This is a genomic window from Funiculus sociatus GB2-C1 (assembly GCF_039962115.1).
Lineage (GTDB): Bacteria > Cyanobacteriota > Cyanobacteriia > Cyanobacteriales > FACHB-T130 > Funiculus > Funiculus sociatus.
Genome location: NZ_JAMPKJ010000006.1, coordinates 1 through 115,343, shown reverse-complemented (window position 1 = coordinate 115,343; position 115,343 = coordinate 1). Strand labels below are relative to the sequence as shown.

Below are 115,343 nucleotides of genomic sequence, written 5' to 3'. Positions count from 1 at the left end.
TCGTTTCGATCAGGTGCTGGAGATGGTGTCGGGTGTTAGTCACCAGATACGATCGCCGATTATTCTTTTTAACTACTACAACCCAATTCTCAACCGGGGAATTGAAACTTACTTAAAGCAGGTAAGTCGTGCTGGGGTAAAGGGTTTGGTGGTTCCCGATTTGCCTTTGGAGGAATCGGAGGTGCTGCTTGAAACTGCTGCTAGTCTGGGAATTGAAGTAATTTTGTTGGTAGCTCCCACCAGTTCTGAGGAAAGAATAAAAGCGATCGCGCATCAGTCTCAGGGATTTATTTACTTAGTCAGCGTAACTGGAGTGACAGGAATACGCTCAGAAATGGACTTCCGGGCGCAAGATTTACTCAAGCATCTGCGGGCTGCAACTGATAAACCCATTGGTGTCGGATTTGGCATCTCCGAACCAAAACACGCCCGTCAGGTGAAAGATTGGGGAGCAGATGCAGTAATTGTGGGTAGTGCCTTTGTGAAACGGTTAGCAGAAGGAACTCCAGCAGAAGGACTGGATGCGATCGCTCAGTTTTGCCAAAGTTTGAAAACTGCGATTTTGTAAGCGTAGCACCTTTAAAGCTATCAGCCATAAGGATTTGCTCGTTCTCAGATATATGTCTGAGAACGAGATTTTGTATTGAAAGTTTGCAGAATTGGCAAATTTATCAGACAAAACAGAAATTTTCCTGATAGACGTACTCAAATCAGTATGAGTAGCTAGCACATCACAGCTACATTCATGCGCGTCTCGACTGTTGCTATTTGTACCTTAGCGGCTTTGACTGCTAGGGAACTCACCCAGGAAGCTAATGCCAATCCTAGTTCCAACCTGCCGATCAAGGAACCAGAAACCGACAATTTTGTTGTTCCAGTTAAGACTGTTGAAATAAATCCGTCTGACTCGATTGCAGCGCCAGAATTAGTAGCACAACAGCTAGAGTCAGGAGTCAAAAGTCAAGACTTTCTAAAAACTGTTATGGTTTCAGAAGAGCTTGACGACTCTAACATCTCTGGTACAAAGTCTTTAGCTGAATCTCCTTTAATTGAAAGCGAAGCGGAGGCTTTACGCTCTAAAAAAATTATTTCTCTCGACACTGCGGAGGACGCACCTCCCAGTCCTCGTTCCCAGCCTGAACTGAGAAAGCAAAATACAGGGGGGGTCGGTACTGGTAACAGATATGAGGAAGCGGATAAATGGGCTCCCAGCGCCTCATTACGACGAGCTGCGGCGTTGCAGATAACTCCGCAAGTAGCGCCAGAATGGTCAGTTAGTAAAGGCGAAGAAATTTCACCCGATTCAACAAATCAGCTGGCACAATTGCCCGATAACCCAACCATAAATGTACCCTCTCTAGAGGAAATTCGCAGATTGCAGTCGCAGCTTGGAGAGGTAGAAAAAACTGCTGAGTTTGGCGATGTTTATCGAGGTTCGCCGTCGCTTACCATCGTTACTCCTACAGGTTTTGGTGCAGATAATAACACTGGTTTTATCAGCGCCACCTATCAATCCCGGACACGATTCGCCGATGTAAGTGATGGAGGGCTAGGTTTTGGAGTCGGCTTAGGCGACGCTCGGAAGTCGGTGGGTGTAGAGTTATCGTATGCGATCGCTAGTTTTGGCAGCAATCGAGATTTTGGTAGTGGCGGATTTAACACCAAAGTGCATCGTCGGTTAGCAGAAGATTTATCTATTGCTGCTGGCTGGAATGGATTTTTAAATATTGGCGATGACAACGACTTTGAGAACTCAGTCTATGGCGTTGTCACTAAAATTTTCCGAACCCGTGACGATATCAACCAGCCTTTTAGCCGAGTCGCTGTAACAGCTGGTGTGGGAAACGGACAATTCCGCACTGAAAGCGCTGTTGACGATGATAGAGGTGGAATCAATGTTTTTGGAAGTGTCGCAGTGCGGGTAGCTCGTCCTGTTAGTTTGATTGCGGAATGGACGGGACAAGATTTGGGAGTGGGAGTTTCAATTGTTCCATTCAAAAATATTCCTCTAGTAATTACCCCTGCACTGCGTGACATTACTGGCGCAGGAGATGGAACGCGGTTTGTATTGGGTACTGGGTTTTCTTTCAAGTTTTAGGTGGTGATATTATGAACTTTTGGATAACTAAAGGGCAACATTCAAAAATCAAATATTCAAATATCCTTCTCTATCTTTTGTCTTTTACTTTTTGGCTTCTTCAGTCTTTTCCTGTTAACGCCAATCCTCCCAACCAATCAGATAATACGGGAACTAACATCTGGAATAATACAGCGCCCCGCTTTGGTTCAGGTAGCAAGCTTGATCCTGAAATTATTAATACTGCCAGAAGACTTTCCAAAGATTTAGATGATGCGTATGCTGCTTGTGTTGCTTCTGCGGAGGCAGTTGCTAAGTTGCCGCGAAGATTTGCCAGAGGAGCAGCGATTTCTCCAGTAGATTGTAACACTCCGGAGTGTCAGCAACTAAATAGCTTGTTAGAAGAAACGAAGAGATTTATCAGCAGTTTGGACAGTTTGGAAGCCGAAAGATTGAGAGCTAGTGGAGCTTTGGAAATTTGGTAATTAATTGGAGAGGAACATGAAAATTAATCAGCTAATTTCACCGGTTTTAATCAGCGCGATCGCGCTAGGATTATTTAGCATCATTACCACCCCACTCCAAGCCCTAGAAACTTTTGGTAATGAGGGCATTCAATTTGACCTAGACACTATTATTGAATTTGAATTTGTTGAATCAAACGGAGCATTTCAGTCAACGTTTGGCGTTATTAATTTAGATACAGGTGAGAAAACCCCCCTAATCAGTGAAGCCAAACCCTCGAATAAACCACAGGATATCTCCCGTCCATCCGATTTTCAGGACGACACAGGCGTAAGCAACCAAAATGATTTTTTAGGAACTCCTGGTGATGCAGTTCCGCAACCGTTAGCTGAGTTTAAGTTTCAGGCAAATACAAGATATGCTTTTTACTTAGAATCTTTTTATAATGGCAAACCTGTAGGCATCATCTACTCAACAAATACTGAAAATCCTAACACCAGGCAACAAACTGAGTTTAATGGTGGGATAGACAGTCTTGCTAAGGGTGGTAATCTCATCCGTTGGGACGATACTGGCATAGTAAAGGCTCAACAAGAAAGAGACTTTGATGATTTTATTGTCAGAGTTGGCGGTCATCAAACCTGTCCATCTTCTAGTAATGTTTTGGCTAGTGCCAAATGTCTCACACAAAATTAGAATAGTTATAGGTTAAGTTTTGCTTTCGTTAAATTTAACCTGTAATTCAAGCTTATTGTGAAATAGTCTGATAATTTGTAAGCACAAATAGATACAAAAATATTAAATAACCTTTAGATGCCTTTGCCTTTTTTACCACCAGTTCTAATCAATCGGCTCCATATTCTGAGTAAGTTTGTCTCGATTCAACTGGTGATTCAAGCAATAGGTATGGCTAGTGGAATTCTTCTGGTTCGCACACTGGATAAACAGGAATATGCCTATTTCACTATTGCTAATACTATGCAAGGGACAATGAATTTATTAGCTGACATGGGTATTAGCAGTGGTCTGTTGGCAATTGGAGGAAAGGTTTGGCAGGATCGGTATCGTTTTGGTCAATTGATCAACACTGCAATGCGGTTGAGACGCAAGCTGGCAACAATTGCGATCGCTTTAGTTACGCCTCTTCTGCTGTGGCTATTATTCAATAACGGAACATCGCTTTTATATGCAATTTTAATTACTATTACTGTCCTGGCAGGGCTAAATTTCCAGTTGAGTACTGTTATATTAGGTGTAGTTCCGCGATTACATTCACAGCTTAATTATGTTCAGAAGTTAGATTTTATTTCTGCTATTTTTCGACTAGCAATTTTAGTTGTTGCTTACTTTACTTTTTTGAATGCTGCTATAGCTATTTTGACAGCATCAATTGCCTTGGGGTTGCAGCAATTGTTTTTGAGCCGTTGGGTTATTCATAGCATTGATATAAAAGCACCCGTTTATGAAATAGACAAATTAGAAATTTTACAAATCGTCAAAAGTCAAGCACCCAATGCCTTATTCTTCTGCATTCACGGACAGCTTACTATCTGGTTGATCAGCATTTTTGGGGATACGGAAAGTATTGCTGAAGTAGGAGCTTTAGGACGGTTAGGGGTTATATTCTCCTTGATTTATGCGGTTATGCAAAGTATTATTTTGCCAAGCTTCTCTCGTTGTCAGTCAGTTATTAAGTTTCGCGATCGCTACTGGCAGGTTCTAGTATCTTTTTGTATTTTTGGGTCGTGTTTAATAGCAATTGCTAACTTTTTTCCTAAAGAACTATTGTTTATATTAGGGCAAAAATATGCTCACTTAAAACAAGAATTGCTGTTGATAGTTGTTATAAATGTTCTAAATGGTCTTTCAGCAATTATGTTATCAATTAATACTTCAAAAGGATGGTTACAATATTACTGGCTTAATATTCCGTGTATTATCTTGATTGAGGCTGTTATGGCTTACTTTCTAGATTTATCTACCACTTATGGAGTTTTATTGCTGGCAATGGTATCAGTGATTCCAGGGTTAATATGTAGTGGTGCGATTACTTATATTAACTTATTGCATTGGTCGGTTGTAGCAAAAGAGTAATTAAAATGTTAGGAAATGTAGAAGAAGTTTTATCACGCATAAAACCTAATGACCTTGTTCTTGATGTAGGTGGTTGGGCTTGCCCATTTAACCGGGCAAACTGGGTAATTGATGCTGAACCTTATGAAACTAGAGGTTTCTACGCAAGAAATGGAATGGGCAAAGCCCAGGGAGGAGAAAAAGAATATTTTAATCGAGATACTTGGGTTCAAAGAGATATTTGTGATAAAGAGCCTTGGCCCTTTAAAGACAATTTTTTCGACTTTTCTATCTGTTCCCACACTCTGGAAGATATCAGAGATCCACTATATGTCTGCTCTGAGCTAATTAGAGTATCGAAGCGTGGCTATATAGAAGTTCCGTCAAGATTAGTGGAATCTTGTCGAGGAATAGAAAGTAGCAGGATAGTTGGACTTTCACATCACAGATGGTTAGTTGATATTACTGATAATTGCGTGCAATTTACTATGAAGTACCACATGATAAACGGAGATTTTCAGCTATCATTTCCCCATTCATTTGCTAAAAAACTATCTCCCCCAGAAACTATCTCTTACCTTTTTTGGGAAGATAGTTTTGATGTTGCTGAGACACAAATTCATGGAGTAGATAATATTCACGCTCATCTGCGTCAGTTTGTAGCACAGAGGTATAATTACCCTCACTATCGGTTTGTTATGAAACGGGTAAATAACTTGGTAGATCGAGGTTTGAAGAAGATTGCACGTAGTTTCTCTGTATAAGGTTTTTCAGGATGAAGCAATGAATATATTATCAGTTGGGTGTGGTCGTAAATCCTCAGAACCTGATGTAATAAGACTGGATAAATCTTCTGAAGTAGAACCAGATATAGTTTGGGATTTAGATGAATTACCCTATCCATTTGATGACTCCATATTCTCGGAGATTGAGTGCTTTGATGTGATAGAACATTTACAAGATATTCCTAAAACATTGGAGGAATTTTATCGAATATTAGAACCGAATGGAATTTTAAAAATAACAACACCTCATTTTTCTTGTGCTAATTCATTTGTAGATCCAACCCATAAGTGGCATTTAAGTTATTTTTCGTTTGATTACTTTTGTCAGGAACACAAGTTGTCCTACTACTCAGATGCGAAATATACTATTAAGCGCCGCCATATTCAATTTCAAGGAGGTAGATTTAATAGAGCCATTATCAGTCGGTTAGCTAATAAATTTCCCCATACCTATGAGCAAAGATGGGCTTGGATTTTTCCAGCTTGGTATCTTTATTTGGAATTAGAAGCTAGCAAAGGATTTAATTTTAATTTATGAAAGTTGTTCACATTACCCCTACTTACTTCGATGACTCATCAATCATTGGTGGTGGTGAACGCTATACAACAGAATTAGCTTCTTTTATGGCAGAGGTTGTAGATACTACGCTGGTAAGTTTTTCTTCAAAACGCCAATCTTATTGTCAAGACAATCTCAAAATTGAGATTTACCCGGTTAACTATTTTATTCATGATAACAAGGTCAATCCCCTAACTTTTCGATATCTTGCTTCAATTTGGGATGCTGACGTAGTTCACATCCACCATATAAATACACTTATTTCCGATTTAGGATGTTTGACAGCATCTTGGCTAGGAAAGCGGGTTTTTGTGACTGATTACGGTGGGGGTGGGGATTTTGTAATTAATCATAAAATGCCTGTGTTTCGAGGCTATTGTAATGCGATCGCTTACTCTCGCTTTGGCTTTAATTTTCTTCCTGCTGAACTACAAAAAAAAGGAGTTCTAATTAAAGGTGGCATGAACACAGAGCGATTTTATCCGGATATATCTTTAGAAAAACAGAAAAAGATTTTGTATGTGGGTCGGATTTTACCCCACAAAGGCATTAATTATTTACTTGAAGCTTTCCGCCTCTTAAATCTTCCAGATTACAAGTTAACAATTCTTGGAAGAGTCTATAACGAAGAATTTTACGAAGACTTGAAAAAATTGGCAGTTGGTTTACCTGTAGAATTCGTTCACGATGCAGATGATAGGAGGTTACTGCATGAATATCGTATAGCGATCGCTACCGTTTTACCTTCTGTTCATACTAACTGTTATGGTGGCTATACCCCTGTTCCAGAATTAATGGGTTTCACGTTGCTAGAATCTCAAGCTTGCGGCACTCCTGCGATTTGTACCGATGCGGGCGCAATGTCTGAATTTGTTGATGATGGTAGTACGGGATTTGTAGTGAAACAGAATTCTGGGGAAGCGATCGCTACTGCTCTTCGTCAAATTATTAGCTTATCCCCATCCGAATATTTAGAGTATCAAAATCGCTGCTACGAGTGGATAAAAGCCTTAACTTGGTCAACAGTAGTCAAGAAGCATTTAGAGCTGTACAACAAGTCTTTATAAGCTTACTTCAAGCTCCACAGATTTTCATTGATAAACCAAGAGTTTTTTGTATAGTCTAAATCCATTTGTTAGAAAATAATACTATGCGGATAGGACATTATATGTACGGCATTTGGGAACCAGGCGGAGTTGCGTCCTATATCCGCCGTCTAAGTGCCGCCCAAATTGCAGCAGGTGACGCTGTTTATTTTCTGGATAATCAGCCAATTACCAGTGTGCCAAATAGTGGAACCGAACTACCGATATTTGTGCGCGATGACAGGGATTTATTTACTCAGGCAAAGGCACTGAGGCTGGATATTTTGCATTTGCACACTGACATTAGTACACTTCCAGACGAGCGTATTGCAACCATCCGCACCATTCACGGACATAAACCTTACTGTCCCAGTGGTGGCAAGTATCTAAAACGCTCTAATCAGCCGTGCGATCGCATCTACAGCCTCACAGGGTGTCTCTGGGGACATCTGGTGGATCGCTGTGGAAGTGCTAGACCGCATAAGTTGTACGCTGATTTTCAGAGTACCTGGGACGAGATGCGCGTTTTGTCTGATATTCATGCGATCGCAAACAGCCAGTTTCTCAAAGATCAAATGGTTCGTTTAGGTTACGCCGAGAACCTGATTCATGTCCTTTATTACCCTGCTCCCAAACTTCCGGAATACTTCCCCCCACCTCAAGAAGAGGTGCCACACTTCCTTTTTATGGGACGTATTGTGCCACAAAAAGGACTCGACTGGCTGTTACGAGCAATACAAAAAGTCAACGTCCCAGTTCACTTAGATATTGCTGGCGATGGCTATCAAAAAACAGAAATACAAGCTTTATCAGAGCGTCTAGGACTTACTAAAAAAGTCACATTTCATGGATGGGCAAATGAACCGGAAATCTTTAAATTACTCCAGGCAGCAAGGGCGCTCATTTTTCCGTCAGTGTGGCACGAACCAGCAGGAATAGTCAGTATAGAAGCTGCCGCAGCTGGTAGACCTATCATCGCCAGTCGAGTAGGAGGAATACCTGAGTATATCGCCCAACAACAACATACCTTACTTGTAAAACCAAATGATATTTCTGGATTGGCACAAAATATTGAATGTTTAGCTCTCGACTGGTCTTTAGCAAAACATTTGGGAGAGGAAGGAAGGGAAATGGTGCCTACCCAATTTTCAATGCAGAAACATCTGGATGTACTCAATCAACTGTATGAACTGGCTATGCAAGTTAAGGTTGGTTTATGAAAATATTCACCCTTTCTATTAGGGCGCTAAAGAGAGTTTTATTTGAGGGCCTTCTGTATTTTACTAATCGATTTGTAGCTCATATCCCCTTCCATTTTATCCGGTTGTTTTTTTACCGGTTTTGTCTGGGATTTGAAATTGGTTCAGATAGTCTCATCTTTATGGATGCTTGGTTTGATACAAGAAGCAACTTTAAAATGGGTAAAAGTAGCGTAATCAATCAAAAATGTCGATTGGATAACCGTGGCGGTATCACTATTGGTGACAATGTTTCGATTTCGGCCGAGGTATGTATTCTGACAGCAGATCATGATTTACAAAGTAGTAATTTTAAAGGCCGCCATAGTCCAGTAAATATTGAAGATTATGTCTTCATTGGGACGCGAGCGATTGTTTTACCTGGAGTTACTTTAAGTAAAGGCTCAGCTGTAGCATCTGGTGCAGTAGTAACTAAAGATGTTGCCCCTTTCACAATTGTTGCAGGTGTTCCTGCCAAGCCCATCGGTAGCCGGCCTGATGATCTAAAGTATAGCGCTAATTACCAGCGGTTATTTTTTTAGCTATTTTTTAAAGTTAATTTACTTGATATTCAACAGGCTTATGAAAAAAGTTCAACCGCAAGATAGTTGGCGTGAGAGTTGGAAATATAGCTATCCATATGATTTGCTGGAAATCTATGGCGAGATGAGTTATCGCGGATATGTTTATGCTTACGCAAATCGCCGCCAACATACTTTGGAATTAGTTCAAAAAATTGCCCGACCGGGGGCGAAAGTATTGGATGTAGCAGCCGGACAGGGAAATTTTACATTGTCTTTAGCAGAACTCGGCTATGAAGTTACTTGGAATGACTTACGTGAAGAGTTAGTTGATTATGTCAAGCTTAAGTGGGAACGCGGCGTAATTCATTATGCACCTGGAGACATTTTTTCTCTTGGTTTTAAAGGGTGTTTCGATGTAATTCTAATTACAGAAATTATCGAACACGTTGCCCATCCTGATGATTTTTTATATAGAATTGCTCAATTGGTTAAAGTGGGCGGATACATTGTTATGAGTACGCCTAATGGTGAATATTTTCAGAACCGTTTACCTAAGTTTTCGGATTGTCCCGATCCAAGTGAGTTTGAAGAAATACAATTTCAGCCTAATGCAGATGGACATATTTTTTTATTGCATCTCGATGAAGTTGAATTACTGGCTAAAAAAGCGGGGTTAACTGTTGTAGAAACCCGACTTTTTACCAATACTCTCACCAATGGGTATTTAAAATTAGGGACTGTACTCAAGCTTGTGCCGCGTACCTGGGTTGATGCTTGCGAAAGCTTTACTCGCTCGCTACCTCTTAACTGGCGAAAAAAACTACACACTGGCATGATTTGTTTACTATCACGCTCCTCTGATATTACTAGCTAATAGTACCGATTCTTTTTTTAAATTTTAGGTAATGCACACCTCATCACCAATTATCTGTATCGTTCCCCGCCTGCCTCCAGCAATTGATGGAGTGGGTGATTATGCTTTAAATTTAGCTTTGCAACTGGGTAAAGATTACGGGATAAAAACCCATTTTATTGTAAGCGATCGCTCTATCATCGTTTCCCCACAAATTGAGGGATTTCCTGTTAGCCAAATAAAGGTGCATTCGGCTAGCGAGCTGTTATCTTTAATGTCCAACGATACAGCCACAGTTTTGCTACATTATGTGGGTTATGGCTATGCAAAACGAGGCTGTCCATCTTGGTTAGTTGAAGGCTTGGAACGTTGGAAGAGTACGGGAAATAACACGTATTTAGTAACAATGTTCCATGAAGTTTATGCTTCTGGTGCATTTTGGAACAGTTCCTTTTGGTTATCGCCGCTACAGAAAAATTTGGCGGCGCGTCTGGCAAGAGTTAGCGATCGCTGTCTCACCAGCAAACAACACTATGCCGAAATACTATATCAATTGAGTCAAGGCAAACAAACCCAAATCTCCACCCTCCCCGTATTTTCCAACATAGGGGAGCCAGCACAGGTGCCACCTTTACTAGAACGTAACCGACGCCTAGTGGTGTTTGGAGGACGCGCTAAAAGGCTACAGGTTTATCGAGAATCTCTGGCAGAACTAGAGCTAGCCTGTCAGCTGCTAGAAATTACAGAAATCTTTGATATTGGGCCATCAACAGGCCTAACTTTATCTTCCGTTAATGGCGTGCCGATAGTTGAGATGGGACAGATGTCTGCTACAGAAATCAGCAGCATCCTGTTAAATTCTCTGGCAGGTTTCTTTAACTACCACCCTAACTTCCTGGCGAAATCTACCATTTTTGCTACTTACTGCGCTCATGGAGTGCTTCCCGCCAGTTCTCGATGTAGTCTGCCAACTGATGGCATAGAAGCAGGAAAACATTACTGGGTTCCGGATAAGGAGACTACAGACTGTAAAAATTGGGTGGAGGTGCAAGCGATCGCAGACAATGCCCGTACTTGGTATCAAGCCCATAACTTGTTGGTACACGCAAAAACTTTTGCCGCACACTTAGAGAAAACAATTGTTGAGCATTAATCAAAGTCTCAAAGCCCAGCGTCAATTTGCTTCAGATATCAGCGGTGGTAGAAGTAGTCAACCAATCTACACAGCATTTGAGCAGGTGTTGGCGCAGCTCGATCTCAAAGGTGATCTTCTGGATTTTGGTGGTGGTACAGGCAATCTAACTAAGCATCTTCAAACATTAAATCGATTTAGTTCCATCACTGGCATTGACATCATGCAGCGTCCAGTTGACATAGATAATTCTATTAGATGGATCACTTGGGATCTGAACGATAAAATTCATCTTCCCAATCAATCATTTGATGTGATTGTATCAGCTGAAGTCATCGAGCATCTGGAAAACCCTAGATCCGTAGCAAGGGAATGGTTTCGATTACTCCGTCCTGGTGGAACACTTATTTTTAGTACGCCTAATAACGAAAGCTGGCGTTCTTTGATAGCGCTTCTATTGCGAGGGCATTTTGTCGCCTTCAGCGATACTTGTTACCCGGCACATATCACCGCACTTCTACGCAAGGACATTCAGCGCATTCTAAATGAAGCTAACTTTTCTCCACCAAAGTTTGTTTTTACTAATGTTGGTGGTATTCCCAACTTTCCCAAGCTGCAATGGCAAACAGTTTCTGGAGGACTGCTTAAGGGTATTCGTTACAGCGATAACTTACTAGCAATCGCTCATAAACCAATCTCGTAGCTCAACCTACGCATTAACTATATTAAGCACCCAATATTTCGGCAAAGTGATAAGCATTATGGTAAAAATTCTCATGTCATCTCGCCTATTTTATCCGAGCATTGGGGGCAGTGAAACAGATATAGAAGTCTTGGCACATGAATTTACCCGGTTTGGACACGCAATTAAAGTTGTTACTCAAACTCCAGGTAGCCATATTGATGCTGATGGTTTAGAGTTTCCATTTGATGTGATTAGGCAACCAAGCCCTGCCAAGCTTTTCCAACTCGTAAAATGGTGCGATGTATATTTCCACAATGGTATTATTTTGAAAGATGCTTGGCCGCTTCTGATATGCCGAAAACCCTGGATAATTAGGCACCAGACCTGGATTAAATTACCACATAATATTGGTGGTAACTTTTCTGGTTGGAAGGCAAATTTAAAAGAATTATTGGTAAAATTTTCTACATCAATTTCAATTAGCAAATCTATAGCTGAACATTTGCCACATCCTTCCACAATTATCCCCAATCCATACCGCGATAATTTATTCCGCGTAATTCCTGAAATTGCCAAAACCAAAGAATTTGTATTTCTGGGACGGCTAGTTTCAGACAAAGGTGTAGAGATGCTGCTTGAAGCATTGGCAGAATTGAAACATCAGGGAATGATGCCTCAGCTATCCATCATTGGTTCTGGGGTGGAGGAGTCAAAGCTGCGACAAAAAACTAACGATTTAGCACTGGCAGAACAAGTCGTTTTTCTAGGTTCAAAAATTGGAGAAGAATTAGTACAGATACTAAATGAACATCAAATTATGGTAATTCCTTCACTGTGGGATGAGCCTTTCGGCGTAGTTGCACTAGAAGGTATTGCCTGTGGTTGTGCAATCGTTGGTTCAGAGGGAGGCGGACTAAAAGATGCCATTGGTTCTTGTGGAGTGACTTTTCCTAATGGAGATGTTAAAGCACTGACGAAAGCGCTATTCGACTTGTTGACTAATCCTGATAAATTATCGACTTGCAGGAGAAACGCCGAATCACATTTATTACGCCATAAAAAAGCAGAAGTTGCCAAGGCATATTTACAGGTTATTGAGGCAGCAAAAAAGTGAAACTGCTAATTGGTGCGGTAGCTATTTTAGTCATAATTTATATTTCATCCCTCAGCTGGCGGCGCACTCTTAAAGCTCTATTTGCGCTCTTAATTATTGAGGGTGCAGTGCGAAAATGGGTTTTACCCCAAGCTAGCGATATGATTTATTTTTTGAAAGACTTTGTTCTTTTAGGCGCTTATCTTTCCTACTATGGTTCCTCAGTTTCTGCGAGAAGATTGCCGATTAAAAATGACCCGATCACTATCATAATATTTTTAGTTGCCGCCTGGTGCTTGTTTCAGGCTTTTAATCCTAGTTTAGGGTCGCCTTTGGTAGGATTTTTTGGAATGAGAGGCTATTTATTTTATCTTCCTTTAATGTGGATAATTCCTACCTTATTTCAGTCAGAAGAAGAGCTATATAAGTTTTTGCGATCGCATCTTTTATTTTTAGTCCCAGTTTGCCTCTTAGGTATTGCCCAATTCTTCGCTCCTGCTTCCAGTCCTCTTAATGTTTATGCTCCTGGTGAAGTGACATCAGCAGCCACATTCGGGGTGACATCTTCTGTCAGGGTTACAGGAACTTTCTCCTACATAAGTGGCTACTCAGTCTACCTGCTAGTATGCTTCAGTTTACTAATACCCTTACTGGCATCATCCCAGTACAAATGGTGGAAGTTAGCATCTGTTATAGAAATATTTTTGCTAACCGTTAACTCATTTATGACTGGCGCTCGCGGTCTTATAATTGGTGAAGTTTTATTTTTGTTTGGTTATTTATTCTTCCTGGCATTTACCCGTCCTATAAGTACGGTGCGCTTCCTTAGACAGTTGTTACCATTGGCTATTGTTGTTGCTATTGTTGCTCCTATCTGGTTTCGTCCAGCAATCAATGCTTTTTGGCTGCGTACAACTTCTAACCAAGATGTATCCGGCCGCATTGTGGGCAGTTTTACACAGCCTTTTGAGTTTATTAAATACAAAGAACTTGACGGATATGGCACTGGTGCAACACACCAAGCAGCCCCAGCCCTCAAGAAAGCATTAGGTTTGCCATCCGGTGAAGTTATTCCCACTTATTATGAATCGGAAATGGGCAGAGTAATATTGGAATTAGGGCCTGTTGGTTTTTTTCTTTGGTATGGATTAAGAGTTAGTATTATTATCGCTCTTTGGCTGGTCTTTTGGAAATTGAAACGAGCATTTTTGCGCCACTTAGCACTTGCAGCTTTTATCATTCAAGTAATTCAGATTAATGGTCAACTGGTTTTTAATCATACTTTCTCAATTTACTACTGGTTTCTCAGTAGTTTTATTTTTCTCTTACCTCGATTAGAGCAAGTAGAAAATTGGCATCGAGAACAACAACTATTGCAAGAAAATGTCTCATCCACGTATTTCCCTGATTCACCCTACCAGTAGTCCATTTTCTCGCAATGCTGCGATCGCTTTATGGGAAGCCGACTTACTCCACGAAGTAATCACTACCATTGCCTATAACCCAAAAGGTTCTATATCACGCTACTTAAGTCTATTACCCAAACAAATTAGAAATCGTGTTGCTCATGAATTAGGGCGACGGACATGGATTACCCCCGCTGGTATACCAATGCGAACCCATCCCTGGCAAGAAGCGATGCGGTTGGCGCTAGTAAAAACGAGTTTAAGCCATCGATTAGGTTTAGGAAATCAGGGGCCTATTAATTGGGTCTATTGTTCATTAGATTGCCACGTTGCTAAGCATCATCTTAGCAATATTCATGCAGTTTATGCCTATGAAGATGGAGCCGCTGTCACCTTTGAAGCAGCCAAACAGCAAGGCGTTCTCTGTTTATACGATTTACCAATTATTTTTTATCGCATGAGTCGCGATATTCAAGTAGAAGAATCTGAACGATTTCCCGATTTAGCACCAGCGTTACAGGCAGTTAAAGAACCGGCTTGGAAAATCGAACGCAAACAGCAGGAAGTCGAGTTATCAGACCATATTTTTGTAGCATCTTCTATCACCAAAAAATCTTTGTTAGATATTGGCGTGAAATCGGAAAAAATAAGCGTTATTCCCTACGGTTCGCCTATTGACTATTTTCATCCACAACCCAAAAGCGATAAACTTTTTCGAGCTTTATTTGTGGGTCGGGTAGGGCCGCGTAAAGGTGTGCATTACTTATTACAAGCTTGGCAAAAAATGCGACTTAGAGAAGCGGAATTATTATTAGTAGGAATTAATGAGTTTCCGGCTGGCTGGTTAGCTCAATATACTGATATTTTTCGGTATGTCTCCTCTGTACCTCATACCTTATTGAATCAATACTATAGTTCGGCAAATGTTCTGGTTTTTCCTTCTTTAGTTGAAGGATTTGGTTTAGTGCTTTTAGAGGCAATGGCTTGTGGAATTCCCGTTATTACAACACCTAATACGGCTGGTTATGATATTGTCACAGATGGCGTGGAAGGGTTTATTGTGCCAATTCGTGATGTAGAAGCTATTAAGGAAAAACTAGAGTGGTGCTACTGCCATCCGCAAGAATTAGCAGAGATGGGACGAGCAGCTCGTCGAAAAGCTGAGCAATTAACTTGGGATTTATATCGGCAAAAATTGGCAAGTCGGGTGCAAGAGCTTTTGAACAATTAAACTGTGATATAGCGCTGTAATACCTAATACGGTTAACTTAAGAATAGTTGTATGTTGAAGTTAGATTTTTTGCTGTTGCAGGCATAAAGTCAAATAGTATAAGTTAGGGCAATTCCTGAATTGTCCCAACACATACATGTTCCTGTACACCCACTACGTCCAAATTTGATAATTAAATTCGGATTGTTATATTCGCTTCATAATTTATAAACACCTCCGAAACCATTCGTCCTGATGGCATAACAAAAGTCTGTATCAGTAGGTAGCAATTCTGATAGAGGCAATTGTGAAAGTTTTACACGTTATTCCCTCCGTAAGTCCATCTTTGGGAGGGCCAAGTCACGTTGTTTTAAATTTGGTAAAAGCTTTACGAGACTGCGGTATTGACGCGGAAATTGCTACCACGAATGATAATGGTTCAACACTGTTAGATGTACCTTTAAATCAACGGATTGAATACGAGCAAGTTCCTGTTTGGTTCTTGCCTCGGTTTTCGCCACCGATGAAAGAATTTATTTTTTCTGCGGCTCTCACTCGCTGGCTCATGTTACACATCCGCGACTATGACATCATAGAAACTCACTATCTTTTTTCCTATGCTTCTACTTGTGCTGGCGCGATCGCTAGATGGCAAGGCGTTCCCTACATAGTCCGTACTATAGGCCAGATGGCTCCTTGGGCATTGGCACAAAGTCAGCTGAAAAAACAAATTTACACCTTTTTAATTGAGCGACACAATTTGAATTCTGCCGCTGCAATCCATTGTACTTGTGCTGGCGAAGCAGAGGATGTCCGTAAATTTGGAATTAAAACTCCTACAATTACCCTACCTTTAGGAGTCGATAGACCTACTATTTCCCCTGAAGCTAAACAAAAACTACGCCAAATTTACGGCATACCATCAACTACGCCAGTGGTGCTATTTCTGTCTCGCCTTCATTATAAAAAGCGCCCAGATTTGCTGGTGTACGCGCTAAGCAGACTTGCCGCCCAAAAAGATGATTTTCACCTAATATTAGCGGGTTCAGGAGAGTCAAATTATATTACACACTTAACAAATTTAGTGTCATCGCTTGGCTTAGCTTCTCGCACATCGATGACAGGTTTTGTCACTGGTGAAGATAAAGATTTGCTACTGCAAGGTTCAGATATGTTTGTCTTGCCATCGTTTTCGGAAAATTTTGGAGTTGCTGTAGCAGAAGCAATGGCGGCGGGATTACCAGTAATTGTGACTCCAGATGTGCAAATTTCGCCAGAAATTGCCGCAGAAAAAGCTGGACTGGTTATTAAAGGAGAAGTCGAGCCTTTAGCAGGTGCGATCGCTTCACTCCTCAACTCTCCAAAACAGCGATCGCAATTGGGTGAAAATGGTAGGCGCTTGGTAAGCCGTCGATACTCTTGGCCTTGCGTCGCACAAAATCTTGCTTCTGCCTATAGCGCCATTCTCAAAGAACAACCAATCCCTACTAATGAGCGATTAGCTATTAGCGATTAGAAAGTTGGAAATGACTAAGGACTAATAACTCTTGTGAGCATCGACGCTATTTCAGCGATGGGTAAAATATGCTGGACTGCACCAAGCGCGATCGCTTCTTTTGGCATTCCGAAGACTACACAACTCGCCTCATCCTGAGCAATAGTCACACCACCAGCAGACGCGATCGCCTGCATTCCCTCCGCACCATCTCTACCCATCCCCGTCAATAATACCCCTACAGCAGCCTGACCATAGACACTCGCCACCGATTTAAAAGTAACCGTTACAGAAGGGCGATGCCCTCCCAGGGGTGGTGAGGAAGAATACAAAAATCTGCCTTGTGCATCAAACTCCAAATGCGATCGCTCCCTGGGAAAATAAATAGTTCCCGGTTTTGGAACCTCCCCAGCACGAGCAATTTTTATAGGCATTTGACACTCAGCCGCCAACCAATCTACCATTCCTTGCAAAAAACCTTCGCTGATGTGCTGAATACAAATCACTGGCACCGGGAAATTCATCGGCAACTGAGTGAGAATTGCGTACAAAGCTTGCGGGCCACCTGTAGACGCACCAATTGTGATAATTTTATCTTTTCGATTTCGGATTTTGGATTGGCCATTTAAAATCGAATATTTCTTGTTACCAGGATCAGCTTTGTAACGAATGTTGGGAGGCTCAGCTTCCCGATTATTAAGAATAGTATCAACTGAAGGTTTCTTTCGATAATGAGTAAAAACTGTAACCCCAGAAAGGATTTTTATCTTACTGATTAACTCCTGTTTTACCAACTCATAATCCGAACCATTTCCACCACGTGGCTTAGGGAAGATATCCACCGCCCCTGCTTCTAGCAACCGAAAAACATTGTGCTTATCCTCATTTTGTACTGAAGTGCTAATCACAAGAATTGGTTTTGGATACGTTGCCATAACTTCAGATATAAATTCCAGACCATCCATCTGTGGCATATGGAGGTCTGTGCAAATCACATCTGGCAAACAACTGGGAATCAGCGCCAATGCCTCTTTACCACTTCCGGCTGTTCCCACCACTTGAATTTCAGGGGAGAATGCCAGAATTCGTTTCAGCATTGTCATAGCAATAGGAGAATCGTCTACTAATAAAACTTTTATTGCCATTTTGTCAAATGCTAGTTGAAGAATTGCACTTACTATTAGCCATAAGCTAAATAAACCTTCTCAAGGTTTCTAAAAGCACTTCCTGATTAAAAGTACCCTTGGTGATATAAGCATTGGCACCAGCTTCGGCACCCCTACGTTTATCTTCATCTGATGCCAAAGATGTCACCAGAATTATTGGCAATTCGTTATATTCCTGATGCTGACGAATCTTGGCAGTAAACCCCAAACCATCCAAATTTGGCATTTGCACATCGGATATCACCGCATCAAAGGAACGAGTTCTTAGTTTGTTGTAGGCATCCAATCCATCAACAGCTGTCACCACTTCATAACCTGCATTCTCCAAAATGCGCTTTTCTTGAGTGCGAATGGCGATAGAATCTTCCGCTAATAAAATTGATCTTCTTTTTTCCTCCTGGGCAAATGCTCTTGCCAGGGTCATCGCTGCGGTTCGTTTTTGGACAGATTTAATCAAATCTAGGGGATTTAAAACCATGCAAACTTCCCCAGTTCCGAGAATAGTTGCGCCAGCAACATTGCGAACCCGCTTGAGTAACTTACTCTGAGGTTTGAGTACGACATCCTGTTGATCTATACAGGCATCTACCAATAATCCCAGCCTCTCCTCTCCCACCTGCAAAATAATGCACAGCAGTTGCCCCTTGTCAGTCGTTTTGCCATTGACTACTGACAATTCCAGCAAATCTATCAGCTGCGCTACTGATACAGGGTGATTGTCCTGAATAATAGTTTCTCTGCCTTGAATAGAAAAAATTTCATCAGAAGACACCAACCGCGTTTGTTGCACAAACTCCACTGGCAGGGCATAAACTCTGCCGCCCACTTCCACAATCAACACTGACACAGTTGCTAGGTTTATACCGAGCTGTACTCGGAGCGTGCATCCCCTTCCGGGGGTAGATTCTACTTGTATAGTTCCTTTCAGGCGTTCGACGTTGGTGCGAACTACATCCAGCCCTACGCCTCTGCCAGAAACTTCGGTGACAAAGGTGCGGGTGGAGAAGCCGGGGGCAAAAATCAAGGAGTGAATTTGAGTTGTTGTCATGGCGGCGAGTTCTTCTTCCCGACAGATTCCGCGCTTAAGTGCTGTCTGCTTAATCTTTGCAGTATCTAAGCCTCGCCCATCGTCCGCGACTTCTATCACAGTATTCGTGGCGGTTTGGTAGCCTCTGACGCGAATTGTGGCGGTAGGTGGCTTGCCTACAGCTTCTCGCTCTGCTGGTGTTTCGATACCATGATCTACGCAATTGCGAATCATGTGGATCAATGGATCTTTCATTTCTTCTAGGATGCGCTTGTCGGCTTTGGTTTGGTCGCCTGCGATCGCTAGTTCAATTTCTTTATTTTGCTGTTTAGCTAGATCCCGTACCATCCGGGGAAGCATCTGAAAAATAGTCGATAGGGGCAAGAGGCGTAGGGTACGTATTCCCTCTTCTAAGTCACTAGCAATCGTATCCAGTCTGGTGGTGTCTTCGTAGATGGCATTTCTTAACTGGTTGACTAGAACTCCCATGCGCTCCCCAAAGGCTTTAGTTTCTAAGGACGCACTGCTGTGCGCCTCTATATCTGAGTGCTGAGTGGTAGAGGGATTTAATTGCCTCTCAGGTTTTAGCTTTTCCTTCTGGACATTCAGCGCTGAAGTTCTCAGGAGTGTTGGGCGGTTCCACTCTTCGCACAGGGCAACAATTTCCTCAATTTCCGCCAGTCGATGAGCAATGCGGATTTTGGTGACGGTTAGTTCGCCTGCTTGGGTGAGCAAGGCATCGAGATTGCGGGTTTCGACGCGAATTGTTTCGATGCGGTAGGGTTCGTTTGCTGCTGGGGGTGGTACGGTGGCGGTTCTACCGTTGGAGAAGGTCTTTTCGGCTTTAATGTCGGCAGGAGTGGGGCGGGGAGGCTCCACTTCTAATGGTGCCGCCTCTACTGGTGCGGGTGGTGAGGAAGGTGCTAGTAGTGTCTCTAATGGTGATGGTGCAGGCGATATCTCTAAATCTATTTGTAGTGGGGGCGCTTCGGAAGTTGTGGCTATTGTGACGGTATTTGCTTCAACTTCTTCCTGAACTCGATCGTTGTGATTGTTTTGCTTGGCTGGATTGATAGAATCAGCTCCCATCATGTGGGCAAGGACGCCAAAGGTATTGATGCCTGCTGGTTCGCCTGTGACGGCTTCATGTACCAGTTTGCACATAGCATCTAAGCCTTGATACAAGCGATCGCACGTTTGGGCTGTCAGCTGTGTCTCACCGCGTTTAACACATCCCAAAATATGTTCTAGTTGATGGGTAAGGGTTTCTACATCGCGCACGCCCAGCATTCGAGAATCCCCTTTGAGGCTGTGAGCTTCTCTTAGTAATTCTTCTAATCTGGCTTGGTCTTCCGGGTGCTTTTCTAAATGCAGTAAACCGTCATTTAGTTTCTGTAAATGTTCTTCACTTGCCGTTTTAAAAAGGCTGCGTAGTTCTTCGTCTTCTACGATCATGACTAGCTTTTAGTTTTATTTTATTGGGGATTACGTGTTGGTGTTTTTTTTTTATAGCTAAAAGCTAATAGATTTTAGCTATACCACTGCTTTAAGATTCCCAGCGGCTTTGTTCAGTTATTGAGTACGGTAAAGAGCTGACAATTGTATTAGCTACCTGATTAATTGGTTGGACGATTTTGCGGACTATAAAAATTGCCTTCTGCCAATCAATTTTAATTTTTGTATTCTTTACACAACTACTTTCAGATTTAAGGCAGCTTCGTTTAGTCTTTGGATGCCTACCTTGGTTTGACTGATGCCGCTAGCAGTTTCTGTTGCTGCCACATTGAGAGCATTCATCGCTTGGACGACTTGTTGAATAGCGATCGCTTGTTGTTTGGCACTCAAGGAGATTTGTTGACTGTTCACAGCGATATTGTGGATAGAATCCGCAACTCCGGCGAAAGCGTCTGCTGTGCCTTGTGCAGTTTTAGCCCCTTCCTGCACAGTTTTCGTTCCTTCATCTGTAACCATCACGGTTAAATTAATGGAATTTTGGATATCGGCAACCAGAGTGCTAATCTTTTGAGCTGATGTCTTACTTTGATCTGCTAGTTTGCGAATTTCTGCCGCAACAACAGCAAATCCTTTGCCATGATCGCCCGCCCGCACAGCTTCTACTGCTGCATTTAGTGCCAGCATATTAGTTTGGTTGGCTACATCACTCACCAGACTAGAGATATTGCCAATCTGATTTGTTTGATCCGAAAGACGCAAAATCTGAGAAGCGATCGCTCCCACTCTCTCTTTGAGCATTGCCATCTCTTCGAGGGTTCTGTTTACCGCTTGGCTCCCCGACTCTGTGAGAGCCATAGCCTGTCGTGCTCCCGTTGCTGCTGACTCAGCTTGCTCTGCTGTAGCCCTTGAGGAAGCACCGAGTTCATCCATTGTGGTAGTTGTTTGGCTAACTGCCGCCGCCTGTTGAGCAGCCGTGCGTTCCTGCTGCTCTGCCGTGGCAGCTATTTCTGATGAAGAAGAGACAATAGTGCTGACGATTCCGCTTATTTTGGAACTAAGCGGCTTGGCGATCGTGATGCTGAAGAAAATGCCAAAGATAATGGCACTGAGGGGGCCGAGAATCATACCCAGGATGATCCAAAATGTGGTTTGAGCTACATCTGTGTCAGCTGCTTTTTTGGCTGCTGCCCCAAATTGTTCGCTGTAATTCATAACTGATATAATCGATTCTGTGGCTTTGTCAAAAGATGTCCTCTCTTCATTTGCTGATAGTTTGCTCAGCTCATTTAAAAGATTTACAGCAACTTTTGCTGCTGTAATTTGAGGGAGATTTCCGTTATTTTGGTTGAGAAGTTCAACCTGCACTTCTCTAGGATTAGGGATACCTATATCCTCAAATTTTTGATAAAGTCGCAGAAATTTTTCTTGGTCTTGCTTCCACCTGTCCCAGTCTATAAGGAATTGTTTATATAGATTTTTTTCCTCCTCAGTCAGTGGAGCTGACTCGTATTGTTTAAAACCCTCCTCAATCTGCTCCCAAGCCTGCTTGATTCTGGTTAATTCAACTTGCCGATTTTGTTGGCTCAGAAGTGTATTGAGTAAAGCTCTCTCTGATGACTGGACTTGAGTTTGCCCTTCGTTAATTTTCCACAATCCAACAACACTTGGCAGGGTATTACTATTAAGAGTATTAATATGGTTGCTTAAGCTGGAGTTTCCGATCCAACCCGCTATCCCAATTACTAATACAATCAAACCCATTAATAGGAATGAGCCGACCAATCTAGACTGTAAACTTAAGTTTTTAAACATTGTATTTACCCTGGTTAATGCTGAACTAAACGGTGAATTTTAAATTTAGGGGGTTAACTTATATTCTGGATGTCTACTTTAGTTTTAGTAATGCCATTGGAGCATTTCTCTCTAAGCAAGCAGCTAGTAAATATTAGCTGTAAACAATAAATAATTACGCTTGTTCATCAACCATCAGTCCGCCTTGTAATAAGATTTTAGGTAAATCTAAAATACACATCATTGTTTCCCCGTAAAGAGCTGTTCCCTGGAGATATTCATCATTCATAGAATGGGCGGCAACAGGTACTGGCATCATCTGGGACGGGTTTAGGTATATTACGTCAAATACAGCATCAATCATGACACCAACCACTAAATCGTCGAGGTAAACAACCATCGCTTTAGATGCAGTAACTACATTAGCAATTGGTAAATTCAAGACCATACGAATATCAATTAATGTTAATATTTCACCACGCAAGTTCATATTACCTAGAATATGAGCTGGGCAGCAGGGAATCGGCTGTAAGTGACGAATATCAGTAAACTCCCGCACCGCAGCTAAGTCTAGTCCAAAATACTCGTTATTTAAACCAATAACTGCAATCGGGCGACTTCCGATAACATTTGGAATTTCAGGTTGTCGCATCAAACTTGCTACCCGTTCCTGAAATATTGCTCTTTCTTCAGGGGTGGCATTAGGGCAAAAGACCCGATTTTCTTTAAAAGAATTACGAGAAGTATATAGTTCTTTACTTTTACCTTCTACCGTTTCCTCTAAAGTAAAAGCTTCAACTCTATCGAAGAATTGAATTAGATTTTCAGGATTTAGCAATCTTACAATATTTGTCCCTACTGTGGCGAAACCAGCAACAAAATGAGAGGAATTGGTGCCTTCTTGCCCATAAGATAGTTCTGCTGTAATTTTATTTATGGAGATAGTCTGCACTTCCAGAACTTGATTGACGATGATGCCAAACCGAAACCTCTGGCATTGCAGTACGATGATGCTATCGGTGAGGCGGTATTCTTCCAACTCATAACCAAACCGAAGCTGGAGATCCATTATTGGCAAAATTTCGCCTCGAAGATTCAGCGCGCCGACTATAGCAGGCGGTGCTTCCACTATTGGCGTTAACTCAGGAAGAAAAAATATTTCTTGTACTGAAAGTGCTTCTACTCCATAAAGGGCAGCATTTAACCTGAAGATAATATATTGTTTGGATTCCATATAATTTATAGCTGCCTTGGTAACATTTTATTAATTTTTGCTATAAGTTCCTCAACGGTCAGGTTATCTAGTTTTTCTAAGGTAGCTTTGAAAGGTAATTTTTGTAATATTTCTAAAGCAACTGTTCGCATTTTTGTAGCTTTAATTCCCTCTCCTTCTTTATCATAAATATAGCCTAATTCTAAATAAGCGTAGATACAGTAAGGAACCAAGTAAATAATTTTCTTTAAGAAAGATTTCGCTGCATTAATATCTCCTCTTTCATCTGCAATATGAGCTAGCAGGTATAGTGGCTCGTCTGCTAGAGGATTTACTTTAAGAGCCATCTGGCAATAGTGAATTGCTTTATCATATTTACCTAAATTCGCGTAGATTTCTGCTTGGAGATGGTAGGGATAAAATTGCTTAGATTCCAGAGCGATCGCTTGTTCTGCTTTCTCAATAGCTAAAGCATAAAATTTATTTTTAAAAAGAGCTTCTGCTTCTAACAGAAGTGTAGTAACCGCTGCATCATTATTTTTTTGTTCGTTTAGTTTGGCAACAGATAAACTGCTCAAATCTTTGGCTGTATTATTAAATTTTTCCGCTGCTTCTTGCCATAATATTTCTGGTTTCATCAACTGAGAAGTGTTACCTAGGGATTGTTCAAAGTTCATTCCCAAATTATTTGTGGGAGCGGAGGAACAAAGTATTTGTTCTCTAGTTTCGGGATATATGCTTGGTTTGGTTTCCCAAAGTCCTGCCCCTAATTCCAAATTTTCACGCCGTTGATAGATAATTGATTCTGGAAACAATTTTGCCTCCAATAAACCTATATCTTGTCCCTGAAGTTCACTATGAGCCGTCAGAAGATATCCACCAAGCTTAAGCGTGTTGTTAAATTTATTTAAAACTAAGGAAATTGCTGGCTTTTCAAAATAAACAAAAACATTACGGCAAATAATTAAATCGATTGTTTTAATACCATAAGCTGAATTATCAAATTGCTCTTTTACCAAATTTATATTTCTAAATATTACTCGTTCGCGTATATTTTTATTAAGGTGCCATTTGTCCCCTTTCAGAAAAAAATAGCGTTCTTGTAGTTGAGACTCTAGTAAACGAAATGACCAAGAACTATAAACTCCTTGCTGGGCTTGCTCAATCGCATTTTGATTAATATCTGTTCCTAAAATAAAGATGTTCCATCTGTCACAATCTGGAATTAACTCATTGAGAAGAATAGCCAGAGAATATGGTTCTTCGCCAGTTGAGCAACCTGCACTCCAAATCCGCAGAGTTTTTGTGTACTTTTGATTGGCTATTAATTCCGGTAATATTTTATGTCGCAGCAGAGAAAACTGTCCTTTATCTCGAAAAAAGTAACTTTCGCAAATGGTCAACGAAATTGCCAATTTTTGCCATTCATCATCACTCTGGGGGGAGGAATCTTTTAATAGTAAATAATATATTTCTGGTACGGATATATTGAATGCTTTCATCCGTAAGCGAATTTTTTGGGTTAAAGCTTCTCTTTCTTCTGGGCGAATGTGTAAGCCTGTATGAGTGGCAATAAGTTGAATAAAACGCTCTAGTAAAGCCTGATTAAATTCTCCAGGAAATGACACCTCGGTCTCCTTTTATTTAAAGTCGTAAATGAGAACGCGGATTAGCATCAATGTTTGTCAGCTCATGGCCACGCGATCGCTTGAGGATGGACGATCTATCACGGGATACTTTATAAATCCCCCTACTTATTAAAATCTCTGTCCTAGAGGAATCTCAATCAAAAATTCTGCACCCTTTCCAGGTTCTGAGAAACACTTCAGCGCCCCGCCATGTTTCTCTACTACAATTTGATAGCTAATTGATAGACCTAAACCAGTGCCTTTGCCTACAGGTTTGGTGGTGAAGAAAGGGTCAAATAAGCGCTTTCTCACATCCTCCGTCATTCCTGCTCCGTTGTCTGCAATCTTAATCACCACTCTATTGTTTCGCACTTCGGTAGAAATAGAAATTGTAGGGATTGGGGACTCTTGAGTGGTGACTGGGGAAGGGGAAATGGAGGATGGGGAATTAGGGGCACAAGAGGCATTTTCCCTGAGTCCCCAGTCAACAGTTCCTATTTCCAAAGCCTCAATAGAATTACTTAAAATGTTCATAAACACTTGATTAAGCTGTCCGGCGTAGCATTCCACCAAAGGAAGTTCGCCGTACTCCTTAATAACTTGAATCCCGCTGTGGTTAGGGTGCGGTTTCAAGCGGTGATGCAGAATCAGTAAAGTATTCTCTATTCCCTCATGGATATTTACTGGCTTCATTTCTGCTTCATCGAGTCGGGAGAAGTTCCGCAAAGACAGGACAATCTGACGGATACGTTCTGCACCAATCTCCATTGAAGACAGCATTTTTGGCAGGTCATTAATGATGAAGTCTATGTCAATTTCTTCCTGTCGGAGAAGAATTTCCGGGTGAGTATTGGGGTAATGCTGTTGATAAAGGCAGATTAAATCGAGTAGTTCTTGGATGTAGTCGCTGGTGTGACTAAGATTTCCGGTGATGAAATTGACTGGGTTATTGATTTCGTGAGCGATACCTGCAACCATTTGCCCCAGGCTGGACATTTTTTCGGTTTGAATTAGTTGAGATTGGGCTTGTTTGAGGTTGTTCAAAGCAGTCGCCAGCTGTTGAGCTTGGGTTTGCGCGGCTAGGGCGGCGGCGCGAGTTTGGGCGTAGAGTTCTGCTTGGTCAATTGCGATCGCTAGCTGATCCACCACAGCTTGCAACAACTCCACTTCGCTGTTACTCCAAGGTTTAGCACCACTGCAATGACTGCAAACAATTGCTCCTAGATGTCCGGCGTGGGTTTTTAGCGGCAAAAGCAACAGGGAAGTAATTCCCATAGGCGTTAACAGCTCTTTCGTTTGGGCATCCAGGCTGTTGTCATTCTTGACATCATCAACTCGCAGGATCTGGAGTTGGCGAATTTTTTCACTCAGCTGGGAAAGTTCTTGAGGCGGACAGTCTCCGAGCAAACTCGGTTGATTGGGCTTAGCCAGGGCTTCGTGAGTTACTGTCAAGCTAGGCTGATTGGGAAGCGACCAGCACCACAAATACTGGCAGCGGTCAACTTGCAACAAACTCCGAATCTCCTTGACAGCGGTTCCCAGAATGGTATCTAGATCCAGAGAGTCGCGAATCTGACTTGCTAAGCCAAAAAGCAAAGCTTCCCGACGCGCCAAGAGTGCTTCTTTTGCCCAATTTCGATCGATGGCGAGCGCAAGGGCGTTGGCTACCCACCCCAACATATGATTAACTGCTTCAGTAAAGCGCGAATGACTGCCCACAGCGATCGCGCCCACTAGCCGATCTTCCACAATCAAGGGATATCCTGCAAAATAACTGTTGGCGATTAGCAAACAGCTTTCCGCTAACTCACCGTTATAAAGACGCGCTTCCATCCCAGCCGACCGCAGGCTGCTATCTTGACTTAGGTAGGGTTGACGGGTTTGGGCAACGAAGCCAATTACGGAACCCTCCAGAGAGACGCGACGCTCAGCCAATAAATCTTGCCAATACACTTGGCTAAGAGAATTTGCAAAGGCAATTGCTTGCTGTTCCAGAAAAGCCTCTGAAGTAGAAGCTTCTGCAACACTCTGTTCGTTAAATGTCCAGATACTGACAAAATTCGCTTCCAGATGCTGCAACATCCCTTCTGTACAGCGGTTGAGCCTTTCTGATAATGTGCCGCCAGCGCCCAAGGCGGTGCCAATTTCTGCTTCTAAAGTATACAGACGCGATCGCTCTAGCAGTGCTGCCTCTGACTGTTTACGAGTTGTAACATCGCGGAGAAAAACCGACAAACCATCTTGATAAGGATAGGATCGCACCTCCAGCCACGTTTCCAGAGGTTGATAAAATTCCTCAAAGTGAACCGTTACCTGACAGGAAACTGCTCGGTAAGATTCGCTTTTGAAAGTAGAACCGACTGTTTCTGGGAACTCATCCCATATACACTTACCAATCAATTCCTCTTTTGTTTTAAACAAAAGCTGCTCTGCCCGCGGGTTCAGGTAAGTAAATCGCCACTCGTTGTCCACGCTAAAGAAAGCATCGGCGATACTTTCCAAAATATTTCTGGTTATATTTTCACTTCTAACCGCCGCCTCTCGCGCCGCCTGTTCTCGTGCTAAAAGTTGGATGCGCTCTTTCTCGGCTTGCTTGTGTTCATCGATGTCAGTGTTCGTCCCAAACCAACTGACAATCTGCCCCTTGTCATCGCGCACAGGTAGCGCGCGTCCCAAGTGCCAGCGATAGCTGCCATCAGGCGCATACCGCAGGCGAAATTCAACTTCGTAAGCATCTCCTGTTGTCAGAGAATGCGACCAACGTTCAATGCAGTTTTGCACATCGTCTGGATGCAGTACATTTTGCCATCCCCAACCCACCATTTCCTCATATGTGCGCTGGAAATACTCTAGAATGCGCTGGTTGACATAATCGAGTGCGCCATTTGGCTCGGCAGTCCATACCTGCTGGGGAATGATTTCGGTTAGGGCGCGAAAACGGTGTTCGTTCTGCCGTAGCGATTCTTCGGCTTGTTTGCGCTCGGTGATATCTTGGCGAATCGCCACATACTGATGTGGTTTTCCTTCACAATTCAATACTGGAACAATGGTGGTGTATACCCAGTAATAAGTTCCGTTTTTAGCTCGGTTTTTGATTTCCCCTTTCCAGACGTTGCCACTGCTAATGGTTGCCCACATCTGTTTAAAAAATTCCTTTGAATGGTATCCGGAATTGATTATGCGGTGGTTCTGTCCGATAAGTTCTTCTTTAGAGTATTCAGAAATTTCGCAAAATTTATCGTTTACATAGGTGATAGTTCCGGTACGATCGGTAATCGCCACAATTGAAGATTGATCTAATGCAAACTTGATATCTGTTACTTCTTTAACTAAGTCAGAAACTTCTAAGTCTGTCCGATGGCACTCTTGTACTGCCTGGGTATCTTTGCTATTTTCAATTATAGTTTTTAGTTGAAATTCGCTTTCTCTCATCCCTAAGTTTGTCGGCTGGTGAGTCATAATAATTTGTTCTGCTGTTATTAAGTTTTCGTATGGGGACAAAAGCGCGATCGCTACTTGCCTTAATGCCCTAATTGCTTCCTGAGCTTTCTCGCTTAAATCTCGCGGCACATAATCAATGGTAGATAGCACTCCAATCATCAATCCGGAGGGCGTGACTAAGGGGACACCTGCAAAAAATCGAATCTTTGGGGCAGATTTCACGCTAGGATGGTTCGCCAAAGAGCGATCGCCAAGGGCATCCCGAACGATTATCAAATCGCATTCTTGCGGGTGCGAGATGGCGCTAGCGCAGAAAGCTAGATACTTGTCTGCTTCTGTGGTGGTAATACCCAGTTTTGACACTAGCCATTGTTGTTCGTCATCCATCAAGCTCAAGTAAGCTACTGGTGTCTGGCAAATGTCAGTCATCAAACGAGTCAGATTGTCAAAACCTGCTTTCAAAGAAGAGTCTAACAGCGGGCATTGGCGCAGCTCGTCAAATTTGATAGCTTTGTTTCTAGGTAAAAATGGGTTCATCTTTAAGCGCCCTCTTCTCTAAAATCCGCCTTTGAGCAATTCAAGTATAAATAAACACTTTTTTATATATATTCTAAATACGCTCTTTAATCATACCCTTCAAAAATCTGCGGAAAGAGGCATCTTTGAAGGCTTTAAGCCACAGGCGATCGCTTGACACTTTGGACTTAGACCGAGTAAGTGAGATAAATAAAAATGTAACATTTGTATCTAGATAAAAGATTTTTTTACACAGATACGTAAGAAACAAACAGGAATCCTCGCCTCAACTCACTCTTGTCGCAAGAGAAGAGCTAACGCGATCGCTATGAGCCACTTAGCCCAACCTTGCTTAATCTAGGGTTCCCATAGAGGATATATTTCTATCACCCATCGATATATTTTGGATTTTTTGTTTTTAGTATAGTGGTAGAAATTAACGTAAAGTCGCCAAGCCGTTTTCTACACCCAACTTAATCTTCCACCAGCTCAAATGAAGAGCAGCTCTCAGATTTTTGTTACAATAATTTATATATAGTTCAGTAATTTTGCTGTTAGCCGCTCACTCGCAATCGAGATAAAGTGCGTATGTATGATCTACGCCTCGAAATATATCAACTGTTGCAAATTAATTTACAGAGTGATTATGTTAAAAATAATTGTTAACAAAGGGAATTAAAATGTAATGTTACAGTATACAGTGTGATTAAATAATTTTATACAAAAATGCAGTTCTCTTTTACTTACTAAAGTTAATGCCAGAAAAAACTTATTTTTGTTTAGCTAGTAATAGCCTGGGAATATTATTTGCAGTTTTAAACTTTTACTAACCTAAATCCTGGGGGAAAAAAATGCCTTCAACCTTGAATGATGTACCCGCTATCCTAGTAGTCGATGATAGTCCCGTAATGCAAACTCTGCTCAAAAAGGCGCTAGAGAAAAAATACAAAGTTTTATTAGCTGATAACGCAGTAGATGCCTTATCAGCGATATACCACCAGCCGATTGAAATTTTGTTACTAGATGTTTCAATGCCAGGAGTTGATGGATTAGAACTTTGCCGCACCATTCGCAGCTTACCACAATTTCATCATCTACCCATCATCATGTTAACAGCAAGAGATGGAGTATTTGACAAGGTGCAAGGACGGATTGCTGGTGCTACAGAATATTTGACAAAACCCTTCGATGTGGAGCAATTGCGTCAGGTTGTTGGCAGTTTTGTTAAGTCTAATTGTGCCACTGAAATTTGAAAAATTTCTCGTTGCTAATAATGCAATACGGTTCACTTAAGAACCGTTGTGCTACTTAGGGTTTGGTTTTTTAGCTTTAAGTAAACTGTATTGGATTTGATCCCCTTTTAAAAAGGCAGGCAAAGCCTTGATTTTCTACGCCCCCCAATTTAGCGTTAGGGTTGGGCGATCTTGGCGGTTTGATTGCACTAACAAAATCGTAGTGCCATTGGGGGAGGCGGGAGCCTCCAAAACTTGTGTTCCCAAGAGGGAGCCTGGAAACGAGAAACCTATGAATTATTAATTACTTCTCCGTCATCGTCCAAACGCCATCCCAGTCACTGGGGACGGGGTTGGTGAGCCAATACTTACAACGATCTAGGTGTAGGCCAGCTGCCTTATCCTGGGGATCAAGTGCCATAACTTTTGCAAACTCGCCGATAGCGAAGGCAAATTCACGATTGAGGTAAAGTTCGCGAGCTTTGTGGTAAAGCTCGATCGTATGCTGCTTCTGATCGGGAATTGACTCAGAACGTAACCCCACCAATTCATAAATACTAACTGGTTGGTTCTTGCCTTTAACTCGAATACGGTCAAGTTCTCTGGCCCATACTCTGTCATTGCAGGGTCGATAGGTGCTTTCGCTGATAATGATATCGCAACCGTACTGCTTACTGGCACTTTCTAAGCGAGATCCCAGGTTAACACCATCACCAATCGCTGTAAATTCCATACGCCGACTAGAGCCGATATTGCCACTAATTACCGTGTCGGAGTTAATGCCAATACCAATTTTGATTTCTTGCTTTTTGGATGCGAGACGACGTTCATTGAAGTCTTCCAAACGATGGCGCATTTCCACTGCTGTTTGCACCGACATCCAGGCGTGATCGTCTAGAGGTAAGGGTGAACCAAATACCGCCATGATCGCATCACCAATGTATTTATCGAGAGTGCCTTTGTGCTTAAATACAGCATCTACCATTGACTCAAAATATTCGTTAAGCAGCTGCACCACTTCTTCCGCCTCCATTCTTTCGGTCAAGCTGGTGTAGCTGCGAATATCTGAGAATAAGACAGAAACTTCCTTGCGATCGCCTCCTAATTTAGCCTCACCGCTATTGATTAGCTGTTCTGCCAGTTCCTGCGTCATGTAGCGATACATCGTACTCTTGAGGCGTTTCTCTTGAGAGATATCATCCATCACCACCAGCGCACCGTAGACATTGCTAGCGTCGCTAGCATCAGCAATCGAGTTAATCGATAGGTGAACGCTATGCTGTTCCTCCCCAGTAGACAATAAAGTTTGATCCGGGTAATATTGCCGGCGGCATTTTTCATCAGCTGCTTTTATTGCCGCGCCAAACCATTTGGAAAAGTCGCCTTCTTTGATACGAATAAGGTCATCAATTTTTCTACCTTCTAGATGGTCTTGTTCGCTAAATCCTAAAAGCTTCTTAGCACTTTCATTAGCAGCAATAATATAACCAGATTTATCAGTAGACACAACTCCATTAGAAAGACTGCGGAGAATATCTCGCTGCATTTGTTCTTGCTGCTTGACTGTCGCAAACAACTTGGCATTTTGCAACGCTACTCCCGCTTGAATATTAAATGCTTCCATAAAGGCTTCATCACTTTGGTTAAAGCTTGCCTTCCAGCATTCAGGTGGTTCCGGCCAATTTTGAGGATTATATGGGGGAAGTTCTCCTTGCTTTTTCTTGTTTACAAGTTGGGTGACACCAATCAATTCTTTATCTGCATTAAAGATTGGCATACATAATAAACTACAGGTGCGATAACCATTAGCTTGATCGAGTTGTTTAGAAACTCCAGAGTCGGGATCGTCGTATAAGTCAAAGGAAATATTTAAAGGTTGACCAGATTCGGCAACTTTACCAACATAACCTTTGCCTTGTGGTACTCTGAGTTCTCTCATGGAACCATCAGCCAGAGATATTTTTGTCCATAAATCATGGCGATCGCTATCTAACAGCCACAAGGTACTGCGATCTGCGTTCATCAAATTCTTCGCTTCATCCATCACCCGTTCCAGGGTGTCTTCTAAGTCCAAATTACAATGGCTCAAGGAGCGCGTCGCCTTCATTAGGGCATCACTTGCCCTTTGCTTCTGCGTCGCCGCATAAAACGACCGGGAACTTTCCAGAATTAGGCGAATTGAGGGGGCAAATTCTTCAAAAACTGTTTCGTCTTCTTTAGAAAATCCTTGTAGATCGATTCTTTCTGCTAATTTTTTTTCTGGTTCATGCGGTAACTTTAACTTATTAATTAATTGAACTACCGCCACCAAATCTCCCTGCTCGTTGAGCAAAGGTAGAGTTAACATTGTGTAGGTACGGTATCCTGTTTTTTCGTCGGTTTTCTTGGCAAACGCTGACCGAGGATCGTCGTAGAAATCAAACTGTATATTAATGCTTTTCTTGCGTGTTGCTACATCTCCGGCGATGCCTTTATCAGCAGGAATCCGCAACTCTAAAGGTTTCCCTTCATCTCCTTCGGCAAGAATTGACCATAGTTGGTTCTTCTCTTCATCGAGTAAAAAAATCGTAGTGCGGTCTGCACCTAGCAATTCTCCCGTCTTCAAGGTAATAGCATTCAGCATTTCTTGCAGAATGGCTTCAAAACCCTGACTGTCTGTCAGCATTGACAGGGTGTGATTTACTACCCGAAGTTTATCTTCAACACCTGTAACGACTTCTTTAAAACTTTCCTTTTTTAGCGGCGCGAGCAGCGCTGTAAAACTTCCGGTTTTTGTAGCTAATGAGCCACCACGATCCGATTGATGTTGATGATTTTGCGGCATTTGATGCCCTGAGTAATTTTCATCTTGGTGGGGAACAACGTCAATTACCTGATCGGTGTTATTCCAACCATTGATTGTGGTAGATGAAGATGTCATATATTTTACAGGTGCCTGATGTTGAGAAAGGGAGGAGGCGGTGCAAGTATCCTATAAATTTTAGGGAAACATTTTTTGTGTCTGGTGAGCAAAGATTATACTACTCAACAGTTTAATCTCTCTTTGGGAATTAGACATCTGCTTTTATCCAGGGTAGGTGTGTTTGACCGTGGCGGCTTGAGTAAGAAGAGACTCGGCAAAGGCGATCGCATCTTTGGCGGAGTGTCCGCCAGCTAGGGTTGCTAGTTCTTGGCGGCGAGTTTGATGATTGTCTAGAACGCTTACCCTAACGACAGTGCGTTCGGAGGGAGGAAGGATAAAGGATGAAGGATGAAGTGATTTATCGTTGCCATTGGTTTCGATGACTTGTTTATCGACGCGAAAATGTCGATCTGCCATTGCTGCAACCAGGGGTTGGTGCGTAACGCACAAAACTTGCTGTCGTTGGGAAAGTTGGTGAAGTTTATCTGCGATCGCTTGCGCTACTCTTCCAGACACTCCCACATCTATTTCATCAAAGATTAGCGTACCCGGAGCGTTAAGGGTAGCATCACCGTGTGTTCCTGCCGAAAAGCAAGCTTTCAAAGCCAGCAAAAAGCGGCTCATTTCTCCTCCAGATGCAGTTGCAGCCAGCGGTTGCAGTGGTTCTCCGGGGTTTGGACTGAAGAAAAAGGCGATCGCGTCTGCACCAGTTGCAGTTGGGGAAATAGGCGAAATCTTAACTTGAAACTGCACCTTTTCCATTGCTAAAGGCTTGAGTTCTGCTACCAGTCGCGTTTCTAGTTCGCCAGCAGCAACGCGGCGCAGAGTTGTGAGTTTGCTAGAAACTTCGGTTAAGGTTTCCTGACACGCTTGATAATTTTTTTCCAGTTCTTCGAGAGACTGTCCTTCTCCCTGAAGTTCTACAAGTTCTGCCCCGATGCGAGTATGGTATGCGATCGCATCCGCTAAAGTCGGGCCATACTTGCGGCAAATCTGCTTAAGTTCCCTGATCCGCTCCTCAACCTCAGTTAGTCGCTGGGGATCTGCCTCCAAATTATCACCGTAGGCGTTAATTTGCTGTCCGGCTTCCACTACCTGCGCCAGTGCGGTACTTACCATTTCCAATACTGGTTGCAGGCTAGCATCATATGTGACCATATCACTAAGTGTTGCCTCGGCTTGTCCTAACAAGTCAGCACCCGCTGACTCACCGGAGTCATTTTGGTAGAGAGCTTGATAAACCTGATAACTCAGCTTTTGTAAATCCACCACATGACTGAGGCGCTGGAGTTCTTGTTCTAGCTGTTCTTGTTCGTCCGGTTCGTTTAAAGAAGCGGTGTTTAATTCTTTAGCTTGATATTCTAACAAGTCAAGCCTTTGTAAACGTTGCTGTTCAGACTGGCGGCGGTTGTCAAGCAAAGCTTGTGCTTGTTGACAGATAAGATAAGCAGTTTGAACGACATCTCGCTGTGTAAGTACGGCTTCGCCAGCGTAGACATCCAGCAACTCGCGCTGGATAGCTGGTGCCATAAGTTGTACAGTTTGACCTTGAGCGGTAATTTCCACCAAGCGATCGCGCAGACGATCCATCATCTGTCGGTTCACCAGAACCCCATTCACGCGAGATCGACTGCGGAGACTTCCCTGAGAGCAGGCAATTTCCCGACAACAAACTATAGCATTGTCGTCGAGCAGTTCAATCTCCTGCTCCAACAGCCAGTCACTCATCAATGGGTCTACCTTAAAAGTAGCTTCCACCATCGCGCGTTCAGCACCAGTTCTAATCGACCATTTAGATACTTTTCCGCCTAAAGCAGCATCAATCGCATCCAGAATAATCGACTTTCCGGCACCAGTTTCGCCAGTAAGAACATTCAAACCAACGCCGAATTCGAGTTCTAGCTGGTCTATCAAGGCAAAGTTTTCAATCCGTAGAGACAGGAGCATGGAGCAAAGTTCACCTTGAGGGGAGAGGTCAGGCACTGGCAACCCAGTGAACAATGGCAAGTGCCACATACCTAATAGATTAATGAAAAGAAAACGGGTACTGAGCTACCAAATTTAGTTTAGTGTCTACTTTCAAGTCTCGAAACTTTTCGCCAAACCGGGAGATTGACTTGCCCGCTATTGCTTCGAGCTTTGGCGCGTTAGCGCTTCATTATCCTAACAACAGTTATTGTTACAATACTTTACATCGCCCTGAAGTCGCTTCCTAAGCTTATGAATGTAAAAACAGTCTCCTCTGCCCCATACCAGACAGGCACAGTTGTCATCGAAAAGACAGATACTTTAGCGCCTGTTGAGGTTGATGTAGAGACGCGGTATATCCCGTCTTCAGTACCTACTACAAGCTATATCCAACCAGAAGGACTGCGCTACAATCCCGTCGCCATTAACGAGATTTATCGGCACCAACCATTCCAAGTATGGGGGCGACTGATTGGCATTTTAGTGCCATTGCTGCGCTTTGCCTTCAGTTTGTGGTGGGACAAGCAAACGGGAAAGGTTGCCCAAAATGAACGGAAACGGGCAATTGCGTTGCGCCAAATGATCGCCAGACTGGGGCCAGCTTACATCAAGGTAGGACAAGCACTCTCGACGCGACCTGACTTAGTTCCTCCGGTATATTTAGATGAACTCACACAGCTGCAAGACCAGCTGCCACCATTTCCGAACGAAGTGGCATATAGATTTATTGAGGAAGAATTAGGCGATCGCCCGGAAAACATTTACGCTGAAATTACTCCAGATCCAGTAGCAGCAGCTTCACTGGGACAAGTTTACAAGGGCAAGCTGAAAACAGGCGAAACCGTTGCGATAAAAGTACAACGCCCCGGTTTGAAAGAACGCATCGCCCTAGATATTTACATTCTGCGCGGTCTTGCTGGGTGGGCGCAAAACAATCTCAAACAGGTGCGGAGTGACTTGGTAGCCATCATGGATGAATTTGGCACCCGCATCTATGAAGAAATGGACTACACCCAAGAGGGACACAACGCCGAGCGCTTTGCTTCTTTATACGGTCACTTACAAGATATTTACATTCCCAAGATTTACTGGGAATATACTCAGCGTCGCGTCCTGACGATGGAGTGGATCAATGGCACCAAGTTAACTCAGCCAGAGACACTCCGCGCTCAAGGAATTGATGCGGTTCATTTAATTGAAGTCGGTGTCCAGTGTTCGCTGCGGCAATTGCTGGAACATGGCTTTTTCCACGCTGACCCCCATCCTGGCAACCTGTTAGCAACTACTGACGGTCAGCTAGCTTATCTAGACTTTGGCATGATGAGCGAGGTCAAGCCTTATCAGCGATATGGCTTGATAGAAGCAGTCGTTCACATGGTCAACCGCGACTTTGAAGGACTTGCCCGCGACTACGTGAAGCTAGAGTTTTTAACTCCGGATACTGACCTGACTCCCATCATGCCAGCGCTTGCCAAAGTCTTTAACAACGCACTGGGAGCTAGCGTCGCGGAGATGAACTTCAAGAGCATCACCGACGATATGTCGGCTTTGATGTATGAGTACCCTTTCCGCGTCCCAGCTTACTACGCGCTGATTATCCGCTCTCTGGTTACGCTAGAAGGGATTGCCATTAATGTTGACCCGAACTTCAAAGTTCTCAGTAAAGCCTACCCCTACGTTGCCAAACGCCTCTTGACAGACCCCTCGCCAGAGTTACGGACATCTCTGCGCGACCTGCTGTTTAAAGACGGCAGTTTCCGCTGGAATCGTCTGGAAAATCTGTTAAAAAATGCCCGTAACAGTGACGATTACGACCTGAATCAGGTGTTGAATCAAACGCTTGATTTTCTTTTCTCGGAACGGGGCGCGTTTATCCGGGAAAACCTGATTGATGAAATTGTTAAGGGTGTAGACACGCTCGGACGGCGGTCTTTCCAAAATTTCACATACTCGTTACGCGAACGGGTGGGAATGACGGTTAATGAGGCACCGCCAACGGTAGAGGCATCCCAAAGCCTGGATCATATCAAACGGATTTGGGACATTCTCCAAGAAACTAAGGGCTTTGACGCGATGCAACTGCTGCCTGTGATTCCCCAGTTGTTGATGAAGCCAGAAACTCAGCGCATGGGACAAAAAATTGCTGGCGGTTTGGTGCAGCGAGTAGCGGCGCGCCTGATCCGGGACGTTTTACTTCAGGATACGCCTCCAGAAGCCTCTCGGAACGGTCACAAGCCCCGCGAATATCCGCAGACACCTCCACGCTTAGCTTTGCCTCCTGCTGCCCTTAGATAAGGCTGCGCCCCTACAAAGGGTAATTGTAAAAAAGGCTGGGTTATTGAAGAGCGTATCTTCGCTCCTCAATGACCCAGTTAATTTTTTTTGATTAGTAATAGCATTTGTCTGCGAGGCTACATTTGGCAAGCAATCCTCAGTAGTTAACCCGTTGTTCTATTCACTTCAAGTTTGATTAATAGAAATTTACGATCTAGCTTAGTTTTAGGCGATCGCTTCCCTACGCTTGCTAACCTAAAGCAGCATAGGTTGCCAACTGGATAAATCTCTAAGGATTTTGGTTATGAACGCACAACCACAGATTATTAGACAAAGTGAGTTACTCAATCGGCTGGTGCTGAATCGCAGTACAGCAGAAGAAGTCGGTCGTGTAGATCAATTGTGGTTAAATCCTCAATCTCACCAAGTTATAGGTTTTACCTGCAAGTCAGGATTTTTGGGTAGTCTGAAACAGGTGTTTAGCTGGGAGCAAATTACTACTATTGGCACCGATAGTATTATTGTCAACAACACTCCTGAAGTTATTGAACCTGAAACGCCAATTCAGAAGATTTCTTTAATTGGTCATGAAGTGTGGACGGACGCAGGTAACAAGGTTGGCAAAATAGTAGATTATCTCTTCAATCCTCAAACTGGCGCTATCGTTAATTACTTATTTGTTTCTAGTGGTTGGCGTGGGATTTTGGATGGGATTTACCTGCTTCCGTTAGAAGCGATCGCTTCCACTGGAAGCAAACGAGTAATTGTCTCAGATGCAATTATTCAAGCTCCTCAACAGTATGCCGAGGGACTGAATCAAAAAATGACTCAGGCGGCAGAGTTACTAAAAGAAGACTATAAGAAAACTCAGGATGATTTAGAAGCTCTAAAGCGCAGCGCTCAAAATATTGCCGAACAAGTCAAAGACACAACTGAAACGGTGGCTGGTATTGCTAAAGAAAAACTTTCTGAGGCAAAAGCACAACGACAAGATACTTCTCAACCAACTGAGATAGTGCAAACGATTGATACTACAGCTCAGCTTTTACCCAACGAACCTCCACAGTTACCAGAAGATACAAAATAGCTAATTGTAAGGATAGGGAGAGAGGCGATCGCTCCTCCTCTTTATCCAAAGCCAATACACAAAACTATCATTCGGGATAAAGTGATCGCGTCTTGCTGGAGAGAATGCGATCGCGTTTTCAATAATGATATAGAGCTTAGAGAAAATCAATTCTGTCATCGCTGGCTAGGTAAACTATTCGGTGTTCCTCAGTCAGTCGCCGCGACCATGCGTTTGAGTCCATATATTTCAGCGGTTCTGGCTTACCAATTCCTGTAAAAGGATCTCGCATGATATCTTCAATCAGCTTAAAGGCCCGCAGCGCAGTTTTGCGGTTTGTCTTTACCCAATAGGCGAGGTCGTCCCGAAATTCTGGATGAAAAACCGCATCACGAGCCTTTGTTTCTTGGGGTTGCGGTTCATCCTTCTGAGTCAATCCCTAACTCCTGACGTAGGCTGTCAATACTCTGTGGTTCTAAAGTTCTAGCTTTGGCTCGTTCTAAAGCAGTTAGCAAACGTGCTGCATTTTTAGGTGAACGAAGTAAATAGACTGTTTCTAGCAAACTATCTAATTCGTCAGCAGCAATCAAGGCGACGCTTTCACCTTCGTGTCGAGTAATTATCACCACATCTCGATCTGCAACTACGTGATCGCACAGTTCGGCTAGGTTAGTACTAGCATTAGTGAACGTTGTCTGGTTGGACATGGTGGGTGATTCCCTCATGCTGTATACCTTTCCAGTACATAATAGCTGGCTGGATGGGTTGGAGGAGCGATCACGTCTTGCAGGAGATGAGATCAATTACAATATATTGCTTTGGAAGAGCAGGTATAGAATTAAGAATAAAATTTAATAATATCGACAGCAATAATAGGAAAGCAGCAAGTGAAAAATTTATTCAGTGTGTTTTTAACTGGGTGGGGAGACAGCAGTTTAGAGAGAGGAGATGCTAAGGGAGCGATTCAAACTCTCAATCAGGCAATTAGTCTCAATCCTGACAATCACCTTGCCTACTTTAAGAGAGGGTCTCTTCGTACTGAATTAGGAGACTATAGAGGAGCAGTAGAGGACTTTAACCAAGTGATACGGATTAATCCTAATGAAGTTACAGCTTATTTAAATAGAGGCTCTGCTTACCTTGAGCTTAAAAACTATAAAGCAGCAGTTGAGGACTTTAACCGAGTATTAGGTCTCAATCCAAATCATCTACTAGCTCGCTGTAACCGAGGACTTGCCTATTTAAAATCGGGTAACTACACAACAGCAATAGAAGACTTTACTGAAGCCGTTATTAATAACTCTAATCTAGGAGAAGCCTATATAAATAGAGGGCTTGCCTACGCGCTACTAGAAGATTACAAAAAAGCAATTGAAGATTTTACTCAGGTATTGCAACTCAATCCAAACAGTGCTGATGCTTACTACAATAGGGGGCTTGCCTATTGTCAAGTAGAAGACGTTAGAGGGGCGATTGAAGATTTTACACAGACATTAAGGCTATCTCCTAATTTTGCTCCAGCATATACATACCGTGGGTTGGTTCGTGCTGCTTTAGAAGACTCTAGAGGTGCGGTAGATGACTTGCATAAGGCTGCAAACCTTTTCCTTGAGCAAGGGAATATAGACAGTTACCAAAAAACATTAACCGCGATAAGAGAGATTGAGTAGTATCAACTACTGCACCAGTCTGTGTGATTGCACAAAAATTTATATGCAAGCTGAAGTCTATATTGCTTCTAAAGGAGGTCTTTGTGGCGGCAACCTATCCACGCGACTTGGGTTACTGAAATATTCTTGTAGCGCCTTGGCTTCACCTCCGGAAAACTCAAGACGTTCTTCAGTATGTGTTTTTAAGATGATAATGACACTTTCCCCCGACAAGTCAGCAGTAGCAATCATATCTGGATTAATGATACGATTGCCAACTCTAATAAATTTTTTTTGTAAATTTATTGAAGAAGTTGATAGTGATTTATCAGACATCAGTATTACCCTTAATAAATTATTATACTAACAGGAAGCTGTTCAGAAAAGTAAAGAACGAAGAGTAATCCTCATTCCTTATGATTATCAGCTAATCGCTAACTGCTAATTAAGTGACGACAGCTTCTTTGGTAGCTTACATCAATTCTAAGATGATTTCGGTAAAGCCGCAATCGCAGTTCAAACTCCAAAACGTTTATGCTTGATGCTGTGCTAGCCAAGTGGCTAGTTCTGTTTCATCCGAAAAGTCTAATAACGCTTCGCTTAATTCATCGAGAGCAGTTGCAGATAAGCTGTTTATTGTTGATCGTAAATCGGGAGCGATCGCGCCGATTCTTCGAGCCAGCAAACGATTAACAATTGTCAACTTTCCTTGTTGAATTCCTTCCTGTAAACTCTGTTCTACTCGCTCGACTCCCCAAGGTAGCATATTTCCATCATCCCACCACCGTAACCAATTAGCAGTTACTTCTGCCTTTGTTCCCTGCCAAACTCCCAGAAATAAACCTATTGATGCGATCAAGTAACGTCCATTCGCATCGGGTTGTCGCAGTTGATAGTGTCCCTCTACTAAGTCATGGACTTCTAATGTCCCATGATTAGGGTCAAAAATTACATAAATTGGTACTTGTAAAATGCGCTCGTAAAAGTACCATTTTCCATAGGGATAAGTAGATTTAGCGGAATATTCACCCTGTTCGGTATCTGATAGAAACTCCATAACAACTGCTGGGATATCACCCTCTGCATGAGGCGTATAACTGCGGCGAATGGCTCCAGGTGCGACGGCTGGCACATTCGGAATGTAAACCCAGTCTGGTGCTTTTACAACTATTTTCTCGTTCACATTGGCACAAATACCAAAGTTTGAAGCTATCAGCATGGATGCAGTGATAAAGCCAGCAATTTCTAGAATTTCTCGCAGCGCCGATGCTAATAAAGGGTGATAAATGTTTTCCACTGGCTCGTCAGGTAATTGAAAGTCATCGGGTAATTTTTCCCATTTGATAGTGTAGGATGTTTTAGAAATTGCTACTTGAGTTTGAGTCATATATCTTACCTTTTTATTAATAAAAAAGACATAAATTTAATATTAAATTTATTATAAAATAGCAGCCAGCTTTTAGGGCTGACTGCTAAATGTTAATGGCTGACTGCCGAATTACGCGCCGACTGCTTCTTTAGCTGCATACATCACTTCTAGGGTGATGACGTTGAAGCCGCGATCGCGTGCAAATTTCTCGGTGTTGCGCTTCACTTTGCCGCGCACGAAACCAGGAACTTTGTTGAGTTCTGCTTGTGCTTCTTTATTCCAGCCGAGGTCAGAACCAGCAGAAATCCCCTTGGTAATCACTTCCTTGGTGTCGTGTCCGCCGAAGATTTCCAAGAGGTGATCTTCCATTCCCAAAGTGAAGGAATTGTAGATCAAATCTGTAATTTGATTGGTGCCTTCGTAACCGCAGAATGGCTTGTAACCGATGGGGAAATTCTGCACGTGAATCGGTGCTGCAATGACGCCGCAGGGAATATTTAGACGCTTACCGACGTGACGTTCCATTTGGGTACCGAAGATGGCAGAAGGTTCCACACGAGCGATCGCATCCCCAATTTGACCATGATCTTCGGTGACAATTACTTCATCGCAGTATTCGCCCACCTGCTCTTTGAACCACTCAGCATCGTACTTACAATAAGTACCCGCCCAAACAACGTGAATTCCCATTTCTCTTGACAGAATTTTGGTGATAGCGGCGGCGTGGGTGCTGTCGCCAAACACCACAGCTTTCTTACCTGTCAAGTTTTGGCAGTCAATTGAACGGGAGAACCAAGCAGCTTGCGAAACGTGCAAAGTTTGCTCGTTGATGTAGTCTGTGTAGTCAACATCTGCGCCTTGAGCGTTAATTATTTCCTGAATTTTGCGGATGCAACGCGCTGTTTCTACCACACCCATCGGCGTAATATCTACATAAGGCATCCCAAATTCTTGCTCTAGGTAACGAGCCGCCATTGGCCCGATTTCGCGGTAAGGAACCAGGTTAAACCAGGCTTTCGGCAAATTCTTGAGGTTGTGAACCGATGCGCCTTCGGGAATTACCTCGTTTACCTGAATTCCCAAATCAACCATCAACCGCTTTAACTCGGTGCAGTCGTGGTGATTGTGGAATCCGAGGCTGGAAATTCCGAGAATGTTGACTGAGGGCTTTTCAGTTTTCCCTTCTGGTAAATCGCCTTTTTTCCGGGCTTTCTCGATGTAAAGCTGGACGATTTGCCGCAGGGTGATGTCGGCTGCTTGCAGTTCATTGACGCGGTAGTGGTTCACGTCCGCCAGCATCACGTCTGACTTGGTTTCTATGGAAGCTCGTTCTACAAAGTTTTCCAGGTCTTCTTGGAGAATGCTGCTGGTGCAGGTGGGAGTTAAAACAATCAGGTCTGGGTGTTCCTCAACGTCTTTGCGGGTGATGTTGTCCACCACCTTTTCCTGGGAGCCACGCGCCAAAACGTTCCGGTCAACGGAACTGATGGTAACTGGGGTGAAGTTGCGATCGCGCTCTAGCATCGAGCGCATGACGTTGAAGTAGTCATCCCCAATCGGCGCGTGCATGATCGCATGGACGTTCTTAAAGGAACTGGAGACCCGCAGAGTGCCAATGTGCGCGGGGCCTGCATACATCCAGTAAGCCAATTTCATAGAGTTCTCCCTTATGGTGATTCCTAATTTTGTGTCTGGAGGCGGCTGAAATAGTTGATTGCAAAGGCTTATTGTCTCAGATTCTCTCAAACATCAATGCGGCTGTGCTTTAGAGAAATTGTTAACCTCGTCAACATGGAAAAGAGGTTGTAATGCGGGATACAGGCTTTGTTGAGTGCGATCGCGCTTCCCTGTCATCGCAATTAATCTTAATTTTTTTCCACATTCCGTTTCAATTACCACCTAGTATTTCCATAGTAACTATAGGCTTATATCTATATAATCGGTAGTGGAAGCAATTTTAAAATCATAAATATATTAAAAAGTCAACAGCTCATTAGCTTAAGAGCGTGATAACTGATACGAGGTCGTAATGCAAACTAAACAGGATTGGGAATGGCTTGCTGCAAGTTCTGAGTATCAAACTGCGATCGCAGTCCAAGAACTTTTGAGAGAGGAAAAATGGATGGAAGCAAGCGAGGGTTTAGCTTTTTTAATTGAATCAATGGGAAAATCAAAAAGATTGGCGCTGAAAAGTCAGCTAATTCGGCTGATGAGCCACGTAATTAAGTGGAAGTGTCAACCAGGGCTACGTAGTGCTAGTTGGAGCATTAGTATTCGTTCGGCTCGTCTAGAGATTGAAGATATTCAAGAGGAAGTTCCTAGCTTGAATCGAAATTTTATTGAGTCTATCTGGGATAAATCCTTTAGTAGAGCAGTCAAAAACGCTGAGGAGGAAATGGGAATGAAATGTCAATTAACCTCACTTTCTTGGGAAGAGGTATTTGACGAAAAATACAGCTTGTTAGCAGAAAATTAATTTAGCTAAATGCAGTTTTTAAAGCTTCGCGCTGTGCTATCAGCATTTCTTGAATACCCTTTTCTGCTAAGTCCAACATTTGATTCATCTGAGTGCGGTTAAAAGTTCCTTCCTCCGCAGTTCCTTGAACTTCAATTACGCCCAGATGTTCGTTCATCACCACGTTGAAATCTACCTCAGCGCCAACATCTTCAACGTAGTTCAAATCCAAAAATGGCTCACCTTCTAAAAGTCCAACTGACACAGCAGCGATTTGATGACGAATAGGCGATCGCTCCAACTCTCCCATCTGCACCAATTTATCCAAGGCATCTGCAAGCGCCACAAATCCGCCTGTAATCGACGTTGTACGAGTTCCCGCATCCGCCTGTAAAACATCCGCATCCACAGTCACCGTGCGTTCTCCCAGCGCCTCCAAATCCAGAGATGCCCGGAGACTGCGCCCAATCAATCGCTGAATCTCTTGAGTGCGTCCAGACAGCTTGAGAAATTCCCGTTCTTGGCGTTGGGGTGTGGCGCTTGGTAACATTCGGTACTCAGCAGTTAGCCAGCCTTTACCGCTACCTTCTAAGAACTTGGGAACACCCTTTTGAATAGTCACGCTACACAGAACATGGGTATCGCCGCAGCTAGTCAGAACCGAACCCGCGGCAAATCGGGTGAACATTCGCTCAAAACGAATCGGACGAAGTTGATCAGGTTGCCGACCATCAGGACGTTGCCAAGACATCGCACTTGCCTCAAAATCCTTGATTAGAATACAGCAGTTAGTGGTCAGTTTAGCGTAACTAATCGTTTGCAGCCTTAAATTACTTTTTAAGCGCAAAGGTTCGCAAAGGACTCTGCGAACCTTTGCCTTAGCGAAGCGACAGCGCTACCTCTGCGTTTAAAAATCTTCTCTGCTGAAAGCTAACTAAGATTAAGTTTTTGTAAAATCTCGTGCTGTACTTGCTCTGGAGTTTGGTCGCCGTTGACGGTTAACAGGCGCTGACGATGTTCGTAATATTCCAATATGGGGATAGTGCGCTCTTGGAATAAATCGATGCGGCGCTGTACGATTTCTGGTAAATCATCGGGACGCGATCGCTCTAAGGAACGGCTCATCAACACTGATTCTGGCACCTCCAACCAAATTGCCCAGTCCAGTTGTTGCCCCAAATCGTCCAAGAGAAAATCTAACTCTTCTGCTTGGAAAGCGGTACGCGGATATCCATCCAACAGCCAACCAGCCGTTACATCCGGCTGTAGGAGGCGCTGGCGCATGAATTCAATCATAGTTGGGTCGGGTACTAGCTCGCCTTTTTCCACATAAGGCTGGGCTTCTAGACCTAGTGGAGTAGCAGTAGCGATCGCTTGTCGCAAGATGTCCCCAGTAGCAATGCCAGGGATATTCAGTTGGCTGCATAACCGTGCCGCCAGTGTTCCCTTACCTGCCCCTGGCCCTCCCAAAATTACCAGTCTCACTGCACCTTGCTCCTGCTGCGATCAAATCATGCTTAAGTATTGGCTATTTTGCCATCTATCGCGTACCGAGCGTGACTGCTTTGGCAAGCAGCAACATCACACCCACCTATTGACGGATAAATATATCTAGTGTTTGATTATGATGCAAAATATAAAAGCACACTACATATCGTTTGCCCTTGATAATTTTTCTTTGGCAAGCCATGTACCCTTAAACATCGCCCTATGGTTGCTCAGTTAGAAAGCCCTACTCTCAATTCCACGCCACGCTTACCTTATACCGTTCAAGGGCTGGTACAAGTATTCACCAGTTCTCACCGCAATTTTTTTACAACCGTGATGGCGCAAGCCCTACGAATCGCGGGGCAAGGAACTCCAGTTTTAGTGGTACAGTTCCTCAAAGGCGGAATTGGTCAGGGACACGAGCATCCGATGCAGCTAGGGCAAAATCTAGATTGGATTCGCTGCGATCTTCCCCGTTGTATTGACACGCCACACCTCGAAGAAGCAGAAACTCACTCGTTACTTCAGTTATGGCAGCATACACAAAATGTAGTGTACGAGGGCAAATATTCTCTCGTGGTTCTGGATGAATTGAGTTTGGCGATTAACTTTGGCTTAATTCCCGAATCTGAGGTACTGGCTTTTTTAGAAAAACGCCCCGCCCATGTCGATATCATTTTGACAGGGCCAGAAATGCCCCACGTGCTTCTGGAGGTTGCAGATCAAATTACCGAGATACGCCGGAGTCACAGACCCTGAAAAATGTACTCACTTCACGATATCCTAGTATTCCGATTGGGATTACTTGCGAACTGTGATTAAGAACGATATCTGGATTACTCAAATGGCTCAGAAGGGTCTTATCTCTCCTTTTGAGCCTAAATTGGTTCGTCGTGTCAACGATATGCCTGTTATTTCCTTTGGTTTGAGTAGCTTTGGCTACGATATCAGACTATCGCCTTTGGAATTTCGTATATTTAGGCATATTCCAGGCACAATAGTCGATCCAAAAAACTTTAATCCTGAAAATTTGGAGCAAACAAAACTCCACACTGACGCTAATGGTAGCTATTTTATACTGCCAGCTCACACCTATGGATTAGGGGTGGCTTTGGAGAAGCTGGAAGTACCTGAAAATATCACCGTGCTTTGCATTGGTAAAAGCACTTATGCACGATGCGGTATTATCTGCAATTTGACACCTGCTGAAGCTGGTTGGAGAGGACATTTAACTCTTGAAGTTTCTAATTCATCGAGTGCAGATTGCCGGATATATCCAAATGAAGGAATTGTGCAGTTGCTATTTTTTGAAGGTAGTCCTTGCGAGGTAAGCTATGAATCTCGTCAGGGTAAGTATCAGGATCAGCCTGAAAAAATAGTAATAGCGAAAGTATAAGGTAATGCTAATATGAAATATTTTCGGGTAGACGTAGTTGCTGCCACGCCTAATCCTCAACAAGTGATTTGGGCAGCAATGCACCAAGATTACGCAGAAGAATATGTTTGGAACGGTCGCGATCGCTGGCCTGATGAAGAACAAAGCGGCGAACTGATTGTTAAACATTTATTATCAGGCGATCGCGGTCATTACGGCCCTCTAGAACATCCTCAAATTACAGTGAATGTGGGTTATTTCCCCCACTCAATGATGCAGCAACTCCGTACTCATCGTGTAGGAGTATCTTTTGATGTACAATCCTTCCGTTATACAGGACAGAGAGTTGTTGATGTAGTAGAGGGGAAATTGGACATAGAAGAAGTTTTCTATATGCGTCCAGTTGGGAACTACACTAATCGTCAAGGAAAGCGTTATTTCTATTCGGAAGAACAACGTCAGGATGATTTGCAATGGTGCAAAGATGCCTGCAAACATTATAAAAAACGAATTGATCAAGGGCTTTCTGAGGAACACGCTAGAAGTATTATTCCTTTTGATGCAAGACAGCATTTCGTACTGAGTTGTAATGTGCGATCGCTACTTCATTTACTAGACTTGAGATGGAAAAAAGATGCTCAACTAGAAGCACAAAAGTTTTGCGAACTAATTTGGGTTCACTTTGAAGAATGGACTCCAGCGATCGCTAAGTGGTATTCTGACAACCGCGCACACAAGGCAAAATTAGCTCCTTAGCTTGCAAAAATTACATTGATGTGTTTAAAAAGAACGCGATCGCCGGAAATTAAAAAAGCCTTCGAGGAAATCTTGCAATCCAGTATTCTTGCTGAGTCGCTGTTGATGCCACTCTTGCGCGGTTTGGTAAATAATTTCTGACAGGGTGGAAGAAATGGGAGGCAACTGCAACAAAGCATTCACCTTGATTTTCTGCTGTATCGCCAAAGCAATGATGTGAATCAATTCATCAGCTTGAGTTCCGACGATGCAGCTGCCGAGAATTTGCCCATTGCGACGCAAAATAAGTTTACAAAACCCGGTGGTTTCCCCCAACATCTGGGCTTTACTTGCAGATTTGAAATATTGCCGCAACACTACGACATCCTTAACATAGATGCGTCTGGCTTGCTCCTCTGTTAAACCAACTCGTGCCAAGATGGGGTCAGAAAAAACCGCTGTGGGAATGCCGCGATAGTTTGCTTTGAAGATGGGCAAAAATAAGGCATTTTTCAGGGCGATGCTGGCTTCGTACTGGGCGATGTGAGGAAGCTGATGACCACCAGCAACGTCTCCACAGGCGTATATCCGGGGATTACTGGTTTGTAGCTTCTCGTTCACCTGAATCCCATGCCGATTCATCTTCACCCCAACGCCTTCCAAATTTAAGGATTTGATGGGCTGCGATGATGGCGTACACAGCAAAATTTCATCAGTTTCGATAGCTTTGTTACCAGCTAAAACCCACTTTCTGCCATCAATCTGTTTTACTTGTGTCACGTCTGTTTGCGTCAGGATGCGGACACCCTCGGCTTCCAGTTGCGCTTGAATTAGCCTAGCCGCCTCTGGGTCTTCTTTGGCTAAGATGTGGGAACTACGCGCCACCAAAGTAACATCTGCACCCAACCGCGCTAAAATCTGCGCCATTTCGGTGCCAGTTGCGCCGCCGCCAATCACTACCCACTCTTTGGGTAGTTTTTCGGGGAATTTCTGCTGCCAATCTGCTGGTGTCAGATAGCCACTAGATTGTAGTCCGTCGATTTCGGTTGTTGCTTTATTTGAACCTGTGGCAATTAGGTAGGCACGCGATCGCAATCTCCGCCCGTTGACGACAAAGCCGAGGTAAGGTTTGCGGCAAAATTCCCCCTCACCAATAATTACATCAACGCCCAAAGAAGCCAAAACTGCTGGCGAATTCTGTTCTTCTAAGGTGGAGACAACGCCCGATGCCCAACTAATTGCCTCGCTAAATCGAATCTCCGGGATTTGCTGTGGGGAAGTTGCATCAGCCTGATCCCAATAAACACCAAATTGATCGGCGTTACTCGTCTGCTGAAGTACTCGCCCAACCTGAGTTAAAGATTGGTTGTAGATACCAGAATGTAAGGACAACCCTGGCGGCGTATTTTCAATTAAGGCAACGCGGGCTTGCAGATGGGCAGCAGCAATTGCCGCATAGCGCCCTGCCTGTGTACCTCCTATTACAACTAAATCGTACTCAACTGCCATAATTAGTCATTTGTCAGTAGCTAATTGATAATAGCTAATTGCTAATTGTCAATTGCCAGTCTGACCTTAGTTATTAGCGATCGCTAATGGTTATTTACTCCGATTGCTGCCAAACCTGCGATTAGGCGCTGATTTTCCGCCTCGGAACGCACCGCCACCCGAAAGTAGCGATCGCCCAATTCTGGAAAACTCACACAATCACGAATCAGAATCTTACTCTGCTGGAGAAGTTTGGACTGTACCTGTGGGCTGGGTTCTTCTGACTCAACCAGTAAAAAATTAGCCGCACCCATGTAAGGATGCAACCCCGGGATATGCGCCAGCCCTTGAAACAGTTGTAACTTTGCGGGTTCCAACCAATTCCAAGTTTGCTGTTGAAATTCTGTATCCTGTACCGCAGCTATACCAGCAGCAGCAGCTAAAGTGTTGACAGGCCAAGGGTCGCGCCGAGTTTGCCAACGGCGGAGTCGGTCGGGGTGCGCGATCGCATAACCTAAGCGTAGCCCTGGCAGACTGTAGAACTTAGTTAGCGATCGCAATATCACCAAATTTGGGTAATCCTTTACCATTGAAATCAAACTTTGCTCTCGGTCTGGTGGCAGAAAATCCATAAAGGCTTCGTCCACCACCACTAAAGCAAATTGTTCCAAATATGGTATAATCTCATCCCTTGAAAACATCCGACCAGTGGGATTGTGCGGGTTATTAATTAATAAACCAGCCGAAGCTGGGTTGAAAGAGGCAAGACGCAAAAGCATCTCTTGCCCCAATTCCCAATTTCCAATTCCCAATTCCCAATTCAGCACTACCGCCTTAAACGCCAACAGCGATCGCCAGTAATCGCCAAAGGCAGGCGTTACCAGACAAGTTACTGCAAGGGATGACAAATCCCACCCAGCCCAAGTTAGCAACTCTGCCGAGCCATTACCCGGCAGAATCCAATCAGGCGCAAGTTGGTGTAGCTGACCCAGAGATAGCCGCAGATCGTGGTATTCCGGGTCAGGATAGGCTCCCAGGTACTGAATATGCGCCTCAATAGCCGCAAGTGCCGCTGGGGGAGGCCCCAACGGATTGATACTAGCCGAAAAATCAAGAATTAGGTGGGGGGAACAGCCTGCCAGTGAAGCTGCCCAGGCTAAGTTACCCCCGTGAACAGGTCGCCTCAAGGATTTTTGCCGCTTTAGATAAGCTGTTATTCTTCAGGCGCGACTTTTTCTTTAAACAATTTACCAGCAGAAAATGCTGGAACCTTAGTCGCGGGAATTTCCATCTTATCGCCAGTTTTAGGGTTACGTCCCTCACGAGCTTTGCGTTCCCGTGACTCAAAAGAGCCGAAGCCCACCAAAGTCACCTTATCGCCAGAAGAAACAGCTTCCATGATGGCTTCCAAAGCAGCACTCAAAACCGCGTCAGCTTGCTTCTTCGTGACATTAGCTTTATCTGCCACGGCATCAACCAATTCACCTTTATTCATGTTTCATCACTCCAAACGGTTTATACAAAACGTGCTTTTTGCACCTCTACAGTCTCAAAAAAGGGCTATAGGCACGGTTCTTCGAGAGGAATTTTAGCCTTAAAAAAGCTGAAACTCCCACGCCCTCGAAGTTTCACTGCATTATTCTAAAGTGTGGACGCTAGATATGGATCGTTGAAACCTTTAAGTTATGTGGATTTGAGGATTTTTTTTGATTAAGTCTATCTAATGGAGTATTTCTTAGAGTCCTCAACGCCAGTTTTGGGTTCAAAAACTCTCCCTATTCCACAAATAAGCCCCCTGTCTTCCGACAAGGGGCAGGGGGCGGGCTAACGACTAAAGTCGCTGGTACTTAAACCAAGCCCACCTACGCGGGCTTTCTCTAGTCACGAAATCTAGCCTCTTACTGACTCGGAGCGGGGAAACCCCTACGTTCCAATAGCTGACGCGCATTTTGCCCTGGGGTGTAGCTGTAGCCAAACGAGGAGCCAGCTGAGTCATCTAGAATCTGAGGTGTCAGCAACACAATCACCTCTTGTCGCTGATTCACGCGGTTAGTGCTTCTAAACAAAGCACCCAGGATCGGAATATCGCCTAAAATTGGCACCTTAGACACAGTAGTCCGGTCAGTGTCCTGAATAATACCTGAGAGAATCAAAGTCTGACCATCTCGCAGGCGAATTTGTCCAGAGTTAAGGTTGCGTACCGTCAGCAAAGCGATTTGGTTGGTGTCATTATCAACGACTATATTTTGCTGACCCCCAATCGCAGTTACTGTGGGATTGACAGCTAAAGTGATGAAACCATTATCATCAATCCGCTCCACTCTGATATTAAGAACTAAACCAGCTTGCTTAATTTCTGCGGTTACTGTTGTAGTTCTAACACCTTCGCTTGTTTCCGATTCGCTCCTGACGTTGCCAACTACTTCTTGAGTGAGATTGACAGTAGCAGACTGTCCTTCCTGAACAACCAGCGTCGGATCGGTCAAAATCTTAGCATTACCACTTTGTATTTGCGATCGCAATGCCGAGAGAAATCGACTGGGGAATTGGAAGAAGCTGGGAAGAGCAGAAGTAATTGTCCCTCGAGTTCCCGCCGTGGCGGTAGTAGTTGTTGTTGGAGGAGTCCCAGGAACAAAATTAGGCTGACCAGGAGTACCAACTTGAGGAGTCCCAGGAGTTACGGTGGTGGTAACTAAGTTGGGTGTTCCCGGTGTCACATCTGTGATACCTGTTTGGAATGGACTTCCTGAAACCCCTGCTCTACCTTGAAGAAAGGTTAGATTCTGTCCGGGTATCGTTGTAGGGATGTTGTTATTAACAAAAGGAGAAATTATGGTGGTGTCTACTCCCGTATTCGGAATCGGGCCTGTGCTCCTAGTGGGATCAAGGAAAATATTTCCACCTGCATAGGGGTTTGGGATAACAGTTGGAGTAACCTGACTCGCCTGCGTTTGCGATGCCGTAGGTGGAGTGACACCGCCATAATTGAATACTGCTGCGCCTCGGTCTACGTTAAAGAAAGCGTCTCCGATCCCGAAGGAGAAGCTGGTACCAAAATCACTGGTGTTTAATAAGTTGACATCAACCACCTTGACATTTACGGCAACTTGACGGCGGCGGGCATCCAACTGGGTCAGGAGACTGGTAGCGATTTCTACTTTGCGAGGCGGACCCACGAGGGTAATAGAATTCAGTCGCTCGTCGGCTGACACTGCTACCCCTCTGAGCAATAAGGGAGCATTTCCCTCTTGCGCTCTGAGCGCTAATATACTTGGCGTTCTAATTTCAACGGTTCGAGCGGCAGCTCCCTCTCCAATCGTCTGAATTTGAATTTGCTCTGTAGGGATTTGGGTTTCTGCGCCTTGGGTAGTCAGGAAGTTTGCCGCAGCTGTGACGGGAACTTGATTGAGTCGCAGGCTGCGTGCGATCACGTTCCGAGCGTCGTCGGGCAGTCTAGCACCTACGAAAATTGTGTTTCCAACTCGGTTTGCTTCTAAGCCGCTCAATTGGAGGACGGTGTTGAAGACATCTTGAACTGGCTCGTTTTCAATATCCAAGGAAATTGTGGGTCCGCTTTCTGCGGTTGCACCACCGGGAGCGGGAGCTGGTGCGGGTTGTCCAGGTTGACCTTGTGCCGCAGCTCCTGTAAAGGCAAGATTAAGACCCGCAGAACGGGCGAGTAATCCTAAAACTTCTCGGACGGGAGCATCGCGTAAGACTAAGCGGGGTACGCGCTCAGCTGTACCGAGATCGATGACCGTGGGGGCGGCGTTGGTGTTGGAGATGGTAATATCGCCGACTGGGGGCGCGATCGCTCTCGGTAAGAAAGGCGGTGCCGCAGTAACTGGTTGCACAGCCCCCGCTGCTGGTGCTGGAACCCCGTCAATTGTAATTTTCGGGTTTGGCACCAGAACGTCTGGGTTGGGGGTGGTTATAACTGGTTGAGCCGGAGGAACTACTGGTAGCGCTGGAGCCGCTTGCCCCGGCAGTGGCGCTGGAGCCAGCGGTGCTGCCGGGGCAAGTGGTGCTGCCGGGGCAAGTGGCGCTAGCGGCGGTGCAGCCTGAGCAATTGGCGCTGCTTTCTCTGGAAGAGGATCTTTAACTGGTGCCGAGTCGTTTGGAGTGGGAAGTGCGGCTTTTGTTGTACCTACAACTGGGTTAACGCTTAAGGTAATACCTCGTTCTTTATTCGAGCTAATTTCTCCAGATGGTGCTTTGTCTTCCCCGCTCACTATCACCCGGATGCTGTTGGCATCCTGCTGATTCACCACTATCGATGCGATGCCTGGAGCCGGGTTTTCCTGACGGAAACTCTCACCTTGAGGTAAGCTCAACTGGGTATTTGGCAAATCTGCCGTTAATTCATTTCCACGGCTAACTGTAAAAATCTGAGGGCTGATAACAGACTCCTTAGAGTCTTCGCCCTCAGATGTTTTTAGCACCACATCCACACCGTTAGCCGTGGGATTGAGCTGCACATCTGTTACTTGCGTAACAGATGCCATTACTCGTTGCGTTGCTGGCAAAACTAATGCCGAACCCAGCAAAATCCCACCCAATTTTGATAGCTGTTTCACTATTTTCTCCTCACACAAAAAACCAATTTCTGCATCTTAAATAACAGCTTTCATGCCGACTTTTCGGCACCATAAGCGCTGTTTACTGCGCCGGTGGTGGAGCCGCCGCTGCCGCTGCCTGTTTCGCTTCTTCCGCTGTCAATGGCAGCAGCACCTCTAGCTTAAAAGAGTTTTCAATTAAAGTTCTGTTGTTTGGTTTACCGCTTGGAATAATTTTTCCTTGGCGGTTGACCACAACTTTTTGTTGAGTCTCACTTTCAAGCATCCTTGCTTTATAGTCTTTTACTAACAGCAATTGCTGTAATCGTTCTAGACTTCTCATAACAGATTGGGTTTGCCCGTAGTCGCCTTCAAAAACTACGTTATACACCTTATGTTTGAGTTTTCCATTCACCTCTGCTCCCAACGAGCTATCAGTAATCACACCACTACTATTGGGAGTGCTGGCATCGTTTGGAGCTGGCTCAAATTTTGTCAACTTGGCACTTCTAGCTCTAACGAAGCGGTTGATATCCAGCATTATCGTATCCAAGTTTTTCTCATTTCCAAACATGGACATGACAGCGGTTTTTTGCTGTTTTGCCTGATTTAAGTTTACCTTTGCCTGTGCAAGCTGGTTCTGGAGCTGTTCTTGTTGTTTAATTTGTTCCTGCTTATTTTTCACATCGTTTTGCAGGGTTTGATACTGATCCCATGCAGGCAGCACCATATTAACACCCAGGTAAGCTGCTCCGAGTAACCCCAGTACGCCCAGTAAAGCACCGCTTACTGTGGGCGTGAAGGTAATTCCAAAGGCAGTGGGATATTCAGCTGCGTTATCCCCATCTTGAGATGGTAAAAAATCTGGATTAGCGGTCATTGTTGAAGCGCTCCTTTGTTCTGAAGGTTTCTAAGCCGAGTCACCAATCCTACTGCACCCTTGCGTTCCCACTCTCGGAGTAAGTCGGCAGCAGGGGCATTGCTAAGGCTGGTTTGAATTTTGTATTCCACCACTTTTGGCAATTTAATTTCTAATTTAGGGCCATTCCCCTCAGTTACGTTTTTAGGAAGTTCCACCTGGGTTGTGTTGTCTTTCAACTCAGCAATCACTATTTGGGTGTTGTCGCTGTTGAATAACTTAGACCGCTGCAACGTCAGTAAAAAGTCGTTTACGTGGTCGAAGCTGGGAGCTTTTCCGGTTATTAGAATGTTGGAGTTTGGTGGTTCAACTGTAGCACCGGGGCTGGGGGGAGCGGCGGCGGCAGCAGCTGCATCGGGGGCAATTTGTTCAATGGTGGTGATTTGCAATCCCAGGGGGACGCGATCGCGTATATCCTGTAAAATTGCTGACCAAGGATAAATTTCGTTAAAAACACTGGCGAGTGCCTTTGTCTCTCCTTGAACCGCCTGGGTTTCTTGATTTACTTGTTGAATTTGCTGCTCTAAGGCTTTGCCTTTATTGAGCTGCTCGTCCAATGTACCGCTGACCACAGTCAAGCGTTCTGTTTGGTTTTGCAGCAACAACCACAGTCCTCCCACCGCTGCTGGTAGCAGCAGACCAACTGCCAATCCCGCATAAAGCGGCAGCATCTTCTTACTATCAGGGGCTGATGATTTGCCACTGCCACGAGCGGGGCCTGGTACTATGCCACGATCCTTAAGAAAATTGATATCTAAGCTATACATCCCTTTAAACCTCTCTTAGTCCTAATCCCAAGACAACTCCTAATCCCGGTCTTTGCACTGGCGAAATTTCTTCTGTCACCTCCAAAGAGAGAGCAGCAACTGGGTCTACTTGCGTAGTTGGCAAGCTTAACCGTTGCGTGAAAAATTCATCCAGTTGTCCAATTCCTCCTCCAGGCCCTGCTAGTAGCAGCTGCGCCACTTCCAAATTTTCGCTCTGATTTAGATAAAAATCGATAGAGCGACGTAGTTCGTCGGCTAGCTCTCCTAAAACTCTCACCAAAGCAGCCATACCGGGATTGATGCCTGTTGCACCCGATCTGACGTTATCAACTGGCGTGTTGGGAATTGTCATCGCTTGCAGCGTTTCGGTGCTTCTCGATGTTGGTAAATTCATCGCCCGGTTAAGAGCAGTCTGAAGTTGGAACGTTCCAATGGGAACGGTGCGCGAGAATTGCGGCACTCCATCCACGATAATCGCAATTTCGGTGCTATCGAACTCTATATCCACCAATACAGCTGCTTCTTGAGGCCCAAATTGTCGCAATTGCTCTCGAATCGTCCGAATTAGGGCAAAGCTACTAATCTCCAACACATCGATTGTTAACCCAGCTTCCCGGAAAGTCTCGATATAGCTGTTTGTAATTTCCTTGGGAGTGGCAACTAGCAGCACCTGCACCTTTTCAATTCCATCTTCATCGGTGAAAAAGCCCAGCTTCTGATAGTCCACATCGGCTTCTTCCCGTGGGAATGGCAGATATAGACCTGCTTCGTGATCCAGCACCATTTCGCGCAACTCTCTATCATCGAGTTCGGCTGGTACTGGGATAACGCGCACTACTGCTTCTCGCCCGGAAACGGCTGTGGCAACGTTCTGGACTTTTATTTTACTTTCTGCCAGTGCCATCTTAATCAGTTCAGCTAGAGCCGGGGCATCTGCAATCTTGCCTTCTTGGAAGATTCCTTCGGGAACCTCTGTAGAGGACAGCGCTGCCAATTTGAATCCTTGACCCTGCTTGCGTAGCTGAGCAATATTAATCCGTTCCGGGGCGATTTCTATACCAATTCCTTTGGTACGTTTGGCTATTAATCCTTTAAAGCGGGTAAACATATTTTTTTGTTGGCTTTTCTTCGCAGCCCTGCGATCGCGTAGTAGGTGAGGGGATTGGGTTTAGGGAAATACAGACAGATTTATGGTACCCAATCTAGCTCATAAACACATCGGTAGAGACAAAACTACACCCCGAAAGATTCCATACATTAGATATACCTCATCGGGTAGTATAGATTACTTCTATTGCCAAAATGGGATTGCGATTTACATGAGCCGGATAAATACCTGGAGACGTTTGAGCATATTCGCCCTGTTGGGATTGATGCTCAGCTGGGTGATTAGTTGTAGCCCTAGTCCATCCTCCTCAGGAAACCCAGAAATTGAATTTTGGACGATGCAGCTACAACCACAGTTTACTGAGTATTTTCAAAAGCTGATTGCTAGCTTTGAAACTGAACATAAAAATGTCAAGGTGCTATGGGTAGATGTTCCCTGGAGTGCGATGGAGAGCAAAATCTTGACAGCGGTTTCGGCAAAAACGGCACCGGATGTGGTAAATCTAAATCCTGACTTCGCCTCCCAGCTGGCATCGCGCAATGCTTGGTTAGATTTGGATGCTAAAGTTCCTCAACAGGTACGCTCGGCATACTTACCTAATATATGGAAGGCAAGCACTCTCAATGACAAAAGTTTTGGCATTCCCTGGTATCTGACGACGCGGGTAACAATTTACAATACCGATCTGTTTAAAAAAGCTGGTATCAGTAAGCCACCAGCAACTTATACGGAATTGGCACAGGTTGCTGAAGCAATTAAAAAGAAAACTGGCAAGTATGCGTTTTTTGTGACGCTGGTTCCAGAAGATTCCGGGGAGGTGCTGGAGTCGTTGGTGCAGATGGGCGTTCAACTGGTGGATGCTGAAGGTAAGGCGGCTTTTAACACGCCCGCAGGTAAGGCGGCGTTTCAGTATTGGGTAGACCTTTATAAGAAGGGATACTTGCCGCAGGAAGTATTGACGCAAGGTCATAGACGTGCGGTAGAACTATACCAGGCTGGGGAGACGGCGCTGCTGGGGACGGGGGCGGAGTTTATGAATACGATTGAGAAGAATGCACCCGCTGTCGCGCAAGTGTCGGCTGCTGCACCGCAGATTACTGGCGAGACAGGTAAGAAAAATGTGGCGGTGATGAATTTGGTAGTTCCCCGCGACACTAATCGGCCGGATGATGCTTTGAAGTTTGCTTTGTATGTGACAAATACAGAAAATCAGCTGGCTTTTGCCAAAGCTGCGAATGTCCTACCTTCTACAGTTGAAGCACTAAAAGAGTATCAACGCCAATTAGCGGGTGATGCCAAAACATCGCCATTGGCACAAGCTCGCGCTATCAGTGCTAGAGATTTGCAAGACGCAGAGGTGCTGGTTCCGGCGATGAAGGATCTTAACAAGTTGCAGAAGGCAATTTATCAAAATTTGCAGGCGGCGATGTTGGGACAAAAGACGGTAGATCAAGCCGTGAGTGATGCGGCTTTAGCGTGGGATCAGAGGTAGTTTTTTAACGCAAAGTAACGCAGAGAACCTTTACGTTACTTTGCATATTTCAAGAAGTGACCTATTAGATATAGGGAACCGCACAAGACTATTAAATCATCTGGGGTAGCGATCGCTATGGCTGCTTCCAAGCCAGCTGTGAGTTCGGGATAGATGCGACAATGGGTTAATTGCGGGCAGATGTTTTGTGCAAGGGTGGCTAAAGATTCAGTTTCGGCTGAACTATGATCTGGTACGGGGACTAAGTAAAGTTTTTCGCCTTCTCTAAGTAAAGCTTTAAAAATATCTGCATGGTCTTTAGTTGAAAGCATCCCCATCACCCAATGTATGGGGGATTTTTCCAGTGTATCGACATACTGACGCAGAGCGATCGCAGCTGCTGGATTATGTGCGCCATCTATGAGTAATTGACGATTTTTCCAGGTTGTCCACTGGAGTCTTCCCAACCATTTAGTTTTTTCCATCCCTGATGCGATCGCTTGTTCGGTAATTTTCCAACCTTGTGAAGAGAGAATTTGGAAAGATGCGATCGCTAACGCCGAATTCAACAGCTGAAAATCTCCCAACAACGGCAAAGGATACCTTATCGATTTTGGATTTTCGACACCTTCCTTATTAAGGGGGGTATCGGAATTTGGATTGGATTCCAAATTTTCAATACCCCTATATTCCACCAATCTTTCTTTAGTCTGTGTCCTCTGCGCCTCAGCGGTTCGTAACTCTACCGCTGCTTGGGGGAAAACAGCAGGACAACCTAATTCCACAATCCGCTGTTTTACGACTGCGATCGCTTCCTCTGGCAATTGCCCAATTACTGCCGGACATCCTGGTTTGAGGATACCAGCTTTTTCTCTAGCGATGTCGGCTAGGGTAGGGCCTAGTACCTGCCAGTGTTCCCGACTGATGGAAGTTATGATGGTAACGAGAGGATTAGAGCATACATTCGTTGCATCCAAACGTCCTCCCAATCCGACTTCCACCACCGCGACATCTACTTCCTGCTGGTAAAAATACAACCACGCAGCAGCGGTGATGACTTCAAACTGAGTCGGTGACTCTTTACCTGGTTGGATAGCTGCTTGGACTTGTAGCAGCAATTCTCGCAGCGTTTCCAGGGAAATTGGCTGTTCGTTGAGACAAATACGCTCATTCCAATCAATTAAATGCGGGGAAGTGTAGCGTCCGACGCGATAACCCGCCTCTGTTAGAACTGCGGAGAGATAGGCACAAACTGAGCCTTTACCATTTGTTCCAGCGACATGAATAACTGGGACAGAGTGGTGCGGGTTGCCCAAATCGGTTAATAGTTTTTCAATGCGTTCTAGTCCAAGATGAACACCAAAACGTTGAAACGGTTGAAGAATTGAGTCGATATCCATGAGCAATTAATACTAATTTTTTTTAAAGATTTTATTTCTTGTGTAAATCAGCACAAGCATTCTCTAGCGCATTTACAGGCGATTTGCTAGATATGTGCGGTTATTATACGTTAGGTGGTTTTACCTGAGACGGTAATTTTTTCTAGTAACCAAGAATTATTAAGATGGCAACAACTAAAGGCTTACGGGGTACGGAAGACCAAGGGAAAACTCGCCTGCTGTTGGCGCTGTGGGATATGGGCGGAGCGAAGGCGGAAGTTAAGAAAGGTGAATTAACCCAACGAATTCAAAGAACAAATGAGAAAGCTGCGGACTATCAGGGCATTTTTCAAGAATTAGAAAAAGCCGGAGCGATCGCTATCTCCAAGAATAAGATATCCCTGTCTTCCGAAGGTGTCCAGTTGCTAGGCGAGAAACTCAAAAGTGGTGATTTCGAGTTTGACTCTCAAATAGGGGCAAAAACTGCTAATGCTTTGTTGAAGTGGCTCCGAGAGATGGGGACACTATCAAATGGTGCGACTGCTCCTGGTGTGCAAAGTAAGGCGGAAGCGAAAGCGATCGCATCCTACGACGAGTTTAAGCCTGTAGCGTTGGATGTTTACGATCGGCTTAATCGGAATTATAACCTGGACAATCTGGTGCCGATTTACCAGATTCGGCGGGAGATTGGGGAACGGGTAACGCGATCGCACTTCAACGAGTGGCTGCTGGAAATGCAAGCCAACGATCTTGTACAACTTATAGGTGGCGAGATGACAGACATCACACCTGATAAAGCTGAAGACTCCATCAAAACTGAACTTGGCGCAGTACGTTATTATGTCAAGCGCCTAAGTTCTAAAAATTGACCTAAATCCTTTTGTAAATTCGTTACCTCACACAATAAGCCATGACTAACTCTTCTGTTTCCTCCACTGAAGACCTTAACGCTGCTCTTTTGAGTCAAAACCCGTTTGCTAAGCCTCCTTATCTTAATGCAACTGATGTTTGGGGTAAGAGTTTCAGTGATGTTGAAACTCTTAATGCCCATGCTTCTAATGCAGTTTTTCAGGCACTTGAGCAAATTAGTGCTGGTCAATACTCAACAACTTCAATAGTCATCTCTGCTCAGGACGGAACAGGTAAAACTCACATTGTTAGCCGTATCCGCCATCGTCTACAAGTTCAGGGTGGTGGATTGTTTGTCTACGCTGGTAAATATGGTGATCTTTCCCAAATTAGGCAAGGATTTCAACGAATTTTAGCCGAAAGCCTTGGGAAGATTGGCTCTCAAGAGGTGACACAATGGCAGGAACTAGCAACAGAAATGACTAATCATGCTTTAAAAGCTGTCAAACCAAATCCTAAACTTTTTTCTCCTAAACAATTAGTTGAAAGATTTAAGACCAGCAAGCCACCTCAAGTCAAGAAATTGGTAAAGGATTTAACAAAAGCATTTCCGAAAGCTAAAGATATTAACGATCCTGATATTGTCAAAGCGATTTTCTGGACACTTTCAGATGAAGAATCACTTTATGCAACCAAATGGTTAGAGGGTCAAGAACTAGCCCAGTATAAATCTATTGAATTAGAATTACCTACCCAGCGTCAATCTTTTGATGCAGTTCTGCAAATCCTAGATTTAATTAGTGAATACAAGGAACTCGTTATTTGTTTTGATGAGTTAGATATGCCTGATGCCTACGATGCTATTAGCGGCTTACACATAAGCCAAATCGTTGCTGGTTTAATCAAAGATATGTTGCAAAATCTCAGTCGTGGTCTAATTTTAAGCGTAATGATGCCTAATCAATGGAGTAATAAAGTAAAGCAGCTACCTGGTGGGGTTTATAATAAGGTTTCTGCTCAGGGGAATCCTATTGAATTAAAGTACATGGACGGAGAATCTATTGTTGAATTAGTTACTTTGTCGTTGAAAAATTATTACGAAGTACGAAACTTAGTTCCTTCCGATCCACTTTATCCATTTACAGAAAGCCAACTCCGCAACCTTGGTAAAGAAAAACCAACCATTAGAGAGGTTTTAGATTGGTGCAAAAAGAACTGTAATCCTCCGATTATAGGACAGGTTGTCAAAGAAGAAGATCCAGTTGAAACTGCTTTTACAAAAGAGCTTGAGCAAGACCCAGAAAATTATTTAGATGATAATTTCCAACTTGCTGATGCTCTTTTATTTGGCTTTCAGACATTCATTGGTCAGACAGTAGAAAGAGTAACAATTGAAGAGGTTACAGATAAAGTCTGTAAAAATAAAACGGATAAGCACCTCAATTTCAAGATAATTGGCAAAGAAAACGGACAACCTGTAAAAATTGGCGTTGCAGTTCTTCAGTATGCTGGTGGTGTCTCATTATCAACAGGTCTGGGCAAGCTGAATGACTATAAAAAGTTTGATTTAACTAGAGGTTGTTTAGTTCGTTCCAGGTCTAAGAAAATGACTAAACCTATGGAATCCAAGTATCTTGAACCTCTAATAAGAGAAAAAGGTGGAGAATTTGTGGAACTCAAAGAAGATGAGATAAAACCTCTAATAGCTATTCGTGCTGTTCATCAAAAGCGAGAAGTGGACTATAAGTTAAGTGAGGCTGAAATTATTAAGTTCATCACTGAGAAAGGGGCTGACAAAATGCTGGGACCTAGTAACCCTCTGCTTAAAGAGATTCTCAGCGATCCATCTTATGAGGTGCCTACGGATATGATTGAAGAAGAACCCGTAGTTTCAGAGCAGCCTATGATGGTTGATGTATCTGAATCAGACAACATAGAAGAAGGAATCAACACCTTATTCAACAAAATTAATGCTTGATCTCCTGGCTATAGCAGTCCTAAATGCTTTGTGAAGACAAAATACCCGACTTATCTAAAAAGTCAGGTATTTGAAGGACTAGCATCTCACAACTCAAATAGGATTGCTATATAAGTTGAGTGCAAAAGAGAAATTTATGAGTACCATGCGGACAAAACTACCGACTGATACTTGGGTTGTAGCTACATGGAATGAATTTATCCAAACCGTTGAAGACCCAGCTTATCAAAAAGCTAAAGGCTACTACTACAATGGACGAATGAGGATTGAAACTATGTCAGTAGGCCCTGATCATGCAAAAGATAATGGGATTATTGCTATTGCTGTCACCTTATTCGCCGCTCTCAAAAACATCCCACTGAATTGCTTGGATAACTGTAGCTACCGGAAAACAGGTGTTCGAGAGTGCCAACCTGATGTATCTTACTATATCGGAGAACGGGCGCAAATGGTACCGACAGGAACAGCGATCGCTAATCTTGATGTTACTCCACCGCCAGATATAGCTATTGAAATTTCTGACAGTACCCTAGCTGATGACAAAGGCGAAAAACGGTTGCTTTATGAAGATATAAAAGTATCTGAATATTGGATAGTTGATGTGCAGCAAGCCGAAATAATTGCCTTTGAAATAATTTCTAGTGGTGGTAGTAGAAGAATTACTCAATCTCAAATATTACCAGGTTTAGAGATGGCAGTATTAGAAGAGACTCTGCGGCGCAGTCGTCAAATGGCACACTCTCAAGTTGTGGCTTGGTTATTAACTCAATTTCAACCATAAGATGAAGTATGCCGCCAGTAAATTCCGTCAACCTTGATACTGCCTTAATACTACCAGCGCCAGACATTGAAGCGTTAATTCAAGGGAGAGCGATCGCAGCTACGCCTCGGACGTTCATTGATCCGGGGCGACAATTTGCCCTCTATCCTGCTGATGCTTCGATTAACTTGCTACCAACGGAGCAACAATATCGCCCGAATTTTTTGTCTATTGCTCAAACTGAATTTACCCAGCTAAATTCTGAAACAGTCACAATTAAAGCTTGGGCTAGGTGCGAATTGTGCCAAATTATAGATAATTCTGAAGCGTTAGAAGCTTTGTCGCGGTTGACAATTTGGACAACAGAAGCATTGCAGCAAATTCTGTCTCAACGTCCTTATATTTTTCTGACTTATTTGCGAGTTTATCCGCTACCTCAGCCGATAGAAGTTACGGTACATCCCAAGGGTAATTTTGTTTCTTTACCGAATCTCCTAACTGTTACTGAATCTTTGCCTGTATTGAGCGATCGCATCTTCTCCCAACGCCGACACCAGCTAGAACACAGACAGCCGCCACTGCATCCAGAATTGGAAGAATTGCAGAATGCGATCGCTCAACTATCCGCTGATAATCCAGCAGCGGAAGAACTGGATTGGGACATCAAAATATTTCTAGGTTGGAGTAGTGATAAGCCTACAAAGCGACTTGATTCAGATGGGTCTTGGATCGAGAAAATTGCACAAATAGGAAATTCCAGCGACGGTCATACCTTTGAAAAATTAGTTCGCAAAGGATTGTTGAAGTTAGGCTTCAGCGGTTCTGGACTCGATCCAAACTCAATGGGTGGAGCTGGAGGTATGGATTTCTATTGTGACGCCCCTTATCCAATGGTGGGAGAATGTAAGGCTACTAAAACAGAGAAAGTCCCTGATGGGACGCCTGCACAACTCCTTAAAATTGGCATGAACCATCTCGGTAAAACTCAGTACGAGCGTTCAATCAAGTTGATTGTAGCAGCGGGAGAATTAAATTTTTATGCCAGTAGGACAGCTACTGAGAATCAAATGAATGTCATTAGACCCGAAACGCTACAACGATTGGTAGAAATGCAAGCACAACACAAAAACTCTATCAATTTGTTAGAGCTAAAGCAGTGCTTGCAGCAAGCTCCCTTTGGATTGGCTGACGATAAAGTTAATCGTTACATCGATAAAGTTAACCAAGATATTAAGTTGCGATCGCATCTAGTCCAGCTTGTAAAAAATTACCTGCAAAACACAGGTTTAGATAATGGTGGAGTTGAAGCTTTACATGGTGCATATTTTGGTTCTAATCCACCTCAGCCATTAAAAACTGAGGAAATGCACGATATTCTGATTGAGCTTTCCTCGCCTTTAGCGGGTTACTTGGGACGAATTAAGGGTAGTGATTGGAGGAGCGATCGCTTTTACTTTCTGCGCGACTTGTCAATGGATATCTGAGATATAGAAAGTGATCGCTTCTATTTCCGGCGCAACTTGTCAGCTCAGGAATACTTCAGCTTTGGAGAGCGCGATCACATTCTTTGAAATATAATCATCAACTAGCGATATCTTTCTCAGCCTCATCGCATTGCGAATCAGATGCAAGTTGTAACTGTAAAAATTTTTGTGCTGGTTGTGGTGTGAAAAACCAAACTTAGTTCATCAAAATAATTAGCCTTTCTTTGAAAGTTAACCGCTTCTCTTGACATCTGGAACGCCACAAATCACCAGATGAATTACACCAAGCTTATCGTCCCCAGGTCATAGTGTGGCTCAGTGTCGTATCTACCAAAAGATATAAATGCTGCTTAAAGTATCTTAATCGTTGACGATTTGCTGGCGAAATGTAAAAATAGATACAGAAATAAAAATATTTAGTTCTTACCAGATGGGGATTCGCAGCCATCAATAGCGCTGGAGAATAGAAGTAGAGAGCGACGTCGTACTCCCAACCACCTCATTTAGTAAGAAATACTTAGGGAACTTAATTGGAGGCAAATTTTATGAAATTTTCTTATCGCGGTAGCAGTTATGAAAACACCTCACCCACGCTGGAAGTGACTGAAGGCGAAATTTTGGCTAAGTATCGGGGTCAAAATTATAAAGTTCAATATCCCAGACACGTTCAGGTTCCTGATGTGATCGTTAATTTAAAGTATCGTGGCGTTCCCTACATCGCCGGCAAAACCGGAACAACCGATACTCTAAAGCGGCAACATCTTGAACAATTGGTAAATTTACCGGAGTGCAAATTGTCAGTGGATAAAAACCGTCAAAAAATGATGGATGAAGCCGCTAGAATGCACTTGGAGAGTATTCGGCGCAGTCTGGAACACCGCATCCAGGTAGCCAAAGCTAACGGGGATGAAAACCTGATGCGCCTTCTGGAGGCAGAGTCGAAGCAATTGAGCGTGTGCTAATTAGGTGAAACTGATTTAAATATCTCTGGTAGGCAAGATGCCTGTCAGAGATATTTAATTTAGTAGTCTGCAATTAAAGTGCGATCGCGTTTTGACAGAAAAATATCGCACTCATCCCCCTAAAGGTGTAGAATTTGATCTAAGCACGAAATCTTCAAATCTGAAGACGACGGATTCCTGGTTTATATAAGTAAGCGGGCGATAGAGAGCGATCGCCTTTTTTTTGTGCAATGTTGCCGTCGAACAGCCAAGTTGCAGCAATCCGTACAAATCCTATTTCAATTTTTCACAATAATTAATAATGTTGATCTGCGTCTCAAGCAGTAGCAGCGACACTCTCTGTTCACTGGTGGCTGTGAAGCGCAGGTATCGAGATTGTATTCTCCAGGCGGAGAACCCAAAAGCGATTCGCCCCTAAATTTTGCTCTTAATTGTTTGTGGAGACTAGAAAATGTTTGAATCTTATCGTCAACACGTTGCTGAACGTGCGGCTTTGGGAATTCCCCCTTTACCCCTGGATGCCGAACAAACATCGCAACTGTGCGAAATGTTGAAAAATCCGCCAGCTGGTGAAGAAAAGACGTTGTTGGAATTGTTGCGCGATCGCGTTCCCCCTGGAGTCGATCCCGCAGCTTACGTCAAAGCAGGATTTCTCACCGCCGTTGCCAAAGGCGAAACCAAAAGTCCCCTAATTTCCCCCATCTACGCCATTGAGTTGCTGGGGACAATGGTAGGCGGCTACAACGTGCAATCGTTAATAGATTTACTTAAATCAGACGATGAATTGGCATCAGCAGCCGCAACAGCTTTAAGCAAAATCATGCTGGTGTATGATGCCTTCCACGATGTAGAGGAATTATCCGAAACTAATGCCTACGCCAAACAAGTAATCGAGTCTTGGGCGGCGGCTGAGTGGTTCACCTCTCGCCCCACTTTGCCCGAAGCCATCACTGTCACCGTCTTCAAGGTGCCGGGAGAAACGAATACCGACGATTTATCTCCCGCAACCCATGCCACAACTCGCCCGGATATTCCCTTACACGCCTTGGCAATGCTGGAATCCAAGCAACCGGGAAGTTTGGAAACCATTGTCGAGTTGAAGAAAAAAGGACATCCCGTGGCTTATGTAGGGGATGTAGTGGGGACTGGTTCCTCCCGGAAATCTGCGATCAACTCAGTGCTGTGGCACATTGGCAATGATATACCTTTCGTGCCGAACAAACGGGCGGGGGGATATATATTAGGGAGTGCGATCGCGCCCATCTTCTTCAACACTGCCGAAGATGCAGGTGCATTGCCCATCCAGTGCGATGTCAGCAAGATGGAAACCGGGATGGTAATTACCATTCATCCCTACAAAGGTGAAATTACCAACGAATCTGGCGAAGTTATTTCCACCTTCAGCCTCAAACCCGACACCATCACCGACGAAGTACGCGCCGGCGGACGCATTCCCCTACTTATCGGACGCACCCTCACCGATAAAATCCGAGTTGCCCTTGATTTAGAAACAAGCCCCATCTTCATCCGTCCTCGCCCACCCATCGACACCGGCAAAGGATACACCTTGGCACAAAAAATGGTCGGCAAAGCCTGCGGACTCGCTGGGGTGCGCCCTGGAACTTCCTGCGAACCAATCATGACCACTGTTGGTTCTCAAGATACCACAGGCCCCATGACCCGCGACGAACTCAAAGAACTCGCCTGTCTGGGTTTCAGCGCAGACTTGGTAATGCAGAGTTTCTGCCACACCGCCGCCTATCCAAAGCCAGTGGACGTGAAAACCCACAAAGAACTACCCGACTTCATCGCCCAGCGTGGCGGTGTCGCCTTGCGTCCCGGCGATGGTATCATCCACTCTTGGCTGAACCGGATGCTGTTACCAGACACAGTGGGAACTGGCGGCGACTCCCACACCCGCTTTCCCTTGGGTATTTCCTTCCCCGCAGGTTCCGGGTTAGTTGCCTTTGCAGCAGCTTTGGGCGTAATGCCGTTGGATATGCCGGAATCTGTTTTAGTCCGCTTCACAGGCGAGTTGCAACCCGGTATCACGCTGCGGGATATCGTCAATGCCATCCCATATATTGCCATCCAAAAAGGTCTTTTGACTGTCGAGAAACAGAATAAGAAAAACATCTTTTCTGGGCGAATTATGGAAATCGAAGGTTTGCCAGACTTGAAAGTTGAGCAAGCGTTTGAATTTACCGATGCCAGCGCTGAACGTTCTTGTGCAGGTTCCACAATTAAACTCAGTATCGAGACAATTTCTGAATATCTGCGTTCTAACGTAGCGCTGATGAAAAACATGGTAGCGCGAGGCTACGCCGATGCGCGTACCATCATGCGCCGCGTTGCCAAGATGGAAGAATGGTTGGCAAATCCCGTGTTAATGGAAGCAGATCCGGATGCGGAGTATGCAGAAATTATCGAGATTGACTTGAACGAAATCAAGGAACCAATTGTCGCCGCACCGAACGATCCTGATAACGTTAAGTTACTTTCTGAAGTTGCTAACGATCCAGTGCAAGAAGTATTCGTCGGTTCTTGCATGACCAATATCGGACACTATCGCGCCACCGCGAAGGTATTGGAAGGCGAAACAGCAGTCAAAACCCGCTTGTGGATTTGTCCTCCAACTCGAATGGATGAACACCAACTAAAAGAAGAAGGTGTTTATAGTGTATTTGATGCCGCAGGTGCGCGTACAGAAATGCCGGGATGTAGTCTCTGCATGGGAAATCAGGCGCGTGTGGATGATGGAACAACGGTGTTTTCAACTTCCACTCGCAACTTCAATAATCGCATGGGCAAAGATGCGCGAGTTTATCTCGGTTCTGCTGAGTTAGCAGCAGTTTGTGCAATGCTTGGTCGCATCCCCACAGTGCAGGAATATCTGGACATTGTGGCGAAGAAAATTCATCCTTTTGCTGGTGATTTGTATCGCTATCTCAACTTCGACCAAATCGCTAATTTTGAGGATGAAGGTCGCGTGATTGCCTTAGAGGATATGCCCAAGATTGAGGATATTTTGGGTATTCCATCTGGTGCGTTGCGCTAGTCCACCGTTAGATAAGCATAACCTGTAACAGCCCCCCTCTGCCATTGCAGAGGGGTTATTTATGGACTGAAAACTCTTAATCGTTTAGCTTGGTGGTAGATAAGTTTCCCGCCTATTCAATATTTCTGTATACCAGTGGGAACACTAAGTTCAAGCATGATTTGGCTTTTATATCGCTTGGCAACTCATTTGAACACGGATAGAGGTAAAAAAGGCATGAGATTTAGGATTTTGGCTATCGTAATATTGCTGATAGGCATTTTTATGATCTGCATTACAGAATCAGCTTTTGCTGAAAATATCAAAGATGTCAATAAACTATTGGGGAATAACTCCTGTCTCTGGTGTGACCTTAGTGGGGCAAACGTGAAGGGAGCTAACCTCAAAGAGGCTACCACAGGTTTTGCTGACATGAGTCGTGCCAATTTTAGTAAGGTTAATTTTAACCATGCTGACCTGAGTTCTAACGAGCTAAGTCTTGCCAACCTGAGTGGTGCTGACCTTAGCCGCGCTAATTTGAATAGCTCCAATCTAACTGGTGCTGACCTAAGCAATGCCAGCCTGTTTGAAGCCAACCTGAGTGGTGCTAACTTAGCTTATGCAAATCTAAGTGGCGCTAACCTGCGCCGTGCTAAACTCAGTGGTTTTGTAGGTGCTGCCAACTTAAGCGTTGCTAATCTCAAGGGTGCTAATCTTAAAGGTGCTAATTTGAAGGATGTTAGTTTGGTTGAAGCTGATCTGAGTGGCGCTGATTTGAGTGATGGAGTTGATTTAGGTAATGCAAAACTCAATGGTGCAAACTTGAGTGAAGCAATTTTGATAGGCGCAAATATGGAAAAAGCCCACCTGAGTTATACAAATCTAAGCGCTTCCGACTTGAGTTATGTCAATCTGAGCAATGCTAATCTACATGGTGCCAAGCTAAGTGGTACGAACCTAAAAGGGGCTAATCTGAAGGGTGCTATTCTGAATGACGCAGCTTTAGAAAATGCAAATCTGAGTGGTGCTGATCTGACTGGTACAGACCTGAAAGGGGCTAATCTGAGCGGAGCTGATTTGAAAGCCACTATTCTAACAGGGGCAATTATGCCAGATGGCATAACTCACGAGTAAGACCTTAAAAAATATCAGCCTCATAGCGATACTCTTTTGAAACTCAACAAATGTGATCGCATCCTCCGCCTATCGCCAAAAAACCTAACCCCCAACCCCCTTCCCTTCAAGGGAAGGGGGCTTCCGGCTCCCCTCTCCGCTTCGGAGAGGGGTTGGGGGAGAGGTCAACCATAATAAAAGATACCAATATATCTTCATACTTAGTCGATGAATAACCCAACACCCCAACATCCCTCATCACCGAGAAAAGAGGGAACTCGCAATATTGTTATTGGACAAAATGTAGCCTCAGCTAAAGTCGAACGTGCCAAAGAACTTCGCAAACAAATGACAGCGGAAGAAAAAATTATTTGGCAATATCTTCGTGCTAATCGATTGAATGGTTTCCACTTCCGCCGCCAGCAGATTATTAATGGATTTATTGTAGATTTCTACTGTCACGCTGTCGGATTGGTCGTAGAAGTAGATGGAGAAATTCACGAACAACAAGCTGAATACGATGCAGAACGTGACAAAGTTTTGTCAGCACGAGGATTGCGTTTGTTGCGAATTAAAAATGCACAAGTAAGAAAAAATATCGATGATGTTCTGCTGGATATTTACACCGCTTGTTGCGATTGTGAAGAAGCCTAACTCCCAACCCCCAACCCTCGTAGGGTTGGGGGCTTCCGGCTCCCCTATCGGCTTCGGAGAGGGGTTAGGTCAAACCGCGCGATCGCATCCTCATCTCAAACGTCGCGATCGCTTATTCTTCAGTCAGTAGGGAAATTCACTACGGTTAACTTGGCTTAACCTATCTCAAGTAAAAGAGACGATGGTTTGTATAGTCGCGATCTACAAGACGGGCGAAGGGTTGTTCCTATCGACATCGGAGCAAGAGAACTATCTACCCACTTATGTGTTGCGGATTTTTAGACAATTTGGCTTTATTAATCAAGAAATTGAGAGGCTTTTAGAGTGAGAAGTGAGAGGAATTTAGCGATCGCATCCTCATCTCAAACAGCGCGATCGCATTATCACTTCAAACAGCGCGATCGTATCCTTTCCCCAAACAGGGTGATCGCATACCAGAACTTTAGACCGCAGCTTTGTCTGGTTGACAGTCAAAAACCACCATAAAGGAAGCGTTGGGTGTCAGCTGACGCATCCGCTGCATATTACAGTCTGCATCACACCGACTGCGGAATCGAGCCACGGTCGCCTTCTGTCTATTGGGAAGGAGACGAACAATCGCCCAAGGATTGAGACGCTTTGTGTAGGCGATCGCACGAGTTTCTGATGTGGAATCGATTGAATCAGTATTTTGTGACACGAGCAATTTGTATCCGTAAGGAGTTTAGTCAAGGGCATTAGCAAATCTCTTGGCGGGGATCTACTAATGCCCTACATTTATCATTAAACTCCATTATCATAGCATTTGTCAATTGTCAATAATTAATATTAAGTTTTAGCTCCAAATTAATTGGAACGTTAAGTTAACTATGAACTGGAGAGCCTTGGACTTTTGCATAATGGTGAGGAGGAATACTGCGGCTTACTGGATTGCTTTATGTATAGAAAATGGGTGCTTAGGTCAGGAACCCAAAAAGCAGTCCTGAAGCGACTTAAAGAAGCGATCGCTTATTTTCGAGAAGCCTATGAGACAAAATCTTGTATTTACAGTCCTGCAATCATTATAGAAGAATTATGACTTTTTGATCGTATAAGGAAATGTTTGAAATTACTATATACTATGGTTTATATAAAAATAAGTAATCAATCATTGTGGAAATCACCATTACCAAGTTTGAAAAGATTGAAGAAATTTTTAAAAATGACGTTTTATTAAAACTAATGGATGAAGAACGACTTTTACAGGACGAATAATTTAACTATTATGAAGCGCTAAATAAGGAGAAAGACACGTGAATATATAAAGCGATTTTAAAAATATTGTGGCTTTGTCAGTGGAGATTTATCTCAAAAAGTGCGATCGCTAACCTTCCCCAAATAAAGAATTTGTTTCCTCCCCGTTAACGGGGAGGGTTAGAGAGGGGTTCTTTACTTGCCTTTCTCAGTAGATTTCGGCTTATAAGTCGAAGCCACCTGCAACTCCTTCAACTGCTTCTCATCCACACCAGAAGGCGCATTTGTCAGCAGACAACGAGCTTGCTGCGTCTTCGGAAAAGCAATTACATCGCGAATTGACTCCTCACCAGCTAATAGCATCACCAAGCGGTCTAAACCGTAAGCAATACCTCCATGCGGCGGAGTTCCGTATTCAAACGCTTCCAGCAAAAATCCAAACTTGTTATATGCTTGCTCTTGGGATAAACCAATCGCTTCAAACACCTGTTCTTGAACTTCTCGCTGGTAAATTCGCCGACTTCCACCGCCGATTTCATAACCGTTGAAAATCAAATCGTAGGCTTGCGCTCTTGCAGTTTTCAGGTCATGCACATCTTCGGGATGAGGAGCAGTAAACGGATGATGTAACGCCTCTAAACGCTTCTCGTCGGCGTTCCATTCAAACATTGGGAAATCTGTCACCCAAAGAATGTTTATCTTCTCTGGATCAATTAACCCCAATTCTCGACCAACTACTAAGCGCAAGCGGTCGAGAGTTTTATTCACCATATTAGAGTCACCAGCGCCAAATAGTAGTAAATGACCCGCTTTTGCACCAGTGCGCCGTAATAGTTCCTGCTTTTGTTCTTCTGTCAGGTTGTCTTTAATTGCGCCGATAGTGTCGATTTCGCCGTTATCTCGGACGCGAATGTAAGCAAGTCCTTTCGCACCCGCTTCGCTGGCTTCTTTAAATAAGTCGCCATCAGGTTTAATTCGCGTATTGGAAATAGCATCATTTCCCCCAGGAATGGGTAATACTTTCACAACGCCGCCAGATGCAACTGTACTACTAAAGACTTTGAAACCAGAGTCTTTAACTAAGTCCGAGACGTTGACGAGTTCTAAACCAAAGCGGGTGTCTGGTTTATCGCTTCCGTAGCGTTCCATCGCTTCGGCGTAGGTGAGACGAGGAAAAGGACAAGGTAAATCGATACCTTTAATTGTCTTGAAGATATGACAAACTAAACCTTCGTTTAGTTGGATAATTTCTTCTTGGGACATGAAGCTCATTTCCATGTCCAGTTGGGTAAATTCTGGCTGACGGTCGGCGCGGAGGTCTTCGTCGCGGAAGCAACGGGCAATCTGGTAGTATCGGTCAAAGCCGGATACCATCAGCAGTTGCTTGAAAAGTTGCGGTGACTGGGGTAAGGCGAACCACTCGCTGGGGTTGACACGGCTGGGTACGAGATAGTCTCTTGCGCCTTCGGGAGTAGACTTGGTGAGAATTGGGGTTTCTACTTCGATGAAGTTTTCGGTATCTTCGAGGTAGCGGCGAATGGTTTTAACGACTTGGTGACGCAACTGAAGATTATTCGCCATGCGATCGCGTCTTAAATCCAGATACCGATACTTTAGCCGCAAGTCTTCGCGCACGGGTTCAGTGTCCGAGATCGCCACCTGAAAAGGTAACTGCTTGTAAACTTGATTGAGCAGTTCTATCTTGTCTGCATAAATTTCCACTTCACCTGTGGGTAGGCGAGAATTTAGCGACTCTTCTGGACGCTGGGTGACTCGCCCGGTAAATTGGACTACATATTCGTTACGCAGCTTTTCTGCTTGTGCGTAAGAATCTGGTGTGCGTACAGGATCGCTGACAATTTGAACGATACCAGTGCGATCGCGCAAATCCAAAAATATCACACCCCCGTGGTCGCGGCGACGGTCTACCCATCCACACAGGGTAACGGTTTCTCCAATATGTTCTGCTCTAAGTTCGCCGCAATAATGGGTTCGCATAGTTAAACTGAAAAGAAGGCTTGAGGAATGGAATTATCGCTCTGACAATCTGGGAAAATTGGCAACGGCAAGTGTGCTATCTCCCCACGATAAACGATAAAAGCCTTCCCATTATGCAGCATTTGACTCCCACAACTAAAGCCCAACCCAATAGAGGTTGAGCGAATGTTCTAATAATTCTTTTTTCAAAAACTCCACACCTACGCGAAGCTCTGCCTTATCTATGTCACAGCTTAGAGGACTTTTTTGGCCATTTTTGTGTCAGCAGGATCGCCACTCTTGCCGCTTGACCCGGCTGCTGACTTTTCCTAATCGTCCTTTCTGGGGCTGACATCCTGCGCCATCTGTATATAATCAGCTGGGTTGCCTGTTGTATCTGGTGAGGATTTCATCTCTGTCGCTTCAGGTACTTTGAACTTAGGAGCTGTAGCAGCTTCAGCCGCTTCCGCACCACCACCTTTGCGGTCTACTTCACTAACGCTAAACGCTTTTGATGCTTCATAGTCAGCATCTAAATCAACTTTTTGTACTTTCTCTTCACCAGAAGCCATATTCTCAGCAGCTAGCTGAGCGTCATGGGTTGTAGCTTCACTAGGATTGGGTTTCACTTCTTCAGTCATAAGGAACTCCTATTTATTTAGACTTTTTTATCTGCGAGATCGATTTTAAGGGATTGATCCCCGTTACTTTGACTCTCTTGGGATAGATCCTCAATCTCCCGCTTCACCCGTTACCCAATCTGCGTCACCGAAGAAGCAAAAATTCTCTCTATTGGAGGGGGACTAAGGGCTGCAAAGTCTGATATTCCTAGTCTGGAAATACTAACTTTACTTTTGGATAGCTTTTATGATCCCAGACGAAAACACCATAAAAACTCAAGCTCTTTCAGATGAAACACAAAAAGTGGTTCAGGCTTTTGAAGCGTTGAACACCGACGATAAATTAGCTTGGTTTTATTATGTTTATAAAAAGATGGGAGACTCTATCACCCCAGCGGCTCCACAAGGAACAGATCCTGAACTGGCTCCCAAGCTGTTAGGAGACTATTTGCAATTGGATGATGATAAGCAACTGGCGATCATGCGAGAAATTGTTGAGCGCAAAGATACAGAATATTCTCGCGCCTATGGAGCATTGAAAGAAAATAATCAGTTAATGGTTTGGTACACTTGGTCGCAGGAAATGGGTAATACCGTGGTAGATATGCCTGCTGACTACCAAGCAAGCCAACCTATTAACGATTTGATGGGACAAATTGAAGGGCTGGACTTCGAGGGGCAAATTTCGATGTTCCGTACCATCGCAAGTGATATGGGCTATACCGATGTGAAACCCATTGCTTCTCAGGCGGAAACTGGCAAGACTGCAAGTTTGTAATCGATGCAGAAGATTGATACTCTTCCAGGCTGAGGCTGGGAGAGGGTTTGAGAACAGTAGGAGTGTTTCCGTTGTGCGAAACACTCCTGATTTTTGCGCGATCGCGAGGCTGGGGACTGGGAACTGGGGATTGGTGACTGGGGATAAGGAGTAATCGAAATCGAGTTTGGTTGGGGTAGTTACTTGACAAAAAGCGCAGGAGTTGAACTACCGATTCTTCTAATTATGTGTAATTACTTAAGGAAAAGTTCCACTTTCCGGAGATTACGAATCGCCGGGTCATGATAGCGTTATAGGCAACCCGCTTGAACGAAGAGTTCTACCGTGGTAATGTCTCAATTCCCCACACTGCCTCAACCAGAGCCTGAGAATCGATGTCCAGGCTGCTTGTATATGAAATTGCTAGGAACTCCAGTTCTACTAGAGCAACCAATCCAGCCTCTAGTCCTAACTTTTGATTCTCAGGCACAACAAAATGACATCGAGCAGATTGATTTGCACTTAACCATCAAGTTTAACGAGCAGTGGCTACCCCTGATGGGCGGTCGCATCAAGTTTGGCATCAAAAGTGGAGAACTAAAGCTAAAACTGGAAAATGGTGAACTTCCCTATGAATCCCGGCAGTTAATTGGTTCAATTGAGCTTATCCTTTCAGAAGAAAAGCAAAAGCCGGAAAAAAGTAACGAGCAACAGCGTCAAGAAGTTTCTTGGAGCAATCTACTACCTTCTTTGAATGGGAGTAAAGCTGGAGTTAGGGGGTTCGGTACACCAACGCGCAGAACAGAGAAGTTAGGAGCAACCACCTGTCAGATAACGACAACAGCTTTCGAGGAGAATCCCACCTGGATCTTTGAAGAAGATATGGGTGAGCCAGTTTTGAAAGGCAAAATCGAGAATATAAAGCTGGCAACATTGAATGTGAAAGTGCCTACTCGTGTAGAAGCAACTTTTGAAGTTTCCAAGCGAGATGTACATTTGACTGACGCACAAGGGTTATGGCCCCCAGACATTAGCCGCAATAAGAGGGCAGTTTTGGAAAGGCTGATTGTCCTGCGGGTGTTGGAACCAAAATTAAAGCCCTACCTGAGTCGGCAAGAATTGCATTTTGACATCCTCCCCGCTCCTATCCCTCCCCGCGTATAAAGGCGGGGGTTTCCAAGGAGGAATTTGATGACTGATGAAACATCTGTTCAGGAACTTCAAGTCCTGATCCAGCGTATTGTAGAAGCACAAACCGACAATCTCGATCAACTGGCGACAATTGCTGGTCTAAATCTTACTGAAGATTTTGCTGAGGCAGACCTGAGAGGTGCCGACTTGCGGGGTGGTAATCTCAGGGGTGCCGACTTGCGGGGAACTGACCTAAAGGGTGCTGCTCTTTGGGGTGCCGACTTGCGGGGAACCGATTTGCGGGGAACCGATTTGCGGGGTGCCGACCTGAGAGGAACTGACCTGAAGTATGCAAGTCTTAGGGGTTCCAATCTCAGGGGTGCTAATCTCAGGGGTGCGGATCTGGGCGATGCGAACCTGAGTGATGCCAACGTGGGGGGTGCGGATCTCAGTGATGCTAATTTGAGTAGTGCTGACCTGAGAGGAAGTGACCTGAGCGATGCTAATTTGGGTAGTGCGGATCTCAGCGATGCTAAACTCAGGGGCGCTAATTTGGGCAGCGCTGACCTGAGCAATGCCAGACTCAGGGGTGCTAACCTAATCCGTGCCTACTTGGGCGGTGCGAACCTGATCCGTGCTGACTTAATTCGTGCCTATCTGAGTGGTGCTGACTTGAGTGGTGCTGACCTGAGAAGTGCTTACTTAAGCGGTAGCAATCTCAAGGGTATCGATTTAAGCGGTGCTGACCTGGGGGGTGCCAGTATGATTCGTGCAAATCTGGCTCTTGCTGATTTGATGCGTGCTGACTTGAGTCTTGCCAACCTGAGCAGTTCTAACTTGAGCGGTGTCAATCTGAGTCTGGCTGACTTGATCCGTACTGACTTAAGTCTTGCCAACCTGAGCGGTACTAATTTGAGCGGTGCTAACTTGAACGGTGCTAATTTGAGCGGTGCTAATTTGAGCGGTGCTAATTTGAGCGGTACTGATTTGAGGGGGACTGAGTTGAGGGGTGCGAAGGTAGAAAATGCTCAGTTCGCAACGAATATGGGAATTTCGAGGGAGATGAAAGTTGATTTGATCAGGCGAGGAGCAGTCTTTGGGGATGCTCCAGGCGATCGCGCTGGAGTTTTGACTCCTTATTAAAGGATGCGATCGCTCTATTTGAGAATTCCTCAACTGATCACAACAAAAATCTTTTCTCGATCGCAATTAACGAGGTACGACAATGGCAATTAATACCGCTAAGCTTGAAAGCATTCTCCAAAATTTTGTCAGTGCTACCAGTGACGTTCAAGGTGCCGCACTTGTCTCTCCCGACGGTCTACCCCTAGCTTCCAGCTTACCGGGTGAGATGGACGAAGAACGAGTTTCTGCCATGTCCGCTACTATGCTGTCTTTAGGCGAACGCATTGGCACTGAGTTATCCAGAGGTATCCTCGACCGCATTTATGTAGAAGGCAGCAATGGCTTTGGTATTCTCACCAGCTGTGGCTCTGAGGCGGTCTTACTGGTCTTGGCGAGTAGGTCTGCTAAACAGGGGGTATTAATGCTTGAAATTAAGCGTCTGACGGCTGAACTAAAGATGGCTTTGCTTTAAGCATAGCTATTTGTTCAGGGTTAATTTTTGGATGATTAATTCCTTGCCACTTTAACTAATAAGCTTTTTAAACTTTAGCAATTTGTTGGCGATCGCGGCGCAATTCATCCTCAAGCCGCTTTGTCTCTTTTCTGGGAGAAAGCTGCTGATTTTTTGGAATTGAACTGATTTACCAAAGTAATCAAAGCTTTAACTACAGAAGCTTTTTCGGCTGGATTTACAATGACGATGGGAGGACGTTTTATCTTATTGGCGTATCCCAGAGCGATCGCTACATCCTTCTTAGACCAAGCTCCGGGGCAGTCTGTATGGGTTAGACCAATTACTACCGGGATTTGCACCCGCTGCTCCATGAAAGCCAAAAGCTGACGAGCTTGGCGGAAATCGCCTGGTCTATCAGCAGCTACTAGCAAAATATAAGCGTGCGCTCTCTGAATCAAGAGATCCCACATAAAATCAAATCTCGCATGGCCAGGGGTGCCATACAGATGCACCGCCATGTCAGGGCCAAAGTTTAGCCTTCCAAAGTCGAGGGCAATTGTAGTTTTTTCTTTAACTGATGTTTTATCTGTGGTTTGGCGATCGGTGTCTACCACTTCTATTTCACTGACCGAACGTACTAAGGTGGATTTCCCTGCACCCACAGTCCCTGTCACAATCAAGCGCATTAATTCCATTCGACTCTCCCAAAAAAACTAAATTTTGTTATTACCACTGGCACAGCTGATTGCTAGACCATTACAGGCAAGGCTATTTGATAGATTTTTCTAAAATTAGTGATGTGATTTTCTGCTTTTGGAAGTCTTCCTTGTTCTGCCACCTGCCTTGCTTAACATTTCGTAACTATTTATTAATCTAACACTATATAGATAATTAATTGTTATCATCTCCTAAAACAGTCTGAAGACAGAAAAGCTGAATAGCATCCTCAAACAAAAGTCATACCTCTTTAGATAGAGTTATTTAACAAATCACCATTTAATACTGATGCAATACATATCAGCAATGGAAATTATGGAGCTAGCGAGACTGGGCATCATTGGTAGATAAGCTACCTAGCTCACGTTGGTACTGTCTAAAATAGTTGTAGAAAAGTCCAATCTACGGTTAGATAACTTTGAGTGGTAAATCTAAAATCGTAGAAGGGGTGAGGTTTCCAGAGTAGCGATCGCAAGAGCAACTTGGACTTTCTCTGTCGAAAGTTCAACAAATTACTTTGGGGCTAATGGTACTTGATTGTATAAGTAATCCCCGTAATAACCTTTTTCTCAACGATTTCTTTAGATTGCTATCTACCACAGCAACCAGGCAAATCTTTGATTAAGCATAACTGCAATAATTCTTTTATCTAAAACTTGGTTTTTTACAGGGTAAAAATTGATGGAAATCATGCGCTTGGTTGTGACAGGAACGTTCGGGGCGGGAAAGTCAACCTTCGTTCGTAGTGTGAGTGAAATTGAAGTGGTAGACACTGATCGTCAAGTCACCGATGAAACAGGCGATCTCAAAGAAAAAACGACGGTTGCTTTAGATTTTGGTCGGCTGAACTTTGGTTCTGATATGGTTTTGCACCTTTATGGTACGCCTGGTCAGGCAAGATTTGATTTTATGTGGGATTTGTTAATTCGCAGATCCCATGCTTACATCCTGCTGGTAGACGCTCATCGTCCTAGCGATTTTCGGGCGGCTCGTCGGCTTCTAGCTTTCATGAAAGCGCGGGTGCAAATCCCCATGCTGATTGGTTTAACTCATATGGACTGTCCCGGAGCTTGGCAAGAGGAGGATGTAGCGATCGCTCTGGGATACATTAATCACAAAGATCGACCGCCTATGGTGTCTGTGGATGCAACCCAAAAAAGTTCGGTAATTCAGGCTTTGTTGATTCTGCTCCAGCACTTAATTTACGACTCGGCTGTTCGATAAACTGCATTAAAAGTAAGAATTTAATTACTAGTATTTCAATAAGTCAAATAAAAAACTATTTTATTAACTTTTTTATACTACTCATAAGGGAAAATGTAACGAAAAGTATAGTTTGATAAATATGGTTCAGAGATTTAACTATTATTTAAGCTAATACCCGCAGTAGAAGGCGCTCAAGCTGGTATTTAAACGGTCTGCTGAAATAGGAAAACTATGGCGGTTACTGGTTATTTAGCAGAATTTTCCTTGCCTGAACTTTTTCAGTTCCTCGATCAAGGACACAAGACGGGATTGTTGACGATTAATGGTTTAAGTGTAGATCGGAACCGAAATTCGCAATCCCACTATATCTGGGTGCATGAAGGGCGCATTGTAGCGGCTGCTGCAAGCCTGGATCAAAAAGGTTTACTCTCAATGATTTCCCAGCGGGGTTGGTTGAGCGATCGCGTTGTCTCCCGACTCGCTCAGGTTTTCTCGAATAAAACACCGATGGGGCTATGCCTGAAATCTCACGGACTTCTGGAAGCAGAACAACTGAAAGTGCTGTTCAAAAGCCAGGTATTGCGGCGAGTGTGTGCATTGTTCCAGCTACAGGATGGTCAGTTTGAATTTCAAACCAAAGTTCCTTTGCCCTTAGCAGAAATGACAGGTTTGAGCGTACCAGCAACAGAAGCAACCCTGATGAGTTTGCGGGCGCTACGAGACTGGACGGCGCTTAAAGATAAACTACCTGCCCCTACTTCTGGCTTGACAAGCGTAATTACAGGACAACCGCGCTTCCGGCTAGATGCCCTTGAGTGGCAAGTATGGGAGTTTGCCAAAGGGACTGTTTCCCTAGAAGCGATCGCGCAGCAACTCCGGCTACCTGTGGAGAAAGTGCAGCAAGCTGCCTTTCGCTTAAGCGTCCTCAGCCTAGCAGAAGAAGTGCCGCTGATTGCCCCATCTCCCGCACAGTTCAAGGATAATTCCGTAGTAGCTGTACCACAACTAATACAGGAGTCTGTCAGCAAGGGAAGCGTCAGTCAGTCGTTTCTGCAAAATTTGGTGAGTTTCCTACGCAGTAAAGTTTAAAAATCTAGCAACTAACTAAATTAAGGAAGCAAAGAAACCAGGTTTCTTTATTTAAAGTTAAAAATACCAACCTTACGTAGGAAAGAAACCCAACAAATGCTTATGCCTGTCGGGTTTCGTTCCTCAACCCAACCTACAATTTAACCAATCAAGAAACAGCTACCTGACCAATATCTTCTGGCTTCAGATGAGAGTGTAAAACTTCTCCATCGCGGAACCAGACGATGCGTTTAGTGAGACGTGCTACTTCTGGTTCGTGAGTCACCATCACAACAGTGATACCGCTGGAATTCAGTTCGGTGAAGATGTTCATCACTTCTTCAGTGGTTTTGGAGTCGAGAGCGCCCGTGGGTTCGTCGGCAAGCAGTAAGACGGGATTGTTGACAATGGCACGCGCGATCGCTACCCGCTGCTGTTGTCCCCCAGAAAGTTGATTTGGTTTATTATTCAGGCGATGCTGCAAACCCACGCGAGTTAAAGCTTCTGTTGCCCTTTGCCTTCTTTCGCCATTAGGTATACCAGCATAAACCATCGGCAACATGACATTTTCTAACGCCGAAAGTTGAGGCAAAAGATGGAATTGTTGGAACACAAATCCAATTTTACGATTGCGAATTTTAGCTAATTCCGAGTCTCCCAGTTGAGACACATTCACGTTATCTAAATAATAATATCCGTCGGTTGGTTGGTCGAGACAGCCGATAATATTCATAGCTGTGGACTTGCCCGAACCAGATGCGCCCATAATTGAGCAATACTCGCCCTCTTCCACGATTAAGCTAACACCAGCAAGGGCGCGAACTTCTGTGTCACCGATGCCGTAGACTTTGGTAATATCCTCAAGTTGAATAATTGGTTTTTTTGAAGGGCTGAGGACTGAAGACTGAGGACTGAGTGAGGAATCAGAACCGTATATATCTTGCATTTATTTAGCTGTAAAACTCAGGACTCAAAACTCAAAATGGGCGCGTTTAGTCAATATCTTGGTGAGATGCCAAGCTTATTCTAGAACCGCCCCTACAAAACTTTTTAAGCGCTTCGCAAAGCTACAATTGGATCGAGTTTAGCTGCTCGTCGTGCGGGGACGACACCAAAAAATAAACCGATCCCACCGGAAACACTGACAGCAACGATAACAGCTACAGGTGAAATGCTGGCTTTCAAAGGAGAAAAGGCGCTGACAAGCGAAATTCCCCCGACACCCAGCATAGTACCGAATAAGCCACCAGCTGCTGAGAGAATCACTGCCTCGATGATAAATTGAATCAGGATATCTTGCTCTTGTGCGCCGATAGCCTTGCGGAGTCCGATTTCCTGGGTGCGTTCGGTGACGGAGACAAGCATAATATTCATTACGCCAATGCCGCCGACAAAGAGGGAGATGGCTGCGATCGCTGCTAACATCAGTGTCAATCCGCTGGTAATCGTATTGACGATTGTTAACAAGTCTTTTTGGCTTCTGACGGTAAAGTCATCCTCTCCGTTGATTTTGTGCCGTAACCGCAGCAAATTTTCCACCTGAAATTTAGCTGCCCCTGTGCTATCTTCATCTTTGGCGGAAAGAGAAATGGCGGTTATTTCCAAACCATAAGGTGATGTCCGTCCGACGATGCGGTTAGCTACGGTGGTAATTGGCACATAAACGGTTTCATCGGGATTATCTCCCAACGCTGAGCCTTTAGGTTTCATAATGCCAACAACCTGAAAGCTGAGATTTTTTATCCGCAGTTGTTCGCCAATGGGATTTTGGTTATCAAACAGTTTTTTTGCCAACTCAGGCCCCAGCATCACAACTTGGTTACTCCGCTTGATATCTTGCTCGGTGATAAATCGTCCGGTTTCGACATCAAAGCTTCTCACTGAGAGATAATCGGAAGTTGTGCCAAGAATGGTGGCGTTAGTATTTTTGTTGCGGTAGGTAACTAATTGTCTGGTATTAATTTGGGGAGCGACTTCTTTAACAGAAGGCACTTGGGTAGCGATCGCTCTCGCATCTTCCAGTACCAGGGTTTTCGGCACCTCTAACGTAGTATTTCGAGTTGCCTGAGAACCGGGAACCACAAACAGCACGTTTGGCCCAAGTGCCTCAAATTGTTCTGATGCCAGCCTTTGCGCTCCCTGCCCAATCCCTACCATCGCAATAACTGAGGCATTACCAATCATAATGCCCAACATGGTGAGACTACTACGCAGTTTGTTTGCCACTAGCGTTGTGGCTGCCATTTTGACGCTTTCGAGAATGTCCATAGTGAGCGTGCTAATTGCTAATTGCTAATTGTTCCAAAGGTATTAGTATTTATTCCTCCTTCGGTTTTCTATCTTTAGGTAAGTCAATAAACACGCGATCGCCTTGTTTTATCCCTTCCAAAATCTGCGTTTGGTTTTCAATAGTTGAACCTATTGTTACTTCTTGAAACTTCGGTTCATTATTCTCACTGGGTATCAGTACGCCCGTCTTACCTTTTTCCGTCACAATCGCCACCGTAGGCACCACCAAAGCATTATTCACCGCTTCGCCGACAAACGTCAGATCCACATTCATTCCCGAACGCAGTTGCTCCTTACCAGTTTCTAGCGCTACCCGCACCTGAAAAGAGGTGACATTTTGCTCAACCACCGCTTCTGGAGCAATCAAGCGCACCTTACCTTTAAATACTTGGTCAGGATAGGCATCCGCCACAATTTCTACAGCTTGTCCCTGTTTAATTTGTCCAACATCCACCTCTGGGACTTTAGCGAGAATTTCTGAATCTCTAGCAAGGGCAACAATTGAACTCGAAGTAGCAGAAGCAGTACTGGAAGCAGAAGTTGTGGGGGTAACGAAAGCTCCTTCTTGGGCATATTTCTGCGTCACAATGCCAGCGAACGGAGCAACTATCACCGTATCAGATAGCTGGACTTGCACCGCCTGCATCGAAGCTCTAGCAGCATCAGCAGCGGCTTTAAGCTGGGCAATTTCCTCTGGTCGCGTTCCATTTTCTAACTGACGCAAGGCTGATTGTGCTTCTGCCACATCAGCTTGACGCTGGGAAACTTCTTCGGAACGGGTGCCGCTTTGCAGCTGTTTTAAGGCTTGCTGCGCCTCTGTTAAGGCAGCTTGTTGCTGCTCAATTCCTTGGCTGGTGCTGTTTGTCCGTTGCTCAAGTCGTCTTTGGGCTTCATTAACGTTGGCGGTGGCGTTGCGGTATTCTGTCAAAGCTTCATCCAACTGGTCTGTAGCCACTGCTCCCTGATCGGCTAAGAATTGATAGCGTTTCACCCGTTTTTGCGCCAAATTTTCTCGCGCTTTGGCGGCTTCGACTTGAGCCTTGGCTTGATCAATTTCTGTAGAACGACCATTCTGAGCATCTGCTAGACGCGATCGCGCTTGCTGCAATCTGGCTTGCGCTTGGGCGATTTCCTCTGGACGAGAGCCATTTTCAGCTTGCTGCAAACGAGCTTTCGCCTGAGACAGTCTTGCTTTTGCCTGAACAATTTCTTCAGGACGACTACCAGCTTGAGCCTCTGCTAGACGGGCTTCCGCTTGTTTAAGATTAGCGAGTGCTTGTGATAGTTGCGCCTGAAGCTCTCTATTCTCCATCTGGGCAATCTTTTGCCCCGGCTGCACTTTGTCCCCTTGCTCGACGTACAATTTCGCCAGAGTCCCAGATGTTTTCGGGCTGAGGTTGACGCTTTGCAGCGGCACAACGGTTCCATTGGCGGCGATCCGTACTTTCAGGCTTTGCGATTTTACAGGTACGGTTAGTGTCTGGATATCTAGTTGGGGCGAACTCCGACCCATAACGAAATAAGTCGTACTAGCTACCAGGATGCCTGATGCTAGCAGCCCGATTATCCAGCGAGAAGGATTCTTGACTTTTCCAATTAGGGGAAGTTGCATTTGTGGGGTATTCACTTCAGGCAATACGGATTGTTTTGGGTTTTATATGGTGATTTTTATTACTAATCTAATGAATTATTTCTAAGTAATAAATTTTTTCATCTCGTAGAACAGGCATCTTGCCTACCATTAGCTTTGAGGCGGTGGATACGTCCCACCTCCCCAAAAATAGCTAAATATTTTTATGTTTGGAAACACCTAACCGGGTGAATTACAGTAAAAGCTTCTACTAAGGGGAGTTGTTATCCTTTCTTTATGTTAGCGTTGACGGATTTTCCAGGGTTTTTGTGTCCTTACGGTTTACCGTAACAGGGACGAGCAAAAATTGATAGGTGGCTGTGGCTCTCGATTTTTGCCAGAATCATTTAGATTATGTGTAATGTGGCTAAAGATTTTTCGCAATTTTTGAGGCGGCACCGTGCCTAAGCGTATTCCTTTATTTTCTCTTCTCGTTGTCCTGGGTTTATGGAGTGTACAACCCGCCTTCGGGCAGGCACTCATACCTTATACGCTGCAACTGGATGCAAAAGAACTAGAGCAGCAGGGGTTGAACCTGGCACAAGATGCGGCTCAGTTGGCGCGATTCCAGCAATACGATCTGGCGCTGCCAAGGGCGCAGCTGGCAACTCGGCTGGCTCCCCAAAGTTATCAAACCTGGTTTCTGCTGGGCAGTTTGTACTTGCAAGCAAAGGAAGTAGATAAGGCAATTAATGCCTTGCAACAAGCTAGAACCCTGAAACCCGATGATGCCGGAATTCTATTTGCTATAGGAAGCGGGCATTTTCAGCAGGCAAAGTATCAGGAAGCTGTTACAGCTTTGCAATCGGGGTTGAAGATCAAACCCGATGTACCAGAGGCTTTGTTTGATTTGGGCAATGCCTACTACAGAATGCAACGGTACCAAGAAGCGATCGCGCAATACCAAAAAGCAGTCGCTAAAGAAAAGAAATTCTGGCCTGCGATTAACAATATTGGGCTGGTAATGTACGAAATGGGCAATGTGGAGGGGGCGCTAAGTCAGTGGCGTTCGGCAGTTGCCATTGACAAAGATGCCGCAGAACCCCAGTTAGCTATAGCAGTAGCGCTGTATGCCAAAGGCGACAGGGAAAAAGCTGTGCTTTTGGGAGAGACTGCTATTCGCTTAGACAATCGCTACGCCGATGTGGATTTTCTCAAAGAGAATCTTTGGGGCGATCGCTTGATCTCAGAAACTCAAAAGTTCCTGCAAATCCCCCGGATACAAGAAACCATCGCCCAAAGCGAACCTCCATCGGAACAACCGCAAGCTGCACCAGAATAAGGGATTGGGGAATTGGGAATTGGTAATTGGGAAGTCTCCCACTCTCTTACTCTCCCAGCCCCCAATCCCTAGTCCCCAGTCCCTAGTCCCTAGCTTTCCGGATCTTCTGGGAATCGAGTGATGTCATCTTCTCCCAGATATTCCCCATTTTGGACTTCAATCATCAGTAGAGGAATTACCCCAGGATTTTCTACCCTGTGAGGTGTAGACATAGGTACGTAAGTTGACTGTTTTTGAACTAAGGTAGTCTCCTTACCATCACATATCACTTTGGCAGTGCCAGACACAACGATCCAGTGTTCGCTGCGGTGATAGTGCATTTGGGTACTAATATGATGACCTGGGTTGAGTTCAATACGATTAATTCGGTAGCGCGGCCCTTCTTCTAAAACTGTAACTTTCCCCCAAGGTCGTATCCGTGTCGTAGAAGTGTCTTCCGGCAAAGGCATAGTTGAAGCTTGCCCTTCATTTTGGTTGCTATTCATCACCTGTCTCCCAAGGTTGACATTTCAATTTTGCCGCATTTTTTAAACTACCTAAAGACTTATTATTAAGCGAGTGATTCGTCCCACGATAGCTTCACCTTAATTCTGGCGGATTTAAGCAATCGATTAGTCAATTAAGATTGCTACATCAGGCTTCTGTCCCAAAACGTGACTTATATCACTGATGAGCAAGCATTACATCACCTTTATCCGAAGCTTGCGATCGCTTTCTGGCCCAGAGTATTGTCACATTTAAACGAAGTTTTTAATCACCTAAAAAAATATATAAAAGCTTCATATTATAAGTATCGAGTTCTCTGACCAAATCATGCAAGTTCAAGTCTGTCCTCTAGAGTTTGCGATCGCTGAACTATTTGCCCAAGTCAGCCACTCTGGTAGCATTACCCTCGCTGACCGATATGGAATGATGGCTGCACTATTGCAAGATTCCCCCAACGAAGAAGATATAAGATCCATCGACCGGCTGCTTTACGCTGTACGCAAGAACCGCGTCAAGCTTGTGGATGAAATCTCTGCTATGTCATAAACACTGCTGCTGATTCACCGATAATACTAATTGCTGATAATTGCTTCTATTGCCTTGCAGCAGAGTTATTTAAAAAAAACAAAATTTATATCCCTCGATAGTTTAGCCATAATTTTCTGAATATTATTTCCCTCTCCCAAAACCGCTACAATTTATCCATCCTCAGGCTGTAATTCCCAACGAAGCAGCCGGGGAATTTGCGATAAATGTACCCCATAATTAAAAATCCAAAGGACAATTTCTACCAGTAACAATCTCTGCACCCATATTGTCCCGCTCTCAAGGCTCAAAAGCATCAATCCACTATACAGTTGCCAAACGCGATAAGGCAGATATAAACAAGGAATCATCACCCACACGCAGGATTGAAACCGTTTTGACGTCACGCTTTCAGATAAGATTTGTAACGCCAGCATGACAAGGTAGGGAATGAGCGCTAACAACACACTCTCGTGATTCCACCACACACCCCAAACAACTATCGCCAGTACCGGAAACAGCACCCCCACCACCAGCACAACAGATAACCACGCTTTAAACCAAGTCGGTAATGGTTGCGGAATACTGAACGGCTTTGCCTGTCTCCACACCCAGCCCATAAACACCAGAAAAGACGTGGAGATTATCACAAAAAGGCTATTTTCTATAAAAATATTCACGATAGTAGATGCTGTCATATGTAAAATTGAGCTAAGAATATAATTTCAGCACTACTATAGCGTATGAAATTGCGACGCTAGATGAGGTCGAAAAAGACACAGTACCAGAAGGAGATTCTAAAGATGTCCAAAGAAAGTGCCAGCCAATTATTGGAAGCTGCTACCCGCAATGCAGATTTACGCAAACAGTTCCAAGCCGTAGCCAATCCAGATGAGTTCGTAAAAGTTGCTAGCGAATTGGGTTATCCCTTAACCACGGATGAACTCAAGGAAGTTGTTAAAGAACATAGTGAAGGTGTCACATTGAGAAGACAAACAGGCATTTGGCCTTGGCTGCGAAGCGTTCGCTGGATTTAGTCGCTGCATAGGGTGAGTAATAAAAACGCAAAAGGCAAAAGAAATTGTTGTTTTCTTTTGCCTTTGTGTTGCTAATCCTACAAAATTATGCTTTGAGCGTACAACGCCAGGGATTTAAAGCGGGGCGTTGTAATATTCTATATGTAAGCCGGAGAAGGCGATCGCTTATTTATTTTTTACCTGATGTGTGTGCCAGAATACATCACGCGCCTGTAAATCCTATGTACTCCCTACGCAAATGTACTAGGACTACTTGTTTGGATAAAATTTTTCTACATTGATCTAGCCAGAGTTGAGACTCTGAGGTTAAGGTATAGGGAATTTTGCTATTTTGCGTAGGCTGGGATGGAGGATGCGAAACCCAACCTACAATAGTGCTTTTATGCCAACAATTACATCATCTTAGACAGCACAAACACTGATGAATTATCCAGACGATAACAACGAACTTCGAGGGCGGGAACGAGAACTTCAGGAACAATAACATGCAATTCGGCTTCAGGAGATAGAAGCTGAAATCAATTCCAAAGCGCCGCCACTGCATAAAACTGTTCGACATCAGCCTAAAGATTCGTTAAAAAGTTGGCAAAGAAAACTTGTAATTGCTGGAAAGTTTTTAGTTTTTGCTGTTGCGGCAATTGTCTGCGTTAAAGTAGCTTCGTGGATGGCTGGATTCGTGATAGTGGGATAGTGGGAGAACTGGTTCGGGTTTCATCCAAACTATTCTTCCAATCTGAAAGACCTAACCGTTAGAGAGCAGGGAATAAACATGAATTATACAGTTGAAGCTGATAGCTTTATCAACGACTTGAGTAAAGTCGCTCAAGTGCGTTCCGAGGTTGCTGATTGTCTTGAAAAAATAGCTCAAACTCTAGAAGAAGCAGAAACAGAAGGAAAAGAAAAATCTGGCAAACTTGGCTTAGAGACACAACTAGAAGATATCAATGAGGTTAGTAAAAATTTACGGACTGGTGTATTCCGATTGCTGGTTTTAGGGGATATGAAGCGGGGCAAAAGTACATTCCTCAATGCCCTGATTGGGGAGAACTTGCTACCAAGTGACGTGAATCCCTGTACTGCTATACTTACTGTTTTACGCTATGGGCCGCAGAAGAAAGTAACTGTTTACTTTAATGATGGGAAATCTCCTGAAGAACTTGATTTTCAACACTTTAAGCATAAATACACAATTGATCCAGCAGAAGCTAAGAAATTAGAACAAGATAAAAAGCCAGCCTTTCCTAATATTGACTATGCCGTTGTAGAGTATCCCTTACCTTTATTAGAACAGGGAATTGAAATTGTAGATAGTCCGGGACTAAATGATACAGAAGCACGGAACGAACTGTCTTTAGGGTATATAAATAATTGCCATGCTATTTTGTTTGTACTGAGAGCATCACAACCTTGTACCCTTGGGGAACGCCGCTATCTAGAAAATTATATCAAAGGTCGAGGGTTGAGTGTTTTCTTTCTGATTAATGCTTGGGATCAGGTGCGCGAGGGATTAATCGATCCTGATGATGTGGAAGAATTGCAAGAAGCTGAATGGAAACTGCGACGAGTTTTTAAAGCCAATTTGTCTGATTATTGTCAGGTAGATGGACATGATATTTATGATGAACGAGTGTTTGAAATTTCGGCAATAAAGGCGCTGAGAAGACGGTTAAAAAACTCTTCGGCTTCTCTAGAATCTACGGGGTTTCCTGAGTTCATGGGCGCACTCAACACATTTTTAACTAAGGAGAGAGCGATCGCTCAACTGCGACAAGCTAGAACTCTCGCACGTCAAACCTGCAATCATACGCGAGAAGCGATTGAACGCCGCATCCCCTTACTCGATCAGGATGTCAATCAACTCAAGCAGAGGATTAGTTCAGTTGAACCGGAATTCACCAAACTAAGCCAAATTCGCGATCAGTTTCAGCAAGAAATTCGTTCTACCAGAGATATCCAGGCGAAAGCGATCGCTGACTCTTTCAGTTCCTACGTTCTTAGCTTAGGAGATACATTTGAAACCGACTTTTTGCGCTATCAGCCAGAACTAAACCTATTTGATTTCCTTAATCAAGGTAAACGTGAAGCATTCAACGCCGCCCTACAAAAAGCATTTGAGCAATACATTACTGACAAGTTCGCTGCTTGGACTTTAAGTGCAGAAAAAGACTTAAATGCAGCCTTTGCTCAACTTTCCATAAGTGCTGCCAGCTATGGCGCTTCCTACAGTAAAGTAACAGATCAAATTACTGAGAAGCTGACAGGACAAAAGGTAAAGATTAACGCAAATACCGCGACTGAAGATGATAACTCGCCAACATGGACTAAGTGGGCAATGGGTCTGTTTTCACTCGCACGGGGTAACATAGCGGGCGTAGCAATGGCTGGCGCAGGCTTCGACTGGAAAAACATCCTATTTAACTATGCCGCTGCGATTGGCATTGGTTACGTTGTTAGTGGGGTGACTGGTGTTTTCCTGGGGCCACTTGGTTTGGCGTTGATCGGAATGGGTGTAGGTTTTGTGCAAGCCGATCAAGCTCGTCAACAATTAGTTAAAACTGCCAAAAAAGAATTGGTAAAATATCTGCCTCAAGTGGCGAACGAGCAATGGTTGCCCGTACATGAAGGTGTCAAAGAGTGTTTTGATGCTTATGAACGGGAAGTCATTAAGCGAATAAATGATGACATTGATGCTCGGAAAGCTGAGTTGGATAATTTATTGAAACAAAAAGGAGCTTTTGAAATTAATCGGGACACAGAGTTAAATCGTCTCAAAGGTTTGGAAACTGAGATAAACTCTCAATGGCAAAATATTGAGGCTGTATATCGTAATTTCCTAGCATCCGCAGTTTAACCTCTCGTTCCTGGGCTGCGGCCTGGGAACGAGCAACAAGCATCAGAGTGTAATTGAGTAGAACTGTATGCAAGAGCAGGAAAGTTATCAGAACCTCTTAACATATCTTCGAGCTGCCGTTGGTCTGCTTGATTTTGAGCAAAATTCGCAGTTGCAAAAAGATGTGATTTCTATCTGCGATAATCTGGGAAATTCCAGCTTTAGAATTGCGGTCTTTGGCCCATTTAATTATGGTAAGTCAACTTTGCTGAATGCTCTATTAGGAAAGCGGACTTTACCCATCGATTTGATTCCTACCACAGGTGCAGCCATCACAGTTAAATATGGTTCGGAGTTACACACCCGAATTATGATGTCGGATGGCAGAGAAATTTGTGAGAGCGGAACGGATGTTCTAAAGCAATTTGCCATCCTTGATGATGATAGGCGAATGCGGAGCGATGTGGCTTCGATAGAGGTTTTCTGCCCACATTATTTCTTGAAAAATGGTGTAGAACTATTGGATTTGCCGGGAACAAACGACATGGAAGCGCAGGATACGTTAGTGCGCGACCAACTTTTAACGGCAGATTTGGTTGTACAGGTGCTAGATGCTCGAAAGTTAATGACTTTGGGCGAACGGGAAAATATGAGAGATTGGCTGCTAGATCGCGGTATAAAAACGGTGGTTTTTGTAGTTAATTTCTTGAATTTATTAGAACCGGAAGACCAAAAACAGGTATATAATCGTTTGGTATTTGTAGCAGAAAGTTTTCGTTCAGAGCTACCGAATAATATTAGTAATTTGTACCGTGTTGATGCGCTACCTGCTTTAAGAGCTAGACTAAAAGGAGATGGTGCAGCGGTACAGACTACGGGGCTTCCTATGTTTGAATCAGCCCTACAAAGTATTGTGGAAGTTCAGCAGGGGAAAGTTACTAATCGGTTGCCTCGTGTGGTAGCGATCGCATCTCAAGTAAAACTTGCACTACAATCAAAATCTCAAGCAATAACTAACGAATTGCAAGCAGTTGAAGATAAGCGCAGTGCTAAGCTTAAAATCAAACAAAAGGCGCAACAACTGCTTAAAGAAGGCTTTAAAGCGGATATTGCTAAATTAGATAGTTGGCTGCACTTACCAAAACTCGTAACCCGCTATAAATCTGAAATTATTTCAGCACTTGAAAAAGGCGAATTTCAAACCTGGGAACAAGGAGCATTTAAGAATGCACTCTCAGAACATCAGCAAGCAATTGTCAAATGGGTACATCAAGCTTGCGAGTTTTTCGAGCAACCTCAACCTGCTAATTTATGGTTTTCATTTCCTGAACCTCCAGAAGTAGTTTTACCCAATCAACCAACCACTTCAACTCAGTCGAGTGGTGTTGCTCCGATAGCGCTTACAACCGGATTAGGTTGGCTTTTAGGAGGCCCTGTGGGAGCCGCAGTAGTTGGAGGTGCTACTTATCTTATTAATCAAATGGCACAAGACGGCGAAAACTCAGAATCATCAGCTTCTTATGTAAATCAAGTACAAGAAGTTTATGCTGAGGCTGCGGAAGATTATTTACTCCGCTTCAACATTCAAGCTATAGCAACGCTTCGCCAATACGAAGAAGGCGCAGAAAAAGTTATTAATTGTCAAGTAAAGGAAGAACCATTAAAGCTGACAAATCAGCATCATCAGTTGCAATTGTTAAATGCTTTATTGGATAATCTGAATCAAGAATTAAATCGGGTAGCGCGAAATTAGTTAGCCTGACGACTGTAGGCGCAACCGCACAAACAAAACCTGCCTCCGCAGGCTATAGATATTTTCAGATCGCGCAGCTCCTTTTTGGTTGTGTAGCATCAGGCTAAGGCGGTGTGGGGAGCGCCATCACGTAATTGGCTACAGACTGGTGCCATATTATACTTATTTAAGAGCAGAAATTAGGAAAGACTTTCATGCAACTCCGGTTGAGATGGCTGTTATCAGTTATAAGTTTTATCGGTACTTGCGCTTATAGCATAAGCGGAGAGCTAAATTCTGTACAAGCTGCTCAAACTGTTGTTGTAACTAAAGGCTCCTCTACGGAATCAATAGATATAGCCGATCTGCGAAAGGTTGCGGAAACCGGAAAAGTTCCACCCGATCTTCAACGTTTTGCTCGCCAACTGTCGCCTCAACAACGCAGCCAAATTTTATCAGCGCTACGGGCAAAATTTGACCTGAATGTTGTGGGTGTTAGTAGATTACTTGATACTGAGGTTGGCAGATCGCTGGCTTCAGCTTTGGCTAGTGCGACACAGCGACGGGATAATGTGGGAGTGCTAGATGTGCGATCGGGACTGGTACTGGGAGCTAGAAAACCTGAGGGACTATCTCTGCTGAGCTTTGTCGAAGCTTATCCCCGGCAAACTATATATATTGATTTAGATCGGGCGTTCAGGGTAGTAGGAAACTTTAACACCTCTTTTTGGCAAACTCAGGCGTTTATGGCAGCGATCGCGCCCCAACTGGCTCCTAGGCGTCCCCAGCTAAATTTACCTTTTGACCCCACAAAACCGGGAAGCGCATCCGTGCAGGTGCTGAACTTGAAACTAAATGATACACAGCGCCGCCGGGAAATTCCAGTTGATGTTTACTGGTCTGAAGCTGCGTCTTCTGCCAAACCGATCGTAGTTTTGTCTCACGGTCTGGGTTCAGTTCGCACAGATTTGCGCTACTTGGCAGAACATTTGGCATCATACGGCTATGTGGTAGCGGCTTTAGAACATCCTGGGAGTAACGAAACTCATGTGAGGAATGCACTTAAGGGCAGAAATCCCTTCTTATCTGCACAGGAATTTTTAGATCGCCCCAAGGATATTAGTTTTGTCATCGACGAACTAGAGAAGTTGAACCACAGTCAACTTAAAGGTAAACTGGCACCCGATCGCGTCCTGGTAATTGGCTATTCTCTGGGGGGGTCCACCGCTTTATCTATCGCTGGTGGTGAGTTGCAACTAACTGAGTTAAAACAGCGCTGTAAAGGTAACTTGATTTCCTTCAGTTTGGGGGAAGGTTCTCAGTGTTTTGCCAGAGAGCTTCCGCAAGACCGCTACCAACTGCGAGATCCACGGGTTAAAGCAGCGATCGCACTCAACCCCACTACCTCGCTTTTATTTGGCGAAACTGGTTTGGCATCAGTCGCCGTTCCCACACTTGTTGAAGCTGGTTCCGCCGATAAAACAACTCCAGCTTTAACTGAACAGATTATCGGTTTTGGGAAAATACCATCCCCTAAATGGCTCGTCGGTTTTGTTGGGGGAACCCATCTGAGCGTAAAAGATCCTAGCACTACCCAAGATCAAGCTGGGCAACCGAATACATTTTATACAGGCGGTGAAGTAGTTGGGGAGAAAGCTGTTGATATCCGCAACTACACGAAAGCGATCGCGCTAGCAATGGCAGCACAACTCACAGACGAAGCTGCCAAATACGCGATTTTTCTCACGCCAGAATATGCACAGTTAGCTTCCACAGATGCTTTCCCCATTCGTCTCGTTACGGAGATTCCACCAGAGGCACAAGAAGTAGTTAACGATTTTATTCAGAACCAAAAGTAATATCTTGTTCCTGGGCTGCGGCCAGAAACTTTAGCCAGGGACTCAAGTCCCTGGCTAATAGCTTAAGTCGGTTAAAACCGACTAATTGCCATATCTCTAGTCCGTTTTAACGGACTTTGGCTATTAGCCCGGAACTTTAGTTCTGGGCGGGTCAGGTACTTTTACTCTTCACTGCAAATTGACGTATTTCTCCAAGTCTTCAATTTGAGGATCTGGGAACTGATTCAGCACTCTCCACAAAACCGTATAACTACCATCTGGACGGCGGTTGACGGGACGGAAGGCAACCAGGGCATCGCTGCTGGGTGTTTCTAAAATTTGGTCGAGATAGCGACGTTGCTCTCTGTTAACTGTCCCGCGATTGAGAACAACTTCTGGCACCTGAAACTGAACTAACCGCATTAAATAAGTGTGGTTCAGAACCACTGGCGCGTCGGGAGAAAGGCGATTTATTGCTGATTCCAGCGCTGTCGTTTGTTGCACTGGTTCGCTAACACTAACTTCACCTAGTTTGCCAGTGATGAAGCGTTGCCGATCTACCTGCAAAGCTGCAAGCTCATTAGGGGGACGATAATTTAGGAAAAACTGGCGCGTTTGTGGCGAGAGGGCGCGAACTTTCTTTAGTGTGGGGTCGAGATTTTCTAAAGGCACTTCCCCCAAATCCATGATAAAGCCGTAATCCAGCCCGCGTTGGGCAATCTGGAAGTTGCCATTTTCCAGCTTAACTGCAAATCTGGGAGTAAATTCATCTTCCTGAGAGATGCGCCCAGATGAGCGAGTGGTTGGGGCAATATCACCGCCAATTCCCCGCAGCAAGGGAGGATAGGCGAAACGCTCTGCTACTGTGGGAATCAGCCGATTTTGCATCGGTTGGGAGTTGACGATTCCACTTGGCAACACGCGGGCGATGCCAGTGTTGGGTTGAGAGAGAAAATTTTCGTACTCTTGAGGCTCTTGCTGATCAAGCCCATAGGTGTTGCTTTCCTTGAGTTTTGCTGTTTCGCCTGCATCAATGAAAGAAGTTGCTGAGGGAAAGGAAGCTACTGCTTGGGAGAGTAGCTGTTTGGCAGATGCTAGCGTCGTGGTTGCTTGTTGTGGGGGCGCGATCGCAGGTGCAATCGGGGGCTGATAGCCAGAAATCGGCGTTTTTGCTCTTATCCCCACTAACGGCGGTTCTGGAGCGACGTAACTTGTAGGGGGGGAAGGCAACTTCTGAGGAGGCACTGCCAAAATCGACTGTTGGCTCCTAGATAATGTTAAGGGATTGTTTGGTGTCAGTGTCGCCTGCCGTCTTTCCAGCACTGGGCGTAGCGGCATCAACTGGGCAGTTGATGCATAGAGAGAGCAGTATACCTGCGCCTGTTCTACACTTAAATCGGAGCCTGCTGGTGTTATGCCGCCGTTCGTGCGGGTACACAACAAAGCAGGATTTTGATATTGACTTTTGAGAAAGCGTTCTACTTCTCCTTGGTGGAGAGTTATTTTTCCCTCGGATACAAAAACGCCGTAGGGATCGTCCGATGCGATCGCTCTTTCAATGCGATTAATTAAATTTATCTGATCCTGTACAAGTCGCTGGGCTTCGGGCCAGAAACTTTGAGCTGAAGTTGATCTAAGCGTATTTTGCTTAACTAAATTCGGCGTTTGAATCTCCGAGGCTGTAACAACCCGCCCCGACAGTAAACTCAGGAACGAAGAAACAAAAATTAATAAAAGGTAGCGCATCTGCAATTCCCCACTCCAACGAACTCAAAACGACACTCAAGTAGACCTAATTTATAATTCCCATTTTTGCTACCGAAATTAAAAGAGTGCATCCCCATGCTTGAAAAACACCTGACGGCTAAAATCGCGGCTATATATAGCAATCCTATTTGAGTTGTGAGGTGCCAGTTCTTCAGATCCTCTACTTCTTAAAGAAGTCGGGGATCTCGCCTTCACGAGCCATTTAGGACTGCTCTAGGCATTTTTCTGCATACCTACATCCTAGATAGGCGTGAGCGTATATTTGCACACGCTCGTTGTTTTCCAATTCAACTTCTGCGTTATCAATAAATTTATTATTCAATAATTATAATATTTTTCTTACTCGCCTTTCAAGAATTTTCTGACTATATCCTTATCTAACAGTGGACAATTTACCTAGAGATGCCCTTGCTAAAGCAAGCATTTTTTGTATTAAGACGTTATTTTCTAAGGCTTAATTTATTTAAAGAAACATGACACTGTTCAAGGTCTAAAGGCAACTACCTAAGATAGGAATTTTCTAAGCCTTAAGGAAGATAATATTTTCCTACCTAAGATAGATAAATGTTAACTTTATATCTGAAGATTGATGGCATAAATTTAGATAAATTCCAAAATTCAAGGTGTAAGCAAAAAAAAGTTTGTTCTTGTTCTTAGTGACATAAAGCAAGCTGTTTTAATAGGGAATAGGAGGAATCATGGTAGGACATCATAAGCGTGCTGTAGGTGTATTTTCAAACTACCGCGATGCAGAAGTAGCGCTCACTGAGCTGAAGAACTCTGGCTTTTCTATGGACAGAGTTTCTGTGGTAGCACAGGACGCAAATAAAGGAGGCGACATTGCTGGAGCTGATGTAAGCAATAAGGTAGGCAATAAAGCCGACGAAGCCGCAACAACAGGCGCTGTTACAGGCGGTGCTTTGGGCGGTTTGACTGGCTTATTAGTAGGTTTAGGTGCCTTAGCAATTCCTGGCATCGGGCCGGTGATGTTAGCAGGAGCTACAGCCACCACCATAGCCACAACCCTGTCGGGAACAGCCATTGGTGCAGCAGCGGGTGGTCTATTAGGCGCTTTGATTGGTTTGGGAATTCCTGAAGAGCGAGCCAAAGTTTACAACGATCGCGTATCCAGAGGACATTATTTAGTATTGGTGGACGGCGATGATAATGATATTCGTCGTGCTGAAGCGATTTTGAGCCATCGGGGAATTGAAGAGTGGGGTATTTATGATGCTCCTGGCACTACTGGTACCACCCATAATACAACTGTTGCCGATCCCAGCCGCACGTATTCGACTCCAGTCGTTGATCCGACACCTAGCACAGATGCTCCAGTTCAAATTATTGACCGTCGCGAACAGACCCTATAAACGAATGGGTTGCAGCTGCGAGCAAAACTAGAGACTGAGGAGACAGGGAAAGTTAGAAGTTAAGAGGCGAGGAGTTATTAATTCAAAACTCATTACTCCTAACTTGTCCCTGTCCCCAATTAGCGGGAGGAAATAAGAATCGTGCTTACTCAGCAAAAACGCGCATTTGGTGTTTTCTCAGACATTCAGAATGCAGAAGGCGCTATTGAGGAAATGAAAGCCGCTGGCTTTCCGATGAATCAAGTTTCTACCATCAGCAAAGAGCCACAGCAAGTGTCGCCGCCACCGGAAAATAAGGCCCAAGAGGGAACAAACATTGGCGCGATCGCAGGTGGTGCAGTTGGGGGTACGGTCGGTTTAGCTATTGGGTTAGGCACGTTGGCAGCTATTCCCGGTGTCGGCGCGATCGCATTAATCGGAGCAGCAGCAACAGCTTTGGCAACTACATTAACCAGTGGTGTAATCGGTGCTACAGCAGGTAGCTTATTGGGTGGATTAATCGGCTACGGTATTCCGGAAGAACAAGCCGCAATTTACGAGCATCGCATCCATAGCGGTGAATACTTTGTGATGGTAGAAGGCACAGAAGCCGAGGTGCGTCAAGCGGAAGCTATCCTCAGCCGTTGGAATGTTCAAGAATTAAGAATTTACGACGCCGCAACACCGCTACCGCCAGCTATAACTAACAGAATAGAAAGACCACTTTAAACAAGGCAATCCTGTAAAAGGGAAAAGGTAAAAAACAAAAAACTAAACGGAAGGTTGGGTTAGTTCGCCTTAGCCCAACCTTCCATATTCATCTATCAGGTGTTGCTCAGGTTCAACCCAAACTAACAAATAACTGAATTTCAATTTTTCATTTTTAATTGTCAATTACTAATGCAGTGGCGTACTAAGCCCAAAAAATTGCACAATAGAGGCAGTTTATAAATGTTGCTGCAAGACAAATGCCGAGCTTACTCGCTGATGCCAAAAACTTGCTCGCCGATCTGGTTGCTCGTTACTCCTCCCGCGTGGATTATTTAGCGATTCGACTAGAAGAAGCCGAAGGAACCGATATATTTTTGCGAGGCGACAAAATAGAAACCCTCACAGAAGGCATCTCCATTGGTGGACAAGTCCGGGCTTGTTACAAAGGAGGCTGGGGCTTTGCTTCATTCAATCAGCTTTCTACCCTAGCAGAACGGGTGGAAGAAGCGACAAGCGCGGCTCGAATGATTGGCGATGAAGAAACCCTGCTGGCTCCTATAGACCCAGTACAAGCTATCTGTAAGCTGGCGTTGACAGGCACAGATCCGCGACAGATTTCCCTGAAAAGCAAAAAAGAATTGTGCGATCGCTACACCTCCATCCTCAAGAGCGCCAGTTCTTCAATTACCACCACCTCCATCCGCTACAGCGACACATCCCAGCGAATCATCCTCGCCACCTCAGAGGGAACGATGATCGAACAATCCTGGGTGGACATGGAAATGCGCTTTGCTGCAACCGCCCGTAATGGCGAAACTGTGCAAACAGGACGCGAAACCACAGGTTCCCGCAAAGCCTACGAAGATTTAACAAATCTTGACGAGCAGGTAAAAAGTGCCGCACTCCGAGGCGTGGATGCCCTTTCACTACCCCCAGTAAAAGGCAACACCTACACTGTAGTAATTGACCCCATACTCAGCGGGCTATTTGTCCACGAAGCCTTTGGGCATCTCTCAGAAGCAGACATGGCTTACGAAAACCCCGACTTACTGGAAGTCATGACCTTGGGACGGCGATTTGGGCCAAAAGAGTTGCAAATCTTTGATGGTGCTGCACCTGCTGGTCATCGCGGTAGCTACTTATACGACGATGAAGGGACACCAGCCACTACAACTCAGCTAATTAAAGATGGCATCTTAGTCGGACGGCTCCACTCCCGCGAAACCGCCGGGAAATTGGAAGAAGCCCCCACAGGCAATGCTCGTTGTCTTAACTACCACTATCCGCCCCTCGTCCGCATGACGAATACATGGATTGAGCGGGGTAAGACACCCGTGCCAGATTTATTCACAGGTATCAAAGAAGGCGTTTATGCCCGCAACTGGTTAGGAGGGATGACAAACGGGGAAATGTTCACTTTCTCCGCCGCTGAAGCCTGGATGATCCGCGATGGGAAAATTGCTGAACCAGTTCGAGATGTAACGCTTTCCGGTAACGTCTTCAGCACCTTAGCTGATATTGAAGCCATTGGTGATGATTTCTACTGGGATGAATCCGGCGGTTGCGGCAAAGGCGGACAAAATGGTTTACCTGTAGGCTGTGGCGGGCCAAGTCTGCGGATTAAAAATGTCATTGTCGGGGGAGATGCGGAATAGAGTTTTGAGTTTTGCGGAGCCGGAGACTTCCCTTGCTCCGCAGTTTTGAACTTAGAGAATTTTTTCTGATAGCGGTTCTTAGGATGCAATACACTCTGACCCCCAGCCCTTCAAGGGTTGGGGCTAAATCCCCCTTTTCTTCAAGCAGGGTGTTTCTTTTAATAATTAATAAATGAAACCACCCTGCCTCCACGAAGAGCGGGGAGGGACAGGGATGAGGTTCTTAATTGTCATCCTGAAAAAAAATGGAGAGTGCGCGATGTCAACAGAAACAAAAACCCCAAAAGTAGTCGTCGTTGGTGCAGGTTGGGCAGGTTTAGGCGCTACCTACCACTTAGCAAAACAAGGCTATGACGTAACCCTCCTAGAAGCTGGTTCTTATCCCGGTGGCTTAGTCGCAGGCTGGAAAACAGCGGCGGGGCGTTCTGTCGAAGCTGGTATTCACGGCTTCTGGTATCCGTACCGAAATATATTCTCTCTGGTCAACGAATTAGGGCTAAATCCCTTTACGCCTTGGACTCGTTCCTCCCAGTATTCCCCCGCAGGATTAGAAGTTGAATCGCCGATTTTTCAAGATTTGCCGCGACTACCTACGCCGCTTGGGACTTTTCTCTACACTCAGTTTAAGCGGTTGCCGTTAAGCGATCGCATCTCAGCTTTACCTCTACTCTACGCCGTCCTCGATTTTGACAACTCCGATGAAGCTTGGCGACGCTACGACAAGGTAACAGCAAGAGAACTCTTCAAAGATTTTGGCGTTTCGGCACGACTTTACCATGATTCCTTCGAGCCGATGCTGCTGGTAGGCTTATTTGCCCCCGGAGAGCAATGTTCCGCCGCTGCTGCACTAGGTATGCTTTATTACTTCATTTTGGCTCACCAACCCGATTTTGATGTCGTCTGGTGTCGCGGAACTGTTGGAGAAAAGATATTCCGTCCTTGGGTGCAACGCATCGAACAAGCGGGGGGAAAATTACTCGCCAACCGTCGAGTAAGTGACGTAATTGTTGATAGCAATAATCAAGCAACAGCTGTTGTCTGCGGTGATGAAGTTTTTGAAGCTGATGCGGTTATTTTCGCTGTTGGTATCAGCGGCATGAAGAAGATTGTATTAAGTAGCCCTAGCTTACAAAGTCGTCAAGAATTTCGGGATATTCACAACTTGGGCGCGGTTGATGTGTTAGCAACTCGCCTCTGGTTTGACCGCAAAATTAATATTCCTCGTCCTTCCAATGCCTGTTTTGGTTTCAATGCAACAACTGGCTGGACATTTTTTGATTTGAACGTGCTGCATGATGAATACCGCGATGAACCGGGAACAGTTATTGAGGCTGATTTTTATCACGCCAATCAGTTTATCCCGTTAAGCGATGAGGAAATTGTGCCGCTAGTTCAGCGCGATTTAGCAACTTGCGTGCCAGCTTTTCGCGAAGCCAAGGTAATTGATAGCAGTGTTATTCGTCTGCCGAATGCAGTTACTCACTTTCTTCCCGGTAGCTATCAGTATATGTTGCCTGGATTAACGAGTATCAATAATGTTTTTATGAGTGGTGATTGGATTGTTACCCGTCACGGTTCCTGGTCGCAGGAAAAGGCTTATGTGACAGGTTTGGAAGCAGCAAATTTGGTAATTTCACGCTTTGGGCGTGGGAGTAAGGCTTTACTTTTACCAGTCGAGGCGGATGAACCGCATATTCAATTTGGTCGGTCAATTAACCAAACCCTACGTAATTTCGGCAAAACTTTATTACCTGATTTGTGGCTACCTTAAGATGCACACTATCACAATTACTATTCCTGATGACCGCTTAATGAATTTGCATTATAAGCGCTTAGCATGACGAGAGGAGTTTACTGAGTGGCTTCGCAGTCATATTGTTGAAAGGTAGAATAAATAGAATGCTATTCGGCGATCGCGTTTTTGTGGGAATGCGATCGCATACTCTACCCATAGACATAGCAAAACTTTATTACCTAATTTTTGGCTACCTTAGAATTATTTAGCTGTCTTCTTTTCTTCAGTCCAAACACTGCACCAAAACCACTTAGCAAGACCAAAGCAGATGTCAAAGAGGATTCGGTAACTGGCTTTGATTGGCTAGTTACCTTCACATTTGCATCCAGAGCATCCCCTGTAGAATACACATAATCAAAAGCCTCTTTGTCATCGAGAACGCTGGCACGCAAGAAAAGTGCGCTCCAGCGAGCTACAGTTTCTACTGCTACATCTTGTGCAATTGTTGGAGTGTTCATATCCGGTCTTGCACCCACAGGATTGTTAGTATTTGTGATGCCATAGTGGTTAGCACCGAAAATAGTAATTATTGCTTTAGGAGGGTTTTGGATCTGCTCGTATGTTTTTTGAGCATTGACAGGAAGAGCAATGTTATCAAGATTTCCCTGCAAGAGAGCAGTCGGAATTTTTGAATTGTTGATGGGGATAAATTCTTGAGTATTGAAGTTCCGTAAATTTGCACCAAAAAACGCTCCTGCTACGAGTTCATTAGGTCGGCTGAAGGAGCCTTCACATAAAATAGGAAGGCAGAGGTTGGCAATAGCAGATAATCCAACAGCACCCCCTTGGGAGTGACCGAGTAAGGCTAGTTTCTGCGTATTGATAACGCCAGCAACAGGTGAAGTAGAGTTGGAGTTCTCTTGCACCATTTGTGCCAGAACAGCGTTTAATTGTGACGTTTCGGGTAGAAGTCCCGTAAATCCGAACTGTGGCAGTGACTTCTGGTGATTGGGTACAACCACTACAAATCCGTAGCTTGCTACTGTACTGGCAAAATTTGTGTAATTTGATTTATCGACATTCGCACCTTGCAACAGCAGAGCAATGGGAAAAGAATGATTGCCAGTTTTCAGGTTCTCTGGGTTTGGAAAGTAGATATCTGCTAAGTCATTATTAGCGGAGATTCTTGTGCTGTAGCTACCCACATCGTTAAACAAAGGAGCATCGCTGAACCTTGCAGCAGCAGTTTCCCCGATACCACCAACAATGAACACTGCACCAGCAGAAGCTATTGACAACACTCTTAGGCTAGCCACAGAACTTACTCCTTTATCAAATACGTATGCAGGATGAGAGATTATCAAATAATATTACTGGCAACAACTTTTTTTGGATACAGAATGCGAGGCTGAACACAGCTGCTTCGCTTCACGCCTCCTCATTACCCACTCAACTTGATATCTTGGTAGAAAACGCGGGGTTCAGTCCTATGGTGACGACAGCGAAAACCACTCAAGGGAGAGTTGTACTGAAAAACATCAGTTGGCAAACTTTTGAAACAATACTTGCAGAGATGGGAGAAGATCGTAACACCCGACTGGCTTACGATCGCGGAACGCTGGAAATTATGACCCCGCTGATGCCTCATGAGCATAACAATAGACTGCTGGAACACTTGGTTTTCGCTTTAGCTGAGGAACTGAACCTCAATCTCAGAAGCGCTGGATCTCTCACTTGTAAGCGTCCAGACTTTCAGCGGGGTGTTGAACCAGATTCTTGCTTTTATATTCAAAATGAACCGCTAATCAGACAGAAAAGGGATATCGATTTAACTATTGACCCACCTCCAGACTTAGCAGTCGAGGTGGACTATACCAGCGCTTCTGTTGACCGACTTTCAATTTATCTCGCTTTGGGTGTTCCGGAAGTTTGGCGTTACGACGAACCTGTGATTCAAATTTATCAATTGCGAGAAGGTGTGTATGTACCGTGCGCTGTCTCTCCTACTTTTGCAAATCTACCCTTAACCACAGAAATTCCAGGGTTTTTGGAAGAAAGTCTAAGAATTGGGGAAATCCCCATGATTCGGTCTTTTCGCGCTTGGGTTAGACAGCAAATAGAGCATCGTGATGACAATCATTGAGAAGAATTGAGAACGCGATCGCTCGAAAGATTTATTATATTCAAAGTTTAATTATCTAGAGCCGATGTCTTATGCCTAACGTTGAGGAAGACAAAATCCGAGAAGATCGCATTGCAATGGAGATCATCGTCGATGCCTATGACGAGGAAGAAGAGGCGATGGGATGGTACAACTACCTTAACGATAATCTTAACTTCCCCTTTAAAGCTAAATGGGTGAGAAAGGGACGCAAATCATCCTCACCTGAAGGTAAAGAAGTTGAGGTGGTGGAAATGTCATCAGAGGATGAATGCTCGCACGATATGTTTGTAGAAGTGCTTTACAAAGATGCTACAGGTGAAGATACGTTCTCGGCTCGTTTATCTGACATAGAACCGATTGATGCTGATAGCGAAACCTTGGAAGCAATGGCCGATTGGCACTATTGGGTTGGCAGAGGATACGAGTTTTAAAGGAGTCGTTTTAATGGCAGTTTATCAAGTCCGGCTGGTGAATTCGGCACTCAATCTCGACCGCATCATCGAAGTACCAGACGATCAGTACATCTTGGATATGGCTGAAGATGCGGGGATTCGATTACCTTCTGGCTGCAAACAAGGGGAATGTTCGGCTTGTGTCGCCAAGTTGGTGAGTGGTGAAGTAGACCAAAGCGAACAAAAGTTTCTGCGTCCAAAAGAACTAGAGGCTGGGTATATCGTTACCTGTGTGGCTTATCCCCTGTCGGATTGCACTTTGGAAACCCACCAAGAACAAGTTTTGTATAAATCGGCTCTTTACTATAAGCCTGAATGATTTTTGTTATTACTAGGGAAATTCTCAAAAATCCTAGTGATACAATTCTTTCTAGACTAATTCTTTTTATCCAGCCCTTTAATTTAAAATCCAAAATAGTATGCGTCGCTTACTTTACGAAAAATCTGTTTCCTATAAAGGGCATCTAATCATCCCTTTTGTTTTTGGGATGGCTAATGCTGAACATATTTACTCTTATACATTACTCTCTGAATTGGGACATAAAGGTAAATTCCATAAGGTAGAAAATCCTGCTGGCATCTATTCTAGTCGCATTGCTGCCATCATTGATGTTGCTAAGGAACATCTGGATGAACATTCAGATATTGTCAGTATGGGTGATTATTTTAAGAGTAGATACGTGTATCGTGAGAATTTGATAATTGTTTATCAATTATCAGAAAAATATTTTTATGACCATTATAAACCTGAAAGTTTAAATAATGTTGCCGCACCCAAAATATTCACAAGCGATCGCGAGTGTATAAACTGGATAAAACGGGGACTCGATAGTTCGCAGATTAATCAAGAAGTATAAGCTAAAAACTTCAAAGCGCAAAGTAAAGAAACCCAACACAATATAAGCGTTGGTTGGGTTTCGCGCCGCACGAGACTAACCTACAATTATGGTTAATTATAGGGTTATGCTGTGGCGTGGACTCCCTAAATATCCACGTTTTATTTGGAATTGGAACGCGCCTGTTTTATCATTTCAATGAGTGTATGGTGAGCATCTTCGGCATCTTTTAGCGCATGGTCGAACTGAATGCGAATTGGCGTAGCATCATCATTCATTTGGGCAATTAGATTCATTCCCAAAGAATCAATTGATAGCATTTCTGCTGCGATCGCATTGGGAGTATCGCCAAAAGTTTTAGCGTAAAGAACTATTGCATCTGCATGGTCATCGTTCATGTGTTTGCAGATGCGATCGCTTATTTCAGGAGTTATTTGTTCAGGCATTAGTTAAATTCCTCTTGTGTAATAATAATCCTAGCTCACCTAATTAAGCCCTGTTGGGGGGATCTCCTTGACAAAATCTGCAACTACGGTGACAAATTTAGCCGTAGATTCATAGGGTAAAACATTACGTCCTGACATTTTGACACCGTGACCGTTGGGTAAAAACTTCAGATAGTCAGCTATTCGTTCATCTGGTGTTTCCCCTTTTCCAGACTGACTGATACTTGATGCAGTGTCTCCTACGACTACTAGAGTAGGTTTGGTAATGGATGCGATCGCATCCTGATAATCCTGTCGCCAAAACCCCGCCAAAAACGAAAAAACAGCGTAGCGACTATCTGGATTAACCGCACCTTTCACCAGTGTATCCAACCACTCCTCATCTACTGAATCCTGATCAGCAAATAATTGGCGAATCGAGAACGAATCTAAAAACTGCGGTCGTCGCGCATAGCGGTAAAAAGCACTACCAAAAGGAGATTCTAAAAGATTCCAAACTATTTTTTGCTTCAAACCTTTTGAAGGTTTAGTAATCACCGCCCACGCCGGAGGCCCAGCCAACACCAAACCTCTAACCAAGTTAGATTGTAGGCGAACCAACTCAATTGCTACAGGTAACAAAGCACCTTGCACCACTACAATCACAGGTTTTTGCACCACTGTTTGCAAAAAATGTTGCAACTGTTCAGCCCAATTTGTGGGATTATAAGCCACAGGCGGCATATCGCTTTCGCCGCATCCCAATAAATCAGGATTATAAATTGAGTTTTGGCAATCTTTTTCATACCATTCCCGGCAGAATCTATCCCAAAACTTACGAGATAACCCGACACCAATAGGATGAATTAACAGCAGAGGAATTCCGTTATCTGTCGTTTGATTAATTGGATTATAAACTTCGTAAGCACAGCGATAATTTTTCCAATTATAAAACTGTGTTGGAGAAACTGCCACATTCTCAGTAATCATTAAATTTTCAGATACTGATTGCATAATTCTTTGCGTCCTTTTGGTTTAAAAACTCACAACTATCGTTCGTAAGAGTAAATATCTCCAGGTTGCTTAAACAAAGCATCTGAACTCTGACAAAGTAATTGTAAATCTTCTGTATCTAGACTCCAACTTAAAGCTTCCACATTCTTCTGTATCTGCTGACGATCTATAGTAAAGCCAGAGATTACAGCAGCAACACCAGGCTGTTGCTTAACCCAATTTAGTGCAACTTGGGAAATAGTCTTATTGTATTTCTGCGCTACCTGTGCCAATGTTTCCAGCATTTCCAGTACAGGGTTCCAACCACCGTGCGCCCTAATCATACTATTGTAATAGAAGCTACGAGCGTGAGATGATTCGCTTGGAGGTGAGGTGACACCTCGAAACTTTTCTGACAAGAAACCGCCTGCTAAAGGGCCATATGGCAACAAAGCAATATTGTGCTTCAGGCAAAGTGCCTGCATTGAGTTTTCTACACGTCTGTCAATCAAACTATACTGAACTTGATGAGTGCTGATGGGGGCGTATTCTACAGCTTTTTCCAACATCGGCGTATTAAAGTTTGTGACACCAAGCTGGCGAATTTTTCCTTGTTCTAATAAATCCTTGAAAGCGGCAAAAGTAGAGGCAAAATCTAGCTGCGGGTTGTGCCAGTGGATTTGCACGCCATCTAAGGTTTCTTGCTGCAAATTCCGGAGAGAAGCTTCAATTTTGCTTTTAATTTGTGCGGGAGTGGGGACATTCCCGAAAAAGACAGCTTTAGTAAAAATTGTGCGATCGCGTCCTTTCAGCAAGCGACCAACAACACTTTCACTCCGTCCATAAATGTCTGCTGTATCAAAAGTATTGATACCTAAAGCTAAGTAAATGTCCAGCGCACGGGCAATGTCATTTTCTGAAATTTGTTTCCAGCTGCGGTCATCGAGTTGCCAGCAACCGACAATTAAAGATGTATTTGAAAGTAATTCTTTATTGCTCATGCCTTATAATATATCAATTACACTATCATTTGTGGATGAATCAACTGATATCCTGCGTCTTTTATCTTTTCATTAGAAACCAGTGCATTGTATGGTCGAACGCTCTTAAGAGACGAATCCCATAAAACTTTAGGCAAGTTGTGTTTTTCGCACATTCTATCCAGCAGTTCTCTACTTGTCAGATGGGCATCATCTACTAAGTTATAAATGCCTTGCAGTCGGTGCTGACGGACGAATTCTATAGCAGCAACGATATCATCAAGGTGAATCCAATTTGTAATATCTTCTCCGCTTCCAGGTCTGGTTGTTCCGGGTGCATTGCGAAAAATCTTCACCAGTTCGCGACCAGAACCATAAATTCCACCCAAGCGAAGAATACAAACGCCTAGATTTTTAGTTGATGCTGGCAGTAATACTTCCTCAGTTTGAGACAGAATTTTACCATTTGAATTTTCTGGGGCAACAGGTGATTTTTCATCTACTAATGAGCCATTTCTATCGCCATAGATAGAGTAACTTCCCGTGTAAATTAGTTGTCGCAGCGAACCTATTTGGGGTAAAATTGACGCTAAATTTTGAGCAGTTTCCAGATAACTTTCTTCGTACCCATTGGCACTCTTCGCCCCAACGCTTAAAAGCACAGTATCCTGGTTTTCCAACACTGATTTTAGTCCTTCTGGATTGTTGCCTTTAACTACTACAACTCTTTGGGCAACTGCTTCCAATTCTGAAACTTTTTCCGGGGTGGTTGTGGTTGCGGTGACAACAAAACTTGATTTTTGCCAATATTGAGCAACTGCTTTACCAACGTAACCACAGCCAATGATTGCTACGTTCATGACGATTCCGATGTGAATAAATCTAGTGGCAAATGCCCGTACATTTCGTTGATTCCTCCGTCATATGCAGACTGGCAGGAAATTAAAACTCCGCGATGTTCTCCTGTGTAAGAATCAAGATAACACAAACTCGTTTTTGGGTTAAATTTGATGTAAACAGAGCCATCTATTGCCGATAATTGGGGTATTTCATAACCCAAAACTGCTACATAAGTTTTCAAAGCCAGAATACCCTGTTCTGCGGTGTCGGCGCAAATTCCTAATATTTGATTATCGCAAAGCTCTGTCACCAAAAGTAAAGCTTGACGAATTGAATCTTTAGTTGGTGCTGATTCAGTGGCACTCTTTACGCAGTCGAAAGTCTTAAGGATTTTATGCGCCTCTTCAACAGTGAGATTAGCCGGGTTTTGTATGGACATAAATTTTACAGTTATTTTGCTAACTCACGTTCAATTGCAGCAATCAATTCAGGAGAATCTGGCTTGACGCTACTATTAAATCTGGCGACCACTTCACCCTGCTTGCTGATTAAGAATTTCTCAAAATTCCAAGAAACATTTCCTGTAGGTTCAACTGCATTGGTGAGTCGATTATAAAGTGGGTGCTGTTGGGAACCTTTGGCGTGAACTTTGTCAAACATCTCAAAGTTAACGCCGTAGTTTTTCGTGCAGAATTGCATAATTTCTGCGTTGCTTCCAGGTTCTTGCGCTCCAAAGTCGTTGCAGGGGAAAGCTAAGACGCGCAACCCAGTATCTCGATATTTTTGGTTTAACTGTTCCAGTCCTTTGTATTGAAGCGTGTAGCCACAATAGGAAGCCACATTTACTATTAAGAGTACCTTTCCGGCGTACTCGGAGAGTTGTTTATCTTCCCCATTGATGGTTTTTACAGCGATGTCGGAAACTGTGTTGCTCATTTTGAATTTTCTTCCATTTTGTATTGTGGTAGCACACTTAAAATAGTGCATATTTTGTAGGTTGGGGAGCCACACGAAAAGCGGAGGTTCCCCTCGTTGAGCGATGTGGCGTTTGAGGCACCTTACCCAATAACTCACGCTTGTTTACTGGATGTTGAGTTTCAAAAACCCTACCTACCTCCAAAATTGTAAGGGTTTTGGTGCGTTACGTTGCACTTACGCACCCAACTTGCTTAGGTATTATCCGTTAATTTAGCAAGTAAGCATTTATTCAGTTTTGCCATCGAAACCCAACAAATCCTTGTGGGTATTAGGTTGCGATCGCAAAACCCAATATACAATTTTCTTACGCTAATCTACGTACTTGTTAGAGAAAATACTGAACTTTTTAATACTTGCCGGACACGGAGAGAAGCTGTCGAAAAACTTATCGGCGTGGGAAAGGACTCGACAGATACACCTATCTTTAATTGAGGCAACTTTTGTGAATATAAGTTTTTTCAAGAACAAAACGTGGAAATTTTTGCTGGCGTTTGCGATCGCGTTCGTTCTATCATTTGAATTCAACACCGTCGCCACATCCCAAACCACTCGGATTCTACTCGGTTATGGTGGCGGCGCTAGCTTAGTCCAAGGTACGTGGACAGATAGCCTGGACATTTCTAAAGAAGCAGGCTTACCCAAACCAGATATGCAGCAGATTTGGGTAGGTAAGGGATGGGAGCCAATCTGGTATGGTTGCGTCTCAGGTCAGACTACTTGCACAAGTACAGCTAGGATGAAACAAGAAGGTGTCATCCCGGTTTTTATCCTTGACTTCATCACAGCCGATGCTCAAACTAAAAAAACTTGGGCGGAAATTGAAGCTAGGAAAAGTTGGTATTTTTCCGAGTTAGACCGCTTCGCCAAGGAAGTCCTAGCTAAAACCACAGGACAAGTATACCTGGTGCTAGAACCAGAGCATAACTTAGTGGGAACCCTCCGCGACCCCGCCTTAGTATCATCTGGTTGGGATGCGAGTATACCGCAAAATTTTGGTAAATTGATGGCTGAAGCTGCCCAAAGACTACGCAACTCAAGTCGGTCTGTCACCGGACTGCGGGTGAAAGTCGGTTTAGCTTTTGGTGACTTCAACCCCGGAACGGGTGGCTTAGACAAATTTCTAACCACTCTGAGTGCAGCAGCACCAGGAGTAGAGTTTTTTGGCTTCCAAGTGACGCAGGGGCCCTGGCGTAATGATGGCAATGGATGCCAACGCTTAACCCCGGATCAAGCTAAGCTTTCTGATATGCCTGACCGGATAATCGAGATTGCTAACTTCATCAAGACGAAACTGGGAAAATCGTCTATGATAGACTACCTTTTCCTGATGGCAGATCCAAACACTGATTGGGATAATGGTGGAGCTTTAGTTTATCAGGAGTTGCGATCGCGCCAGCAAGAATTGCTTAATGCGGGATTGTTTGGTTTGATGCACTTTACCCAAGTTGATACGCCACTATCTGAACCGAATGGTTACTGGTGCGATGGTGAAAAGTACAGAGGCATTATCGCACCCGCAGCACAACTGGCAGACTACAGTTACCAGCGACCTTTTTATCTGAAAAAGATGGGACAGGCGTTAGGGTATTGGATAGCAAATCGGTAAAAATTAAAACACCCAGCGATTGGACGCGGCTACCAAGTCCGTCTGCGTGGATTAAATTCGGATTAATTCTTGATAGTGGGTTTTGTTCAAGAACCAAAATAACTTGTAGTTTGACAAGTTTTAACTGGGAACACCCGACGTGATGTAATGGTACGATATCGCCTACGTTTGAGAGCCAAGCGTCAGGCGATATTCGTCTATAAGAGAAACCATTTTAAACAGAGAGTTTCAATTCTAGAGGCTTAGACGGGATGATGTACATTAATTCTGCGCCGTCGGGTTTAGATTCTGTATAGGGAGCTAATTTCAGCCAGTCATGGAAGCTAATTCCCAATTGCGCGATCGCTTGTATTTCTGTCTGATACGCTTCAAAACGGCGATTAGTTTCCACCATAGATTCTATTACTTCCAGCACTTCGGGAAGACGTTTATCAGCCTCTCGCTTCAAATCTTCATTACTTGGCCCAAACCAACTTCCTGCAACCTCAACGCGAGTTAGAATTGCCGCTGGTAACGATTCAGCCCATTTATCAGGTTCTTTCGCCATCTTAAGCAAATTGTGACGTTGAAGCTCAAACACAGCATTTTCATCCAAACCTGGGTCAATCCACTGGTAAATTCGGGTTAGTCGCCGCAAATCTATCTTACCTTTGAACTGAGGCTGTAAGTAAGCTGCTGGGTTAGAAGTAAGTAGAAGCTTAATATATTTAAGAATACGAGAACGGACAACTTTCGCGCCTTCTTGGAAGCGACTTAGTGCTGTTTCGGGTTCTCCTAACTCAAGATGACAACGTGCTTCAGCAATATAAGCTAGAGATAAGGTCAAAAGATATTCATCAGCAATCTGGCTACCTTGTTCCAGTTCGTTATCGGTATAACCTGTGTAATGATGTTGAGCTGCTAAAAGGCGATCAATAGCAGCAAATGCAGCACGTTCACGGTTTTCAACTTTGGACATCGTAAAAGCACTAACTGCCAAATCCAGTGCGGCACGAAAGTTAGCGTAGTATCCAAGATCAATTTTGCGGTCAATCTTATTCAATAGTTCTTCTGCATTTTTTAGGCGTTTTTCTAATTCGTTAAGGCGCTGGTTTATTACAGCAAATCCGATCACTGATACACCCAGGTTAAGCAGACTGGCAGCAGAACCTACCATCAAAAGTCCTTGAGCCATTTGCAATTGCTGCGGCAATTGAGCAGTGGTTGAGCCAAATTCCCGTAAAAAAGTAACGATTCGCCCTGTTCCTACTTCTCTAATCACACCCCCAGCGCGCTCAAAGGTTCCATCTGCAAGTCCCTTGGCGATCCAATCAGCGAGCATAAACGTTGCTGTAACTGTTAAAGTCATGATTTTCTCCTGGTTGCTAAAACTTAAGCAGCGCGATCGCGTCCTTTCTCAGTATTCCCACCAGGCTGCTAGAGCTAACAACAGAGGTTGCATTGAAAGTTTAGACTTGCGATCGCACGGAAACGAAATTAGCCTTCGACCGTAGACCCCAAGTGTATGCAATGCCTCGTTCCATGCAATCAAAAAGCCCCTACCGCTAATCAAAATTAAGGTTACAGAATTTTCTTTTAATAAATGAAACCACCGTGCTTCCCTTGAAGAGAAGGGGCTGAGGGTTAGTTTCTGTATTTAATACAACTGAGAAACCCTATAAAAGCGGATCTTCTTGTGCCGTTGCTTGTAGTCTGGATAATAGACTCGATGTAGTCTGAACCTATCCGCTTTTTTGATGCCCATGACTGAGCAACGTGATGCTGACTCGCCTTCAGCTAATTCTCAGCAATTGAGTGAACCGACTGATGTAACAACTGGGTCAGTCGATGATTCCCCGATAAACCGCATTGCAGGTGTCTGGAACAACGCAACAACACGCTTGAGGCAACTCCTACCCATAGAAGCGGCTCAGAAGGCTGCTGGGTTGTTTAGCGTCAGCGAAGAGCGAATTGCAGAGATTTTAGAGAGTGTTCGAGCCGAATTACCAACCACAGAAGCCTTGTTGATTGGTAAGCCCCAAGCCGGGAAAAGTTCGATTGTGCGAGGACTGACGGGCGTTTCACCTGAGATTGTGGGTCAGGGATTTCGTCCCCACACCCAGCACACCGAACGCTATGCCTATCCTTCTGACGATCTGCCGTTGCTCATCTTTACAGATACAGTTGGGCTAGGAGATGTCAATCAGGACACACAGGCGATTGTGCGGGAGTTGGTGGGAGATTTGCAACAGGAAACTCACCGCGCCAAAATCCTGATTCTGACCGTCAAAATCAATGATTTTGCCACCGACACGCTGCGACAAATTGCACAGAACTTGCGTCAGCAGCATCCAGATGTTCCCTGTCTGTTGGCTGTCACCTGCTTACATGAAGTTTATCCAAACGATACCTCCGATCATCCTACTTATCCACCTGACATTGAGCAGGTAAATCGAGCCTTTGCCGCGCTCCAGCAAGCCTTTTCCGGAGTGTGCGATCGCTCAGTATTAATTGACTTCACTCTAGAAGAAGACGGCTACGATCCGGTATTTTATGGCTTAGAGGCGCTCAGAGATGCTCTAGCAGACCTACTCCCGGAAGCTGAAGCCCGTGCGATTTATCAGCTGTTGGATAAGGGAGCTAGTGAGAAAATTGGCAACCTTTACCGGGATGTCGGAAGACGCTATATGTTGGCATTTTCCATCATGGCAGCCACGGTTGAAGCTGTGCCACTACCATTTGCCACCATGCCAGTGCTGACTGCTTTGCAAGTATCGATGGTGGGTATTTTAGGGAATTTGTACGGGCAAACAGTGACTCCATCGCAGGCGGGGGGTATTGTCAGCGCGATCGCTAGTGGGTTTCTGGCGCGGGCAGTCGGGCGAGAGTTAATCAAATTCATACCTGGTATAGGGAGTGTAATAGCAGCTTCCTGGGCTGCTGCGTACACTTGGGCGTTGGGCGAAGGAGCCTGCGTTTACTTCGGGGATTTAATGGGGGGCAAGAAACCAGACCCTAAGAAAATTCAGTCTGTGATGCAAGAAGCGTTTAAGACAGCGCAAGAACGGTTTAAGTCCACCAAACGTTGAGACAACTGCCATGCCATGCAATAGTTATGTAATTTGAGCCAAAGCTTGCTCATCCCCTAAATCTTGCAAGAATCGGTTTTTGTCAAATGTATACTCTTGACCCAGAAAATCTAGAATTTTTTCTGTATCATATTCGGCATTTTGTAAGCAAGTTGAAGCCCCAGGAGAAGGCGTTATGTTAAATACTATATTTTCTCCTAGAATTTTAGCTTCTCCCAACTCAAGGCGCTTATTCTTAAGATTAACAATTTGAGGTCTAATTCCTCCATACCCTTTAGCCAGAGACAAATCGCTCAATTGTAATGAAGGAACAATTTTTTGCGCCTCTTTTAAAAATAACCTCCTACCAATTAAGGGAATATCGTAAATATAATTTCTCAATATATATTTCAATATCACCTTATCTGAAAGGATATTGAAAAAGCTTAAAAAAGCATTGATACTGAGTCCGGCTGTTCTAAAATAGTCAAAAATACTAGCATAGTTACGTCCCTCTAACTGAAAAGTAACTTTGGCAGTTGGGCCAAATCTAGTCTTACTTTGATCGTGAACTTCTGAATCTCCATGAATAGCTGCAAAAGGTATTTCTTTCATCTGTACAGTATAGACTTTACCGTTTAAAACCCCTGGTGCCAGGTAAAAATTCCCTGCTACATTCAGGAGCGCATAATCTTTTCCGTATCCTAGAGATTTTGCAAACAGTAAACTATAGGCTGCTGCTGTAAAAATAACCACCTTAGCAACCACTACTTCTTTATCAGTTTGAATCTGATAAAATCCTCCTTCTTTTTTGATATTTTTAACCTTTGTTTCCATCATCAAATCAATTCTTTCTTGAGCCTTATTAATTGCTCTTTCTAAAAATGATTGGGATAGCTTCTGAAAATCTATTGTGTAACCTTCCTCAGTAAACAAAGCCAAAATTTCTTCTTCAGGCGATCTATCGTTTACTAGATTAGGTTCTATAAATTTAATTTCTTCTTTTCCAATCAATTTCAACTTAGGAAACAGCGACTTAAATTCTTTGTATCTTTCTCTAAGTTCTTCAATTTGTTCTTTTCCTATACCCAAAACCATTTTGTGGTATTTGCTGTATATTTCTTGCTGCGGATCGTTTCTCAAAATATAATTTTTAACTAAACTAGAAGCTTTGTTGACTTTTTGAGCTTTCTCCAAAGTGTAGTTAGTCTCTATGTCGCCAAAATGAAGTGTTTGGCTATTACTTGTTTTATGAGAGTTACCTAAAGCAACTTCTGAATTCTTTTCTATTAAAACAATGCGCTTTACGTTGGTATAGTTGCTTAAGCTATATAGTAAAGCGGTTCCAGAGACTCCCCCTCCAATGATAGCTACTTCATAGATGCTGTTCTCAACTTGCATAGTTTCTCCAAAATGTAACGAAGAGTAAGAAAAGACCAAACAAAAAGGGAAAAATCTAAAATATTAGTTAGATTAATAGTTATATAACCTAAACTAGATAGCTTGCCTAGATAGATAAGAGCAGAAATTATGCTGAAGAAAAAACTTATTTTGTTGTAAACTATGTTACATTTTCCAATCAGGGTTTATAGCCACTATTTTTAGAATAACAGTCTCTAAGATAGGATAAGTCACTCCACAGTTATAATTGCGCTCATTCGCCAGACAGAAAACCCGCGCTAAATCGCCCCACTTGCCAAGTAGTAGAAGATTTTCGAGCTTCTGCGAGACAGATCACTGCTAACTTCAAATATTCTAAAGCGCACGATAGGCGAACTTGCAACTCAATTGTCAACAGTTGTTCACTATCCAGTATTGAGATATAGCGTTTCCTAGTCTGCTGAGGTACAGTAACAGCAGTGTGTAAACCAATTTTGGATGTCCTTCAAGGAGAGCTTATTAAATGCTTCCTCTATGGCTTTGGCTAAGTCAGG

At 44.1% G+C, this 115,343-nt stretch carries 101 protein-coding genes and 1 pseudogene (1 of these 102 running past the window's edge); 59 read left to right on the top strand and 43 right to left on the bottom strand.

From position 1 onward, the window contains the following. The 17 genes from trpA to NDI42_RS04890 all read left to right on the top strand — a co-directional run. On the top strand, positions 1 to 568 hold the 3' portion of the coding sequence (gene trpA, locus NDI42_RS04970; RefSeq protein ID WP_190458409.1) for a tryptophan synthase subunit alpha. 227 nt of this gene lie to the left of the window's left edge; 568 of the gene's 795 nt are visible here — the last part of the coding sequence; the start codon falls outside the window, past its left edge; the stop codon is at positions 566 to 568. A gap of 177 nt (positions 569 to 745) precedes the next feature. Further along, positions 746 to 2,098, top strand: a complete 1,353-nt coding sequence (locus NDI42_RS04965) for a hypothetical protein (RefSeq protein ID WP_190458406.1) — start codon at positions 746 to 748, stop codon at positions 2,096 to 2,098. 77 nt (positions 2,099 to 2,175) lie between these two features. Continuing rightward, complete coding sequence (locus NDI42_RS04960; RefSeq protein ID WP_348231369.1) at positions 2,176 to 2,562, top strand: hypothetical protein; 387 nt, start codon at positions 2,176 to 2,178, stop codon at positions 2,560 to 2,562. 16 nt (positions 2,563 to 2,578) lie between these two features. Next, positions 2,579 to 3,238 (top strand): DUF4114 domain-containing protein, encoded by a 660-nt coding sequence (locus NDI42_RS04955; RefSeq protein ID WP_190458402.1) that lies wholly within the window; start codon positions 2,579 to 2,581, stop codon positions 3,236 to 3,238. A 117-nt stretch (positions 3,239 to 3,355) separates the two neighbouring features. Further along, a complete protein-coding gene (locus NDI42_RS04950) occupies positions 3,356 to 4,636 on the top strand; it encodes an MATE family efflux transporter (protein ID WP_190458400.1) in 1,281 nt (426 codons plus the stop codon). Positions 4,637 to 4,641: 5 nt separating this feature from the next. Continuing rightward, a complete protein-coding gene (locus NDI42_RS04945; RefSeq protein ID WP_190458397.1) occupies positions 4,642 to 5,379 on the top strand; it encodes a methyltransferase domain-containing protein in 738 nt (245 codons plus the stop codon). A gap of 19 nt (positions 5,380 to 5,398) precedes the next feature. Next, the gene (locus tag NDI42_RS04940) at positions 5,399 to 5,938 is read left to right on the top strand and encodes a class I SAM-dependent methyltransferase (protein ID WP_190458395.1); all 540 of its coding nucleotides are present in this window, start codon (positions 5,399 to 5,401) and stop codon (positions 5,936 to 5,938) included. Continuing rightward, on the top strand, positions 5,935 to 7,026 hold the full coding sequence (locus NDI42_RS04935) for a glycosyltransferase family 4 protein (RefSeq protein WP_190458393.1): 1,092 nt from the start codon (positions 5,935 to 5,937) through the stop codon (positions 7,024 to 7,026). The genes NDI42_RS04940 and NDI42_RS04935 overlap by 4 nt, the downstream gene beginning before the upstream one ends. Positions 7,027 to 7,109: 83 nt before the next feature. Next, on the top strand, positions 7,110 to 8,264 hold the full coding sequence (locus NDI42_RS04930; protein ID WP_190458391.1) for a glycosyltransferase family 4 protein: 1,155 nt from the start codon (positions 7,110 to 7,112) through the stop codon (positions 8,262 to 8,264). After that, positions 8,261 to 8,824 carry an acyltransferase gene (locus tag NDI42_RS04925; protein WP_190458389.1) on the top strand — a complete coding sequence of 188 codons (564 nt, stop codon included), beginning with the start codon at positions 8,261 to 8,263 and terminating at the stop codon, positions 8,822 to 8,824. Before NDI42_RS04930 ends, NDI42_RS04925 begins: the two co-directional genes overlap by 4 nt. Before the next feature lie 40 nt (positions 8,825 to 8,864). Further along, complete coding sequence (locus tag NDI42_RS04920; RefSeq protein WP_190458387.1) at positions 8,865 to 9,680, top strand: class I SAM-dependent methyltransferase; 816 nt, start codon at positions 8,865 to 8,867, stop codon at positions 9,678 to 9,680. 31 nt (positions 9,681 to 9,711) lie between these two features. Next, positions 9,712 to 10,812 (top strand): glycosyltransferase family 1 protein, encoded by a 1,101-nt coding sequence (locus NDI42_RS04915; protein WP_190458385.1) that lies wholly within the window; start codon positions 9,712 to 9,714, stop codon positions 10,810 to 10,812. Further along, positions 10,802 to 11,494, top strand: a complete 693-nt coding sequence (locus NDI42_RS04910; protein WP_190458384.1) for a class I SAM-dependent methyltransferase — start codon at positions 10,802 to 10,804, stop codon at positions 11,492 to 11,494. The genes NDI42_RS04915 and NDI42_RS04910 overlap by 11 nt, the downstream gene beginning before the upstream one ends. Before the next feature lie 58 nt (positions 11,495 to 11,552). Beyond that, positions 11,553 to 12,590 (top strand): glycosyltransferase family 4 protein, encoded by a 1,038-nt coding sequence (locus tag NDI42_RS04905; RefSeq protein WP_190458383.1) that lies wholly within the window; start codon positions 11,553 to 11,555, stop codon positions 12,588 to 12,590. Next, the gene (locus tag NDI42_RS04900) at positions 12,587 to 13,993 is read left to right on the top strand and encodes a hypothetical protein (protein WP_190458382.1); all 1,407 of its coding nucleotides are present in this window, start codon (positions 12,587 to 12,589) and stop codon (positions 13,991 to 13,993) included. The genes NDI42_RS04905 and NDI42_RS04900 overlap by 4 nt, the downstream gene beginning before the upstream one ends. Further along, positions 13,953 to 15,206 (top strand): glycosyltransferase family 4 protein, encoded by a 1,254-nt coding sequence (locus tag NDI42_RS04895; protein WP_190458381.1) that lies wholly within the window; start codon positions 13,953 to 13,955, stop codon positions 15,204 to 15,206. Before NDI42_RS04900 ends, NDI42_RS04895 begins: the two co-directional genes overlap by 41 nt. A gap of 286 nt (positions 15,207 to 15,492) precedes the next feature. After that, positions 15,493 to 16,701 carry a glycosyltransferase gene (locus NDI42_RS04890; RefSeq protein ID WP_190458380.1) on the top strand — a complete coding sequence of 403 codons (1,209 nt, stop codon included), beginning with the start codon at positions 15,493 to 15,495 and terminating at the stop codon, positions 16,699 to 16,701. A gap of 14 nt (positions 16,702 to 16,715) precedes the next feature. Here the strand turns inward: NDI42_RS04890 and cheB are convergent, their stop codons facing one another. From cheB to NDI42_RS04860, 6 genes are all read right to left on the bottom strand, one after another. After that, the gene (gene cheB, locus NDI42_RS04885) at positions 16,716 to 17,825 is read right to left on the bottom strand and encodes a chemotaxis-specific protein-glutamate methyltransferase CheB (protein WP_190458379.1); all 1,110 of its coding nucleotides are present in this window, start codon (positions 17,823 to 17,825) and stop codon (positions 16,716 to 16,718) included. A gap of 46 nt (positions 17,826 to 17,871) precedes the next feature. Further along, positions 17,872 to 20,328, bottom strand: coding sequence for a hybrid sensor histidine kinase/response regulator (locus tag NDI42_RS04880; RefSeq protein WP_190458378.1), 2,457 nt, complete (start codon positions 20,326 to 20,328; stop codon positions 17,872 to 17,874). 231 nt (positions 20,329 to 20,559) lie between these two features. Beyond that, positions 20,560 to 22,140 (bottom strand): HAMP domain-containing methyl-accepting chemotaxis protein, encoded by a 1,581-nt coding sequence (locus tag NDI42_RS04875; protein ID WP_190458376.1) that lies wholly within the window; start codon positions 22,138 to 22,140, stop codon positions 20,560 to 20,562. Between the two features lie 154 nt (positions 22,141 to 22,294). Beyond that, on the bottom strand, positions 22,295 to 23,353 hold the full coding sequence (locus NDI42_RS04870; RefSeq protein WP_190458373.1) for a chemotaxis protein CheW: 1,059 nt from the start codon (positions 23,351 to 23,353) through the stop codon (positions 22,295 to 22,297). Between the two features lie 5 nt (positions 23,354 to 23,358). Beyond that, on the bottom strand, positions 23,359 to 24,960 hold the full coding sequence (locus NDI42_RS04865; RefSeq protein ID WP_190458371.1) for a CheR family methyltransferase: 1,602 nt from the start codon (positions 24,958 to 24,960) through the stop codon (positions 23,359 to 23,361). A 129-nt stretch (positions 24,961 to 25,089) separates the two neighbouring features. Further along, positions 25,090 to 28,938, bottom strand: a complete 3,849-nt coding sequence (locus NDI42_RS04860; protein ID WP_190458369.1) for a PAS domain S-box protein — start codon at positions 28,936 to 28,938, stop codon at positions 25,090 to 25,092. Positions 28,939 to 29,768: 830 nt separating this feature from the next. On the opposite strand from NDI42_RS04860, the gene NDI42_RS04855 reads away from it, so the two are divergent. Further along, the gene (locus tag NDI42_RS04855; protein ID WP_190427497.1) at positions 29,769 to 30,170 is read left to right on the top strand and encodes a response regulator; all 402 of its coding nucleotides are present in this window, start codon (positions 29,769 to 29,771) and stop codon (positions 30,168 to 30,170) included. A gap of 283 nt (positions 30,171 to 30,453) precedes the next feature. Here NDI42_RS04855 and NDI42_RS04850 read toward each other — a convergent pair whose 3' ends face one another. Next, the gene (locus tag NDI42_RS04850) at positions 30,454 to 33,069 is read right to left on the bottom strand and encodes a GAF domain-containing protein (RefSeq protein WP_199311342.1); all 2,616 of its coding nucleotides are present in this window, start codon (positions 33,067 to 33,069) and stop codon (positions 30,454 to 30,456) included. A gap of 144 nt (positions 33,070 to 33,213) precedes the next feature. Then, positions 33,214 to 34,998: a DNA repair protein RecN gene (recN, locus tag NDI42_RS04845; protein WP_190458461.1), complete on the bottom strand. Its 1,785-nt coding sequence runs from the start codon at positions 34,996 to 34,998 to the stop codon at positions 33,214 to 33,216. 273 nt (positions 34,999 to 35,271) lie between these two features. On the opposite strand from recN, the gene NDI42_RS04840 reads away from it, so the two are divergent. Together NDI42_RS04840 and NDI42_RS04835 are read left to right on the top strand one after the other, a co-directional pair. Continuing rightward, on the top strand, positions 35,272 to 37,314 hold the full coding sequence (locus NDI42_RS04840) for an ABC1 kinase family protein (RefSeq protein WP_190458367.1): 2,043 nt from the start codon (positions 35,272 to 35,274) through the stop codon (positions 37,312 to 37,314). Between the two features lie 283 nt (positions 37,315 to 37,597). Continuing rightward, the gene (locus tag NDI42_RS04835) at positions 37,598 to 38,380 is read left to right on the top strand and encodes a PRC-barrel domain-containing protein (protein ID WP_190458365.1); all 783 of its coding nucleotides are present in this window, start codon (positions 37,598 to 37,600) and stop codon (positions 38,378 to 38,380) included. Between the two features lie 136 nt (positions 38,381 to 38,516). Here the strand turns inward: NDI42_RS04835 and NDI42_RS04830 are convergent, their stop codons facing one another. Beyond that, positions 38,517 to 38,795, bottom strand: coding sequence for a Txe/YoeB family addiction module toxin (locus NDI42_RS04830; RefSeq protein WP_190458363.1), 279 nt, complete (start codon positions 38,793 to 38,795; stop codon positions 38,517 to 38,519). After that, complete coding sequence (locus NDI42_RS04825; protein WP_190458361.1) at positions 38,779 to 39,066, bottom strand: type II toxin-antitoxin system prevent-host-death family antitoxin; 288 nt, start codon at positions 39,064 to 39,066, stop codon at positions 38,779 to 38,781. Before NDI42_RS04825 ends, NDI42_RS04830 begins: the two co-directional genes overlap by 17 nt. A 180-nt stretch (positions 39,067 to 39,246) precedes the next feature. On the opposite strand from NDI42_RS04825, the gene NDI42_RS04820 reads away from it, so the two are divergent. Next, on the top strand, positions 39,247 to 40,029 hold the full coding sequence (locus NDI42_RS04820) for a tetratricopeptide repeat protein (protein WP_190458359.1): 783 nt from the start codon (positions 39,247 to 39,249) through the stop codon (positions 40,027 to 40,029). A 57-nt stretch (positions 40,030 to 40,086) separates the two neighbouring features. On the opposite strand, the gene NDI42_RS04815 is transcribed toward NDI42_RS04820, so the two are convergent. The 3 genes from NDI42_RS04815 to bchB form a co-directional block, all read right to left on the bottom strand. Next, positions 40,087 to 40,344, bottom strand: a complete 258-nt coding sequence (locus tag NDI42_RS04815; protein WP_190458357.1) for a hypothetical protein — start codon at positions 40,342 to 40,344, stop codon at positions 40,087 to 40,089. Positions 40,345 to 40,540: 196 nt separating this feature from the next. Beyond that, positions 40,541 to 41,395: a DUF4351 domain-containing protein gene (locus tag NDI42_RS04810; protein ID WP_190458355.1), complete on the bottom strand. Its 855-nt coding sequence runs from the start codon at positions 41,393 to 41,395 to the stop codon at positions 40,541 to 40,543. 111 nt (positions 41,396 to 41,506) lie between these two features. After that, complete coding sequence (gene bchB / locus NDI42_RS04805; protein ID WP_190458354.1) at positions 41,507 to 43,033, bottom strand: ferredoxin:protochlorophyllide reductase (ATP-dependent) subunit B; 1,527 nt, start codon at positions 43,031 to 43,033, stop codon at positions 41,507 to 41,509. Positions 43,034 to 43,406: 373 nt separating this feature from the next. On the opposite strand from bchB, the gene NDI42_RS04800 reads away from it, so the two are divergent. Continuing rightward, a complete protein-coding gene (locus NDI42_RS04800) occupies positions 43,407 to 43,853 on the top strand; it encodes a DUF29 domain-containing protein (protein WP_190458352.1) in 447 nt (148 codons plus the stop codon). Position 43,854: 1 nt separating this feature from the next. Here NDI42_RS04800 and rph read toward each other — a convergent pair whose 3' ends face one another. Beyond that, positions 43,855 to 44,583: a ribonuclease PH gene (gene rph / locus NDI42_RS04795; RefSeq protein ID WP_190458350.1), complete on the bottom strand. Its 729-nt coding sequence runs from the start codon at positions 44,581 to 44,583 to the stop codon at positions 43,855 to 43,857. A gap of 179 nt (positions 44,584 to 44,762) precedes the next feature. Continuing rightward, positions 44,763 to 45,317, bottom strand: coding sequence for an adenylate kinase (locus NDI42_RS04790; RefSeq protein WP_190458348.1), 555 nt, complete (start codon positions 45,315 to 45,317; stop codon positions 44,763 to 44,765). Positions 45,318 to 45,542: 225 nt separating this feature from the next. Here NDI42_RS04790 and NDI42_RS04785 point away from each other — a divergent pair, with 225 nt between their 5' ends. From NDI42_RS04785 to thyX, 3 genes are read left to right on the top strand one after another with little or no spacing between them, the layout of a single operon-like run. Further along, complete coding sequence (locus NDI42_RS04785) at positions 45,543 to 46,079, top strand: P-loop NTPase family protein (protein WP_190458347.1); 537 nt, start codon at positions 45,543 to 45,545, stop codon at positions 46,077 to 46,079. A gap of 55 nt (positions 46,080 to 46,134) precedes the next feature. Further along, positions 46,135 to 46,716: a dCTP deaminase gene (gene dcd / locus NDI42_RS04780; RefSeq protein WP_190458345.1), complete on the top strand. Its 582-nt coding sequence runs from the start codon at positions 46,135 to 46,137 to the stop codon at positions 46,714 to 46,716. A 12-nt stretch (positions 46,717 to 46,728) separates the two neighbouring features. Continuing rightward, positions 46,729 to 47,451 (top strand): FAD-dependent thymidylate synthase, encoded by a 723-nt coding sequence (thyX, locus tag NDI42_RS04775; protein WP_190458343.1) that lies wholly within the window; start codon positions 46,729 to 46,731, stop codon positions 47,449 to 47,451. A 24-nt stretch (positions 47,452 to 47,475) separates the two neighbouring features. Here thyX and NDI42_RS04770 read toward each other — a convergent pair whose 3' ends face one another. The 7 genes from NDI42_RS04770 to pilM all read right to left on the bottom strand — a co-directional run bounded on the left by NDI42_RS04770 (position 47,476) and on the right by pilM (position 56,268). Next, positions 47,476 to 48,939: a dihydrolipoyl dehydrogenase family protein gene (locus tag NDI42_RS04770; protein WP_190458341.1), complete on the bottom strand. Its 1,464-nt coding sequence runs from the start codon at positions 48,937 to 48,939 to the stop codon at positions 47,476 to 47,478. Between the two features lie 83 nt (positions 48,940 to 49,022). Further along, the gene (gene cobD / locus NDI42_RS04765; RefSeq protein ID WP_190458339.1) at positions 49,023 to 50,105 is read right to left on the bottom strand and encodes a threonine-phosphate decarboxylase CobD; all 1,083 of its coding nucleotides are present in this window, start codon (positions 50,103 to 50,105) and stop codon (positions 49,023 to 49,025) included. 26 nt (positions 50,106 to 50,131) lie between these two features. Beyond that, complete coding sequence (locus NDI42_RS04760) at positions 50,132 to 50,413, bottom strand: HU family DNA-binding protein (RefSeq protein ID WP_190417972.1); 282 nt, start codon at positions 50,411 to 50,413, stop codon at positions 50,132 to 50,134. Positions 50,414 to 50,816: 403 nt separating this feature from the next. Next, the gene (locus NDI42_RS04755) at positions 50,817 to 53,495 is read right to left on the bottom strand and encodes an AMIN domain-containing protein (RefSeq protein WP_313931452.1); all 2,679 of its coding nucleotides are present in this window, start codon (positions 53,493 to 53,495) and stop codon (positions 50,817 to 50,819) included. Positions 53,496 to 53,577: 82 nt separating this feature from the next. Further along, positions 53,578 to 54,354, bottom strand: a complete 777-nt coding sequence (locus NDI42_RS04750) for a hypothetical protein (RefSeq protein ID WP_190458337.1) — start codon at positions 54,352 to 54,354, stop codon at positions 53,578 to 53,580. Then, complete coding sequence (locus tag NDI42_RS04745) at positions 54,351 to 55,160, bottom strand: PilN domain-containing protein (protein WP_190458335.1); 810 nt, start codon at positions 55,158 to 55,160, stop codon at positions 54,351 to 54,353. The genes NDI42_RS04750 and NDI42_RS04745 overlap by 4 nt, the downstream gene beginning before the upstream one ends. A gap of 4 nt (positions 55,161 to 55,164) precedes the next feature. Then, positions 55,165 to 56,268 (bottom strand): type IV pilus assembly protein PilM, encoded by a 1,104-nt coding sequence (gene pilM / locus NDI42_RS04740; RefSeq protein ID WP_190458333.1) that lies wholly within the window; start codon positions 56,266 to 56,268, stop codon positions 55,165 to 55,167. A 211-nt stretch (positions 56,269 to 56,479) separates the two neighbouring features. On the opposite strand from pilM, the gene NDI42_RS04735 reads away from it, so the two are divergent. Next, positions 56,480 to 57,760, top strand: a complete 1,281-nt coding sequence (locus NDI42_RS04735; RefSeq protein ID WP_190458457.1) for an ABC transporter substrate-binding protein — start codon at positions 56,480 to 56,482, stop codon at positions 57,758 to 57,760. Between the two features lie 35 nt (positions 57,761 to 57,795). On the opposite strand, the gene NDI42_RS04730 is transcribed toward NDI42_RS04735, so the two are convergent. Continuing rightward, the gene (locus NDI42_RS04730; RefSeq protein ID WP_190458331.1) at positions 57,796 to 59,139 is read right to left on the bottom strand and encodes a bifunctional folylpolyglutamate synthase/dihydrofolate synthase; all 1,344 of its coding nucleotides are present in this window, start codon (positions 59,137 to 59,139) and stop codon (positions 57,796 to 57,798) included. A gap of 164 nt (positions 59,140 to 59,303) precedes the next feature. Between NDI42_RS04730 and NDI42_RS04725 the strand changes: the two genes are divergently transcribed. The 10 genes and pseudogenes from NDI42_RS04725 to NDI42_RS04680 form a co-directional block, all read left to right on the top strand. Further along, complete coding sequence (locus NDI42_RS04725; RefSeq protein WP_190458329.1) at positions 59,304 to 59,987, top strand: hypothetical protein; 684 nt, start codon at positions 59,304 to 59,306, stop codon at positions 59,985 to 59,987. 41 nt (positions 59,988 to 60,028) lie between these two features. Next, positions 60,029 to 61,945, top strand: coding sequence for a P-loop NTPase family protein (locus NDI42_RS04720; RefSeq protein ID WP_190458327.1), 1,917 nt, complete (start codon positions 60,029 to 60,031; stop codon positions 61,943 to 61,945). Between the two features lie 136 nt (positions 61,946 to 62,081). Next, entirely contained in the window at positions 62,082 to 62,726 is a 645-nt protein-coding gene (locus NDI42_RS04715) for a Uma2 family endonuclease (RefSeq protein WP_190458325.1), read from the top strand. 8 nt (positions 62,727 to 62,734) lie between these two features. After that, complete coding sequence (locus NDI42_RS04710; RefSeq protein WP_190458323.1) at positions 62,735 to 64,189, top strand: DUF1802 family protein; 1,455 nt, start codon at positions 62,735 to 62,737, stop codon at positions 64,187 to 64,189. Positions 64,190 to 64,734: 545 nt separating this feature from the next. Then, a complete protein-coding gene (gene pirA / locus NDI42_RS04705) occupies positions 64,735 to 65,151 on the top strand; it encodes an arginine synthesis PII-interacting regulator PirA (RefSeq protein ID WP_190458321.1) in 417 nt (138 codons plus the stop codon). A gap of 451 nt (positions 65,152 to 65,602) precedes the next feature. Beyond that, the gene (acnB, locus tag NDI42_RS04700) at positions 65,603 to 68,209 is read left to right on the top strand and encodes a bifunctional aconitate hydratase 2/2-methylisocitrate dehydratase (RefSeq protein WP_190458319.1); all 2,607 of its coding nucleotides are present in this window, start codon (positions 65,603 to 65,605) and stop codon (positions 68,207 to 68,209) included. A 216-nt stretch (positions 68,210 to 68,425) separates the two neighbouring features. Beyond that, entirely contained in the window at positions 68,426 to 69,322 is an 897-nt protein-coding gene (locus NDI42_RS04695; RefSeq protein ID WP_190458317.1) for a pentapeptide repeat-containing protein, read from the top strand. A gap of 207 nt (positions 69,323 to 69,529) precedes the next feature. Continuing rightward, on the top strand, positions 69,530 to 69,955 hold the full coding sequence (locus tag NDI42_RS04690; protein ID WP_190458315.1) for an endonuclease domain-containing protein: 426 nt from the start codon (positions 69,530 to 69,532) through the stop codon (positions 69,953 to 69,955). Beyond that, entirely contained in the window at positions 69,942 to 70,085 is a 144-nt protein-coding gene (locus NDI42_RS04685; protein WP_190458313.1) for a hypothetical protein, read from the top strand. Before NDI42_RS04690 ends, NDI42_RS04685 begins: the two co-directional genes overlap by 14 nt. Before the next feature lie 41 nt (positions 70,086 to 70,126). Then, positions 70,127 to 70,283, top strand: a pseudogene (locus NDI42_RS04680) (type II toxin-antitoxin system HicA family toxin); the annotation flags it as partial. 114 nt (positions 70,284 to 70,397) lie between these two features. Here the strand turns inward: NDI42_RS04680 and NDI42_RS04675 are convergent. The 3 genes from NDI42_RS04675 to NDI42_RS04665 form a co-directional block, all read right to left on the bottom strand. Next, positions 70,398 to 70,634 (bottom strand): hypothetical protein, encoded by a 237-nt coding sequence (locus tag NDI42_RS04675; RefSeq protein WP_190458311.1) that lies wholly within the window; start codon positions 70,632 to 70,634, stop codon positions 70,398 to 70,400. A 728-nt stretch (positions 70,635 to 71,362) separates the two neighbouring features. Further along, positions 71,363 to 73,165 carry an aspartate--tRNA ligase gene (aspS, locus tag NDI42_RS04670; RefSeq protein WP_190458309.1) on the bottom strand — a complete coding sequence of 601 codons (1,803 nt, stop codon included), beginning with the start codon at positions 73,163 to 73,165 and terminating at the stop codon, positions 71,363 to 71,365. 308 nt (positions 73,166 to 73,473) lie between these two features. Then, positions 73,474 to 73,785, bottom strand: a complete 312-nt coding sequence (locus tag NDI42_RS04665; RefSeq protein ID WP_190458307.1) for a hypothetical protein — start codon at positions 73,783 to 73,785, stop codon at positions 73,474 to 73,476. Positions 73,786 to 74,011: 226 nt separating this feature from the next. On the opposite strand from NDI42_RS04665, the gene NDI42_RS04660 reads away from it, so the two are divergent. From NDI42_RS04660 to NDI42_RS04645, 4 genes are all read left to right on the top strand, one after another. Beyond that, positions 74,012 to 74,542: an orange carotenoid protein N-terminal domain-containing protein gene (locus NDI42_RS04660; protein WP_190418002.1), complete on the top strand. Its 531-nt coding sequence runs from the start codon at positions 74,012 to 74,014 to the stop codon at positions 74,540 to 74,542. A gap of 393 nt (positions 74,543 to 74,935) precedes the next feature. Then, complete coding sequence (locus NDI42_RS04655) at positions 74,936 to 75,685, top strand: hypothetical protein (protein WP_190458305.1); 750 nt, start codon at positions 74,936 to 74,938, stop codon at positions 75,683 to 75,685. 27 nt (positions 75,686 to 75,712) lie between these two features. Further along, positions 75,713 to 76,795: a pentapeptide repeat-containing protein gene (locus NDI42_RS04650; protein ID WP_190458303.1), complete on the top strand. Its 1,083-nt coding sequence runs from the start codon at positions 75,713 to 75,715 to the stop codon at positions 76,793 to 76,795. 82 nt (positions 76,796 to 76,877) lie between these two features. After that, entirely contained in the window at positions 76,878 to 77,249 is a 372-nt protein-coding gene (locus NDI42_RS04645) for a roadblock/LC7 domain-containing protein (RefSeq protein WP_190458300.1), read from the top strand. A gap of 110 nt (positions 77,250 to 77,359) precedes the next feature. On the opposite strand, the gene NDI42_RS04640 is transcribed toward NDI42_RS04645, so the two are convergent. Beyond that, on the bottom strand, positions 77,360 to 77,926 hold the full coding sequence (locus tag NDI42_RS04640; protein WP_190458298.1) for a GTP-binding protein: 567 nt from the start codon (positions 77,924 to 77,926) through the stop codon (positions 77,360 to 77,362). Between the two features lie 703 nt (positions 77,927 to 78,629). Between NDI42_RS04640 and NDI42_RS04635 the strand changes: the two genes are divergently transcribed. Both NDI42_RS04635 and NDI42_RS04630 read left to right on the top strand, forming a co-directional pair. Beyond that, entirely contained in the window at positions 78,630 to 79,172 is a 543-nt protein-coding gene (locus NDI42_RS04635) for a GTP-binding protein (protein ID WP_190458296.1), read from the top strand. A gap of 213 nt (positions 79,173 to 79,385) precedes the next feature. After that, complete coding sequence (locus NDI42_RS04630) at positions 79,386 to 80,243, top strand: DUF4388 domain-containing protein (RefSeq protein WP_190458294.1); 858 nt, start codon at positions 79,386 to 79,388, stop codon at positions 80,241 to 80,243. Positions 80,244 to 80,391: 148 nt separating this feature from the next. Here NDI42_RS04630 and NDI42_RS04625 read toward each other — a convergent pair whose 3' ends face one another. The 3 genes from NDI42_RS04625 to NDI42_RS04615 form a co-directional block, all read right to left on the bottom strand. Then, entirely contained in the window at positions 80,392 to 81,168 is a 777-nt protein-coding gene (locus NDI42_RS04625; protein ID WP_199311339.1) for an ABC transporter ATP-binding protein, read from the bottom strand. 104 nt (positions 81,169 to 81,272) lie between these two features. Next, positions 81,273 to 82,490, bottom strand: a complete 1,218-nt coding sequence (locus NDI42_RS04620) for an ABC transporter permease (protein ID WP_190444396.1) — start codon at positions 82,488 to 82,490, stop codon at positions 81,273 to 81,275. Positions 82,491 to 82,539: 49 nt separating this feature from the next. Beyond that, entirely contained in the window at positions 82,540 to 84,123 is a 1,584-nt protein-coding gene (locus NDI42_RS04615; RefSeq protein ID WP_190458455.1) for an efflux RND transporter periplasmic adaptor subunit, read from the bottom strand. Between the two features lie 418 nt (positions 84,124 to 84,541). Here NDI42_RS04615 and NDI42_RS04610 point away from each other — a divergent pair, with 418 nt between their 5' ends. Next, the gene (locus NDI42_RS04610) at positions 84,542 to 85,423 is read left to right on the top strand and encodes a tetratricopeptide repeat protein (protein WP_190458293.1); all 882 of its coding nucleotides are present in this window, start codon (positions 84,542 to 84,544) and stop codon (positions 85,421 to 85,423) included. An 89-nt stretch (positions 85,424 to 85,512) separates the two neighbouring features. On the opposite strand, the gene NDI42_RS04605 is transcribed toward NDI42_RS04610, so the two are convergent. Continuing rightward, positions 85,513 to 85,872 (bottom strand): phosphomannose isomerase type II C-terminal cupin domain, encoded by a 360-nt coding sequence (locus NDI42_RS04605; protein WP_242017778.1) that lies wholly within the window; start codon positions 85,870 to 85,872, stop codon positions 85,513 to 85,515. 364 nt (positions 85,873 to 86,236) lie between these two features. Here NDI42_RS04605 and NDI42_RS04600 point away from each other — a divergent pair, with 364 nt between their 5' ends. Further along, positions 86,237 to 86,455, top strand: coding sequence for a hypothetical protein (locus NDI42_RS04600; protein WP_190458291.1), 219 nt, complete (start codon positions 86,237 to 86,239; stop codon positions 86,453 to 86,455). A 152-nt stretch (positions 86,456 to 86,607) separates the two neighbouring features. Here the strand turns inward: NDI42_RS04600 and NDI42_RS04595 are convergent, their stop codons facing one another. Next, positions 86,608 to 87,153 (bottom strand): DUF7733 domain-containing protein, encoded by a 546-nt coding sequence (locus NDI42_RS04595; RefSeq protein ID WP_488656607.1) that lies wholly within the window; start codon positions 87,151 to 87,153, stop codon positions 86,608 to 86,610. 84 nt (positions 87,154 to 87,237) lie between these two features. Between NDI42_RS04595 and NDI42_RS04590 the strand changes: the two genes are divergently transcribed. The 4 genes from NDI42_RS04590 (at position 87,238) to NDI42_RS04575 (ending at position 93,892) form a co-directional block, all read left to right on the top strand. Continuing rightward, positions 87,238 to 87,471 carry a Nif11-like leader peptide family natural product precursor gene (locus NDI42_RS04590; RefSeq protein WP_190418028.1) on the top strand — a complete coding sequence of 78 codons (234 nt, stop codon included), beginning with the start codon at positions 87,238 to 87,240 and terminating at the stop codon, positions 87,469 to 87,471. 769 nt (positions 87,472 to 88,240) lie between these two features. After that, complete coding sequence (locus tag NDI42_RS04585; protein WP_190458288.1) at positions 88,241 to 90,322, top strand: dynamin family protein; 2,082 nt, start codon at positions 88,241 to 88,243, stop codon at positions 90,320 to 90,322. Between the two features lie 67 nt (positions 90,323 to 90,389). Then, on the top strand, positions 90,390 to 92,054 hold the full coding sequence (locus NDI42_RS04580; RefSeq protein ID WP_190458286.1) for a dynamin family protein: 1,665 nt from the start codon (positions 90,390 to 90,392) through the stop codon (positions 92,052 to 92,054). A gap of 194 nt (positions 92,055 to 92,248) precedes the next feature. Further along, entirely contained in the window at positions 92,249 to 93,892 is a 1,644-nt protein-coding gene (locus NDI42_RS04575) for an alpha/beta hydrolase (protein WP_190458284.1), read from the top strand. A gap of 168 nt (positions 93,893 to 94,060) precedes the next feature. Here NDI42_RS04575 and NDI42_RS04570 read toward each other — a convergent pair whose 3' ends face one another. Then, positions 94,061 to 95,617 carry a hypothetical protein gene (locus NDI42_RS04570; protein WP_190458282.1) on the bottom strand — a complete coding sequence of 519 codons (1,557 nt, stop codon included), beginning with the start codon at positions 95,615 to 95,617 and terminating at the stop codon, positions 94,061 to 94,063. A 719-nt stretch (positions 95,618 to 96,336) separates the two neighbouring features. Here NDI42_RS04570 and NDI42_RS04565 point away from each other — a divergent pair. From NDI42_RS04565 to NDI42_RS04550, 4 genes are all read left to right on the top strand, one after another. Then, positions 96,337 to 97,008: a general stress protein gene (locus tag NDI42_RS04565; protein WP_199311338.1), complete on the top strand. Its 672-nt coding sequence runs from the start codon at positions 96,337 to 96,339 to the stop codon at positions 97,006 to 97,008. Positions 97,009 to 97,149: 141 nt separating this feature from the next. Continuing rightward, on the top strand, positions 97,150 to 97,716 hold the full coding sequence (locus tag NDI42_RS04560) for a DUF1269 domain-containing protein (RefSeq protein WP_190458280.1): 567 nt from the start codon (positions 97,150 to 97,152) through the stop codon (positions 97,714 to 97,716). A 239-nt stretch (positions 97,717 to 97,955) separates the two neighbouring features. Then, positions 97,956 to 99,353: a TldD/PmbA family protein gene (locus NDI42_RS04555; RefSeq protein ID WP_190458278.1), complete on the top strand. Its 1,398-nt coding sequence runs from the start codon at positions 97,956 to 97,958 to the stop codon at positions 99,351 to 99,353. A gap of 259 nt (positions 99,354 to 99,612) precedes the next feature. Then, a complete protein-coding gene (locus NDI42_RS04550; RefSeq protein ID WP_190458276.1) occupies positions 99,613 to 101,124 on the top strand; it encodes a hydroxysqualene dehydroxylase in 1,512 nt (503 codons plus the stop codon). A 61-nt stretch (positions 101,125 to 101,185) separates the two neighbouring features. Here NDI42_RS04550 and NDI42_RS04545 read toward each other — a convergent pair whose 3' ends face one another. Together NDI42_RS04545 and NDI42_RS04540 are read right to left on the bottom strand one after the other, a co-directional pair. After that, on the bottom strand, positions 101,186 to 101,311 hold the full coding sequence (locus NDI42_RS04545) for a hypothetical protein (protein WP_348231368.1): 126 nt from the start codon (positions 101,309 to 101,311) through the stop codon (positions 101,186 to 101,188). A gap of 16 nt (positions 101,312 to 101,327) precedes the next feature. Then, positions 101,328 to 102,404, bottom strand: coding sequence for an alpha/beta hydrolase family protein (locus NDI42_RS04540; RefSeq protein WP_190458274.1), 1,077 nt, complete (start codon positions 102,402 to 102,404; stop codon positions 101,328 to 101,330). Positions 102,405 to 102,577: 173 nt separating this feature from the next. On the opposite strand from NDI42_RS04540, the gene NDI42_RS04535 reads away from it, so the two are divergent. The 4 genes from NDI42_RS04535 (at position 102,578) to NDI42_RS04520 (ending at position 104,561) form a co-directional block, all read left to right on the top strand. Next, complete coding sequence (locus NDI42_RS04535; RefSeq protein ID WP_190458450.1) at positions 102,578 to 103,231, top strand: Uma2 family endonuclease; 654 nt, start codon at positions 102,578 to 102,580, stop codon at positions 103,229 to 103,231. Positions 103,232 to 103,302: 71 nt separating this feature from the next. Continuing rightward, positions 103,303 to 103,683: a calcium-binding protein gene (locus NDI42_RS04530; RefSeq protein WP_190458272.1), complete on the top strand. Its 381-nt coding sequence runs from the start codon at positions 103,303 to 103,305 to the stop codon at positions 103,681 to 103,683. Between the two features lie 13 nt (positions 103,684 to 103,696). Then, entirely contained in the window at positions 103,697 to 104,023 is a 327-nt protein-coding gene (locus NDI42_RS04525; RefSeq protein WP_190458270.1) for a 2Fe-2S iron-sulfur cluster-binding protein, read from the top strand. A 100-nt stretch (positions 104,024 to 104,123) separates the two neighbouring features. Further along, the gene (locus tag NDI42_RS04520; RefSeq protein ID WP_190458268.1) at positions 104,124 to 104,561 is read left to right on the top strand and encodes a hypothetical protein; all 438 of its coding nucleotides are present in this window, start codon (positions 104,124 to 104,126) and stop codon (positions 104,559 to 104,561) included. A gap of 140 nt (positions 104,562 to 104,701) precedes the next feature. Here the strand turns inward: NDI42_RS04520 and NDI42_RS04515 are convergent, their stop codons facing one another. From NDI42_RS04515 to NDI42_RS04490, 6 genes are read right to left on the bottom strand one after another with little or no spacing between them, the layout of a single operon-like run. Continuing rightward, complete coding sequence (locus tag NDI42_RS04515) at positions 104,702 to 104,986, bottom strand: DUF2470 domain-containing protein (RefSeq protein WP_190458266.1); 285 nt, start codon at positions 104,984 to 104,986, stop codon at positions 104,702 to 104,704. Between the two features lie 39 nt (positions 104,987 to 105,025). After that, positions 105,026 to 105,979 (bottom strand): alpha/beta fold hydrolase, encoded by a 954-nt coding sequence (locus tag NDI42_RS04510; RefSeq protein WP_242017770.1) that lies wholly within the window; start codon positions 105,977 to 105,979, stop codon positions 105,026 to 105,028. Between the two features lie 35 nt (positions 105,980 to 106,014). After that, positions 106,015 to 106,959 carry an aldo/keto reductase gene (locus NDI42_RS04505; RefSeq protein WP_190458265.1) on the bottom strand — a complete coding sequence of 315 codons (945 nt, stop codon included), beginning with the start codon at positions 106,957 to 106,959 and terminating at the stop codon, positions 106,015 to 106,017. Between the two features lie 17 nt (positions 106,960 to 106,976). Next, a complete protein-coding gene (locus NDI42_RS04500; protein WP_190458262.1) occupies positions 106,977 to 107,798 on the bottom strand; it encodes an SDR family oxidoreductase in 822 nt (273 codons plus the stop codon). Beyond that, positions 107,795 to 108,217, bottom strand: a complete 423-nt coding sequence (locus NDI42_RS04495; protein WP_190458260.1) for a DUF1824 family protein — start codon at positions 108,215 to 108,217, stop codon at positions 107,795 to 107,797. The genes NDI42_RS04500 and NDI42_RS04495 overlap by 4 nt, the downstream gene beginning before the upstream one ends. Before the next feature lie 11 nt (positions 108,218 to 108,228). After that, the gene (locus NDI42_RS04490; RefSeq protein WP_190418061.1) at positions 108,229 to 108,714 is read right to left on the bottom strand and encodes a glutathione peroxidase; all 486 of its coding nucleotides are present in this window, start codon (positions 108,712 to 108,714) and stop codon (positions 108,229 to 108,231) included. A gap of 484 nt (positions 108,715 to 109,198) precedes the next feature. Here NDI42_RS04490 and NDI42_RS04485 point away from each other — a divergent pair, with 484 nt between their 5' ends. Further along, on the top strand, positions 109,199 to 110,362 hold the full coding sequence (locus NDI42_RS04485; protein ID WP_190458258.1) for a hypothetical protein: 1,164 nt from the start codon (positions 109,199 to 109,201) through the stop codon (positions 110,360 to 110,362). A 214-nt stretch (positions 110,363 to 110,576) separates the two neighbouring features. On the opposite strand, the gene NDI42_RS04480 is transcribed toward NDI42_RS04485, so the two are convergent. Then, the gene (locus NDI42_RS04480) at positions 110,577 to 111,710 is read right to left on the bottom strand and encodes a hypothetical protein (RefSeq protein ID WP_190458256.1); all 1,134 of its coding nucleotides are present in this window, start codon (positions 111,708 to 111,710) and stop codon (positions 110,577 to 110,579) included. On the opposite strand from NDI42_RS04480, the gene NDI42_RS04475 reads away from it, so the two are divergent. Together NDI42_RS04475 and NDI42_RS04470 are read left to right on the top strand one after the other, a co-directional pair. Beyond that, positions 111,709 to 111,855, top strand: a complete 147-nt coding sequence (locus NDI42_RS04475; protein WP_190458254.1) for a hypothetical protein — start codon at positions 111,709 to 111,711, stop codon at positions 111,853 to 111,855. The two genes, NDI42_RS04480 and NDI42_RS04475, sit on opposite strands and share 2 nt — an antisense overlap. A gap of 249 nt (positions 111,856 to 112,104) precedes the next feature. Next, the gene (locus NDI42_RS04470; protein WP_190458252.1) at positions 112,105 to 113,430 is read left to right on the top strand and encodes a GTPase family protein; all 1,326 of its coding nucleotides are present in this window, start codon (positions 112,105 to 112,107) and stop codon (positions 113,428 to 113,430) included. 24 nt (positions 113,431 to 113,454) lie between these two features. Here the strand turns inward: NDI42_RS04470 and NDI42_RS04465 are convergent, their stop codons facing one another. Then, on the bottom strand, positions 113,455 to 114,810 hold the full coding sequence (locus NDI42_RS04465; RefSeq protein WP_190458251.1) for an FAD-dependent oxidoreductase: 1,356 nt from the start codon (positions 114,808 to 114,810) through the stop codon (positions 113,455 to 113,457). Positions 114,811 to 115,343 lie beyond the last annotated feature (533 nt).

Coding starts and splice junctions, on each gene's coding strand:
- NDI42_RS04645 (WP_190458300.1), top strand. CDS start 76,878: ATGGCAATTAATACCGCTAAGCTTGAAAGCATTCTCCAAAATTTTGTC.
- NDI42_RS04715 (WP_190458325.1), top strand. CDS start 62,082: ATGAGTACCATGCGGACAAAACTACCGACTGATACTTGGGTTGTAGCT.
- NDI42_RS04935 (WP_190458393.1), top strand. CDS start 5,935: ATGAAAGTTGTTCACATTACCCCTACTTACTTCGATGACTCATCAATC.
- NDI42_RS04955 (WP_190458402.1), top strand. CDS start 2,579: ATGAAAATTAATCAGCTAATTTCACCGGTTTTAATCAGCGCGATCGCG.
- NDI42_RS04500 (WP_190458262.1), bottom strand. CDS start 107,798: ATGAACGTAGCAATCATTGGCTGTGGTTACGTTGGTAAAGCAGTTGCT.
- NDI42_RS04720 (WP_190458327.1), top strand. CDS start 60,029: ATGACTAACTCTTCTGTTTCCTCCACTGAAGACCTTAACGCTGCTCTT.
- NDI42_RS04730 (WP_190458331.1), bottom strand. CDS start 59,139: ATGGATATCGACTCAATTCTTCAACCGTTTCAACGTTTTGGTGTTCAT.
- NDI42_RS04555 (WP_190458278.1), top strand. CDS start 97,956: ATGCCGAGCTTACTCGCTGATGCCAAAAACTTGCTCGCCGATCTGGTT.
- NDI42_RS04480 (WP_190458256.1), bottom strand. CDS start 111,710: ATGACTTTAACAGTTACAGCAACGTTTATGCTCGCTGATTGGATCGCC.
- NDI42_RS04465 (WP_190458251.1), bottom strand. CDS start 114,810: ATGCAAGTTGAGAACAGCATCTATGAAGTAGCTATCATTGGAGGGGGA.
- thyX (WP_190458343.1), top strand. CDS start 46,729: ATGAAATATTTTCGGGTAGACGTAGTTGCTGCCACGCCTAATCCTCAA.
- NDI42_RS04965 (WP_190458406.1), top strand. CDS start 746: ATGCGCGTCTCGACTGTTGCTATTTGTACCTTAGCGGCTTTGACTGCT.
- NDI42_RS04800 (WP_190458352.1), top strand. CDS start 43,407: ATGCAAACTAAACAGGATTGGGAATGGCTTGCTGCAAGTTCTGAGTAT.
- NDI42_RS04810 (WP_190458355.1), bottom strand. CDS start 41,395: ATGACTCAAACTCAAGTAGCAATTTCTAAAACATCCTACACTATCAAA.
- NDI42_RS04760 (WP_190417972.1), bottom strand. CDS start 50,413: ATGAATAAAGGTGAATTGGTTGATGCCGTGGCAGATAAAGCTAATGTC.
- NDI42_RS04665 (WP_190458307.1), bottom strand. CDS start 73,785: ATGACTGAAGAAGTGAAACCCAATCCTAGTGAAGCTACAACCCATGAC.
- NDI42_RS04615 (WP_190458455.1), bottom strand. CDS start 84,123: ATGCAACTTCCCCTAATTGGAAAAGTCAAGAATCCTTCTCGCTGGATA.
- NDI42_RS04815 (WP_190458357.1), bottom strand. CDS start 40,344: ATGTCTGATAAATCACTATCAACTTCTTCAATAAATTTACAAAAAAAA.
- NDI42_RS04930 (WP_190458391.1), top strand. CDS start 7,110: ATGCGGATAGGACATTATATGTACGGCATTTGGGAACCAGGCGGAGTT.
- NDI42_RS04605 (WP_242017778.1), bottom strand. CDS start 85,872: ATGCCTTTGCCGGAAGACACTTCTACGACACGGATACGACCTTGGGGG.
- NDI42_RS04495 (WP_190458260.1), bottom strand. CDS start 108,217: ATGTCCATACAAAACCCGGCTAATCTCACTGTTGAAGAGGCGCATAAA.
- NDI42_RS04950 (WP_190458400.1), top strand. CDS start 3,356: ATGCCTTTGCCTTTTTTACCACCAGTTCTAATCAATCGGCTCCATATT.
- NDI42_RS04505 (WP_190458265.1), bottom strand. CDS start 106,959: ATGAGCAATAAAGAATTACTTTCAAATACATCTTTAATTGTCGGTTGC.
- NDI42_RS04530 (WP_190458272.1), top strand. CDS start 103,303: ATGCCTAACGTTGAGGAAGACAAAATCCGAGAAGATCGCATTGCAATG.
- NDI42_RS04735 (WP_190458457.1), top strand. CDS start 56,480: ATGAGCCGGATAAATACCTGGAGACGTTTGAGCATATTCGCCCTGTTG.
- bchB (WP_190458354.1), bottom strand. CDS start 43,033: ATGAAATTGGCTTACTGGATGTATGCAGGCCCCGCGCACATTGGCACT.
- NDI42_RS04655 (WP_190458305.1), top strand. CDS start 74,936: ATGAAATTGCTAGGAACTCCAGTTCTACTAGAGCAACCAATCCAGCCT.
- NDI42_RS04840 (WP_190458367.1), top strand. CDS start 35,272: ATGAATGTAAAAACAGTCTCCTCTGCCCCATACCAGACAGGCACAGTT.
- NDI42_RS04915 (WP_190458385.1), top strand. CDS start 9,712: ATGCACACCTCATCACCAATTATCTGTATCGTTCCCCGCCTGCCTCCA.
- NDI42_RS04600 (WP_190458291.1), top strand. CDS start 86,237: ATGCAAGTTCAAGTCTGTCCTCTAGAGTTTGCGATCGCTGAACTATTT.
- NDI42_RS04510 (WP_242017770.1), bottom strand. CDS start 105,979: ATGCAATCAGTATCTGAAAATTTAATGATTACTGAGAATGTGGCAGTT.
- NDI42_RS04905 (WP_190458383.1), top strand. CDS start 11,553: ATGGTAAAAATTCTCATGTCATCTCGCCTATTTTATCCGAGCATTGGG.
- NDI42_RS04630 (WP_190458294.1), top strand. CDS start 79,386: ATGGCGGTTACTGGTTATTTAGCAGAATTTTCCTTGCCTGAACTTTTT.
- NDI42_RS04550 (WP_190458276.1), top strand. CDS start 99,613: ATGTCAACAGAAACAAAAACCCCAAAAGTAGTCGTCGTTGGTGCAGGT.
- NDI42_RS04825 (WP_190458361.1), bottom strand. CDS start 39,066: ATGTCCAACCAGACAACGTTCACTAATGCTAGTACTAACCTAGCCGAA.
- NDI42_RS04870 (WP_190458373.1), bottom strand. CDS start 23,353: ATGGAATCCAAACAATATATTATCTTCAGGTTAAATGCTGCCCTTTAT.
- NDI42_RS04545 (WP_348231368.1), bottom strand. CDS start 101,311: ATGTCTATGGGTAGAGTATGCGATCGCATTCCCACAAAAACGCGATCG.
- NDI42_RS04515 (WP_190458266.1), bottom strand. CDS start 104,986: ATGCCTGAACAAATAACTCCTGAAATAAGCGATCGCATCTGCAAACAC.
- NDI42_RS04850 (WP_199311342.1), bottom strand. CDS start 33,069: ATGACATCTTCATCTACCACAATCAATGGTTGGAATAACACCGATCAG.
- NDI42_RS04570 (WP_190458282.1), bottom strand. CDS start 95,617: ATGCGCTACCTTTTATTAATTTTTGTTTCTTCGTTCCTGAGTTTACTG.
- NDI42_RS04640 (WP_190458298.1), bottom strand. CDS start 77,926: ATGGAATTAATGCGCTTGATTGTGACAGGGACTGTGGGTGCAGGGAAA.
- NDI42_RS04745 (WP_190458335.1), bottom strand. CDS start 55,160: ATGTATAGCTTAGATATCAATTTTCTTAAGGATCGTGGCATAGTACCA.
- NDI42_RS04920 (WP_190458387.1), top strand. CDS start 8,865: ATGAAAAAAGTTCAACCGCAAGATAGTTGGCGTGAGAGTTGGAAATAT.
- NDI42_RS04535 (WP_190458450.1), top strand. CDS start 102,578: ATGGTGACGACAGCGAAAACCACTCAAGGGAGAGTTGTACTGAAAAAC.
- NDI42_RS04490 (WP_190418061.1), bottom strand. CDS start 108,714: ATGAGCAACACAGTTTCCGACATCGCTGTAAAAACCATCAATGGGGAA.
- NDI42_RS04750 (WP_190458337.1), bottom strand. CDS start 54,354: ATGACCGCTAATCCAGATTTTTTACCATCTCAAGATGGGGATAACGCA.
- NDI42_RS04520 (WP_190458268.1), top strand. CDS start 104,124: ATGCGTCGCTTACTTTACGAAAAATCTGTTTCCTATAAAGGGCATCTA.
- NDI42_RS04580 (WP_190458286.1), top strand. CDS start 90,390: ATGCAAGAGCAGGAAAGTTATCAGAACCTCTTAACATATCTTCGAGCT.
- rph (WP_190458350.1), bottom strand. CDS start 44,583: ATGTCTTGGCAACGTCCTGATGGTCGGCAACCTGATCAACTTCGTCCG.
- NDI42_RS04690 (WP_190458315.1), top strand. CDS start 69,530: ATGAATAACCCAACACCCCAACATCCCTCATCACCGAGAAAAGAGGGA.
- NDI42_RS04575 (WP_190458284.1), top strand. CDS start 92,249: ATGCAACTCCGGTTGAGATGGCTGTTATCAGTTATAAGTTTTATCGGT.
- NDI42_RS04695 (WP_190458317.1), top strand. CDS start 68,426: ATGAGATTTAGGATTTTGGCTATCGTAATATTGCTGATAGGCATTTTT.
- NDI42_RS04525 (WP_190458270.1), top strand. CDS start 103,697: ATGGCAGTTTATCAAGTCCGGCTGGTGAATTCGGCACTCAATCTCGAC.
- NDI42_RS04620 (WP_190444396.1), bottom strand. CDS start 82,490: ATGGACATTCTCGAAAGCGTCAAAATGGCAGCCACAACGCTAGTGGCA.
- NDI42_RS04945 (WP_190458397.1), top strand. CDS start 4,642: ATGTTAGGAAATGTAGAAGAAGTTTTATCACGCATAAAACCTAATGAC.
- NDI42_RS04625 (WP_199311339.1), bottom strand. CDS start 81,168: ATGCAAGATATATACGGTTCTGATTCCTCACTCAGTCCTCAGTCTTCA.
- NDI42_RS04835 (WP_190458365.1), top strand. CDS start 37,598: ATGAACGCACAACCACAGATTATTAGACAAAGTGAGTTACTCAATCGG.
- NDI42_RS04770 (WP_190458341.1), bottom strand. CDS start 48,939: ATGGCAGTTGAGTACGATTTAGTTGTAATAGGAGGTACACAGGCAGGG.
- NDI42_RS04710 (WP_190458323.1), top strand. CDS start 62,735: ATGCCGCCAGTAAATTCCGTCAACCTTGATACTGCCTTAATACTACCA.
- NDI42_RS04585 (WP_190458288.1), top strand. CDS start 88,241: ATGAATTATACAGTTGAAGCTGATAGCTTTATCAACGACTTGAGTAAA.
- NDI42_RS04660 (WP_190418002.1), top strand. CDS start 74,012: ATGATCCCAGACGAAAACACCATAAAAACTCAAGCTCTTTCAGATGAA.
- NDI42_RS04470 (WP_190458252.1), top strand. CDS start 112,105: ATGACTGAGCAACGTGATGCTGACTCGCCTTCAGCTAATTCTCAGCAA.
- pirA (WP_190458321.1), top strand. CDS start 64,735: ATGAAATTTTCTTATCGCGGTAGCAGTTATGAAAACACCTCACCCACG.
- cheB (WP_190458379.1), bottom strand. CDS start 17,825: ATGGCAATAAAAGTTTTATTAGTAGACGATTCTCCTATTGCTATGACA.
- NDI42_RS04880 (WP_190458378.1), bottom strand. CDS start 20,328: ATGATCGTAGAAGACGAAGAACTACGCAGCCTTTTTAAAACGGCAAGT.
- recN (WP_190458461.1), bottom strand. CDS start 34,998: ATGCTCCTGTCTCTACGGATTGAAAACTTTGCCTTGATAGACCAGCTA.
- NDI42_RS04475 (WP_190458254.1), top strand. CDS start 111,709: ATGATTTTCTCCTGGTTGCTAAAACTTAAGCAGCGCGATCGCGTCCTT.
- NDI42_RS04635 (WP_190458296.1), top strand. CDS start 78,630: ATGGAAATCATGCGCTTGGTTGTGACAGGAACGTTCGGGGCGGGAAAG.
- NDI42_RS04855 (WP_190427497.1), top strand. CDS start 29,769: ATGCCTTCAACCTTGAATGATGTACCCGCTATCCTAGTAGTCGATGAT.
- aspS (WP_190458309.1), bottom strand. CDS start 73,165: ATGCGAACCCATTATTGCGGCGAACTTAGAGCAGAACATATTGGAGAA.
- NDI42_RS04875 (WP_190458376.1), bottom strand. CDS start 22,140: ATGTTTAAAAACTTAAGTTTACAGTCTAGATTGGTCGGCTCATTCCTA.
- NDI42_RS04925 (WP_190458389.1), top strand. CDS start 8,261: ATGAAAATATTCACCCTTTCTATTAGGGCGCTAAAGAGAGTTTTATTT.
- NDI42_RS04590 (WP_190418028.1), top strand. CDS start 87,238: ATGTCCAAAGAAAGTGCCAGCCAATTATTGGAAGCTGCTACCCGCAAT.
- NDI42_RS04895 (WP_190458381.1), top strand. CDS start 13,953: ATGTCTCATCCACGTATTTCCCTGATTCACCCTACCAGTAGTCCATTT.
- NDI42_RS04725 (WP_190458329.1), top strand. CDS start 59,304: ATGGCAACAACTAAAGGCTTACGGGGTACGGAAGACCAAGGGAAAACT.
- pilM (WP_190458333.1), bottom strand. CDS start 56,268: ATGTTTACCCGCTTTAAAGGATTAATAGCCAAACGTACCAAAGGAATT.
- NDI42_RS04940 (WP_190458395.1), top strand. CDS start 5,399: ATGAATATATTATCAGTTGGGTGTGGTCGTAAATCCTCAGAACCTGAT.
- NDI42_RS04565 (WP_199311338.1), top strand. CDS start 96,337: ATGGTAGGACATCATAAGCGTGCTGTAGGTGTATTTTCAAACTACCGC.
- NDI42_RS04785 (WP_190458347.1), top strand. CDS start 45,543: ATGGTTGCTCAGTTAGAAAGCCCTACTCTCAATTCCACGCCACGCTTA.
- NDI42_RS04860 (WP_190458369.1), bottom strand. CDS start 28,938: ATGAACCCATTTTTACCTAGAAACAAAGCTATCAAATTTGACGAGCTG.
- acnB (WP_190458319.1), top strand. CDS start 65,603: ATGTTTGAATCTTATCGTCAACACGTTGCTGAACGTGCGGCTTTGGGA.
- NDI42_RS04650 (WP_190458303.1), top strand. CDS start 75,713: ATGACTGATGAAACATCTGTTCAGGAACTTCAAGTCCTGATCCAGCGT.